A 109,696-nucleotide genomic window follows, 5' to 3' on the forward strand; every position below is an offset into this window, starting at 1 on the left:
GGCGGATCGCGGGCGGCGCGCGGTGGCCGCGCGGGCGGGCGGCCGACGCCCTGCTGGCGGCGGCGGTCCTGGTGGTGTCGGTGGCGATGAGCGAGGCGGCGGTCAAGCCCGGGGACCGGCCGCTGTGGCCGGGCGGGCTGGCGCTGATCACGGTGGCGGCGGCCGCGCTGGCGTGGCGGCGGAGCCGTCCGGTCGCGGTCCTGGTGGTCGCGGTGGTGGTGCCTCCCCTGTACTACCCGCTGGGGTACCCGGACGGGCCGGTCGCGGTGGTGCTGTGGCTGGCGCTGTTCAACGCGGCCGTGGAGTGCCGGCTGGCGGTGTCGCTGGGCGCGGTCATCGTCGTCAACGCCGGGTTCCTGGCGGCGGCGTCGCTGCGCGGCGGGGGCGGCGATCCCGACGCGGTCACCGACGCGCGCAGCGTGGCGTCGCTGTCGCTGGGGCTGCTGGTCACGGTGGCGGTCGGGCAGTACGTGCGCGGGCGCCGCGCCCTGGCCGAGGCCGCCGAGCGGCGCGCCGCCGCGGCCGAACGCGACCGCGAGGACGAGGCGCGGCGCCGCGCGGTGGCCGAGCGGCTGCGCATCGCGCGCGAGCTGCACGACGTGCTGGCGCACCAGATCTCGCTGATCAACGTGCAGGCCGGGGCGGCGCTGCACCGCCGCGACGACCCCGCCCGCGCCTATGCGGCGCTGGAGGCGATCAAGGCGGCCAGCAAGGAGACGCTGCGGGAGCTGCGCGGCGTCCTCGGCGTGCTGCGGCAGGTCGACGCGGCGGAACCGGACGGGGCCGGGGCGGCGGAGCGGCCGCCGGCGCCGCCGCCGTCGCTGGCGCGGGTGGGTGAGCTGCTGGACCAGACCGCCGCGGCCGGGCTGGCGGTGCGGCGGTCCGGCGACCTGCCCGAGCCGGGGTCGCCGGGGACGGCGGCGCTGGAGGAGCTGCCGGCGCCGGTCGGGCTGGCGGGGTACCGGATCGTGCAGGAGGCGCTGACCAACGCCGTCCGGCACTCGGGGGCCGCGGCGGTGACGGTCGAGGTGCGGCTGTTCCCCGGCGAGGTGGTCGTGCGGGTGGACGACGACGGCGCCGGCCCGGCCGAGCGGGCCGCGGACGGCAACGGGGTGCGGGGCATGCGGGAGCGGGCGGCCTCGGTCGGCGGTGAGCTGACCGCGGGGCCGGGCCCTGCGGGCGGGTTCCGGGTGTGGGCGCGGCTGCCGCTGGACGGCGCCGGCGACCCGCCGGAACCGCACCGGCCGGGCGGCAAGGGCGGGAAGGACGGGAAGAGCGCAATGGGCGAGACAGAGGAGAACGCGTGATCCGGGTGATGCTGGCCGACGACCAGACGCTGGTCCGGGCGGGGTTCCGGTCGATCCTGGAGGGCGAGGACGACATCGAGATCGTCGGCGAGGCCGGGGACGGGGAGCAGGCCGTCGCACGGGCCCGCGAGCTGCGGCCCGACGTGGTGCTGATGGACATCCGCATGCCCGTCCTGGACGGGCTGGAGGCCACCCGGCGGATCATCGCCGACCCGCGGCTGGCCGACGTCCGGGTGGTGATCTTGACGACGTTCGACCTGGACGACTACGTCTACGGCGCGATCAAGGCCGGGGCCAGCGGGTTCCTGGTCAAGGACACCGAGCCGCCCGAGCTGATCCACGGGGTGCGGGTGGTGGCGCGCGGCGACGCGCTGCTGGCGCCCACGGTGACCCGGCGGCTGATCGCCGAGTTCGCGTCCCGGATCTCCGCGCCGCCGCCCGCCGCCGAGCTCAGCTCGCTGACCGACCGGGAGCGCGAGGTGCTGGAGCTGGTCGCGGCGGGCCTGTCCAACGAGGAGATCGCGCGGCGGCTGGTGCTGTCGCCCGCCACCGCCAAGACCCACGTCAGCCGTATCCTGGCCAAACTCGGGGCCCGCGACCGCGCGCAGCTGGTGGTGCTGGCCTACGAGACGGGGATGATCCGCCCCGGCTGGCTGAGCTGACCGCACCGCCCGGCCCCGGCGAACGGCCCGATCCGGCCCGCCGCCGCACCGCCGCGCGGCTGCAACCGCGCCGGTCGCGGCGGTGTTGAACGGATGTGACGGTCACGGACGAAGCTCTCAACCGCGCCGCGGACACCGCGACGGGCGGCACCGGCGGCGGCGACACCGCGGGCGCGCGCGTCGCCGCCGCCCTCGCACGCGACCTCGACGACGGGTTCGCCGCCCTGTACGAGGCGTACCGGGGCGCGGTGTTCTCCACGGCGCTGCGGCTGTGCGGGCGGTGGGCCGAGGCCGAGGACCTGTCCGCCGAGGCGTTCCTGCGCGCCTACCGCGCGCTGGCCGGCTACGACGCGGGACGGATCGCCGGGCTGAAGCCCCGGGCCTGGCTGCTGACGATCCTGACCAACGTGTGGCGCAACAGCCTGCGCTCGGCCTCGCGGCGCCCGGCGGCGGCCCCCATCGAGGACGCGCCCGACCCGCCCGACCCCGGCGAGGGCGTGGAGGACGCCGCGACCCGCCGCGAGACAGGCCGGGAGCTGGCCGGGCTGCTGGCCCGCCTGCCCCACCAGCAGCGCGCCGCGGTCGTGCTGCGGCACGTCACCGACCTGCCCGTCGCCGAGATCGCCACCGTCCTGGGCCTGCCCGAGGGCACCGTCAAGTCCCACATCTCCCGCGGCCTGGCCCGCCTGCGCGACCTGCGCGCCGCACCCGACCGCACCCCGACCGACCAGGCAGACCAGGCAGACCAGGCCGGCCCCGGCCGCGCCGCACCCGGCCGGACCGCAGCCCACCCCGAGCAGAAAGGGGGCCACCGATGAACCGCACCGATCCCGCCGGCGGCACGCCCGACCCGCTGGCCGGCGACCTCGACGGGCACCGCGACCCGGCCGGCGAATGGGCGGGCGGCCTGGCGGGCGAACTGGCGGGGCTCGCCGCCGACGCGCCCCCCGCCCTGCTCGACCGCATCGCCGCCCGCCGCGTCCACGTCCCCGGCCCCCTGGAGGGCCTGCAGGTCGCCTTCACCGACCACGGCGTCGCCTACCTGCGCGCCGGGATGGACGACCGGGAGTTCGCCGCGGCGTTCCGCGCCCGCTTCGCCCGGCCCCTGCTGCCCGCCGAGCGCCCCCCGGCCGGGCTCGTGCCCGCCCTGCGCACCGGCCGGCTCGGCCCGCTGCGCCTGGACCTGCGCGGCCTCAGCGACTTCGAGGCCGCCGTGCTGCGCGCCGCCGCGCGGATCCCGCGCGGGCAGACCCGCCCGTACGCGTGGGTGGCGCGGCAGGCCGGGCGGCCCAAGGCCGTGCGCGCCGTCGGGTCGGCGCTGGGCCGCAACCCCGTCCCGCTGCTGATCCCCTGCCACCGCGTCACCCGCTCGGACGGCTCACTCGGCGACTACGTCTTCGGCGCCGGCGCCAAGGAGCGGCTGCTGCGCGCCGAGGACGTCGACGTGGAGGAGGCGGCCGAGCTGGCGCGGCGCGGCGTGCGGCTGGTGGGCTCCGACACCACCGGGATCGTGTGCTACCCGACGTGCGGGGACGCGCGCCGGATCACCCCCGGCCACCGGCGCGGGTTCCGCGACCTGGCCGCCGCGCGGGCCGCCGGGTACCGGCCGTGCCTGCGCTGCCGCCCCGGCGAACCCCAGCCCGCCTGACCCGGCGCGCTCCCCCGCCGGGCGGCACCGCCGGGCGGCACCGCCGGGCGGCACCGCCGGGCGGCACCGCCGGTGCGGCGGTGGGCATACATCGGCGCGGGACGGGAATGGGGCCGTCCACCTGCGGGGACGATCCCCGGAGGTGGACCGCCGACGAGGGGGGATCGCCATGCGCGTCGTCGTCACCGGCGCCACCGGCAACATCGGGACCAGCACCGTCCGCGCGCTCGCCGGGGACCCGGCCGTCACCGAGATCGTCGGGCTGGCCCGCCGCGACCCCGGCCCCGGCGGCGCCCGCGAGGCCGACCCCGAGGGGACCGGCAAGCTGCGCTGGGCCGAGGCCGACGTCACCGACACCGACCTGGTCCCGCTCCTGCGCGGCGCCGACGTGGTCGTCCACCTGGCGTGGCTGTTCCAGCCCACCCACCGGCCCGCGGTCACCTGGGACTCCAACGCCGTCGGCAGCGCCCGGGTGTTCGACGCCGCCGCCAGCGCGGGCGTGCCCGCGCTGGTGTACTCCTCCTCCGTCGGCGCCTACTCCCCCGGCCCCAAGGACCGCGCGGTCGACGAGTCCTGGCCCACCCACGGGTGGCCCGAGGCCGCCTACAGCCGCGAGAAGGCCTACGTCGAACGGCTCCTGGACGCCTTCGAGACCGCCAACCCGCAATGCCGGGTCGTGCGGCTGCGGCCGGGGTTCGTCTTCGAGCGGCAGAGCGCCGGCGAGCAGCGCCGCCTGTTCGCCGGGCCGCTGCTGCCCGGCCGCCTCGCCCGCCCGGGCCTCATCCCGGTCGTGCCGGACCTGCCCGGCCTGCGGCTGCAGGTCCTGCACTCCGCCGACGCCGGGCAGGCGTTCCGGCTCGCCGCCACCGGCGAGGCCCGCGGCGCCTTCAACCTCGCCGCCGAGCCCGTCCTGGACGCCGCCGAACTCGCCGACCTGCTCGGCGCCCGGACCGTGCGGCTGCCCGCGCGGGGCGTGCGCGCCGCGATCGCCGCCGCGTGGAGCCTGCACCTGGTGCCCGCCTCGCCCGCCCTGTTCGACCTGGCCCTGCAGATCCCGCTCATGGACACCACGCGGGCCCGCGACGAGCTCGGCTGGACGCCCCGGCACACCTCCCGCGAAGCGATCAGCGAGTTCCTGGAGGGGCTGCGCACCGGCGCCGGCCGCGGCACCCCGCCGCTGGCCCCGGGCACCGGCGGCCGGATGCGCGGCCACGAGATCGCCACCGGCGTCGGCCAGAAGCCCTGACCGCCCCGCCACGTCCGACAGCCGCCACGTCCGACCGCTCCCGACCAGATCCGGAGGTCACCCGATGCCGACGATCACACCCGAGCACCTGCACACCCTGCTGGCCTCCAGCGACCGCGACGCCGCCCTCGTCGTCGTCGGGGGCCGCGCCGCCGTCGTCCCCACCGACCCCGGGCGCGGCGAGGGCCCCGAGGAGGCCATGGTGATCACCACGAGGGAGGCCGTGATCGCCGAACTCGACACCGGCGCCAACGAGGAGCAGATCGAGGCCCTCGCCCAGCGCCTGGACACCGCGCTGGAGAGCCTCGGCGGCTGACCGCCGCCGCTCACGCGCCCGCCCCGGATCCGACCGCCTTCACGACGACGCCTGGAAGACGCCGCCGCCCGGCGCATGGCCGTGCGGCGGCGTGCCGTGCGGCGAGGAGTCTCAACGACCGCGGTCCGGCGCCGTTCCGCTCAGTCGTCCTCGCGCTCGGCCGCCGCGCCCGGCCGGTCGCGGCGGCGCCGGCGGTGGCTGGTGTCGCAGAACGGGTAGGAGCGGCTGCGGCGGCACGCGCACAGCGCGACCAGCCACCGGTCCGACACCACCGTCGACCCGTCCTCCAGCACGACCTCCACCGGGCCCTCCACCAGCACCGGCCCGCCCGGCACCATCCGCACCCGGCGCGGCTCCCGGCCGCCGGCCCCGCCTCCGGGCGGGCCCGCCGCACCGGCCGCGCCCGCGGCGGGCCCGGGCGGTGCGGCGGGCGCCTCAGGCGGCCGCCCGGTCGCGGTCATCGCGCGCCTCCTCCCCGATCCGGTCGGCGCGCACCACCACCAGGTCCTCGTGCCGCTGCCCGGCGACCAGCAGCCCCCGCGACCGCAGCGCGCCCGCGCGGCGCCGCATCACCGGCCCGAACGGCTCGCGGTGCCGCGCCACCACCGACGCCCGCATCCCCGCGTCCCGCAGCCCCACCAGGGTGGCCGCCACCCCGTTCAGCGCCGAATGCACCACCAGCAGCGTCCCCGACGGCGCCAGATGCCCCGGCGCCTGCGCGCAGATCCGGTCCAGCAGCGCGCGGCCGTCCGGCCCCGCCTCCCACGCCCGCGCCCGGCCCCGCACCGACGCCGGGTCGGCCTCCCCCGCCACGTACGGGGGGTTGGCCACGATCACGTCGAACTCCTCCCCCGCGACCGGCGCGAACAGGTCCCCGCGCAGCACCCGCACCGGCAGGCCCCGCATCCGCGCGTTCACCCGCGCCGCCAGCACCGCCTGCGCCGAGGCGTCCACCGCGACGACCTCGCAGCCGGCCCGCGCCGCGGCCAGCGCCACCGCGCCCGTCCCGGTGCCGAGCTCCAGGACCCGCGCCCCCGGCGGCGCCCCCGCCCGCGCCAGCGACGCCAGCAGCGCCCGGGTCAGCAGCGAGGTGTCGGTCTGCGGCCGGTACACGCCCGGCGGCCTGAACAGCATCATCGGCCTCCTCGCCCCTTCACCCGGCCACCGGCGCGTCGGCCGGCGCGTCGGCGAGCGGGCGCCGCAGCGCCGAGCGCCCCGCCCGCCAGCAGCCCAGCAGGTGGTCGCCCAGCCGGTCCTCCAGCAGGCCCGTCGCGCGCACGCCCAGCACCACGTCCCCGGCCAGGCCCGGCTCGGCCTCCAGCAGCCCGCCGATCACCTCGTGGCGCAGCACCTGCTCGTGGACGGCGTCGGCCTCGATGTGCTCGGTGTAGAACAGCCGCGCCCGGGGGCCGGCGCCCAGCCGCTCCAGCGCCCCCGCCATCCGCCGCGCCGCGGGCGCCGTGGTGATCTCCGCCGCGGCGAAGTGCCCCACCAGCGCGGCCCGCAGCGACCGCCGCAGCCCGAACAGCGACATCATGTTCACCGTCGCCAGCATCACCGCCGGCGCCGCGTCCACGTACGCGCCGTAGGAGGGGTCCAGCCCCAGGTCGTCCAGCAGGTCGGCGTACAAGCCCTGGTGCGTCATCTCCGGGCGCCCGCCGCCGAACTCGTCGTTCTCCACCGCCACCAGCGCCGCCTTGGCCCGCCCCCGCAGCCGCGGGATGACCCAGGCGTGCGGGTCGGCCTCCTTCAGGTGGTACACCGACCGCAGTGCCGCGTGCTCGCGCACCTGCCACCACGCGCCCTCGTCGCGCAGGTGATGGGACACGCCGCGCGCGCCCACCGGCTCGACCAGCAGCTCCTCCAGCGCGCCCTGCACGTCCCGGGCCGCCTCCGGGCCGGCCGTCCGCCACACGTCGCGGCGCAGCGCCGCCAGGAACACCGCCTCCATCGCCCCGCGCAGCCGCAGCAGCCCCGGATCCCACTCCCAGTCGGGGTCCACGCCGGCGAAGCCCTGGTAGTGCAGCTCGTAGCAGGTGTGCAGGGCCAGCTGCAAATCCTCGCCGTAGGGGTCGCAGGCCTGCGTCTCGGCGACCAGCCCGGCGGTCCGCGGCGTGTCGGCGGGGTCGTGGACGGGGCCTGGGGGCGGGCCGGAGGCCAGAATGGCCGCCACGGCCCGCGACAGCGGCCCGCGCGGCGCCGGCAGCACCGGGGCGCGGTCGGCGCGGGCCCGCACCGGGCCGAGCGCGGCACCGGGCCCGAAGCCCGCCGCCGGGGCGGCCGCGCCGGGACCGCGGGAGGGCGGTCGTTCCTGCTGAACGGTCATTTTCTCCTCCGTCGTCAAGGGGCGTCCGGCTCCGGTACCCGCTCACTCGCGTCCCATACGCCCGGTTTCTCCCCTGGGGCCGCGCCGGGCGGCTCCCCCGGCCCCTCCGCCGCCCCGCCCAGCGGCCCGCCCTCCGTGCCCGGCCCCGCGCCCGCGGCCAGGCCGCCGGACTCGGTCTGGCGCGCCAGCATGGCCACCACCGCGCGCGGGCCGCCCCGCCGGGCCGCGCGGCGCTGCCGGTCCGTGCCCGTCCCCGCCCGGCGCACGCCCTCCACCAGCGTGAACACCGTGTCCAGGTCACCGGCGTCCTCCAGTGCCGGGGCCGCGCGGGCGACCATGGCGTCCACCAGCCGCCACGCCGGGACGGCCCGGCCCGCCACCGGGTCCACCATCGCGCCGTCCAGGCCGTGCCGGGCCGCGTTCCACAGCGCCGCCGCGCACACCTGCGCGTCCGCCCGCGGCGCCTCCCTGCCCGCCGAAAGCTCCGCCAGCGCCGCGCCGACCAGGCCCCGCACCAGCGCGGCCTGCAGCACCGCCTCGTCCGCGGTCGCCGCCGCGTCCCCGGCCCGCACCTCCACCGTCGGCCACCGCGGCGACGGCCGCGCCAGCCAGAACGTCATCGCCCGGTCCACCAGCGCCCCCGACTCCACCAGCGCCGCGACCCGCGCGTCGTAGTCGGCGGCCGACGCCGACCACGGCGGCACGCCCGCCCCCGGGAACCGCGCCATCTCCATCATCCGGCGCGCCGCGTAGCGGGTGGGGCGCCCGCGGTCGAACGGCGAGTTCGCCGCCAGCGCCACCAGCACCGGCAGCCACGGCCGCAGGTGGTTCACCACCGCCACCGCGGCCTCCCGGTCCGGGACGCCGACGTGCACGTGGCAGCCGCACGCCTGGTAGTCCTCGACCACGTCGCCGTAGGCGGCCACGATCGCCGCGAACCGCTCGCCCCGCGCGGCGGCCGGCGGATCGCCGCCCAGCACCGGCGTCCCCGACGACACCAGCAGCGCGCCCGCCGCGCGCGCCGCCTCCGCCAGCCGCGCCCGCCCGTACCGCAGCTGCGCGCGCAGGCCCGCCAGGTCGTGGCACACCCCGGTCACCGCCTCGACCTGCGACCCCAGCAGCTCGGTGTGGAACGAGCCGCCCGACGCGCGCCAGCGGTGCGGCCCGGCCCGCTCCAGGACGTCCTCGGCGTCCGCGACGCACTGCCCCGACGCCGCGTCCACCAGCAGGAACTCCTCCTCCACCCCCATGCTGACGCCCGGCGCGTGCCCCCTGCCGCCTCCGCCCATGCCGAGTCCCCCTCACTCGCGCAGACCCCCTCACCTCGGGGGATTCCCACCCAGAACGTCCCCTCCCTCCCCCGCCCGAGATCCTTTACCCCGTCCCCGCCCCGGCCGGTGACCGGATCGTTCCGCATCCCGCCGCGATGATGCCTGCCGGACGCCGCAGCGCCCGGCCAGGATCGACACCATGAACCGCGCACTCCTCGTCATCGACGTCCAAGAGTCCTTCCGCCGCCGCCCCAACTGGGACGCGGTCTCGGCACCCGACATCGCCGCCCGCGCCGCGCGCCTGGCCGCCGCCGCCCGCGCCGCCGGCGACCTGGTCGTGTGGGTCCTGCACGCCGAACCCGGCACCGGCAACGCCTTCGACCCCGCGCTCGGCCACGTCCGCCTCATGGACGGCCTGGCCCCCGCGGCCGGCGAGCCCGTCATGACCAAGACCTCCCGCAACGCCTTCACCACCACCGGCCTGCAGCAGTTGCTCACCGAGCGCGGCGTCGGCGAGGTCGTGATCTGCGGCATCCAGACCGAGCAGTGCTGCGAGACCACCGCCCGCCTGGCCGCCGACCTCGGCTACCGCGTCACCTTCGTCACCGACGCCACCGCCACCTTCCCCATCGAGCACCGCGACGCCCCGCCCGGCCGCCCCCTCGCCGAGATCCTCGCCGACCCCGCCACCCTGCCCACCGACCAGATCATCGCCCGCACCGAGTACGCCCTGGCGCGGCGGTTCGCCGAGATCGCCTCCCTCGACGACCTCGCCCCCGCCCCGGTAGGCTGACCGGATCGTGACCCGCGTCGTCTTCCTGCTCGTGCCCGGCCTGCACCTGCTCGACCTGGCCGGGCCCGCCCAGGTGTTCGGCACCGCCGCCGACGCCGGCCTGCCCTACCGGCTCGCCTACGTCGCCGACCTGCCCGCACCCGGCAGCGGGCAGGAGACCCGCCCCGCCGACGCGCCCGTCACCGTGCCCACCGCGCAGGGCGTCCCCCTCCAGGCGCCCACCGCCTGGCCCGCCCTCACCGCGGACGACATCGTCCTGGTCCCGGGGTGGCGCTGGGGCACCGGCGAACCCCACGCCCCGCCCGTCTCCGCCCACGCCGCCCGCCGCCTGGCCGGCCACCACGCCGCCGGCGGCACCGTCGCCTCCGTCTGCGCCGGAGCGTTCGCCCTCGCCCACGCCGGGCTGCTCGACGGGCGCCGCTGCACCACCCACCACGAACTCCAGGACGCCCTGGCCCGCCGCCACCCCCGCGCCACCGTCGTCCGCGACGTCCTGTACGTCACCGACGGCCGCGTCATCACCTCCGCCGGCATCGCCTCCGGCATCGACCTCGCCCTGCACCTGGTCGCCTCCCGGCACGGCCCCGGCGCCGCCGCCCGCACCGCCCGCGCCATGGTCGTGTACGCGCGCCGCAACGGCGACGAGCCCCAGGCCAGCGCGCTGCTCCGGCACCGCGCGCACGTCAGCGACGCCGTCCACCGCGCCCAGGACCTCATCGACGCCCGCTACACCCGCACCCTGCCCCTGCACGTCCTGGCGGCCGAGGCCGGCGTCAGCGAACGCACCCTCACCCGCCGCTTCACCGCCGCCACCGGCCTCACCCCGCTGCGCTACCAGCAGGAGCTGCGCCTCGAACGCGCCGAGCACCTCATCGGGCAGGGCGCCACCACCGACGCCGCCGCCCGCGCCGTCGGCTTCACCGACGCCCGCATGCTCCGCCGCCTGCGCGCCCGCACCTGACCCGCCCACGCCGCGACGGGGCTTGGCCGGGCCCCGCCGACCGCCTGCTCTCCCCGCCGCCCACCGGACGACTCAGCCGCGCAGCGCCACATACGGCGCCAGCACCAGCAGGCTCACCACCAGCGCCGCCTTCAGCGCCCCCGCCGGCACCGCCCGGGCGATCACCCACCCCGCCAGCACCCCCGCCAGCTCCGGGACGCCCACCACCGCCGCCAGCGGCCAGTCGACCGCGCCCGCCGCGACGTACCCGACCGTCCCGGCGCCGGCGATCACCACCGACTGGGCCTGCGCCGCGGCCAGCGCCGACAGCACCGGCACCCCCAGCCCCACCAGCAGCGGCACGCACAGCATCGGCCCCCCGACCCCGAACATGGCGCCCGCCGCCGCCACTCCCGCACCCGCCGCCGCGGTCACCGGCCACCCCGGCCCGCCCGCCGCGGACCCCCGCCCGCCCGGACGCCGGACCAGCACCAGCACCGCCGTCACCGCGACCAGCGCCCCCAGCAGCATGCCGAACACCCGGCCCGTCACCAGCCCGTTCAGCACCACCCCCACCGGCGTCCCGGCGGCCGCGCCCGCGCACAGCAGCACCGCCGTCCGCCGCGTCCGCGGCTCGCGCAACTGCCCCGACCGCGTGTACACCGCCGTGCCCAGCACCCCCGTCGCGACGTTGGTGACCAGCGCCGTGCCCGCCACCTGCGCCGGAGACAGCGGCGTCAGCGCCACCAGCCCCGCGGTGACCAGCACCCCGCCCGGTCCCACCGCCGTGATCCCGACGCCCGCGGCCACCGCCAGCAGCACCAGCCCCGCCACCACCCCCGGATCCAGCCCCGTCACCGGCCCGCCCTCCGCAGCGCCGCCGACGCGCCCTGGCCCGCCCTGAACCGGTCTGGAGTGCCCATCCTCGACATTCTGCGAGTTCCCGAACCCCGGTCAACGAACGGCCGATGAAGCGGGAACCCGCGCTCAGGGCGTCCCGCGTGGGAGATTCCAGTCGGCGTACGGGTTGACGAAGAGACGGATGTGCTTGCGGTGGCCGCCGAAGTCGTTCACGGCGGTCATCAGGGCCCGCCAGCCGTCCTCCGTCGCGGGGTACAGGTCATCGAGGAACGAGAACTCGACTTCGCCCCTGCTGTTCACGGACGCGTCGAAGTACGCGCCTATGCCGTGCTCGTCGCGGACGTCCCAGTGGTACCCGGGGGTCACCCGCACCTCATACGGCCCATCGTCGCCGATCCGCTGCTGCAGCTCGGTGTGAAGGTGGTCCCGGAGCGTGCGGATGGTCGCGGGCTTCGGCAGTTCACCGCCGGGGACGCTCGGGACGGCACCGGCGTCGCGGAGGGCCGCGGCCAGCCGGGCGTCGGCGTCCCCCTCGGGGTCGGGGACGCGGCCTCGTTCCCATTCCTTGATGGAGTACGGCACGGGACCGAGGTCACGGCCTACGCGGAGGTCGTACAGCGTGCTCGTCAGCAGGTCGATCGAGCGCAGCTCCGGATCGGTCGCGCGGTCCCGCCGGAGTGCCGCCAGCCGTTCGGCCGCCCGGGGGTCTCCTCCGGCGGCGCGGACGCGGAGGAGGGCGAGCGCCCCGTCGATGTCGCCGGCGCCGATGGTCCGTTCGACCATGGCGGCGGCCTCGTCGGGGGACGCGCGCACGACCTCGATGCGCTCCGGCCGGGAAACGAGGTCGACGAGGTGCTCCTCCGCCCTCGGTCGGCAACAGCGACGCAGGACGGACAGGGCCTCGTCCAGCGCGCCGTCCCGGACGGCCATCAACTCGACCAGGCAGGACGTGGTGAACTCGTCGGCCGCGGTGGGGTGGTCCCGCAGAACGCGCATGGCGTCGTCCATCCGGCCGCTCTCCAGAAACAGGCCGATCAGGGGGCCCGCGTCGTAGTCGTTCAGGGTCCCGGACTGCAGGCGGTACGCCTCGGCGGCCCCGGCGGCGTCACCCAGTCTGCGGCAGAAGTCCACGAGCCGGTGCGCCGCCTCGGGGCTCCGTTCGGCGAAGGCGCGAAGCAAGGGGATCGCCTCTCTGTAGCGGCTCTGACGTGCCATCTCCGCGACCATGAGTTCGGCCGAGGCGTAGCCGACCCGGTCCGGATGCTTCCGGACGGCGAGGTCGGCCAGCTTCCGGTACCCCTTGTCGCGCAGGGCGAGGATGATCCGGTCCGACACGTAGCCGCCGCCGGAGGACACGTGGGCGCGCAGGTCGCTGCCGCGGTCCCGTTCGAGCAGCCACATGACCATGCGCTCGGCCGCGTCCGGATCACCGGCCCTGGCCCGTTCCCGCAGCTCGTCGGTCCTGTCATGGTCGGCCAGCAGGTACGTCAGCGAGCGGGCGGCCAGGGCCCGTTCCGCGGGCGACTCCGCACTTTCGGAGCAGTCGCGGAGCACGGCGATCGCGTCGTCCACCCGGTCCCGGGCCAGCAGCAGGTCGGCCACCTGCGCGGCCGCGGCCGCATCGGCGATCCCGTAATCGCGGAGGAGAGCCAGCGCGGCCGAGGAGTCATCACGTTCGACGTGCTCGGCGGCCAGGCCGTCGACACGGCTGCGGGCGTCGACAGGGCTGTGGGCGTCGCCCGGCCGGAGTCTCGTACGGAGCCACTGCCACGAAACGGCCACAACCAGCGCCTCGCCTCACGTAGGTCCCGGCAATGACGCCATGGTAGGGGGCCGTACACGATCCGACACCGAGAGCAGGCGGACGGACGGGGCCGCCGCCGCCTACCGCCGTGCCCTGGACCTGGCCGCCAACGACGCCGAGCACCGCTACCTGGCCCGCCGCCTCAGCGAGACCGCCCCGAACGGGCGCGCCTGAAAAGTCGTCCCCCGGGAGGCATCCGTTCCGGCGCGGCGCGTTCGTCGGTTGGAAAGAACGGCCGCACAAGGCCGGTCACCTGGGAAGGAACCCTTCATGGAAACCATGCACTCCAAGGACGGCACCAGCATCGCGATCGAACGGACCGGCGAGGGGCCCGCCCTGGTCCATGTCGGCGGCGCCCTCAACGACCGCGGTTCCGGGGCCGCGGTCGCCGGGCTGCTGGCCCCGCACCACACCGTGTTCACCTACGACCGGCGGGGCCGCGGCGACAGCGGCGACACCCCGCCCTACGCCGTCGAACGCGAGATCGAGGACCTGGCCGCCGTCATCGAGGCCGCCGGCGGGTCCGCCGCGGTGTACGGGATGTCGTCGGGCGCCGTCCTGGCGCTGCGCGCCGCCGCGCACGGCCTGCCCGTCACCCGCCTCGCGCTGTTCGAACCGCCCTTCAACCCCGCCCACGACGAGCGGATCACCCACGCCCGCGCCTACAACACCGAGCTGACCGGCCTGCTGGCCGACGGGCGCCGCGGGGACGCCCTCGCCCTGTTCATGACCGTCGTCGGGATGCCGGAGGAGATGATCGGGCATATGCGGGGCGCGCCGATGTGGCCCGCGCTGGAGGCGCTGGCGCCCACCCTCGCCTACGACTCGGCGGTCATGGACGACGCCGCGACGGGCGCCGTGCTGCCGGAGGACCTGCTCGGCCGCGTCACCGTCCCGGCCCTGGTGCTGGACGGCGGCGACAGCCCCTCCTGGATGCGCGACATCGCCCGCCGCACCGCCGCGCGCCTGCCCGCCGGGACGCACCGCACCCTGGAGGGCCAGAACCACGACGTCGACCCGGCCGTGCTCGCTCCCGTCCTGGCCGAGTTCCTCAGCGGCTGAGCCGACGCTCCCGGCCGGGCGGCGCCGGGGCTCGGCCGGCCCCCGCCCCGCGGGCAGGGGCCCGCCGGGGGCGTCGCGCCGGCGGGCCGGTCACGGGACGGGCACCTCGATGTGGCCGGGCGCGCCTCGCCGCACCGACGCGCGCCCGGCGGTGACCTCCGCCGCCCACGCCTCGAACGCCTCCAGCTCGGTGACGGGCACCGCCACGTCGGCCTCCACGCCCGTCCCGTAGCGGACGTCGCCGGGCTGGTGCCCGCGGGCGTGCAGGTCGCCCAGAAACCGCCCCGCCAGCGCGTGGTCCACGGCGACGGTGAGCGTCACCACCGGGCGAAGCTCCACCACCCCGACGGCGTCGACGGCGTCGGCGACCGCCTGCCCGTAGGCGCGCACCAGCCCGCCCGCGCCGAGCTTGACCCCTCCGAAGTAGCGCGTGACGACCGCGGCCGTGCCGGTCAGCCCGCGCCGCAGCAGCACCTCCAGCATCGGGATCCCCGCCGTCCCGGCCGGCTCGCCGTCGTCGCTGCTCTTGGTGATCTCGCCGTGCTCGCCGACGACGTAGGCGGTGCAGTTGTGGGTGGCGTCGCGGTGCGCCCGCCGGTGCGCGGCGATGAACGCGGCCGCCTCGGCCTCGTCGGCTGCGCGGGCGAGCGTGCAGACGAACCGGGACCTGCGGATCTCCAGCTCAACCGAGCCGCCCTGTCTGATCGTGCGCATGGCGTCTGCGAGTCTACGGCCGCCCCGGGCCCGCCGCGCGGGACGCGGGGGCGCGGGGCGCCGGGGCGACCGGCGCGGTCAGACCAGGTCGATGAGGTCGGCGATGGACGCCACGACGCGGTGCGGGCGGAACGGGAACCGTGCGATCTCCTCCTTGCGGGTGACGCCGGTCAGCACCAGGACCGTCTCCAGCCCCGCCTCGACCCCGGCGACGATGTCGGTGTCCATGCGGTCGCCGATCATCGCGGTGCTCTCGCTGTGCCCGCCGACCACGTTCAGCGCCGTGCGCATCATCAGCGGGTTCGGCTTGCCGACGAAGTAGGGCTCCACCCCGGTCGCGCGGGTGATCATCGCGGCGACGGCGCCGCAGGCCGGCAGCGAGCCCTCCGGGGACGGGCCGATCGGGTCGGGGTTGGTCGCCACGAACCGGGCGCCGCCTTCGATCAGCCGGATCGCGCGGGTGATCTGGGAGAAGCTGTAGGTGCGGGTCTCGCCGAGCACCACGTAGTCGGGGTCGATGTCGGTGAGGACGAAGTCCGCCTCGTGCAGCGCCGTCGTCAGGCCGGCCTCACCGATCACGTAGGCCGAGCCCTCGGGCCGCTGGTCGGCCAGGAACCGGGCGGTGGCCAGCGCCGAGGTCCAGATCGCCTCCGCCGGCACGGCCAGCCCGGCCGCCGCCAGGCGGGCCGACAGGTCCCGCCGGGTGTAGATCGAGTTGTTGGTCAGGACGAGGAACGGTTTCCCCGACGCCGCCAGGCGGCGGATGAACTCCTCGGCCCCCGGGACGGGGCGGCCCTCGTGGACCAGGACGCCGTCCATGTCCGACAGCCAGTACTCGATCGGCTTGCGCTCGCTCATGTCCCCATTGTCGCAGGCAGGGATCTTCCGCAGGACCGTTCGCCCGGACCCGTTCCCCGAGGTCCGCGCGGCGCCGGGGCGTTGACCCGCGTGTGACGCGGGCCATACATTTTCCGGCACGGCGCACCGAATCGTGTTCGGCGGACGGGCCGCCCCGACGGTGCGCCGTGACCCCGCGGGAGGCGCGACGTGCAGGACCGGGATGTGCAGGACCGGGACGTGCAGGAGGCCGGGCGGCCGCTGCCGGGCATCGCCGAGGTCCGGGCGGCGATGACGGCGCCGGGGCAGCTGTTCGAGATGGAGGAGGTGCGGATCCGCGGCGTGCGGACCCGCGTCTGGAAGAACGCCCCGACCACCCTGCGCGACATCCTGGAGATCTCCCGCGCGCACGGCGGCAAGGACTTCCTGGTCTACGAGGACGACCGGCTCACCTTCGCCGGGCACTACGCGCGGGCGGCCGCGTTCGCGCGGCTGCTGGCCGACCGGTACGGGATCGCCAAGGGCGACCGGGTCGCGATCGCGATGCGCAACTACCCCGAGTGGTCGGTGGCGTTCTTCGGCGCGGCCGTCGCCGGCGCCGTCGTGGTCCCGCTGAACGCCTGGTGGAGCGCCGCGGAGCTGGAGTACGGGCTGGCCGACAGCGGCGCCAAGGTCCTGGTCGCCGACGCCGAGCGCGCCGAGCGGCTCGCCGGCGTGCTGCCGGAGCTCGGCGTGGTGTGCCTGGTCGCGCGGCCGGACGGCGCCGTTCCCGAGGGAATGGAGGCGTTCGAGGACGTCGTCGGCGACGGCGGCGACCCGGACGCCGCCTCCCTGCCCGAGGTGCCGCTCGACCCCGAGGACGAGGCGACGATCTTCTACACCTCCGGCACCACCGGCCGCCCCAAGGGCGCCCTCGGCACGCACCGCAACATCGCCGGCAACCCCGTCGGGCTCGCCTACGGGATCATGTCGGCGGGCGTGCGCGCCGGCCGCACGGTCGAGGAGCTCGCCGCGCCGCAGCCGCGCGTGACGCTGCTGAGCGTCCCGTTCTTCCACGCCACCGGCTGCCACTCGGTGCTGGTGACCAGCGCCCTGCAGGGCGGCACCGTCGTGCTGATGTACCGGTGGGACGTCCGCACGGCGCTTGAGCTGATCGAGCGGGAGCGCGTCACCGGGTTCGGCGGCGTGCCGACGATGGCCTGGCAGGTGCTGACCTCCCCCGACTTCGGCGACTACGACACCTCCAGCCTGACCGGCGTCAGCTACGGCGGCGCGCCGGCCGCGCCCGCCCTCGTCGAAAAGATCAAGGAGCGGTTGCCCGACCGGATGCCCGGCAACGGGTACGGCCTGACCGAGACCTCCTCGGTCACCACCTACAACGGCGGCGTGAACTACCTGGAGCGGCCCGAGAGCGTCGGCCCGCCCGTCGCGGTATGCGACGTCAGGGTCGTCGGGCTCGCCGGGGAGGACCTGCCGACCGGCGAGGTCGGCGAGCTGCTCATCAAGGGCCCCAACGTGATCAAGGGCTACTGGAACAGGCCCGAGGCGACCGCCGAGGCGTTCGTGGACGGCTGGTTCCACAGCGGCGACCTGGCCCGCCTGGACGCCGACGGGTTCGTCTACATCGTCGACCGCGCCAAGGACATGCTGATCCGCGGCGGCGAGAACATCTACTGCGCCGAGGTCGAGGCCGCCCTCTACGAGCACCCGGCCGTCGCCGACTGCGCCGTGATCGGCGTCCCGCACGAGGTCCTCGGCGAGGAGGTGGGCGCGGTGGTCGTGCCGCGGCCCGGCGCCGCGCTGACCGGCCGGGAGCTCCAGGAGTTCCTGGACGGGCGGATCGCCGCGTTCAAGGTCCCCGCGCACTTCTGGTTCCGCGCGGACGGCCTTCCCCGCAACCCCGGCGGCAAGATCCTCAAGACCCGGCTGCGCGAGGAGCTGCTCGCCCGCCCGCCGGTATCGTGATCTTGTGATGAGCGACGAACCGCGCCCCGCCAACCGCCAGATCGACGCGCCGGGCCTCGCGCCGGGTCCCGGATACAGCCACGCCGTCTCCGTCGACGTGCCCGGCCGGCTGGTGGTGGTCAGCGGCCAGATCGCGCTGGACTCGGCCGGGAACCTGGTCGGCCCCGGCGACCTGGAGGCCCAGACCCGGCAGGTGTTCGCCAACCTGGAGACCGCGCTCACCGCCGCCGGCGCCCGCTGGGAGCACGTCGTGCGGCTCGGGTACTTCCTGCGGGACGTGAGCGGGGTCGGGGTCGTGCGGGCCGTGCGCGCCGAGTTCGTCCCCGAGCACGTCGCGCCCGCCGCGTCGCTGGTCGAGGTGTCGCGCCTGGTCCGCGACGACCTGCTCGTGGAGATCGAGGCCCTCGCCGTCGTCCCCGCCCGCTGACCCGGCCCCCGCCCCTCCGGCAGGACGTGAAAAGGGGCGCCCCCGCGATGGGGGCGCCCCTTTTCACGTGCGGACAGATCAGACGTTGACCCCGAAGTCGGAGGCGATGCCCGACAGGCCCGAGGCGTACCCCTGGCCCACCGCGCGGAACTTCCACTCGGCACCGTTGCGGTACAGCTCGCCGAACACCATCGCGGTCTCGGTCGAGGCGTCCTCCGAGAGGTCGTAGCGAGCGATCTCGCTGTTGTCGGACTGGTTCACCACGCGGATGAAGGCGTTGCGGACCTGCCCGAAGCTCTGCTGGCGGCTGTCGGCGTCGTAGATCGACACCGGGAACACGATCTTGGCGACCTCGGCCGGCACGGCCGTCAGGTTCACCTTGATCGCCTCGTCGTCGCCCTCGCCCTCGCCGGTGAGGTTGTCGCCGGTGTGCTCGACCGACCCGTCGGGGCTCTTGAGGTTGTTGAAGAACACGAAGTGCTGGTCCGACAGGACCTTGTTCTCCGCCGAGCACAGCAGGGCGCTGGCGTCGAGGTCGAAGTCGGTACCGGTCGTGGTCCGCACGTCCCACCCGAGTCCGACCACGACGGCGGTCAGTCCGGGGGCCTCCTTGGTCAGCGAGACGTTGCCGCCCTTGCTCAGACTGACTCCCACTGTGTCTACCTCCGTATCGGCTGCGGGCGCCATCACCCGCGTTCGGTCTGTCTAACGAGAACGGTAGCCACCTTGCGCTGGTTCCCCCGCCTCCTTCGCGAATTAGGGGTGTGGCGTGCCGTTTCTTCCCGCGCCGGGGGCTTTCAGACCAGGAACGCGGCGGGCGCGGTGACGGGGGCGGGCAGCTCGAACGCGGCGGCCAGCTCCGCCGCGCGCGGCGCCAGCTCGTCGCAGGTGCGGCGCCGCGCGGCCCACACCTCGTCCAGGAACCCGGGCGGGACGACCCCCTCGTTGAGCAGGCCGGCCGCGCGGCGCTCCAGCCGGTCCAGGGCGTGCAGGCGCAGGACGGGCCCGAGCGCGCGCGGCCCGGCGCCGTCGGCAGCGGCGAGGATCTCCAGGATGACCCGGTCGGCGCAGGCGGTGGCGGTCCGAGCGGCCAGCGCGAGGTTGCCGTTCCAGGCGGTGAAGGCGTCCTCGCCGCCGCGCAGGGCCGCCTCGACCCGGCCCGCGAGCCGGTCGCGCATCCGGCGCTCGGCGTCGCGGGCCAGGAACAGCCACACGCGCGGGGAGTCCAGGTCGCCGTCGTCGGGCGGCCCGAGCCCGGGTTCGGGCGGGACGTAGCGGTCGAGGTCGGCCATCGCGCGGGCGGTGTCGTAGAGGATCAGCTCGTTGTCGCCGCCGGCGTTCTGGTAGGCGTGCGTGAGGCCCCGGTAGGCGTTGAGGCGCTCCACGGCGGCGAAGCCGGGGGCGCCGCTGTGCACCCGGCACGCCGACACCGTCTCCTGCGCCTGGACGGTCGCGGCCGCCTTCAGCAGCGCCAGGTCCCGGTCGACCGCCGACCACGGGGCCCAGGCGGTCGACGGGCCGCCCTCGGCGGCCGCGGCGCCTTCCGCGGCCCCGCCCGCCGCCGGGCCCGGGGTGGTGACGTGGGCGGCGACGGCGGTGAGGGCGTAGGCGGACGCGATCGCCCCGAGCACCGCCTCCTGCTGGTTGCGGTAGTCGGTCAGGGGCCGGCGCGGCGCGAGCCGGCCGAGGGTGGCGCGGCCCGCGGAGTGGGCCAGCAGCATCCCGGCCGCCGCCCGGGTGATCGCGGCGGAGGCGGAGATCACCGCCCGCCACACCGGCGGGGCGATGCCCATCGAGCGGGTCAGCCGCGCCGCCGCGGACCCCGCCGGGTCGTGGAAGGCCCCGTCGGCGCCGATGCTCGCGCCGTCGCGCAGCCACGCCTCGTAGGGGACGCGGACGTCCTCCAGGAGCACGGCGGCGTAGTCGACCTGCAGGCCGGTGGTCTCCGGCGCCGGGACGATCCGCACGCCGGGCGGGACGGCGCCGCCGGGCCCGCGCAGCGGGACCGCGAACACGAACACCCCGCGCTCCTCGCCTCCGTGGACGAGGGTGGCGTAGACGGCGGCGGTCTTGGGCAGGTCCGGGTGGGCGGTGTTGGTGGGGAACTTGGCGGCCCGGGCGTCCGGCGTGCTGAGCACGAACCCGCCCGTGGCGGGGTCGTGGCGGGCGACGGTGCGGGGCGACAGGTGGCTGTTGCTGCGTCCCACCTCGGTCATCAGCAGCGTCCCGAACGAGGCCATCGTCTCCAGGGACTCGCGCGCCCGCCGGGCCCCGTCCTGCCCGGCGCCGAACCGCAGGATCGGGCCGAGCGCGAGGGTGTAGTGCAGCAGCATCAGGTGGAACAGCGGCGGGTCGGCGACCGCGGCGCGCTCCAGCAGCGCGCACAGCGCCGGAGGGTCGGCCAGCAGCTCGCCGGCGGGCGGGGCGGCCAGCCCGGCGCGGCGCAGCCGCTCGTAGGTCAGCGCGTGCCGGTCGGGCGCGGTGAGCCCGCCCGGGACCGTGAAGAACTCCTCGGGGACGGCCTCCTCCAGGCGGGCGCGCGCCTTGGCGTCCAGGGAAGCGCCGTGCACGAACTGGCGCAGGTCCTCTGCGTCGGTGTTCACGCGGGGTCCTTTCGCTCGCCGGACGGGGTGGCGGCGGGGGCGGCCTTGCCGGTCAGGCCGTGGCGGGGGCGGTCGCGCAGCGGCGCCAGCGTCCGCACGTCCGGGACGGTCAGCCGCGCGCACTGGCACAGCGCGTTGCCGGCGCCGGCCTCGGCGAACACCGTCGCGCCCGCCGCGTGGACGGCGCTCAGGGCCTCGGGCAGCCGGACGGGTTTGACGATGCAGTCGGCCATGGCGCGGTGCAGGTCGTCGTCGTCGCGGTAGGCGCGGCCGCGCACCGGGGAGTGGACCGCGAGCTCCAGGGGCCGCTGCGGGAAGCCGCGGATCATGGCGTACCACTCGTCGTCGGCGCCGGCCATCGCCGGGTGGTGGGACAGGTAGGGCACGGCGAGCCGCACGGCGTTCACGCCCTGGCCGCGCGCGGCCTCCAGGACGGTGTCCAGCGGCCCGTCGGGCCCGGACACGACCGTGACATGCGGGGCGTTGAGGCAGGCGACGACCACCTCCGGGGCGCCCGCGGCGTCGATGCAGGCGAGGGTGCGGTCCTCGCCGGCCTCCAGCAGCCCCATGCCGCCGCCTCCGCCGTGCCGGGCCAGGACGCCGACCGCCGCGACGGCCATGCGGGCGCCGTCGGTGATCGCGAACGCGCCCCCGCAGACCAGCGCGGCGATCTCCCCGAAGCTCTGCCCGACCGCGAAGGCGGGGTGCACGCCGTGCGCCCGCAGGGCGCGGTCCACGGCGACGGACGCGGCGTAGCCGGCGAGCTGGGCGACGCCGGGGGTGCGGGCCGCCCCCCGGTAGCCGCCGGGATCGTCCATGAGGATCGAGCGCAGGCTCGGCCATCCGTGGCGGGGCAGGCCCTCCTGCACGGCGTCCAGGACGTCGGCGACGGCGCGGGCGGCGCCGGGGCCGGTGCGGGCCAGGGCGGGCAGGTCGGGTACGCCCGCCGCGCCGGTGCCGGGGAACAGGAATGCGCAGGTGTCGCCGGGTTCGAGCTCGTCGGCCGGACGGAACGGGGGTGCGGGCACGCGGGGTCTCCTTACCTTGAAGGAAGGCTGCCTTTTCTATTAAGCCAACGGCCGCTTATTACTCGGTTATGGACCAAAACCCTGAAATGGGATTATTCACTTATGGGATGGGGCTGACAACCATCAATGGGGCGATAGGGAGGACACATGACCGTGCCCGACGCGCACCGGACGTCCCCGGCGGACGGCGGCCGAGCAGCGCGCGACGGCGGGCGGGGGTGGACGATCCTCGGAACCGGCGCCCACCTGCCCCGCGAGGTCGCGCACAGCGCCGACCTGTCCCGCTCCCTGGGCCTGGAGCCGGACTGGATCGAGCGGCGCACCGGGATCGTGCGGCGGCACGTCGTCGCGCCCGGCGAGGCCGCCTCCGACCTGGCGGCGGCCGCCGCCGACGCGGCGCTGCGCGCGGCCGGGCTGCGGGCCGCCGACATCGGCCTGATCGTGCTCGGCACCTCCACGCCCGACGTGATCGCCCCGTCCACCGCCTGCCGCGTGCAGGCGATGCTGGGCGCCGGCCGGGCCGCCGCGTTCGACATCTCCGCCGCCTGCACCGGGTTCGTGTTCGGGTTGCAGACCGCGATCGGCTGGCTCGCCACCCAGCGCGGCTCTTCCCCCTACGTGCTGGTCATCGGCGTGGAGGTGTACTCGCGGTTCCTCAACCGCGCCGACCGCGCCACCGCCGCGCTGTTCGGGGACGGCGCCGCCGCCGCGGTCGTCGGCCCCGCCCCGGCCGGGCACGGCATCGGCCCGATCACCCTCGGGTCGGACGGCTCGGGCGTGGACGACGTGCTCATCCCCGCGGGCGGCAGCCGGCTGCCCGCCAGCGCCGAGACCCTCGCCGGGCTCGGCCACACGATCCACATGGACGGCCGCGCGGTCCGCGACTTCATCACCGCGGTCTTCCCCCGGCTGGTGGCCGAGGCGACCGAGAACGCCGGGGTCAAGCCCGCCGACCTGGCCCTGGTCATCCCGCACCAGCCGAACCCGCGGCTGGTCGCCTCGCTGGCCGGGGAGGCCGGGCTGGAGCCGGGCCAGCTGGCGATCGTCGGGGACGAGGTCGGCAACATCGGCGCCGCCAGCATCCCCTACGCCCTCGACCGGGCCGTGCGGACGCACCGGATCGGCCCCGGCGACCTGGTGCTGCTCGCCGGCTTCGGCGCGGGCCTGACCTGGGGGCACACCCTGCTCACCCTGCCGCCGCCCTGACCCTCTCATGCCTTGCCAGTTATATGCTGTTCCGGCTATGTTCGGTGGGGCGCGGGGCCCGGGCGCGGCGTCCGCGCGTCCGGGCCCGAACCACCGACGAGAGGCGAGGCGAGATGAGCACCGGCGACCCGCACGCACCCGACGGCACCGCCGCCCAGCGCGACGGGCGCGCCCTGCTGCGCTTCGAGCGCCGCCTGCGCCACCCGCCCGAGCGCGTCTGGAAGGCCCTCACCGACCCCGCCGAGCTGTCGGCCTGGCTCGCCGAGGCCGTCCTGGAACCCGCCGTCGGCGGCAAGTTCGAGCTGCGCTGGCTCAACGCCGGCGAAGCCGCCGAGGAGGCCACCGCGCGCGGCACCGTCACCGCGTTCGACCCGCCGCGGCTGCTGGAGCTGGACTCCGACCTGCACGGCCGGCTGCGCTGGGAGCTGGCGCCCGCCGCCGAAGGGACGCACCTGGTGTTCACCAGCGACGTCCAGCTGCCCGGCGAGTTCCTCATCCGCACCCTCGCCGGATGGCACCTGCACCTGGACTACCTCGCCGAGGCCCTCGACGGCGCCCGCGTCGACTGGGCGAACTGGACCACCGCCCGCTGGCAGGTCCACCACGACCGCTACGCCGAGCGGCTCGGCGCGCTGGAGGCCGTCCGCGACCTGTACCGGCGCGTCCTGGACGGCTGGAACGCCCGCGACGGCGCCGCGTTCGCCGCGCCGTTCCGCGACGACGGCGAGGCGATCGGGTTCGACGGCACCCTGCACTCGGGCCGCGGGCGGATCGCCGCGCAGCTGGACCGGATCTTCGCCGACCACCCCACCGCCCGCTACGTCGGCCTGGTGCGCGACGTCCGGCTGGTCGCCCCCGGCGCCGCCGTGCTGCGCGCCGTCGCCGGGATGGTCCCGCCCGGCTCGGCCGACCTGAACCCCGCCGCGAACGCGGTGCAGACCCTCACCGCGTCCCAGCTCATGGGCGAATGGCGGGTAGAGCTGTTCCAGAACACCCCGGCCGCCTACCACGGCCGCCCCGAGGAGGCCGAGGCCCTCACCGCCGAACTGCGCGCCCTGCTGCCCGGGAACGGCTGACGGCCGCCCCGCCGCGGGCACGCCGGACGGCGGACGGCCCGGAGCCCCTCGGGCTTCCGGGCCGTCCGCCGAACGGAGCGGTACAGCGTCAGCGCTTCAGCGAGCGCAGCACCTCGCGGGACTCGGCGCGGCGGTCCCAGGCGACGGCGGCGAACACGACCGCGAACCCGACGGGCAGCAGCGCCCACGCCGGCTCCAGCACCAGCAGCTGGGTGAGGGCGGCGCCGGCCATCAGGCCGATCAGCCCGGTCGCGGCGAGCCCGGCCAGCCGCGGGACCACCAGCCCGATCGCGCCGGCCGCCTCGACGGCCCCGGTCACGTACCGGAACCACTGGCCCCAGCCGATCTCGTCGAAGGTGGCGACGGCGTCGGCCTGCCCGGCGAACTTCGGCAGCGCCGAGGCGAAGAACAGGAACGCGGCGAGCAGGATCTGCGCGCCCCACAGCACCTTGCGCAGCGTGCGGCGCTCCCCGGCGGAGGCGGCGGTGACGCGGGCGGCGCGGGCGGCGGTGTGGGTCTGGGCGCTCATGGCGGTGGTCCTTCCGTGCGGGTGTCTCATCGGCCTTTCACTGACGCGTCGCACGGGCGGCCGCCGGATCGACATTCCGCCGAAGATCTCCTCAAATATTTTTTCGCGGCCGTATCAGTGCAGGTGAGAGGCGGTGAACGCGGCCGCGGCGGCGGTCGTGGCGCGCACGAACGCCGCCAGGGCCCGGGACCGGGACGCCTCGGACCAGGCGAGCACGAGCGTGGTCGGCGCGGCGTCGCGGACCGGCACCGCCGCCAGGTCGTCGCGCAGCAGCCCGCGCATCGACTCCGGCAGCACCGCGACCATCCGGCCGAGCGCGATGAGCTGCATCAGCTGCCCGCCGTCACCGATCACGGGCCCGTCGCCAGGACCCGCACCTGGACCCGCACCTGGACCCGCGCCGGGCGGACGCCGCGGCAGGACCTCGCCCTCCAGGTCGGCCATCGACACCTCGGCGCGGCCCGCCAGGCGGTGCCCCATGGGCACGACCACGACCTGTCGCTCCTGCATCAGCTCCTCGGTGGCCAGGCCCGTGACGTCCTGGCGCGGCGCGTACAGCAGGGCGGCGTCGGCGCGGCCGTCGCGCAGCGCGTCCGCCGCCCCGTACCCGAACAGCATCTCCACCGGCAGCGCCTCCGGCTCGCGCTCGTAGGCGGCCAGGATCCGGGGCAGCAGGCCGCCGCCGTCCCCGCCGGGCTTCATCGCCAGGACGAGCCGGGGCTCGTCGGCGCCGGCGCGCCGCGTCCGCCGGACCGCCGCGGCGACGGCCTCCAGCGCGGCGCCGCCCTCGGCCAGCAGGGTCTCCCCCGCCGGCGTGAGCGCCACGCGGCGGCTCGTGCGCTCCAGCAGCGGCACGCCCAGGCGCCGCTCCAGCCGGCCGATCGCCCGCGACAGCGGCGGCTGCGCGATGCCGAGCTTCTCGGCCGCCCGGCCGAAGTGCAGCTCCCGCGCCACCGCAAGGAAGTAGGTCAGCTCCCGCGTCTCCACCACATCCATACCCTCAGGGTATTGATCGCGGCGGGATCGGTGTTGGCCCCGGCGCCGCCGCCGGTGGTGGGCTTCGGGGCATGAGCACCACACCTGAGCACACCACAGAGACCGCCCTGGTGACCGGAGCCAACAAGGGCATCGGGTACGCCGTCGCCGAAGGGCTTGCCGCACGCGGCATGACCGTCCTGATCGGGTCCCGCGATCCGGAGCGGGGCGAGAAGGCGGCCGCGTCGCTGCGCGAGGCGGGGCACGACGCCCGCGCCGTCGTCCTCGACGTCACCGACCAGGCCACGGTCGAGGCGGCGGCCCGCGCGATCGCGGCGTCCCCCGGGCGCCTGGACGTGCTGGTCAACAACGCCGGCATCTCCGGCGGCGCGCTGCACTTCCCGGACGAGGCCGACCTGGAGGTCGTGCGCCGCGTGTTCGACACCAACCTGTTCGGGGTGATCAGGGTGACCAACGCGATGCTGCCGCTGCTGCGCCTGGCCCCCGCGGCGCGGATCGTGAACATCTCCAGCGGCACGTCCTCGATGGCCGCCATGACCGATCCGGACCACTACTTCTGGGACATGCCGGGCTCGGCCGCCTACCCGGCCTCCAAGGCGGCGCTGAACATGCTGACGATCCAGTACGCCAAGCGGCTGCGGGGCTCGCGGATCCTGGTCAACGCCGCCGCGCCCGGCGCGTGCGCGACCGACTTCACCGTCGAGTTCACCCGCGCGACCGGCCGGACGACCACGCGCACCGCCGCGCAGGGCGCCGCCGTCGCGATCAAACTCGCGACCCTGGACGGCGACGGCCCCACCGGCGGGTTCTTCGACGACGACGGCCCCGTCGCCTGGTGACGCCCGCGGCGGGCGCGCGGTCCATGGTGGATCAGGGGCCGGCGGGTCGGGCGCCGGCGGGGTGGGGTGCCGGGCGCGGGTAGCGGGCCCGCATGGCGTCGATGCACAGGTCCCGCGACACCGGGCCTCCGAACCGCAGCCGGTCGTAGGCGGTGAACGGCGGCTCCAGCGCGTCGAGCTCGTCGACCAGCGCGTGCAGGCGGCGCGTCCAGGCCGGTGTCCCGGCGTCCGGCTCTCCCGGCGCCGCCTCGATCGCGGCGACCAGGGAGTCCTTGTACTGGATGGTGCGGGGCGTCACCGAGCGCAGGCACACGTACTGGCCCGACAGGTAGGCGGACCACTCCTGCCCGGCGGTGGTCTCGTCGTTCCAGTGCGCGCGGAACCACCCCTCCAGCGCGTCGACGCCGCCCGCCTGGTCGGCCAGGTCGAACAGGTCCGCCGGCACCATCTCGGCCCCGTCGGAGCGCAGATAGCCGGGCAGCGGCAGCCGGCCCTCCAGCATCAGCCGCCGCACCTCGTCGGCGTCGCGGCCGGCGGCGCGGCACAGGCCCTCCAGGTCGGTGAACCACGCGGTGGCGTAGGCGTCGTCGGCGGCGGTCATCGGGTGGTCGCCGTTGACCTCCCGGAACCGGTCGGCCAGCCGCTCCTTCAATTCTGGGTCGCTCATGCGCGGACGCTAACGCGCCATCGCTTCGCCCCCCGCCGAACCATGGCCGCGCGGGGGCTCACCAGGGGGACAGCACCAGCGCCTGGAGGGCCAGCGCGGTCGCCGCCTGCGCCGCGAGCCGGCCCCTCGCCCCCGCGGAGGGGCGGTCCACGGCGGCGGCGACCGCGAACCAGGCGGCGAACGGCACCCAGATCCGCTCGACCTCGCCCCGGGTCACGCCCGACAGGTCCAGGACGAGCACGCCGAGCAGCGCCGCGCCCGCCAGCGCCGCCACCGCCGCCGCGGGCGGGACCGTCCGGGCCGGCGCGTCCCGCCTCAGCACCTGCCGCCAGGGCACGCCCCGCAGCAGCACGGCCAGGGTGCGCGGCAGCGCGTGCGCCACCGCCGGACCGGTCAGCAGGCCCAGCACCGCCAGGTTGGCCGGCAGGAAGTAGGCGTAGGAGCGCTGCGCCGACCCGCGGCTGACCAGGTAGGTGTCCAGGGTGGCGCGGACGCCGTCGGGCCACCAGAACCCCAGCAGCGTGAACGCGGCCGGGGCCACCGCCAGCCCCGCGCCGGCGGCCGCGAGCACCCGCGCCCGGGGACGGAGCAGCAGCACGACCGCGAGCGGCACCGCGAACAGCGGCAGCAGCCCGTAGCTCAGATAGGGCAGGCACCCGAGCAGCAGCCCGCCCCCCGCGGCCGCGGCGAGGGCCCGCGTCCCCGGCCCCCGCGCGGCGAGCGCGAGCAGGGCCGTCCCCCACGCCGCGACCGCGAGGAAGAACGCGTCCATCGCGGTGGCGACCCACACCGCCAGCGGCGCCAGCACCAGGAAGGGCACCGCGGCCCGCGCCGCCCGCTCCCCCGCCGCGCACCGCACCGTGACCGCGATCGCCGCGACCGACGACGTCCCCGCCGCGATGACGAGCGCCGCCGCCCACCCGGTGCCGCCGAGGCCGGCCTTCTCCAGCGCCCACAGGACGAGCATCGGCAGCGGCGGATGCCCCCGCACGTGCGTGGTGTAGCCGCCGAGCCGCTCGGTGAAGGTCCGCAGCCACTCCAGCGGGTCGGGGCGCAGCTGCGCCAGGCCCGCCGGGTACTCGGTCGGCGCCTCCAGCGGCCCGGCGAGCGCGCCCCACCCGTCGGAGGCGGCCAGCGCCACCGTCCAGGCGGCGGCCGACGCCCACGCGACCGGCGGCAGCGCCCGCCACGGCAGCCGGGCCGCCAGCGCGGGCAGCGCCGCCACGGCCAGGGCCGCCAGCGCCGCCGCCGGCAGCAGCCGCCAAGGCGGCGGCCATCCCCGCGCCCGCGCGTGCAGCGGCGGCAGCGCGTCCTCGGTGGAAAGGCCCGCGCGGCGCAGGTACCAGCCCACGGCGAAGGCCGCCGCGATCCCGGCCGCCCACACCGCGACGGCGACCCGTCCGGACCGGCCGCGCCCCTTCGGCGGCCCGGCCGCCTCCACCCGGCCGTGCGCGTCGGTGAGCGTCATCGCCCCGGCTCCTTCCGCGAGGGCTTCGGAGCGCGCGTCGCCCCGCCGTGTCTTCCGTGTCTCCCGTCTCCGGCCGTGCGGTGCCCGGTGACCGCGCGGACCACGAGGGCGCAGATCGCCGCGGCGGCGATGGCGCCCAGCACGATCGCCAGGTTGCGGCCGTAGGGCAGCGGCAGCCGGGACGGCTCGTCGGCGCGGCGCCCGTAGGCCAGCACGACGGGGATCGCGACGGCGGTCACGCAGGCGCCGACGACGAGCGCGGCGCGCACGATGCGCCGGTGCCCGGCCGGCACCAGGCCGGTGAGCGCGCCCGCGGCCAGCACCGCCGGGACCAGGACGGCGTCGTGCAGGACCGCCGCCCCCGCGAACCACTTCGCCCACCGGGTCACGGGGACATCGGTCACGATGCCGCGCAGCCCGTAGGCGATGAGGGCCAGCCCCACCGCGTACGCGGCCGCCTTCGACGCGGTCCGCGCGTTCACGAGACCACCAGCCGGTGGATCCACTTGGTCTGCATGACCCCGGGCCGGTTCGGGGCGATGAGGCGGCAGGGGTGGCCGTGGTCGAGGGCGAGGGGCGCGCCGTTCATGCCGAGGGCCAGCAGCGTCAGCGGGTCGTGCCAGTGCGGCGGAGCGACCAGGGAGGTGCGGTAGAGGCCCTGCCGCTGCAGCGACTCGACCAGCACCTGCGCGTCGTCGGCGACGCCGGCCAGGCGCAGCACGTCCCGCAGCCGCACGCCGTGCCAGGACGCCTCCACGCTCCAGCCCTCCACGCAGGAGATCGGCAGCCGCGCGGTGTGCTGCGGCAGCGCGCGCAGGTCGGCCAGGGACAGGGTGACCTCCCGCGCGACGCGGCCGGTGACGGTGAGCCGCCAGCGGGGGTCGCGGGCCTGGGCGGTGACGCCGGTCGCGGCGGCCGACTTGTTGACCGGGACGTCCTGCGGCCCGGTGCCGGGGCGGCGGGGCGCCAGCACCGCCAGCGGCGCCAGCGGCGTGACGGCCTCCCCCACCGTCGTGAGCGCGACGACGCCGCTCGCGCCGGCGACGGTGAGCAGGAAGCCGCGCCGCCCGACGCCGTCCTGCGGGCGGGTCATCACGGTGCGGCGGGCCTTGGCCCACTGGTCGGCGATGTGGACGACCAGCGCGCCGACCAGGATGTAGGCCGTCCAGTAGTGCGCGGTGGTGAAGTAGAACCGGAACGCGTACCAGTAGGCGACGTTCATCACCCCGGTGACGAACTGGAACAGCGCCGCGCCGACCAGGACGAACACCAGCAGCCGCTGCGCGCCGTGCACGACCGAGCGCACGGGCGGCCACTGCCACAGCCGCGGGTAGACCGTCCACAGCTTGGCCAGCAGGAGCGGGACGGTCGCCATCCCGCCGATGACGTGCACGCCCTGGGTGACCCGGTACAGGTTCACCGGCCGCGACGGCCACCGCATCCACCCTGCGGGCTGCTGCATGAAGTGGCTGACCAGCCCGGTCCCGAAGCAGACCAGGACGGCGGCGCCCAGGGCGATGCCGAGCCAGGAGGCGACCCGCTCGTCGTGCAGGCGGCTGGTGAACCGCCCCGGGACCGCGCGCAGCGCGGCGGCCGGGGCGCTCCTGCCGAGCGCGGTCCTCATGAGCGCGCGTCCCCGGAGCGCAGCGCGACGAACCACCGGTCGGCCTCCTCCCAGAACTCCGTCACGGTCGCGGCGCACGCGGCGGCCAGCCCGGTGACGGCGTCGGCGGACACGTGCGCCCAGGTGAACCACTCGCCGACCGACCGGTCCGAGCGCAGCCGCAGCGGCTCGGTGCGGGAGGCCGAGCCGGGCGGCCCGACCTCCGCCAGCACCTGCCCGCCGGGCGCCAGCAGCGCCAGCACGCGGCGCAGCAGCGCGGCGGGGTCGCCGCCGATGCCGATGTTGCCGTCGGCGAGCAGCACGGTGCGCCAGCGTCCGGTGCCCGGGACGCGGCCGAACACGTCCCGGCACAGGGCCGGGCCGCCCGCCGCGACCGTGAGCGCGACCGCGTAGGGGGCCAGGTCGATGCCCAGGACCGGCAGGCCGCGGCGGGCGAGCGCCACCGTCAGCCGGCCCGGCCCCGAGCCGACGTCCAGGGTGGCGCCGTCGCAGCGGTCCAGGATGCCGCCGTCGCCGGGCCGCACGGCCAGCCAGTCGTGCACGGGCAGCGGGCGGCGGCGCCCGTCGGCGTGCTCGATCTCCACGGGGGCGCGGCCCTGCAGCGCCTCCTCGTACAGTTCGCCGATCATGCCGGGACGGTCCGGTGGCCGAGGGCCCGCACGGCGGCGGCGAACCGGCTCCCCGGCGCGGCCGCGGCGACGGCCTCGGCGTCGGCGGGGGTGTCGACGTCGGTCAGCTCCGGCAGCGCCGCGATCCGCAGCCCGGCGGCGCGCAGCCGCGCGAGCTGGACCGCCCCGGTGTCGGGGCGCGACATCGGGACGCCGCGCAGCAGCGCCGCGCTGGGGCGCCGCAGCCCGAGCAGCCAGAACCCGCCGTCTCGGGCGGGCCCGAACACCGCGTCGCGGCGGCCGAGCCCGCGGCGTGCGCGGTCGAGCAGCGCGGGGGTGACCTGCGGGGTGTCCATGCCGATCAGCACCATCGGGCGGCCGGCGTAGGCGTCGTCGAAGGCGTGGGCGAGGCGCTCGTCCAGGCCGCCGCCGCGCTGGGCGATGACGGTGAAGCCGTCCGGCAGCCACGGCCCGGGGTCGCCGGCGAGCGCGAGGATCCGGCGGGCGGCCGGTGCGGCGGCGACGGCGGCGAGGGTGTCGCGCAGGGACGCCTCGGCGAGCGCGGCGGCCTCGGCGGGCGTGTAGGCGGGGGTCAGGCGGGTCTTGACCCGGCCGGGGACGGGCTCCTTGGCGATGACGACGACATCGGCGGAGCCGGGCTCGGGGCCGTCGGCCGCCGGCGTGCCGGTCATCGGGCGACCTCCGCCAGGACGCGCCGCATGTCGCGGACGGCGCGGGCCGTCCCGCCGAGCGTCCCGGTCACCTTCGAGGAGCCGGTGCGGGGGCGGTAGGCGACGTCGGTCTCCTCGATCCGCCACCCGGCGCCGGCGGCGCGCAGCACCATCTCCAGGGGGTAGCCGAAGCGGCGGTCCCGCAGGCCGAGGTCGAGCAGGCCGTCGCGGCGGGCGGCGCGCATCGGCCCGAGGTCGCGCAGCCGGGTCCCGGCGCGCCGGTTCAGCGAGCGGGCCAGCACGGCGTTGCCGAGGCGGGCGTGCGGCGGCCAGGCGCCCGGCCCGGTCGGGCGCCGCCGCCCCAGCACCAGCGCGCGGTGCCCGGCGGCCTCCAGGTCGTGGAGCCGCGCGACCAGGCGGGGCAGTTCGGCGGGGTCGAGCGAGGCGTCGGCGTCCATCACGCACACGACCTCGGTTTCGGCGGCGCGCAGCCCGGCGTGGCAGGCGGCGCCGAAGCCGCGCTGCGGCGCCGGGACGACGCGGGCGCCGTGGGCGGCGGCCACGCTCGCGGAGTCGTCGGTGGAGGCGTTGTCGACCACCAGGGCCCGGAAGCCCTCGGGCATCCGGGTCAGCACCCAGGGCAACGCCTCGGCCTCGTCGAGGCACGGGAGAACCACATCGATCACAGCTCAGACGCTACTTTCGGTGACGGGGGAACGACCCTTACGAACTGGTGACGGGCGGCCGGGCGAACTCGGCCATGCCCTCGGCGAACGTCACCGCCGGGGAGAACCCCAGCTCGCGGCGGGCGCGGTCGGGCCGGGCGACGATGTGGCGGACGTCCCCGAGCCGGTAGCCGCCGGTGACGCGGGGCTCGGGGCCGCCGAACGCGCCGGACAGCGCGGCGGCCATGTCGCCGATGGTGCGGGGCTCGCCGCTGGCGATGTTGTAGGCGCGCAGCCCGCCGGGTTCGGGCGGCGCGGTGGCGACCCGCTCCAGCGCAAGCACGTTGGCGCGGGCGACGTCGCGGACGTGGACGAAGTCGCGGCGCTGCGCCCCGTCCTCGAACACCAGCGGCTCGCGCCCCTCCATCAGCCGCGACCGGAAGATCGCCGCGACGCCGGCGTAGGGGGTGTCGCGCGGCATCCGCGGCCCGTACACGTTGTGGTACCGCAGCGCGGCGACGGACCCGCCGGTGGAGCGCGCCCACGACGCGGCGAGGTGCTCCTGGGCGAGCTTGGTGTCGGCGTAGACGTTGCGGGGGCCGGGCGGGGTCTCCTCGCCGACGGCGCCGGGGGCGAGCGGGTGCCCGCACGCCGGGCACGGGGGCTCGAACCGCCCGGCGCGCAGCGCGTCCTCGGGGCGGGGACGGGGGCGGACGAGGCCGTGGGCGGCGCAGGTGTAGGCGCCCTCCCCGTAGACGACCATCGAGGAGGCCAGCACCAGGACGCCGACGCCGGCGCGGGCCATCTCGGCCAGCAGCACGGCGGTGCCCTGCACGTTGACGGAGGTGTAGTCGGGCAGGTCGGACACGTCCACGCCGAGGCCGACCTTGGCGGCCTGGTGGCAGACGGCGTCGACGCCCTCCAGCCGCCGCGCGACGGCCGCGGCGTCGCGGACGTCGGCGGCGGGGCCGCCGAGCCCGTCGGGGCGCAGGTCGAGGCCGCGGACGCGGTGGCCCGCGGCGGTCAGGGCCTCGGCGATGTGCGAGCCGATGAATCCGGCCGACCCGGTGAGCAGTACGTTCATGCGCTCGAACGTAGGGCGCGCGGCCCGGCCGGGACCGCGTGGAAGGGCCGGTCAAGGCACCTTGTTCGAACCTTGTAAGAACTTCACCCGGCGGCGCGGACGAGCGGGGCGAGCAGCCCGACGGCCTTGTCGACGTCGGCCTCGGTGGTGCTGAGGTGGAAGGCGCAGCGCAGCCGCCCGGCGCGGACGGCGGCGACCACCCCGTTGCGCTGCAGCAGGTCGGCGGTGCCGTCCGGGACGGGCACCGACACGATCGCCGAGTCGCCCGGCGGGAGGCCGAGCCCGGCGGCGAAGCGGCGCGCCAGCGCGACGTCGTGGTCGTGGATCGCGGGGACGCCGACCCGCTCCAGCAGTTCCAGGGCGGGGGCGTGCCCCGCCCAGCACTGCCACGCCGGGGACAGGTCCAGGCGGCGGGCGCCGCCGGCCAGGCGCAGCGGCAGCCCGTAGATGGAGTCCCAGATGTCGGCGCCGGCGTACCAGCCGGCGCCGATGGCGGGCAGGGCGTCCAGGGCCTCGCGGGTGCCGGTGAGGAAGCAGGTCCCGCGCGGGCCGAGCAGCCACTTGTAGCCGCCGGCGACCAGCCAGTCGACGCGGCCGGCGGGCAGCGGCAGCCATCCGGCGGCCTGGGTGGCGTCCAGCAGGACGCGGGCGCCGTGCGCGCGGGCGGCGTCGACGACGGCGTCCATGGGGGCGATGCGGCCGTCGGCGGACTGCACCGCCGACACCGCGACCAGGCCGGTGCCCGCGCCGACCTCCTCGGCGACGCGCTCCAGCGGGACGGACCGGACGCGCAGGTCCGCGCGGGCGGCGAAGGGGAACAGCAGCGAGGTGAAGTCGCCGTCGGCGACCAGCACCTCGGCTCCGGCGGGCAGCGACGCGGCGACCAGCCCGGTGAAGTAGGAGACCTGCGGACCGCACGCGACCCGTTCGGCGGGGACGCCGATCAGCCGCGCGAACGCCTCCCGGGACCTGGTCACCGCCTCGTCCAGCGCGCCGGGGGACAGCAGCCCGGCGGCCCGGTCGCGTTCGGCCGCGAGCATCGCCTCGTGCGCGGCGCGCGGCGGCAGCCCGTAGGTGGCGGTGTTGAGGAAGGCGACGCCGGCGACGAACTCGCGCTGCGCGTCCCGCAGGGAAAGGCTCATGCCCCGATCGTGGGGCACCGCCCTGCCATAGCACAAAGTACGGTTTTCTTGGCGACCCATCAGTTCCGTTGATACCTTGCGGCGATGCTCGACCTGCACCGGGGCCGGATCCTGCGCGAGGTGGCCCGGCTCGGCTCGATGACCGCCGCCGCCCGGTCCCTCTCCTACACCCAGCCCGCGGTGTCGCACCACATCGCCCGGCTGGAGGCCGAGGTCGGCACCCCGCTGGTGGTCCGGCACGGCCGCGGCGTGCGGCTGACCGAGGCGGGCCGGATCCTGGTGGAGCACGTCGAGGACGTCCTGGCCCGCATGGACGACGCCGAAGAGCAGATCGCCGCGATCGCGGGGCTGCGCGCCGGGCGGGTGCGGGTGGCGGTGTTCCCGACCGCGGCGGGCGGGCTGCTGCCCGACGCCCTGGCGCGGCTGCGCGCCCGCGCGCCGGGGGTGTCGGTCACGCTGGTGGACGCCGAGCCGCCCGAGGCGATGGCGCTGCTGCGCGCCGGGGACACCGACATCGCGGTGGTGTTCCGGCACGCGTCCGCGCCGCCCGACACCGACGCGCGGTTCCGGGAGGTCGTGCTGTGCGACGACCCGCTGTGGCTGCTGGTCCCGGCCGCGCATCCGCTGGCGTCGGCGGAGCGGCCGCGGCTGGAGGACCTGGCCGGGGAGACGTGGGCGTCGGGCTGCGCGCGGTGCCGCGACCACCTGCGGTGGGCGTGCCGCAAGGCCGGGTTCACCCCCGACATCGCGTTCTCCACCGAGGACCATGTCGCGATCCAGCGGCTGGTCGCGCGGGGCCTGGCCGTGACGACGCTGCCGGCGCTGGCGCTCGGCCTGCACACCGAGCCGGGCGTCGCGGTCCCCGACGTGCGCGGCGTCGGCGGCCGCCGCATCAGCGCGGTCGTCCCGGCGGGCCCGCGGCCGCCGGCGGTCGCGGCGCTGCTGGACGAGCTCGCCGCCGCCCCCGCCGGCGCGGACGGCTAGGACAGGTGGCGGTGCAGGTCGGTGAGGCGGCCCGCGGCGGCCAGTACGGCCTCGGCCAGCACGGGCAGCCGGTCGTCGCCGAACCGCACCGACGGGCCCTGCAGCGCGACGGCCGCGAACACGCGCCCGCCGCCGTCGCGGACCGGCGCGGCCACGGCGCGGACGCCGGCGAGGCGCTCCTCGTCGTTGACGGAGTAGCCGCGCTCGCGGACGCCCTCCAGGTCGGCCTCCAGATCGGCGCGGGTGGTGAGGGTCGCCGGGGTGTGGCGGGCGAACGGCTCGTCCATCGCGACCGGGTCGTCGTCGAAGGCCAGCAGCGCCTTGCCCATCGCGCACGCGTGGACGGGGTTGCGGTCGCCGGGCGGCTGGTCGTAGCGCAGGGGGTGCACCGACGGCAGGTGCAGCAGCACCGCGACCTCGTCGCCGGCCCGCACGCCGAGGCTGACCGCCTCGCCCGTCCCGTCGCGCAGCGCGGTCAGCTCGGGCTGCAGCAGCGTCGCGCCCATCCGCTCCAGCGCCAGGCGGCCGAGGATGGCGGTGGTGGGGCCGAGGAAGTACCGCTCGGTCGCGGGGTCCTGCGCGAGCATCCCGGTGTCGTGCAGGGCCCGCACGATGCGGTGCGCGGTGCTGACCGATAGGCCGAGGTGGTGCGCGACCTCGGTGGGGGTCTGCCGTTCGGCGTCCTCGAAGGAGCGGAGCACCGCCACGCAGCGGTCCACCGTCTGGGTGCCCGGCTTCGGTCGGCGGGGCCCTTCCGCGCGGTCGTCCGTCACGCGTCCCATCCTCCCACCGGGCCCGGCCCGCGCCTCGCCGGGGCGTGCGATAGTGGGCGCGTGGCACCCGAGATCCCGGTACGCGCGCCCCGTCCCCGCAAGGCCCGCACGGCGGGCGGAAGGGCCCGGGGGCCCTCGCCGTCGCTGACGGTCCGGCACGGGATCGGGTTCACGCTGAACCCGTGCGCGAGCCTGCTGCGCCTGCACGCCGCGGCGGGCCCGGTCGCGGTCGTCGGGACGCGCCGGATGCCGTTCGTGCACCTGTTCGGCCCCGACGCCAACACGTTCGTGTTCGCCAACTCGGGCCTGTTCCGCTGGCGGGAGGCGTTCGACCTGCTGGTCCCGGTGAACGGGGAGACCGCGCTGATCGTCAGCGACGGCGCCGACCACCGGCGGCGGCGCCGGCTCGTCCAGCCGGCGTTCCACCACCGGCGCGTCGCCGGGTACGTGGCGCGGATGGCGGCCAACACCGACGCGGCGCTGGAGTCGTGGCGCCCCGGCCGGACCCTGGACGCCTACGCCGAGCTGCGCGCGGTGATCCGCCGCAGCACCGTCGAGGTGCTGTTCGGCGACCGGCTCGCCGCCGACAGCGAGGTGATCGGGCGGCGCCTGCAGGTCGCGCTCGCGGCCGTGGACCGCAACTTCGTGCTGCAGATGGTGCTGCGGTCGGTCCCCAACCCCTACATGCGGCGCGTCGCGGCGTCCCGGGCGCTGGTGGCCCGGCGGGTGGACGAGGAGATCGAGCGGCGGCTGCGCGAGGACGGCGAGCACGACGACGTGCTGGGCATGCTGCTGGCCTCGCGCGACGAGGACGGCGCGGGCCTGACCCGCCAGGAGCTCCAGGACCAGGTCATCAGCCTCATCTCGGCCGGCTACGACACCACCAGCGCCGCGATGGCGTGGGCGGTGTACGCGCTGCTGGCCCATCCGGAGGCCGAGGAGCGGGCGCGGCGGGAGGTGGCCGAGGTGGTCGGCGACCGGCCGGTCGAGGCCGCCGACCTGCCCGCGCTCGAGTACCTGGACGGGGTGGTGAACGAGACGCTGCGGCTGTTCCCGCCCGCCGTGCTCAGCGCCCGCGTCCCGGTCGAGGACTTCACCTACGGCGGGCACCGGGTCCCGGCGGGCGCGATGGTGTTCTACTCCCCGTTCGTCACCCACCGGATGCCGGAGGTGTGGCCGCAGGCGGGGCGGTTCCGGCCCGAGCGGTGGGACCGCTCGTCGGCGCTGTACCGCCCCACCACGCCCGCGACGTACCTGCCGTTCGGCGGCGGCCCGCACCGCTGCATCGGCTCGACGCTGGCGACGGTGGAGATCAAGACGATGCTGGCGTGCCTGCTGCGCCGCACCCGGCTGTCCCTGGTCTCCACCGCCGCCACGCCGACGAGCGTGACCGCGATGCGTCCGCGCGGCGGCCTGCCGGTGCGGGTGCTCGGCTAGTTCTGGCGGAGGCAGACGCAGAACGGGTGCCCGGCGGGGTCGGTGAGGACGCGCCAGCGGTCCCCTCCGGGCTGGAAGTCGGGCCTGCCGCCGCCGAGGCCGGTGACGGTCTCCTCGGCCTTGTCCAGGTCGTCGACGTAGAAGTCGAGGTGGAACTGCTGGGGCCGTTCTCCTTCGGGCCAGGTCGGCGCCTGGTGCCCGGCGACGCCCTGGAAGTAGACGTCCAGGCCGTTGGGCAGCTTGACGGCGGAGGCCTCGGGGGTGTCGTAGGTGACCTCGCCTCCGGTCACCGCCGCGTAGAACGCGGCGAGCGCCGGCGGCTCCGGGCAGTCGAGGGTGACGGCGGCGAATTCCGCGATACCGGGCATCTATCGGCTCCTTCGTGATCGGTGTGCCTTCAGGCTTCCAGGGGAAGCTGACACCTTCTGTCAGGTACCGCGAACGCGTCGGGATCGGTCTCGCACCACCGTTCGCCGGGGCCGTGCGTTGCGTCAGCGGGCGGCGCGGGCCAGGCGGTCGGCCATGGCCGCGACGCGGTCGCGGAGCTCGGCGGGCTCGCGGATCTCGAAGGCGATGTCGAGGTAGGCGATGCGCAGCGCCGTCCACTCCAGGGAGTCGGCGGAGGTGCGCAGCACGCAGGTCCGGTCGTCGACCGGCTCGACCTCGGTGCCGGTGACGCGGAACCGGTCGGCCAGTTCCTGCGCGGACGCGTGCACGAGCAGCACCGCCCGCGTCGCCGGCTGCGACCCGGCCAGGAAGCGGGTGACGAACTCGGCGGTGTCGGCCGCGGGCAGTTCGCGCGGCGGGCACCGGACGCCGGTCGGCAGCGGGGCGGACACGCGGTCGACGCGGAAGACCCGCCAGTCGTCGCGGCCGGCGTCGAACGCGACCAGGTACCAGCGCCGCCCCGCCGACACCAGGCCGTGCGGCTCGGCCAGGCGCCGGGTCTCCTCACCGGCGTGGTCGCGGTAGGCGAAGCGGACGCGCTCGTGGTCGCGGCACGCGGCGGCCAGCACCGCCAGGGTCTCGGGGTCGGCGACCGGCCCGGCGGGCGGCGCGCCCAGCGTGGTGGTGGCGGCGTGCAGGGCCGTGACGCGGCGACGCAGCCGCGCGGGCAGCACCTGTTCGAGCTTGGCCATGGCGCGCACCGACGCCTCGGCGATGCCCTCGACCGCTCCCCCGGTGGCGGCGCGCAGCCCGACCGCGATCGCGACGGCCTCCTCGTCGTCCAGCAGCAGCGGCGGCATCGCGGCGCCGGCCTCCAGCACGTAGCCGCCGGCCGCGCCGAGCGTGGCGTGCACGGGGTAGCCGAGGCCGCGCAGCCGGTCGATGTCGCGGCGGACGGTCCGGGGGCTGACGCTCAGGCGCGCGCACAGCTCCGGCCCGCTCCATTCCCGGCGGGTTTGCAGCAGGGACAGCAGCCGCAGCAGACGTTCGGAGGACATGCCCCCAGTATGCGGAGAACGCGGCCAGTTTCTGACCTCTTTGGCGCCTAGCTTGGCGGCCATGAGAGGGGACCACATCGTCATCACCGGCGCCAGGAACAACAATCTCAAGGACGTCTCGCTGCGGATCCCGAAGGACCGGCTCGTGGTGTTCACGGGGGTGTCGGGGTCGGGCAAGTCGTCGGTGGTGTTCGGGACGGTCGCGGCGGAGTCGCAGCGGCAGCTGAACGAGACGCTCAGCTGGTTCGCCCGCGACCGGATGCCCCGCCACGAGCGGCCCGACGCCGACGTCATCGACCATCTCACCCCCGCGGTCGTGGTCGACCAGCGGCCGATCGGCGGCAACGCCCGCTCCACGGTCGGCACGATCACCGACATCTCCCCCGTCCTGCGGGTCCTGTTCTCCCGGCACGGGACGCCGAGCGCCGGGGAAGCCGCGGCCTACTCCTTCAACGACCCGCGCGGCATGTGCCCCGAATGCGACGGACTCGGGCACGTCGCGCGGGTCGACCTGGACCGCTTCCTGGACACCGACCGGTCGCTCAACGAGGGCGCGGTCCACTTCCCGCCGTTCGGCGTCGGGACGTTCGTGTGGCAGTTGTACGCCGAGTCGGGGCTGTTCGACCCGGACAAGCCGCTGCGGGACTTCACCCCGCGGGAGTGGGACCTGCTCCTGCACGGCAAGGGGTTCCGGGTGCCGCGCCTGAACCGGACCGGGTCCATGGGGCACAACGCCTACGAGGGCATGCTCGAGCGGTTCCACCGCCTCTACATCAAGCGGGACCTCGGGTCGCTGCCGCCCAAGGTGCGGGACGCGGCCCGCCGCGTCGTGCGCGAGGACACCTGCCCGGCCTGCGGCGGGGCGCGGCTCAACGCGGCGGCGCTGGCATCGCGCATCGGCGGCCGCACCATCGCCGACCTGTCCCGCATGGAGATCGGCGACCTGGTCGCGGCGCTCGGCGAGATCACCGACCCGGTCGCAGCGCGGGTCGCCGGGGAGGCGGTCACGCGGCTGCGGCGGCTGGAGGACATCGGCCTGTCCTACCTCACCCTGGACCGCCCGACGCGCACGCTGTCGGGCGGTGAGGCGCAGCGACTCAAGGTCGTCCGGCACCTTGGGTCCAGCCTCACCGGGATGACCTACATCTTCGACGAGCCCAGCGGGGGCCTGCACCCCCGCGACGTCGACCGGCTGAACGCGCTGCTGCTGCGGCTGCGCGACAAGGGCAACACGGTGCTGGTGGTCGAGCACGACCCGGCGGTGATCGGGGTCGCCGACCACGTGGTCGACATGGGGCCCGGCGCGGGCGTGCACGGCGGCGAGATCGTCTTCACCGGGACGGTCGAGGGGCTGCGCGCCGCCGCGACGCCCACCGGGCGGGCGCTGCGCCGCGCGGCGACGGTCAAGACCGAGTTCCGGGAGCCGACCGGGTGGCTGGCGGTGGCCGGCGCCCGCGCCAACAACCTCAAGGACCTGACGGTGCGGTTCCCCACGGGCGTGCTCACGGCGGTGACCGGCGTGGCGGGGTCGGGCAAGAGCACCCTGGTCATGGACGAGTTCGCCGCCCGGCACCCCGACGCGGTGGTGGTGGACCAGTCGGCCATCGCGGCGTCCCGCCGCTCCAGCCCCGCGACCTTCGTCGGCGTGATGGACCCGCTGCGGCGGCTGTTCGCGCGGGTGAGCGGCGCGCCCGCGGCCCTGTTCAGCCACAACTCCGAGGGCGCGTGCCCGGAGTGCGACGGCAACGGCGTCATCGTCACCGACCTGGCGTTCATGGACCCGGTCACCACCACGTGCGAGGCGTGCGGGGGCGGCCGGTACCGCCCGGAGGTCCTCGCCCACACCGTGCGCGGCCGGACGATCGCGGACGTCCTGGCGATGACCGCCGAGGAGGCCCTGGCCTTGTTCACCGGGCCCGCCGCCCCGCCCCCCGGCGGCGGGGACCCGGCCGAGACGGCCGAACGGGCGATCGCCGAGCGGCTGCGGGCCCTCAACGACGTCGGGCTCGGCTACATGACGCTCGGGCGGCCGCTCGGCTCGCTGTCGGGCGGCGAGCGCCAGCGCATCAAGCTGGCGACCCGGCTGCACCGCGCCGGCACCGTCTACGTGCTGGACGAGCCGACGACGGGCCTGCACATGTCCGACGTCGGGGCGCTGCTGGCGCTGCTGGACCGGCTGGTGGACGGCGGCGGCACCGTCATCGTCGTCGAGCACGACCGGCAGGTGGTCGAGCATGCGGACTGGGTGGTCGACCTCGGTCCCGGCGGCGGCCGGCACGGCGGCGAGGTCGTGTTCGCCGGCACCCCCGCCGAGCTGCTGGAGGCGCCGGCGTCGGTCACGGCCGAGTTCCTGCGCCGCGGCCTGCCCGAGCGGGCCGCGGCCGGCCGCTAGTCGCCGGCGGCGAGGCGGGCGGGGAACCCGCCGGTCGCGATCGGGCCCCACCGCTCGATGGTGACGCGGATGAGGGACTTGTCCTGGCGGCGCATCGCCTCCCGGTACTCGTCCCAGTCGGGGTGCTCCCCGGCGATGCAGCGGTAGTAGTCGACGAGCGCGTCGGCGGCCTCGGGCATGTCGATGACCTCGGCGGTGCCGTCGACCTGCACGTAGGGGCCGTTGAAGTCGTCGGACAGCACGCACACCGACACGCGCGGGTCGCGGCGGGCGTTGCGGGCCTTGGCCCGCTCGGGGTAGGTGGAGACGACGATCCGGCCCTCGCCGTCGACCCCGCACGTCACGGGCGACATCTGGGGCCGCCCGTCGGAGCGGGCGGTGGACAGCAGCGCGTGGTGCCGGGGGCGCAGGAACTCCAGCAGTTCGGGACGGTCGACGCGGTTCGCGGTGGCGATCGAAGGAGCCATGCCCGCCACTCTAGGAACCGGGCGCCGATGAGTTCGCCGCCGCCGCGCGGTCTACCCCTGCGAAGGCTGTTTCGTGAAGGAGGGCGGAGATGAGCGACCGCGACCCCGTCGAGGCGCGCGACCTCGACATCTACGGCGCCGGTGAACTGGCGTGGGACGGCGTCCGCGACGCGCTGAAGGCGGCGCTGCCGAAGCCGGAGACGCCGGTGTTCCTCGGCACGGTCCGCCCGGACGGGCGCCCGCACTCGGCGGGCGTCGGCGCGCTGTGGCACGACGGCGACCTGTACGTCGTCAGCGGTCCGGGCACGCGCAAGTCCCGGAACCTGGCGGCGAACCCGGCGTGCACGGTCTCGGTCCGCACCGCGGTCGGGGACGTGGTGCTGGAGGGCGAGGCCGAGCGCGTCACCGACCCGCCGGTGCTGGAGGCCGTCGCGGCCGGGTACCGGGAGGGCGGATGGCCCGCGCAGGTGGACGGCGAGGCGTTCACCGCGCCGTACAGCGCGCAGAGCGCGGGCCGGCCGCCGTGGTACCTCTACCGGATCGTCTTCCACACGGTGTTCACGGTGGGCACGGTGGAGCCGTTCGGCGCGATGCGGTGGAGGTTCGCGCGCTGACCCGGCGTGCGCCCGGCGGCCCGCGCGTGCGTCGCCTCCGGTCTCCGGCGGCGCAGGGCGTCAGCCGGCCACCGGGGCCTCAGCCGCTCAGCAGGGCGAACAGGCCGGCGCAGGTGAGCGCGACCATGACGGCCGCGATGGGCGACTGCCCGCGCACGGCCCGGCCGGGCCCGCGCAGGGCGAGGTCGTGCGCGGCGATGGTGCCGGCGATGTGGCCGAGGACGATGGCGTTGACCTGGACCTGCGCGATGAGGGTGGGCCCGGCGAGGTCGTAGTCGACGCGGTTGCCCGTGGAGCCGAGCAGGTCCAGCCCCGTCCCGAACGGGTCGCTGGCGAGGATGGCGGTGGTCTGGCCTTCGAGCACGAAGAACGAGAAGTAGTGCGCGACGGTGTAGCCGAGGGCGATCGGCAGGAGGGTCGCGGCGAACCGCGCGGGCATGGTCCGGGCGTCCTGGCCGGTCAGCCGTGCGCTGAGCCGCAGCGCCGCGGCGTACAGGAGCGCGACGGCGCCGACGGCGGCGGTGAGGCCGAGGGTTCCGGCGGGGACGCTGGAGGGGTCGACGTTGTCGCGCCAGTAGGTGGTGCGGGTGACGCCGTCGAACCCGGTCGAGCCGATCAGCACGCAGGCGGTGGCGGTGAGGCCGGGTTCGGGGCCGCCCCTCATGAGGCCGGTGAGGGGGGTGCGCAGGACCAGGGCGCCGTCGCCGCGCCGCCCGATCGGGCACATGCGGGCCAGGAGGCTGGAGTAGGCCTCGAACCCGTCCCCGCGAGTGAACCAGTCGCGGCCGAACCACCAGGCCAGGGCCAGGTTGCAGGCGGCGTAGGCGAGGATCAGGGCGCCGACGAGGCGCGGGTCGGAGCGGTGCGGGGCGACCAGTTCCAGCCAGACGAACCCGGTGAGCCATGCTGCGGCGGGCCAGAAACCGACCCGCTCGGGCAGGGCGCGGCGTCCTGACGGCGGGGTGCGGGTGGCGCGGCAGAGGGCGGCGTGCAGGGTCCGCAGCGGGTTCACGCGCCGCCACACGGGACCGAGCAGGACGCTGGCGGGGACGAGGCCCACCCAGAACGTCACGAACAGCGCCCACGGGGCCAGGTTGCGGGTGTCGGACGCGGGTCCGGCGAACGCGACGGCGACGACCAGGGCGGTCGCGGCCAGCGCGAGGGCGCGTCCGGCCGCGGTGAGGACGGGCGCGGCCGGCAGGCGGGCGAGCGCGGGCGGCAGGAGGCGTCCGGCGTCCGGATGGAGCCGGGGCCGCTTCCACGCGGCGGTGAGGGCGAGGAAGGAGGCCGCGACGGCCAGGCCGCCGCCGGCGATGGCGGCGACGGCGTCCAGGGGCAGGTCGGTGCGGCCGCCGAGCCCGTGGGCGAGCACGTGCACGGGGGTCACCCGACCTGGAGTTCGAGGACGCGGGCGCCGGAGTGGTGCAGTTCGGCCTCGAACACGCCCGGGGTGTCGGCGGTGAACCGCAGGACGGCGGGCCGTCCGGGGGCGATCTCCACCTCGCGGTCGTAGCCGTGCAGGTGGAAGGCGTCGGCGGTGTCGCCGGTGACGGTGATCTCGACGGCGGCGCCGCGCGGGACCTTCACGCGGCGCCGCGCGGTGTGCGCCTTCCCGCCGGTCACGGTCACGGCGATCCGGACGGCGGACGGCCCCGACGCGGCCGGAGCGGGCGCACCTGAAGGGGCGGAGGACCGGGCACCGGGCGGGGCCTCGGGCGCGGGCTCGCCGCACCCTGCCGCCACCGTCAGAACCGCCGTCAGCGCCGCCGTGACCGCCGCGATCGCTCCCGTTCGTGCCCGCCGCCGCATGTCTCCCCTTCCGTCCCGGTGTTGCACACCACAGATTGTGACACTAGACAATGACACATTATGAAGTGACATACTCCGGGCGAGGGGGCGCCCCGGTCGGTAGCGGGTCGTCCCGGTTCCTGCGTCGAGGGAGCAGTGGTGGTGGAGCACGTGACGGGCATGGGTGCGCGGTTCGGCGGCGCGGGCGGTGCCGCGGCGCGGCTGGCCGCCGAGGCGCCGGCGAAGCCGGCGGGCGGGGCGGCGCTGGACCAGATCCTCATCGCCTCCGGCGCCGCGACCGCCCTGACGGCGGCGCTGCTGGTGCTCGGATGGGGGCACCGCAGCGGCCGCATCACGGTCCTGGCGCGCGCGGCGGACCTGGCGGCGCGCGGCCCGGGCCGCGGCACCCCCGGCTGGGCGGCGCTGCCGATCCCGGTCGCGATGGTGTCGCTGATGGTCGCGCTCCTCGGAATGTACTGGGACATCTCCCTGCACATCTCGCACGGCCGGGACGAGGGGCCGCTGGCCAACATCGCCCACTACCCCATCCTGATCGGGCTGTTCGGCATCTTCACCGCCGGCGTGCTGGCCGTCGTGCTGCCCAAGGGCGAGCGCCCGGGCGCGGCGTCGGTGCGGATCACCCGCGACTGGTACGCCCCGGCGGGCGGGGTGCTGCTGGCCGGCGCCGGCTTCTACGCGCTGCTCGGGTTCCCCCTCGACGACGTATGGCACCGCATCTTCGGGCAGGACGTGACGCTGTGGGGGCCGACGCACCTGATGCTGATCGGCGGGGCGGGGCTGTCGCTGGTGGCGATGATGGTGCTGGAGCGGGAGGGCCGCCGGGCCTGCGGGGACGCCGGGCAGCCGCCCGGATGGCTGCGGTACGTGCGGCGCTGCATGCACGCGGGCGGGCTGCTGATCGGGCTGTCGGTGTTCCAGGCCGAGTACGACTTCGGGGTGCCGCAGTTCCGGCTCGTCCACCAGCCGCTGCTGATCGCGCTGGCGGCGGGCTGCGCGCTGGTGGCGGCGCGGCTGTGGGCGGGCCGCGGCGGCGCGGTGTTCGCCGTGGTGTTCTACATGCTGGTGCGCGGCGGGGTGTCGGTCCTGGTCGGCGGGGTGATCGGGGAGCTGTGGGCGGCGGTGCCGCTGTACTTGGCCGAGGCGGTGTGCGTGGAGGTCGCGGCGCTGGTGCTGGCGCGGCGGCCGCTGGCGCTGGGCGCGGTGTCGGGCGTGCTGATCGGCACGGCCGGGTTCGGCGCCGAGTACGCCTACGGGCAGGTCGCGTTCCGGCTGCCGTGGACGCCCGACATCGTCGCCGAGGGCATGGCGATGGCCGTGGCCGGCGGCGTCGCGGGCGGGGTGTGCGGGGCGCTGCTGGCCGAGGGGCTGCAAGGGCGGATGCCGCGCCCGGCGGTGGCGCGGGGGGTGTTCGCGGCGGCGATCGTGGCGGTCGCGGCGGCGGTCGCCAACGGCCTGGTGTTCACGGTCCCGCAGGGCCGCACCGCCACGGTCACCCTCACCGGCGTCCGCGGCGACGCCGCGCACCGCACCGCCGAGGCCCGGGTGGAGTTCTCCCCCGCCGACGCTGTCGACGGCCCGGCGTGGGTGACGGTGACGGGCTGGCAGGGGCAGGGCCTGCACGTCGACCGCCTGGTGAAGGTGCGCGAGGGCGTCTACCGGACCAGCGGGCCGATGCCGCTGCACGGCGAGTGGAAGACGCTGATCCGCGTGCACGACGGACGGACGCTGGCGGGCGTCCCGGTCTACCTGCCCGACGACCCGGCGATCGGGGCGAAGGAGCTGGCGGCCCCGCCGCGCTTCACCCGGGACCTGCAGGGCGAGCGGTCGATCCTGCAGCGGGAGCTGAAGACCGACGTGCCGGCCTGGCTGTGGGCGGTGTGCTCGGCGGTGGTGCTGCTGTGCACGCTGGCGCTGGTGCTGTCGCTGGGCTGGGGCGTGGCGCGGATCGCGCGGCGGCTGCCGGACCGTCCGGGACCCGCCGCGCCCGGCCGGGACGGTGCGCGTGCGGAGGTGCGCGCCGAGGCGCGCACGGAGGCGGGGCCGGAGGCGGGCGCGTGACGGTCGCGGCGGGGGCGCTGGCGTCCCATCCGATCATCACGGCGGTGCCGTTCTTCGTGCCGACGTTCGTGGTGGTCGCGGTGATCGTGTTCGTGGTGTGGCGGGACCGCCGCCGCGGCGACGACCCGCCGGGCGAGGCGCCCGGCCCGCCCGCCGACCGGACGGACGGACCGCCGCGGGACGGCGGGACCGGCGCCCCGTAGACTCTGCGATCATGAGCGACCGCCCGTCCCCCGCCCCGTACCTGTCGCAGCTGTTCTCGCTGGAGGGCAGGGTCGCGGTGGTGACGGGCGGCAGTTCGGGCATCGGCCGGGCGATCGCCGAGGCGCTCGCGCGGGCCGGCGCGTCGGTGGTGCTCGTGGCGCGGCGGGAGGCGGAGCTGGCGGCGACCGTCCGCGATCTGGAGGGGCACGGCTGCCGGGCCGCGTCGGTGAGCGCCGACCTGGGGTCGCGGGACGCGGTCGCCGCGGCGGCCGAGGCGGCGGTGGAGCCGTTCGGCGAGCCCGACATCCTGGTCAACGCGGCGGGGGTGAACCTGCGGCCGCCGATGGACGAGCTCGGCGCCGACGTGTGGGACACCACGATGGCGGTGAACCTGGACGCGCCGTTCCTGCTCGGGCAGCGGTTCGGGCCGGGGATGGCCGAGCGCGGCTTCGGGCGGCTGATCCACATCGCCTCGCAGCAGGCGTTCCGGGCGTCGGTGACCAGCGGCGCCTACGGGGTGTCGAAGGCGGGGCTGGTGGCGCTGGCCCGGTCGCAGGCCGAGGCGTGGTCCAGCCGCGGCGTCACCGCCAACACCCTGGTGCCGGGGTTCGTGATGACGCCGCTCAACGCGCGCCTGTCGTCGGACCCGGTGAAGGTGAAGGCGCTCGCCGACCGGACGATGGTGGGCCGCAACGGCCTGGCGGAGGACTTCGCGGGCGCCGCGGTGTTCCTGGCCTCGCCGTCGGCCGCCTACGTGACGGGGCAGTCGGTCTTCGTGGACGGCGGTTTCTCCGCCCACTAGGGGGCACGGGGCCACGGCAACTTAGCGGATCAGTTCGATTACTCCTTGTGGTCAGGTTGGTATATCTCAGCCAGCAAGTCCATCCCCGACCCCCCGGCGACCTTCGGGACGCCTTGGCGAAGGAGCGCGCATGGCGAAGAACCGCCCCGTCATCACCGAACTGGCCGCAGGAGAGAACGGCAACAACCAGGGGCACTTCGGTCAGACACTCGTCATCTCCGGTACGAATCTCGAAGGGGCCGACCGGGTCAACTTCGGTGCCAGGACGGTGGCCGGCACCCCCGATACGGCCGGGACGACCGTCACCTGCACGGTGCCGTCGGGCTTCGGGCTCGTGAACGTCACCGTCACCGGTCCCGGCGGCACCAGCAACGCGCTGCCGTTCTACTACATCCTCGCGCCGATCGTGCTCACCGTGGCGCCGGTGTCGGGATCGGCCGCGGCCCCGCCCGTGCTCACGGTGCTCGGCCAGAACCTGCTGACGACGCGCCACGTGCGCATCGGCCCCACGCCGGAGGAGGCCGTGGAGGTCCCGTTCGTCTCCGTGTCCGACGGCGAGGTCACCGCCGCGACCAATCCCGTCACTCCGCTGGGCGGGCCCCCATGGACGCAGCTGGAGAACGTGTACGTCACCACCGCGGGCGGCACCGTCGTCCACCCGACGGTCCCCACGCTGCCGGCGGGCTTCACCTACTACGACATCCCCGTCATCACCTCGGTCGTTCCCGACAGCGGCATCCCGGGCGCCCAGGTCCTCGTCAACGGGACCGCCTTCGTGAGCCCGATGATCGTCGCCCACTTCGAGAACTCCGGAGCGCCGGTCCCCGGGGAGGTCCTGGTCAACTCCAGTGCGCAGTTGCTCGTCACCGTGCCGTTCGGGCTGACCACTGACCCCACTTTCATCCGCATCATCACCCTCGGCGGGGAGAGCAACCGGGTGCCCTTCACCTACATCCCTCCACCGCCGCCGGTCTGATCAGGGGCCTCTTCGTGCCAGACCGGTTCGGCGCTCTCCTGGACGCGGCCGTCGGCGCGGAAGAGCAGGTAGCGGTCGAAGTCGGCGGCGAACCAGCGGTCGTGGGTGACGGCCAGCACGGTGCCGGCGTAGTGGTCCAGGGCGTCCTGGAGGGCCTGGGCGCTGGCCAGGTCGAGGTTGTCGGTGGGTTCGTCCAGGAGCAGCAGTGTGCAGCCCGACAGCTCCAGCAGCAGGATCTGCAGGCGGGCCTGCTGCCCGCCGGACAGGGTGTGGAACGGCCGGCGCCCGGCGGGGGCGAGTTCGTAGCGGGCCAGGGCGCGCATCGCGTCGTTCAGGCTGCACGCGTGCCCGGTCGTGATGATCTCGGCGGGGGTGCGGCCGTGCAGGTCGGGGCGGGCGTGGGTCTGGACGAAGTGGCCGGGGACGACGCGGGCGCCGAGCCGGGCCAGGCCGCGGTGGGGCACCTCGGGGGCGGGCAGGCCGGCGAGCAGGCGCAGGAACCGGGACTTGCCCGAGCCGTTGGAGCCGAGCACCGCGACGCGCTCGCCGTAGCGGACCTCCAGGTCGAAGGGCCTCATGAGGCCGGTCAGTTCGAGGCCCTCGCAGACGACGGCGCGTTTGCCGGTGCGGCCGCCGCGCAGCCGCATGCGGACGCGCTGCTCGGGCGGGGCGCTCTGCGGCGGCCCGGCCTGCTCGAAGCGGGCGAGGCGGGTGCGCGCCGCCTGGTAGGAGGAGGCCACGGCGTCGTTGTTCGCCGACCGCTGCCGGAGGGTGTGCACGAGGCCCCGCAGGCGGGCGTGCTCCTCGTCCCAGCGGCGGCGGCGCTCGTCGAGGCGGGCGGCCCGGTCGCGGCGCGCGGCGGCGTAGGTGGCGAACCCGCCGCCGTGGACCCAGGCGGTGCGGGCCTCGACGGTGATGACGCGGTCGGCCGCGCGGGCGAGCAGCCAGCGGTCGTGCGAGACCAGCAGCACCGTCTTGGCGGCGGCCCGCAGCCGCTCCTCCAGCCACTGCTTGGCCGGGACGTCCAGGTAGTTGTCGGGCTCGTCCAGGAGCAGGACCTCGTCGGGGCCGCGCAGCAGCGCCTCCAGCATCAGCCGTTTCTGCTCCCCGCCGGACAGGGTGGCGGCCTTGCGGTCGCGGACCCGGTCGTAGGGCAGGCCGAGCGCGGCGGTGGTGCAGGCGTCCCAGACGACCTCGATGTCGTATCCGCCCGCGTCTGTGTAGTCGTTGAGCGCTTCGGCGTAGGCGAGTTGGCCTGCCTCGTCGCCGCCCAGTGCGCTCTCGGCCGCCGCCAGTGCCGCGGCGGCCGCGCGGACCCGGTCGGGGGCGACCGACAGCAGCAGTTCGGTGACGGTGCGGTCGCCGGGGATGAACTGCCGCATCACGCCGAGGCCGCCGGAGTGGGCGACGGTGCCCGCGGAGGGCCGCGTCTCGCCCGCGATGAGGCGCAGGAGTGTGGTCTTGCCCGCTCCGTTCGGCCCGACGAGCGCCGCCTTGGCGCCCTCGCCGACGCGGAAGGACACCGCGTCGAGCAGGGGCCGCCCGTCCGGCAGGACGTAGGTCAGGTCGCTCACCTCGATGTGACCCACGGCCGCCCCTCTCGATCGATGTACCGGTACTGGATCATTGGTCTAGTCGTAGCACAACGTACTAGGGTGGCGGGCATGGAATCGAGTGAGGCGGAGCGCATCTGGTTCCGGGACGCCAGACCCCGCCGCGAGGGGCCGCCGTTGAGCCGGGAGCGCATCGTGGCCGAGGCGGTGGCCCTGCTGGACGAGGAGGGCATCGGCCGGTTGACGATGCGGCGCCTGGCCGAGCGGCTGGGCACCGGTTCCACGACGCTGTACTGGCATGTGCGGACCAAGGACGACGTGCTCGACCTGGCGCTGGACACCGTGTTCGGGCAGGCGCGGCTGCCGGAGGCCCCCTCGGGCGACTGGCGCGCGGACGTCACCGCGCTGGCCGGGGAGTGGCGGGCGGCGATGCTGCGCCACCCGTGGGCGGCAGGGCTCCTGGGGCGTCCGCTGATGGGCCCGAACGTGCTGGAGCGCACCGAGTTCCTGCACGCGGCGCTGGTGCGGGCCGGGCTGGGCGGCGCGGAGCTGACCGCGGCGGCCTACGGCCTGGCCAACTACGTCATCGGGTCGTCGATGATGCAGGCCGCGTGGCAGGGGCGCGACGAGGCGGCCGTGCGGCGCGCCGCCGACGAGCATCTGCGGGAGCGGCGCGACAGGTACCCGGTGCTGGCCGAGCACGGCCACGTCAGCGGCAACGACTGGGACGCGACCTTCGCGCACGGTCTGGCCTACCTGCTCGACGGCATCGCCGCCCGGCTCCCGGGCGCCGCGCCGTCCCCGTGAAAGCTCAGCCCTCCCCTGCGGAGCCGGCGCCGCGGGGCCACAGGCCGGTGGCGTCGACGGCCGCGGCGGGGTCGGCGGCGTGCACGATGCCGCCGACGGGCCGCCCGTCCTCGTCGTGGACGCGCCAGCCGCCGAGCTGGACGACGGGGACGCGCCCGGCGCGCATGGCCAGGGCGATCTCCGAGAGCGTCCCCCAGGATCCGCCGACGGCGATGACGGCGTCGGCGGCGTTGACGATGACGTTGTTGCGGGCCTGCCCGAGGCCGGTGGGGACGGCGACGGTGAGGTCGCGGGACGCGGCGGCGCGGTCGGCGGCGGGCAGGATCCCGACCACGACGCCGCCGGCGGCGCGGGCGCCCGCGGCCGCGGCGGCCATCACGCCGCCGTGCCCTCCGCACACGACCACGGCGCCGCGCTCGGCGAGGATCCGGCCGGTCTCGTAGGCGTGGTCCCATTCGCGCTCGGTGCACTCCCCCGGCCCGCACACCGCGACCTGGACGGCCATGGCGCGCCCCTACCCGGCGCCGTGCGCCGCGGCTATCCGGTCGATCGCCGCGGCGAGGTCGAAGTCCTTGCCGGTGAGGCCGCCGGCGCTGTGGGTGGTCAGGGCGAAGGTCAGGGTGCGCCAGCGGATGTCGATGTCGGGGTGGTGGTCGGCGTCCTCGGCGGCGCGGGCGACGTCGTCGACGATCTCGATCCCGGCCATGAAGGAGGGCGCCTGGACCCGCCTGCGGATCAGGTCGCCGTCGCGGCTCCAGGCGGGCAGGCCGCGCAGGCGGGCGGCGACGTCGTCGGCGTCGAGCGTGTCGGCCATCGGGTCACTCCCTGGTCGCTGGTGCGCTTCCCCTTCCCCCTTCCCGCTGCGGGACGCCCGGTCACCCCGCGCCAGGGGTCAGGTCGTACAGGACGGTGCCGCCGACCGTGGCGGGGGTGTAGTGCGCGGCGACCCATGCGCTGATCTGCTGGGCGGCGTCGCTGCCGCCGTTGCTCGCCGCAGGGCCCCCGCGGCGTCCCTGGCCTCCTCGGCCGCCGGCCTGGCCGCCACCGATGAAGTAGTGGATCCTGCCCTGACCGGCGAGGCGCTGGAACTCGGCGAGGGTGGGGGCGGGGTCGGTGCCGTTGAACCCGCCGACCGCCATCACGGGCCTGCCGGCGGCAAGCTGGTAGCCGGCGGCGGTATTGGATCCGACGGCCGCCCCGGCCCAGGTGTAGGAGGCGGCGCCGGCTCGGAGGGCGGCGGTGACGGCGGCGTCGGGGGTCCCGGCGTTCAGGAGGCCGCCCGGTCCCCCGCCCGGCCCTCCGGTCTGCGGACCTCCGCCGCCTCGCAGGCCCGCGGGGCCGCCGGGCATGCGCGCCGCCGCCCCCGGTCCCTGGGGCGGTGGTCCGCCGGGGCCCCGGATCCGGCCGCCGGGCCCGGGGCGTCCGGGACGTCCGCCCGGGCCGCCGCGTCCGGGGCCGAATCCGGCGGGTCCCGCGGTGACGATGGCGCCGGTGTGCGGGGTGCGGGCGGTCTCGGCGGCGTAGGCGGCGGGCCCGGCGAGGCAGGCCAGGACCGCCAGGGCGGCGGCGCCGGCCAGGACGGGTCCGCGCAGCAGCCGCACGGCCGCCAGCGCGGCGGCGGCGAGCAGCCCGCCGGCCGCGATCGCGGGCGCGAGCCAGGGGTGCCAGTCCGGGGAGCGGCCGAGCAGCACGTAGGCCCACATGGAGGTGGCGGCGACGGTCGCCGACAGGACCGCGGCGGCCTCGGGGGTGCGGCGGCGCTCCCACATCAGCGCGGCGCCCATGCCGGTGAGCGCGGCGATCGCGGGCGCGAGCGCGACGGTGTAGTACTCGTGGAAGATGCCCTGCATCCAGCTGAAGACCGCGGCGGTGAGCAGGAGCCATCCGCCCCACAGCGCCAGGACGGCGCGGGCGGGGTCGGTGCGGGGCGCGCGGCGCGTCGCCCACAGCCCGGCGGCGAGCAGCACGAGCGCGGCGGGCAGCAGCCAGGAGATCTGGCCGCCGACGGCGGGCCCGAACATGCGGCCCCACCCGGCGTCCTGGTCGAGGTTGCCGAGGCCGCCGGTCTCCTCGCCGTTGAGGCGTCCGAGCCCGTTGTAGCCGAGCGCGAGTTCCAGGACCGAGTCGTGCTGCGATCCGCCGATGTAGGGGCGGGCGGAGGCGGGTACCAGCGCCACGGCCGCGACCCACCATCCGGCCGAGGCCAGCAGCGCTCCCCCGGCGGCGGCCAGCTGCCACAGCCGCCGCCGCAGGGGTGCGGGCGCGGTGGCCAGGTACACCAGCGCGAACACCGGGACGACCAGGAACGCCTGGAGCATCTTGGCCAGGAACCCGGTCCCGGTGAAGGCCGCCGCGAGCAGCAGCCAGCGGGTGCTCGCGGACTCCTGGGCGCGCAGCAGGGCGTAGGCGCCGAGGGTCAGCAGCAGCACCAGCAGGGCGTCGGGGTTGTTGAACCGGAACATCAGCGCGGCCACCGGCGTCAGCGCGTGGGCGGCGCCGGACAGCAGCGCCGCCCACGCCGGGAAGCGGTGCCGGACGGCCGCGTGGAGGGTCGCGACGGTCGCCACGCCCATGAGCGCCTGCGGGACGAGGATGCTCCAGGCGTTGACGCCGAAGGCGCGGGCCGCCAGGGCCATCGGCCACAGCGCGGCGGGGGGCTTGTCGACGGTGATGGCGTTCGCGGCGTCGGAGGAGCCGAAGAAGAACGCCTTCCAACTGGCGGCGCCGGCCTGCACGGCGGCGGAGTAGTACGCGTTGGCCCATCCGGACGCGCCGAGCCCCCAGGCGTACAGGACGCCGGTGGCGGCGAGCAGGGCCAGCAGCGCGGGCCGGGCCCAGGCGGGGTCGGTTTCGGGGCCGCGCAGCAGCCGCCGCGGGAGGCCGCCCCGCCCGCGCGGGGTGCGGGGCGCGGGCGGGGCGGCCGGGATCGTGGAGGTCATGTCGGTGCTCCCTGGTCAGCCGAGCTTGTAGAGGCGGGCGCCGGTGGAGCCGGACGCCGCGTCCGGCGAGGTGCCCGAGGAGGTGCCGGTGGCGGTGCCGCCGTAGGCGCTCGGGTCGACGGGGGTGGCGTTCTTCTGGACCCAGGCGGTGACGGCGGTGTCGCCGCCGCCGGGTCCCATGCGGCCGCCGAGCAGGATGTAGCGGAGCTTGCCCTGCTCGACGTACTGCTGGAGCTTGGCGACGGTCATGGCGGGGTCGCTGCCGGTGAAGCCGCCCATGGCGATGACGGGGCGCCCGGTCCGCAGGATGATCGAGGAGGCCTCCTGGGCGCTGGAGACGGCGACGAGCCAGGTGGCGCCGCCCTGGTTCTTCTCCAGGTAGGCGATCATCTGGGTGTCGACGCCTCCGCCGGGGCCGCCGCGTGGGCCGGATCCGCCGGGGCGCTGCCCGCGCCCGTCCGCCCGCCCGTCGGGCGCCTGCCCTCCGGGCGGCCGGCCGCCGGGCATGGCGGGGGGTGCGCCGCGTCCGCCGGGGAAGGCGCCGGGGCGGCCGAAGCCGCCGCCGGACGCCGGCCCGGCCAGCGGGTTGGTGCCGTTGGAGGCGGTGGCGGCGGCCGAGGCGGCGTAGGCGCCCGGGCCCGCCAGTGCCGCGACGGCGGCGAGGACGAGGCCGGCGGCGGTGGCGCGCGTCCCGGCGCGGCGGACCACCCGTCCGGCGATGAGGGCGGCGATGGCGAGGACGGTGGCGGCGGCGACGGCCCACCGCAGCCACGGGTGCCAGGACGGTGTGCGGTCCAGCAGGACGAACGCCCACGCGCCGGTGGCGGCGACGCCCGCGGGCAGCGCCCACGCCCAGGCCCGCGAGTCGCGGTGGGCGCGGGTCAGCAGGACGGCTCCGGCGCCGCTGAGCGCGGCGATCGCGGGGGCCATGGCGGTGGAGTAGTAGGGGTGGAAGGTGCCCTGGGCGAAGCTGAACACGACGTAGTGGACGGCGAGCCATCCGCCCCACAGCAGCAGCGCGGCGCGCGCGGTGTCGGTGCGGGGGCGGCGCCGCAGCAGGACGAGCCCGGCGGCCAGGGCGAGGACGGCGAACGGGATGAGCCAGGAGACCTGCCCGCCGAGGATGTCGTTGAACAGCCGCACGGCGCCGGGCCGGCCGCCGAATCCGCCGCCGCCTCCGGGGCCGCCGCGCCCGCCGGGGCCGCTCTGGCCGAGGATGCGGCCGAGGCCGTTGTACCCGACGACCAGGTCCCAGGCGGTGCCGTCGGTGCTGCCGCCGATGTAGGGGCGGGAGCGGGCGGGGATGGTGTCGACCAGCAGCGTCCACCACAGGGAGGACGCGGCGAGGACGGCGCCGGCGGCGAGCAGGTGCCACACGCGGCGCGCGAGGCCGGGCCGCGCGGCGACCAGGTAGGCCAGGGCCAGGGCGGGGACGACGAGGAACGCCTGCAGCATCTTGGTGTTGAAGCCGCAGCCGACGAGGAGCGCGGCGAGCAGCAGGGGCCGCAGCCGTCCGGTGTCGACGGCGCGCTGGCAGGCCCAGGCGGCGGCGACCAGGAACAGCACCAGGAGGGTGTCGGGGTTGTTGTCGCGGTTGATCGCGACGGTGATCGGGGTGAGGGCGAGGACGGCGGCGGCGGTGAGCGCGGCGGCGTGCCCGAAGGCGCGGCGGACCGTCGCGTACAGGACGGCCACGGCGGCGACGCCCTCGGCGACCTGCGGGAGCAGCAGGCTCCAGGTCCCGAATCCGAGGACGCGGGCGGTCAGCCCCATGGCCCACAGGGCCATGGGCGGCTTGTCGACGGTGATGAAGGACCCGGCGTCCAGGGCGCCGAAGAAGAACGCCTTCCAGCTCTGGGTGCCGCTCTTGACGGCGGCGGAGTAGTAGGCGTTGGCGTCTCCGGCGTCCGACAGCCCCCACGCGTACAGGGCGGCGGCGGTGATGAGGACGGCCCACAGGGCGGGGCGCGCCCAGCGGGGGTCGCCGTCGGGGCCGAGGAGGAGGCGGCGGGCGCGGCCGCGGGGGGCGGCGGGGCGCCCGGTGGCGGGCGGCGGGGTGAGGGTGGAGGTCATGCCGGGGTCCCTCCGGTGTTGTCGGCGGCGGGCGCGGGCGCCGAGGCCGGCCGGGCGGGGCGGCCGCCGAGGCGGCGGGGGTGGAAGATCCAGGCGCGCATCAGCAGGAACCGCACGAGGGTGGCGACGGCGTTGGCGGCGACGACGGCGGCGACCTCGACGGCGCGTCCGGCGCCGGGCGCGGCGGCGTGCAGCGCGGCCAGGCCGCCGGTGCTGAGGGCCAGGCCGAGCAGGAACGCGGCGCCGCCTTCGAGCTGCTGGCGCAGCGCGCGGCCGGGGCCGGTGACGCCGAAGGTGAAGCGGCGGTTGGCCGCGGTGTTGCCGATGGTGGTGACGACCAGGGACAGCGCGTTGGCCCACAGCGGCCCCATGACCAGGCGCAGCAGGACGAACAGGATGAGCTGGGCGATGGTGCTGACGGCGCCGATGACGGCGAACACCGGGAGCTGGCGGGCCATGCCGGCGGGGAGGGCGGCGGCGGGGCCGGGACGTCCGCCGACGGGGGCGCGGAACGCGCCGGTGAGCATGCGGCGCGCGACGCGGGCCATGCCGCGCAGGTCGTCGCGGGCGGTGCGCAGGACGTCGACGCGGCTGTCGGGGTCGTCGACCCAGTCGACGGGGACCTCGTGGATGCGCAGCCCGTTGCGTTCGGCGAGCAGCAGCAGCTCGGTGTCGAAGAACCACTCCTCGTCCTCGACCGAGGGCAGCAGCGCCTGGACGATCTCGGTGCGGGCGGCCTTGAAGCCGCACTGGGCGTCGGTGAAGCGGGCGGCGAGCGCGGTGCGCAGCAGCAGGTTGTAGCAGCGGGAGATGATCTCGCGGCGGGGGCCGCGCACGACGGCGGAGCCGCGGGTCAGGCGCGAGCCGATGGCGAGGTCGCTGTGCCCGGAGATGAGCGGGGCGACCAGCGGCAGGAACGCGTCCAGGTCGGTGGACAGGTCGACGTCCATGTAGGCGACGACGTCGGCGTCACTGGTGCCCCACACGTGGCGCAGCGCCCGGCCGCGTCCCTTGTCGCGCAGGTGGACGGCCCGCACGCGCGGATGCCGGGCGGCCAGGTCGCGGGCGATGGGCCAGGTGGCGTCGGTGCTGGCGTTGTCGGCGACGGTGATGCGGAACGGGTAGGGGAGGCTTTCAGCGAGGTAGGCGTGCAGGCGCTCGACGCTGGCGGCCAGGACGCGTTCCTCGTTGTGGACGGGGACGACCACTTCGACGAGCCGTCCCCGGCCGCCGCGGTCGGGCGGGGTCGGGGGCGGCGCGGCGGGCGTGCCCGGTGCGGTGGTGAGGCGACTCATGGGACCGAGGTTCGGGGGCGGGTGTGGGAGGGCGGTGAGCCGTGTCTTAACGCCCCATGAGAAACGCGCCGGGCCCGCCCGGGCCGGGTCCCGGGGGGCGTGTTCAGTCGCCGGGGTCGGGGGTGCCGGGCAGGTGGAGGCGGGCGAGGGTGCCGCCGCCGGGGGCGGGTTCGAGGGCGACGCGTCCGCCGCATTCGGCGACGACGCGGGCGACGATGGACAGTCCGAGGCCGGAGCCGGGCAGGCTGCGGGCGGACGGGGACCGCCAGAACCGCTCGAACACGTGCGGGAGGTCGGCGGCGGGGATGCCGGGCCCGTGGTCGCGGACGGTGAGCTCGCCGTTCTCGAGGCGGACGGTGACGGTGCCGCCGGGCGGGCTGAACTTCACGGCGTTGTCGAGGAGGTTGACGATGGCGCGTTCCAGGGAGGCGGGGTCGCCGTGGACGTGCCAGGGCCGGGTGTCGCTGGTGATGGTGAGGCCGGGTCCGCGCAGGCGGGCGCGTTCGACGGCGCGGTCGACGGCCTCGTGCAGGGCGACGGTCTCGCGGACGGGTCCGGTCTCGGCGGGGCGGGCGAGTTCCAGCAGGTCGCCGACGAGGCTGGTCAGTTCGCGCAGTTGCGCCCGGACGGAGGCGAGGAGGTTGCGGCGGGTTTCGGGAGGCAGGTCGCGGCCGGTGGCCTGCGAGCGCAGCAGCAGGTCGATGTTGGTGCGCAGGCTGGTGAGGGGTGTGCGCAGCTCGTGGCCGGCGTCGGCGATGAGCTGCTGCTGGCGTTCGCGGGACGCGGCCAGGGCGGCGGTCATGGTGTTGAAGGAGCGCGACAGCCGGGCGATCTCGTCGGTGCCCTCCTCGGGGATGCGGGTGGCGAGGTCCTCGGTGCGGGCGATGTGCTCGACGGCGCCGGTGAGCTCGTCCACGGGCCGCAGCGACGCGCGGGCGATCATGAGGCCGGCGGCGGCCGACACCACGACGCCGAGGGCGGTGACGGCGGTGAGCAGCAGCGCGAGGTTGTCCAGGGGGCCTTGGACCTCGTCGAGGGAGATGGCGTAGGAGACGGCGGCGGGGGCGCCGTCGCGCAGCCGGAACGAGCGGGTCAGGACGCGGACGTCGTCCTCGGCGCCGGAGGCGGTGACGCCGGTGCCGTCGTGGTAGGCAGGGCCGCGTTCGCCGCGGGCGACCCGCGCGTCCTGCGCGGTGACCTCCAGCGCGCCGGCGCCGGGGACGGTGCAGCGCCGCCCGTCGGCGCGGACCAGCTGCATGATCTCGTAGGGGCCGGGCGGGGGGTTCTGCGCGCCGGTGCCGGTCGGCTCGGACGAGCAGGCGGCGAGGAGGGCCTCGGCCTGGCGGGGCAGGCGGGGCGTGCGGGGGCCCTGGCCGGGCGGGCCGGGGCGGTAGCCGTCCGGCGCGGCGGGCGGGCCGCCCGACACCGCGCCGAGGCGGCGGTCCAGCTCGCGGTACAGCTGGTTGCGGGTGAGGAGCCAGCCGGCGCTGGCGCAGGCGGCGACGGCGAGCGCGACGGCCGCGGCGGTGAGCAGCGCCATGCGGGCGCGCAGCGTGAGCCGACGGGTGAGGCGCCGCGTGACCGGGGCGCGGGTGCTCATGGGGACGCCGCCGCGCGCAGCACGTACCCGACGCCGCGGACGGTGTGCACCAGCCGCGGCATTCCGCCCCGCTCGGTCTTGCGCCGCAGGTACATCACGTACACGTCCAGGGAGTTGGAGGCGGGTTCGAAGTCGAATCCCCAGACGGTCTCCAGGATCTGCTCGCGGGTGAGGACCTGGCGGGGGTGGGTGAGGAACATCTCCAGCAGCATGTACTCGGTGCGGGTCAGCTCCAGGGGGCGTCCGGCGCGGGTGACCTCGCGGGTGCGGGTGTCCATGCGCAGGTCGTCGAAGACCAGGACGTCCGCGGGGGCGGCGGCGCCGGGGGCGTTCATGGCGGCGCGGCGCAGCAGGGCGCGGACGCGGGCGAGCAGCTCGTCGAGCTCGAAGGGCTTGGCGAGGTAGTCGTCGGCGCCGGCGTCCAGTCCGGTGACGCGGTCGCCGACCATGTCGCGGGCGGTGAGCATGAGCACCGGCATGGTGGCGCCGAGGGCGCGCAGCCGCCGGCAGGTGGTCAGGCCGTCCATGCGCGGCATGAGCACGTCCAGGACGACCAGGTCGGGGGCGTCGCGCTCGACGCGGTCCAGGGCGGCGGCGCCGTCGGCGGCGCCGGTGACCCGGTAGCCCTCGAACTCCAGGCTGCTGGTCAGCGACTCGCGGACGGCGGGTTCGTCGTCGACCACGAGGATCCGCGGGGTCGGTGTCTCCAGCGCGCCGGGTTCCATGTGCTCACGGTAGACAGCGCAGGTGGGAGGCCCGGCCGCCGGCGGCCGTTTCTCATGGTTCTTTCAGGATCTTCTGAGCGCCCGTTCAGCGGGGACGGTCGGGGTCGTCGGTGGCGTCGGCCCACGCGTCCCCGGGCGGTCCGGCGGTCTCGGCGGTGCTCGCTTCGACGATGACGACGGCGGTCGCGCGGCCCGCCGGGGCGGGGCGGGTGGCGGTGGTCCAGGTGGTCTTGGCGACGTCGACGACGACGTCGCGGGACACCTCGACGACGATGCCGCGCAGGGAGTCGCGCAGGGCGAGTTTGAGGGCGTCGCGGAGCAGTTCGCGCAGGACGGCCTCGACGGCGGCGGTGGCGGCGCGGGCGGCCAGGTCGCGGGCGGTGCGGGCCAGGGCGCTGCCGGCGGCGGCGGTGAGCAGGCCGGTGGCGGTGCGGGCGGCGCCGCGCACGGCGGGGTCGCGGCCGGCGCGGGCGGCCAGGTCGGCCAGGGGCGCCAGGTCGGCGGCGAGGCCGGTGGTCTCGGCGGCGCCGCGGGCGGTGTCGCGCAGGGCGGCGGCCAGGTCGCGGGCGGCCTGCTCGGCGGTCTGGCGGACGACGCGGGCGACGACGTCGCGGCCGGCGGTCATGAGGGCGTCCACGGCGGCGTCGGCGACGGTGTCGACGGCGGCGTCCACGACCATCCGGGTGGCGGCCTGCACGACGGGGGCGGAGGCGGTGCGCCCGGCGACGTCCAGGGCGGTGGCGGTGGCGGCGCGGGCGAGGGGGCTCTGGGCGGCCAGGCGGCGCGCGGCGGCGGCCATGGGGTGGCGGGCGGCCTGCTCGGCGAGGGTCATCGCGGCGGTGGCGGCCTCGAACGCGCCGGCGGTGGCGGGGTTGGCCGCGGCGGCGGCGCGGGCCTCGGTGACGGCGCGTTCGGCGGCGGCGCGGGCGGCCTTGACGGCGGCGTCCCGCGCGGCCTGCTCGGCCGCCCTCATCACCGGCGTGCCCGCGACCTGCTGCAGGATGCGGTCCGCGGCGATCGCGGCGGCGCCGCGGGCCGCGTCGCGGACGGGTTCGCTCGCGGTGGCGATCCGGGCGGCGGCCGGGGCCAGCCCGTCCCAGATCTCCTCGACCCGCCGGGCGGCGGCCCGGTCCGCCCGCGCGGCCCTGCCGCCCCGGTCGGCCGCGTCGGCCCGGTCAGGTGTGTCGGCCTGGTCGGTCCTGTCGAGCCCGGTCGGCCGGTCGTCGTTATCCTCCACGGTCACGCCCCCTCATCGCGATCCCGCCCCAAATCACCATAACTGCCGACGACGCCTGCCGGTTCCGGCCAACGCCCCGCAATCCCCCACCGAACCGCGACGAGATCAAGAAGAGGGCGGAACGGGGAGGTGCTCCGCGACCGGCTGAACGGCGGGCCGCCGCTCCGGTACCGGGGCGGTCAGCGGCCGCAGGACGGGCAGGGGGTGCGGGTGCGGCGGGCGTAGGCGCGGGCGGCGGCGGCCATGCCGGCGCCCCAGGCGAAGTAGGCGGGGACGGCCACCCAGAAGAACGCCTCGGGCAGGTCGAGGCCGCCTTCGGGCGGGAACGGGTTGCGGCCGTGCAGCCGCTCCCAGGACATCTGCAGCAGCATCAGCCCGAAGTAGACGACCAGGCCGCCGGAGATCGCGGCGCCGGGCCACAGCACCAGCCGGCGCGGGACGCCGCGCCCGGCCAGGCCCGGCACCCAGCGCGGCCACGTCCGCCCGAAGGAGTGGACGAGGGCGAGCGGCAGCAGGCAGCCGCCGAGGACGAACCCGGCCTCGAACAGCACCACCGACGCGCCGCTCGCCAGCGGCGACTCGGCGAACCCGACGGCGGCCTGGGCGGCGATGCGGGTCAGGCATCCGGCGACCGCGAGGTAGGCGGCGCCGTAGGCCCAGGCGGGCGTGCGGGCCAGGGGGCCGGGGGCGGTCGCGGGGCGCGCGCACGCGGCGCAGACCGGTCCGGTGCGGGTGCGGGCGGTGTAGGCGCGGGCGGACAGCGCGGTCATGATCCCGGCGGTGACGGCCGCGGCCCGCGACAGCGCGCCGAGCGGGTAGAGGCCCAGGCCGAGGCCGGGCAGGACCGCGCCGACCACGTCCAGCAGGAGCATCGCGCCGGAGGCGACCAGGCACGCCGCGGCGGTCCAGGCGGCGGCCGCCAGCGCCAGGCGCGGCGCGCGGGCCAGGCGGTCGGCGCGCGGGTGCGCGAGGACGGCCAGGGCGAGCGCGGCGGCCCCGCACAGCGCGGCGCTCCCCCACCCGGTGAACACGACGAGGTCGGTGCCGATGGGCGACATCTGGTGCGGCCGGTGCCCGGACGCCCAGTACGCGCGAAGGGCGCCGTAGGCGATGACCCAGGCGAGCGCGGCCGCGGGGAGGCGGCGTCCGAGGGCGTGCGGCGAGAGGCGTCCGGTGAGCGTGGCCATGGCTGCGATCGTGCCCGCGGCGGGCCGCGCGGGGCCTCCCCGCCGCGGCCGAGGCCGCTCCCCCGCGCGGGTGAGAAAAGCCGTTGGCCGCGCCGGCCGGGAGGAGTAGAGTCCCGGGCGGAACCGAAGGGGAGGTGAGGACGCATGGCCGTCGCCTCGGTGGCTGCTGCCCGCGGCAGCACTCAGCCCGTCCTGCTTTCCCGGGCCTCGTCCGGCTGACCGATCTCACCGCGCGCCGACTGCGGCGCCGTCACGCCGGGGCCCTTTCACACGAAGGTTCCGATCCGTTGTCTTCCTCTTTCACGGGGTCGTCTCCCCTGTCCGCCTACGGCTGGGACGACGCCCTGGAGCATGAGTTCACCTCTCACCGCGCGGCGGGGCTGATCCCCGCGCGGGTGGCCGCGGTCGACCGCGGCCTGTGCGACGTGGTCACCGAGAACGGCCCGGCGCGGGCCTCCACCGGGTCCGCCGTGTCCGGCGGCGCCGCGGCGGAGGCGCCGTGCACGGGCGACTGGGCGGCGCTGCGCGCCGGCGGCCCGGACGGGCGGCCGGCGGTGGCGGCGCTGCTGCCGCGCCGGACCGCGATCGTGCGGTCGTCGGCGTCGCGGGATTCGCGCGGCCAGGTGCTGGCCGCCAACGTCGACACCGTCGCGGTCGCGGTGTCGCTGGCCGCCCCGCTGGACCTGGGCCGCGTCGAGCGGCTTCTCGCGCTGGCCTGGGAGAGCGGGGCGCGGCCGGTGGTCGTGCTCACCAAGGCCGACCAGGTGCCTGGCGCGGACGTGCGGCAGGGCGAGGTCGCCGCCGCCGCGCCGGGCGTGGACGTGGTGGCGTGCAGCGCCGCGACCGGCGACGGCGTGGACGTGGTCCGCGCCGTCCTGTCGGGGACGGTGGTGCTGGTCGGCCCGTCGGGTGCGGGCAAGTCCACGCTGGGCAACGCGCTGCTGGGCGGTCAGGTGCTGGCCACGGGCGCGGTCCGGGAGTCCGACGGCAAGGGCCGGCACACCACGGTGCGGCGGGAGCTGCTGCCGCTGCCGGGCGGCGGCGTCCTGATCGACACGCCGGGCCTGCGCGGGGTGGGCCTGTTCGAGGCGTCGCACGGGCTGGAGCGCGCCTTCGCCGACATCGAGGAGCTGGCCGGGCTGTGCCGGTTCGGCGACTGCGCGCACCGGTCCGAGCCGGGCTGCGCCGTCCTGGCCGCGGTCGAGGACGGGACGCTGCCGCGCCGCCGCCTCGACAGCTACCGCAAGCTGCTGCGCGAGAACGCGTGGGCGGCCTCGCGCACCGACCAGCGGCTGCGGGCCGAGCGCGAGAACCGCACCAAGGCGATCAGCAGGTGGCAGCGGCAGATGTACCGGGACCGCGGCCGGTGAACCCGGCGGCCCGGTGTCCGGGAGCGTCCGGTCCGCCGGCGTGCGCCGGCCTGCTGAGACGCTGACCTGCCGGGACCCGGCCGGCCCTGCCCCGCGCGGGGTGCGGCCGGCCGGGTCCCGGCGCCCGGTTTTTCTGCGGGTCAGCGGCCGCGGACGCGGTAGGTCCGCACGGCCAGGGGCGCGAACACCGCGAGCAGGAGCAGCGACCAGCCGAGGGTGGCGGCGACGGGGTGGGCGAGGGGCCAGGCGAGGTCGCCGGCGGGCGCGCCCGGGTTGCCGAACAGCCCGCGGCAGGCGGCGGTGAGGGCGCTGACGGGGTTCCATTCGGCGATGACCCGCAGGACCGCGGGCATGCCCGCGGTCGGGACGAAGGAGTTGGACAGCATGGTGACCGGGAAGACGAGCGGGATGAGCTGGTCGGCGGTCTGCTCGTTCTTCACCACCAGGCCGAGGTAGCAGCCGGCCCAGCTGAGCGCGTACCGCATGAGGGCCAGCAGCAGGAACGCCTCCGCGGTCTGCCAGATCCCGTTGTGGGCGCGCCAGCCGACCAGGAGGCCGGCGACGGCCATGATGACCATGCCGAGGACGCCGTTGAGGATCTCGGCGCCGGTCTGCCCGAAGGGGACGGCGGAGCGGGCCATCGGCATGGAGCGGAAGCGGTCCATGACGCCGCGGGAGGCGTCGGTGGCGACGCGCATGGTGACGGCCATGGTGGAGGTGAAGGTGACCATGGCGAACAGGCCGGGCATGAGGTAGGCGCGGTAGTCGCCGCCGCCGGGGACGGAGATGGCGCTGCCGAACACGTAGCCGAACAGCACCACCATGATCGCGGGGAAGATCAGCGCGGCGATGAGCTCGCCGGGTTCCTGGCGGATGCGGCCGAGTTCGCGGCCGATGAGGGTGAGGCCGTCGGCGAGCGCCCAGCGCAGCCGTCCGGCGCGGGACGCGGGGGCGGTGGCGGCGGTGAGGGCGGTCATCGGACGGTCTCCTTCCGGCGTCCGGCGGCGCCGCCGGGGTCGCCGGCGCCGCCGGGGTCGCCGGGGTCGGGGGCGGCGTTGTCGGGGTCGGCGGTGTCGCGGGGGGCGTCGCCGGTGAGGCGCAGGAACACCTCGTCGAGGGTGGGGCGGCGCAGCCCGACGTCGCCGACGGTGACGCCGGCGCGGTCGAGTTCGCGGACGACGTCGGCCAGGCGCACCGATCCGGTGGTGAGCGGCACCGAGAGGCGTTCGCCCTCCAGGGCGGGGTGGCTGCCGGTGAGGGTGCGCAGGAGCCCGGCGGCGCGGCCGGCCATGGCGGGGTCGTCCAGGACGACGTCGAGGCGGTCGCCGATGGAGGCCTTGAGCCGGTCGGGGGTGCCGGTGGCGATGACGCGGCCGTGGTCGACGACGGCGATGTCGTCGGCGAGCCGGTCGGCCTCGTCGAGGTACTGGGTGGTGAGCAGCACGGTGGTGCCGTCGGCGACCAGGCCGCGGACGGCGTCCCAGATCTCGCCGCGGCTGCGGGGGTCGAGGCCGGTGGTGGGCTCGTCCAGGAAGAGCAGCTGGGGCCGCAGGATCAGGCTGGTGATCAGGTCGAGGCGGCGGCGCATCCCGCCGGAGTAGCCGGCGACCTGCCGGTCGGCGGCGTCGGCGAGCCCGAACCGCTCCAGCAGCTCGTCGGCCCGGCGGCGGGCCTCGCGGCGCGGCAGGTGGTAGAGGCGGCCGAACATGCGCAGGTTGCCGCGGCCGGTGAGCTTCTCGTCGACGGCGGCGTACTGGCCGGCCAGGCCGATGCGGGCGCGGACGCGGTCGGGTTCGCGGGCGACGTCGTGGCCGGCGACGCGGGCGTGCCCGGCGTCGGCGTCGGAAAGGGTCGCCAGGATCCGCACGGCGGTGGTCTTGCCCGCGCCGTTGGGGCCGAGGACCCCGCAGACCGTGCCGGCGGGGACTGCCAGGTCGAGGCCGTCCAGGGCCTGGGTGTCGCCGAAGCGCTTGCGCAGCCCCTCGGCGAGCACGATCGGTTCGTCGGTCACGATCCACTCCTCTGAGTACGGTGTACGCGGCTACGGTAGACAACCGGGTACGGTGTACGCAACTAGGATGCTCGGGAGAGTCATGAGGAGGTCCGTTGGCAGGCGGCGAGCGGCACGTCGGCATCTGGTCGGTTCCCGAGCGGCAGGGCCGGGGGCCGCGCCCGGCCTACAGCCGCGCCCAGATCACCGAGGCGGCGGTCCGCATCGCCGACGCCGAGGGCCTGGAGGCGGCGTCCATGCGCCGCATCGCCGCCGACCTCGGCACCGGCGCGATGTCGCTGTACCGCTACGTGCCCTCCCGCGACGACCTGGTCGATCTGATGGTCGACCACGTCCTGCTGGAGATGGAGATCCCGGAGCGGCCGAGCGGGGACTGGCGCGCCGACCTGAGGCTGATCGCCGAGAACACCCGCGCGGTGTGGAGCAGGCACGCCTGGCTGGTGGGCCTGCACCGGCCGCGCGCGACGTTCGGCCCCAACCGGCTGCGGCTGCTGGAGTTCGCCTTCGGCGCGCTGGACGTCGGCGTCCCGATCGACGACATCCTCGTCCTGCTGGACATGCTGAACGGCTACGTCGAGCGCGCGGTGCGCGGCGAGATCGCGTGGATGCGGGAGATGCGCCAGAGCGGCATGACGCCGGAGCGCTGGATGATGGAGAGCGCCCCCTACGTCCGCGAGCTGCTCGACTCCGGCCGGTACCCGATGTTCAAGCGGATCGTGGTGGACGCGCGCCTGCCCCACATGTCCGGCGACGAGCAGTTCCACTACGGGCTGGAGCGGGTCCTGGACTGCATCGCCGGCGCCCTGCCCGACCCGTCCTGACCTCCCCGGCCCCGGCCGCGCGGGGTTTCGCCGCCCGCCCGGCGGGGGCGCATGAGCGGGGGCGGGCCGGGCACACCTCCGGCGAGGTTGTCGATTGCGTGCGGTCCGGCGCAGGCCGGTCCGGGGCCCCTGCGGGGCCCGCAGCTCGTTCGTGATCGGAGAGGCACATGACCTTCGTTTCCGTCCAGGGTGTTCCGCGGCCGACCCCCCGCGCGGGCCGGTGGCAGTTGCCGGGCGGGCGCGCGGCGGCGGGCAGCGTCCGCGGGATCGTGCAGGGCGCCCGGCACGGGTGGGGGCTGGGACCGGCCGCGGCGGGCCTGGCCGACCGGCTCGCCCCGCTGATCGGGGACGTGGTGGCGCGGGCGGCGGCGCGGCGGCGCGGGTCGCTGGTGCTGCGGCTGGAGCTGCACGAGCCGGTGCGGCTGCTGCTGGGCGAGGTCCTGCAGCCCGGCGGCGCGCATCTCGCCGCGATCGCCGTCACCTACGGCAGGCGGCCCGTGCGGGGCGACGCGGGCGCCTGGTACGCCCACGCGTTCGTGTGGCCGCCGGCGCCGGGCCCCGCACCGGGCCCGCTGCCCTGCGGCTGAACGGGCCCCGGCCAAGGGCTTGAAGGCCGCCGCCCGCGGCGGTGCCGCGCGTCTCCCCGGCAGGGATCGAACCTGCGCTCCCGGCTTCGGAGGCCGGTGCTCTGTCCGCTGAGCCACGGGGAGGGGGTCCCGTCCCCAGGGTGACAGCGGGGACGGGACCGGAGACGCCGGTGGGATTCGAACCCACGTGTGACGGTTTTGCGGACCGCCGCCTGAACCTCTCGGCCACGGCGCCACGGGCCGGCCTGCGCGACCGGCGGGCATGGGAGGACATCGAAGGACATCTGGGGACACCGCCCCCGCGCATGCGGGGTGCTTGGGACGCGGGCGGGTCAGGGGGTCGTTCGGCCGGCGGGCCGGGACCGGGGCGCGGTGCGTCGTCCGCCGCGACAGCGGGTCATCTCCCGTCCCTCCCTTCGGCGCCGCGGGCCCGCCTTCCAGCGGGTCCCGTGCGGGTTCTGCGTGTCCAGAGTGCCTGGATCGTCCGGGTGCCGCAACGGGTTTTCCCCGCGGTGGGTTTCCGGTGAGCGGAACGATGCGGTCCGCGCGGGGGCCGCGGGCGGTGAGGGTGGGAGGTTCGGCGCGGGCACCCCTTGCGAGGAGGAACGATGACGTTGCTCGATCCCGGCGCGTGGACCGGGAAGATCTTCGACGGCGGCTGGACGGCGGCCGGGGACGGCGGCGTGTTCGAGGTGACCGAGCCCGCGACCGGCGGGACGCTCGGCACGCTCGGCGAGGCGGGCGCCGCCGACGCGGCGCGGGCGGCGCGGGCCGCCGCGGCGGCGCAGCGGGACTGGGCGGCCCGCACCTACGAGGAGCGCGCCGCGGTGCTGCGCGCGGCGGGGCGGCTGTTCGAGGAGCACGCCGCCGAGATCGGCGACTGGATCGTCCGGGAGGCGGGGTCGATCCCGCCGAAGGCGGAGCTGGAGACGCATTTCGCGGCGAACCTGTGCTACGAGGCGGCGGCGCTGGCCTCGCACCCGCAGGGCCTGGTGCTGCCGTCGGCGCAGCCGCGGTGGAGCCTGGCGCGGCGCCGCCCCGCCGGGGTGGTGAGCGTGATCGCGCCGTTCAACTTCCCGCTGATCCTGGCGATGCGGTCGGTGGCGCCGGCGCTGGCGCTCGGCAACGCGGTGCTGCTCAAGCCGGACCCGCGCACCGCGGTGTGCGGCGGGGTGAGCATCGCGCGGGTCTTCCAGGAGGCGGGACTGCCGGAGGGGCTGCTGCACCTGCTGCCGGGCGGCCGCGAGGCCGGGGAGGCCGTGGTCGCGGCGCCGGAGGTGCGGGTGGTGTCCTTCACCGGCTCCACCGCCGCCGGACGCCGGATCGGCGAGGTGTGCGGGCGGCTGCTCAAGCGCGCCCACCTCGAGCTCGGCGGCAACAACGCGCTGATCGTGCTGCCGGGCGCGCGGGTCGAGGCCGCGGTGTCGGCGGGCGCGTGGGGGTCGTTCCTGCACCAGGGGCAGATCTGCATGACCTCCGGGCGGCACCTGGTGCACGAGAGCCTGCACGCCGAGTACGTGGCGGCGCTGGCCGACAAGGCCGACAAGCTCCCGGTCGGGGACCCGGCGGCCGGACCGGTCGCGCTCGGCCCGATCATCGACGCCGGGCAGCTCGCGCACGTCGACGAGCTGGTGCGGGCGACGGTCGCGGCGGGCGCCCGGCTCGCCGCGGGCGGCACCCACGAGGGCCTGTTCTACCGCCCGACCGTCCTGGACGAGGTGACGCCCGACATGCCCGCCTACGCGCAGGAGGTGTTCGGGCCGGTCGCGCCGGTCGTGCCGTTCTCCACGCCGCAGGAGGCGGTGGAGCTGGCGTCGGCGACCGAGTACGGGCTGTCCCTGGGCATCCTCGGCGACGTGGGGCAGGCGATGCAGATCGCCGACGCGATCCCGTCGGGGCTGGTCCACATCAACGACCAGACGGTCAACGACGAGCCGGTCGTGCCGTTCGGCGGGGTGGCGGCGTCCGGCAACGGGTCGCGGTTCGGCGGCCCGGACGCCAACATCGAGGCGTTCACCGAGACGCAGTGGCTCACGGTCCGCGCCGAGATCGCCGCCTACCCCTTCTGAACCGCCTCCGGGACGCCTCCCCCCGACCGGCCGCGCCGCCTTCCGCCTCCCCGGCCGGGGCCCGGAAGGCGGCGCCGACGGGTCTCTTTGCGGGCCCGTAGGCTCGGAGCCGAGGAGGGGTGATGGGCCGCGATCCGGAGTACCTGGCGTTCCTGCGGGCCCGCCTCGCCGCGCCCGGCGGGGCGGGCGGCACGGTCGGCGACGCCCGCCGCGAGCACGCCGCCGACCTCGCCCGCTCCCCGCGCCCGCCCGTCGCCGCCGTCCGCGACCTCACCGTGGACGGCCCCGCGGGCCCGCTCCCCGCCCGGCTGTACCGGCCGGCGTGGGACGGCCCGGCGCCGGCGCTGGTGTACTTCCACGGCGGCGGATGGGTGCTCGGCGACGTCGAGTCCTACGACCCCGTCGTGCGGGCGCTGGCGGCGGCCAGCGGCGTGGCGTGGGTGTCGGTCGGGTACCGGCGCCCGCCCGAGGACCCGTTCCCGGCCGCGCTGGACGACGCCGTCGCGGCCGTGCGCTGGGTCGCGGCGAACGCGTCCCGCCTCGGCCTGGACCCCGGCCGGGTCGGGGTGGCCGGGGACAGCGCGGGCGGCCAGCTCGCCGCCGCGGCCGCCGGGCTGCTGCGCGACGCCGGGCCCGCCCGGCCCGTCCTGCAGGTCCTGCTGTACCCGGCGCTGGACCTGCGGGAGGTCCCGCCGCCGCTGCCCGACCCCGACGGGCTGGAGTTCCCGCCCTCCGGCATCGGCCGCGCGCTGCGGGCCTACCTGCGCGGCGCCGACCGGGCCCGCCCGGAGGTGTCGCCGCTGCTGGACCCCGACCCCTCCGGCCTGCCCCCGGCGGTCGTCGCGACCGCCGAGCACGACCGGCTGCGGCCGCAGGCCGAGGCGTACGCGGCGCGGCTGCGGGAGGCCGGAGTGCCCGTCGTCCTGGTGCCCGGGACGGGCCTGGACCACGGCTTCCTCGGATGGGGGTCGTTCGCCCGCCGCCCCGCCGAGGCCGTCGCGCGGATCGGCGCCGCCGTCCGCCGCGCCCTCACCTGATTACGGACATGCCGTTACGGCCGCCGCATCGACCTTAAAGACGCTTGCCGTGCCGTTTAACCTGCCGGGCGCGGGAAATCACTAACGCACGAACACTGGCCGGAACTCAGCCGACGGTCAAGGAGAGGCAAGTTGCACCGGACCCACGAGTTGCGCCGCGTCCGGACCCAGGAGTCGGGGCTGGAGGAGTGGGCCTGTCCCACCTGCGGCCGCCGCCTCCTGCTGCGGTGGCCGCCCCACTACCACAAGACGATCATCGAGCCCGGCGACGAGCGGGCCTGCCACATCGGCAGGACCGGCGACATCGCCGACCCCCCGGCCGACCCGGCGGGCGAAGCCGCGAGCACCGCCGCTCCCGGCTCCCCCGAAACCGACTGGCACCGGCCCCACGGGCGGCGATGGCTCCGCGAAACCGGCGTCGAGGCACTGGACAACCACGGACGCTCCCGCCTCAACTCCTCCGAACCCGTCTGACCCCGAGCCCAGGCCACCGGCCCCGCGCCGGGGCGACCGGTCAGGACCGCGCCAGCTCCGCGCGCAGCAGGTCCAGGCCCATCGGCCCCAGATCCAGCGCCCGCCGGTGGAACCCCTTCAGGTCGAAGCCCGCCCCCTCCCGGCGCCGCGCCTCCTCCCGCGCCTCCAGCCAGATCCGCTCCCCCAGCTTGTAGGCGATCGCCTGCGCCGGACGCCCCAGGTACCGGTCGATCTCGAACGCGACCGCCGCGTCCGGATCAGGCCCCTTGCGGGCCCGCAGGAACTCGAAGCCCAGCTCCGGCGTCCACCGCTCCCCCTCGTGGAACCCCGTCCCCGCCGGAATCGGCAGCTCCAGATGCAGCCCGATGTCCAGCACCACCCGCGCCGCGCGGAACCGCTGCCCGCCCGCCAGCATCCCCAGCCGGTGCGCCGGATCCCGGTAGTGGCCCAGCTCGTCCATCAGCCGCTCCGCGTACAGCCCCCACCCCTCGCAGTGCCCCGGGTGCAGCTCGCTCGACAGCCGCTGGAACCGGTTCAGCCCCCGGTTCAGGGTCGTCACCCCCAGCTGCAGGTGGTGGCCCGGCACGCCCTCGTGGAACATCGTCGTCGGGACCGTCCAGGTCACGATGTCCGCGGACGGGTCCTCCACCGTCCACCACACCGTCCCCGGACGCGACAGGTCCTCCGCCGGCGCCAGGTAGTAGACCCCCGCCTCCACCGGCGGGATCCGGCACTCGATCCGCCGCAGCGGCGCCGGGATGTCGAAGTGCACCCCGTCCAGATCCGCGATCGCCCGGTCCGCCAGCTCCTGGATCCACCCCCGGAACGCCTCGGCGCCCGAGACCCGGTGCGCCGGATCGGCGTCCAGCGCCGCCATCACCGCCGGCAGCGGCTCGCCCGGCAGGATCTCCCGCGCCGCGCCCGCCATCTCCGACTCGATCCGCGCCAGCTCCTCCCAGCCCCACGCGTAGGTCTCCGCCAGGTCCAGGTCCGTCCCCAGGAAGTCACGCACGCCCAGCCGGTACCGGTCGGCGCCCAGCGCGTCCCGCTCCGGCGCGCGCACCGCCAGCTCCCCCGACAGGAACGCCGCGAACTCCTCCAGCGCGGCCGACGCCGCCGACGCCGCCGCCTCCAGCGCCCCCAGCAGCGGCCCGTCCCCGTACCGCGCAGCGAACCCCGCCAGATACGCCGGGGTCTCGGCGCACTCGCGGGCGCTGCGCACCACCTGCCGCCGCGCCGCCGTCCGGCCCTGCCCGGCCGCCCGCCGCAGCGACGTCCGCAGACCCGCCAGCGCCCCCGGCAGCGCCCGCATCCGCGCGTGGACGGCCTCCCAGTCGGTGCCCGGGCCCTGGTCCAGCAGCTCCAGGGCCACCCGCAGCCGCTGGACGGGCCCGTCGGTGGTGTCCAGGAACCCCTCCCGCACCCCCGCCTCGTCCAGCGCCGCCTCGACCTCCAAGCGCTCCCGCAGCACCGCCGCCGCGATCCGCCCCGCCTCGCCCTCCACCGGGACGCGCTCCAGCTCCGCCAGCGTCCGCCGCGTCAGGTCGGCGCGCGCCGCCAGCCCGTCCGGGCCGTAGTCGGTCAGCCGCGCGTCCTGCCCGGCGATGCCCATCATCGCCGCCAGGCACGGATCCAGCGCGGCGAACTCGTCCACATAGCGGTCGGCCAGGTCATCCAGAGCGCTCACCGCCCCAGGCTACGGCCCCCGCCCCGAAAAGCGATCATGAAAATGTGCCAAATCGGCGGACCGTATCGGCGCCCCCGCGCGGGGGGATCTCAGCGGACCCCGTCAGCGCGCCTCAGCGCGCCTCGGCCGCCAGCCGCACGCCCAGCCCCACCAGCACCACGCCCGACACCTGGTCGAGGCGCCGCCGCACCCCCGGACGGCCCAGCACCCGCCGCGCCGCCCCCACCAGCCACACCACCACCGTGTACCAGACCAGGTCGATCAGCGCCCACAGCACCGAGAACCCCACCAGCACCGCCGCGACCGGCCACCCCTCCGGCACGAACTGCGGCAGGAACGACACCGCGAACACCCCCGCCTTCGGATTGGCGAAGTTCGTCACCAGCCCCAGCCGGTAGCACCGCCACCCCGAACCCGGCACCTCCCCCGCGACCCGACCCGCAGCCTCCGAACCCGCATCCGGGCCCGCCGCGGCCGGGCCGCCGCGCCGCGCATGCCACAGCGCCCGCACCCCGAACCACACCAGCACCACCGCACCGGCGATCCGCAGCCCCTCGTACGCCAGCCGCGACGCCGCCAGCAGCGCCGACAGCCCCACCGCCGCCGCCACCCCCCACAGCAGCACGCCCGTCTCGTTGCCCAGCACCGTCGCCAGCCCCGCGCGCCGCGACCGCATCGACTGACGCATGATCACGACCGTGCTCGGGCCCGGCGCCATCGCGATCAGCACCGCGGCGCCCGCGAAGGCGAGCAGACTCTCCAGCATCCCCCCATGCTGGCCACCCGCCGTACCACCCCGCAACGCCCTTTTCCCCTACGCAGGCCACCCTTTCCCAACGCAAGGGACACGCCACCACAAACGGCCCCCCTACAGCGGGGCGCCGTCGTCACCCCCCGAACCCGACGGCGAAGGCGACGGAGCCGGCGTCGACGGCCCCGGCGACCGCGGCGGCGGCGTCGACGGCGCAGGCGTCGTGGGAACCGGCGACCGCGGCGACACCCGCCACGACGGCGTCGGCTCCGGCGGCGGAGGCGGCGGATCCTTCGCCTCCGGCACACACGCGAACAGCACCCCCATCAGCAACCCCAGCACCAGCAGCACCGCCGCCAACCCCACCACGGCGCCCACCAGACTCCGCTCCGGCGGACGCTCCCCCACCGGCACCGGTCCCCCGCCCACCACCGGCCGAGGCCGCTCCAACGCAGGCTCACCCGCCCCCAGCCAATACGGCTGGAACTGCGGACCACGCCGCCGACCACCCCACCACCCACGACCCGATCCCTGGAACACCACCGGCTCCAGAAACCGCTCCGCCCCCGCACGATCAGCCTCGTACAGCGTCGCCACCCACGGCGCCGGCCCGTCCGGCTGCGCCGCCACCACCGGCGCCTCACCAGGCCCCCCGGCCCCCGCCGCACGCCCCGGACCCGGCACCGCCGCATTGATCGCCGCCCGGAACCGGTCCCGCGCCGCCGCGTCACCCGCCGCGCCCCGGTTCAGCACCGCCACACTCGCGCGCCGCCCCTCACCGTCCACCCCCAGGAACACGATCCCGGCGGCCGACTCCGACAGGCGCGCCGACAGACGGAACGGCCCCAACTGGGCCGGGTCACCCGGCGGCAACGGCCTCGACATGGCCGCAACACTAACAACCACGCCCTACGATCGGCCCCGGGAACACCCCCGCCGCACCCCCGAACCGATCACCCGCCACACGCACGTATCCCCGGCGAACGGGTACAAGTGATCGCGTAGGGTCGTAAGGCGCCCGCGCCGCACCACCACCACGCACGATGACAGGGCACACGACGGACAAGTGAGGGACACCCACATGACCATCGCCGCCACCGACGTCGACGAGGCCGCAGCACTCCTGCAGACCACCCTCACCGAGGTCAAGAAGGTCATCGTCGGCCAGGAGCACATGGTCGAGCGCATGATCGTCGCGCTCCTCGCCCGCGGCCACTGCCTCCTCGAAGGCGTCCCCGGCGTCGCCAAGACCCTCGCCGTCGGCACCCTCGCCCGCGTCGTCGGCGGCACCTTCGCCCGCCTCCAGTTCACCCCCGACCTCGTCCCCTCCGACATCGTCGGGACCCGCATCTACCACCCCTCCACCGAGCAGTTCGACGTCGAACTCGGCCCCGTCTTCGTCAACTTCGTCCTCGCCGACGAGATCAACCGCGCCCCCGCCAAGGTCCAGTCCGCCCTCCTGGAGGTCATGGCCGAACGCCAGGTCTCCCTCGGCGGCAACACCTACCCCCTCCCCCGCCCCTTCCTCGTCCTCGCCACCCAGAACCCCATCGAGTCCGAAGGCGTCTACCCCCTCCCCGAAGCCCAGCGCGACCGCTTCCTCATGAAGGTCGACGTCCACCACCCCGCCGCCCACGAGGAACTCCAGATCCTCCAGCGCATGAGCGTCGACCCGCCCGAAGCCGCCCAGATCCTCGACACCGACCGCCTCGCCGGCCTCCAGCGCGCCGCCGAGGAGGTCTCCGTCCACGAACTCATCGCCGACTACATCGTCCGGCTCGTCATGGCCACCCGCGAACCCGACCAGTACCGCCTCCCCGACCTGCGCGGCGTCATCGACATCGGCGCCAGCCCCCGCGCCACCCTCGGCCTCGCCTCCGCCGCCCGCGCCCTCGCCCTGCTGGCCGGACGCGACTACGTCCTGCCCGACGACGTCCGCGCCGTCGCCCGCGACGTCATGGCCCACCGCATCGTCCTCACCTTCGACGCCCTCGCCGACGGCGTCGACACCGCCGACGTCATCGGCCAGATCCTCGCCGCCGTCCCCCCGCCCCGCGTCGTCTGGAACCACGGCGCCGCAGCGGTGACCACCGCATGACGGCCCGTCCTCCAGCCCCCGCCCACCGCCAATCAAACGACGAGCTCCGCTCGGCCCGCCGTCGGCGCAGCGGCAAACTCGCCCACCTCGCCCCCGAACGCACCCTGCGCCGCCTCGAACTCCAGGTCACCCGACGCCTCGACGGCCTCCTCAACGGCGAGCACCTCGGCCTGCTCCCCGGCCCCGGCACCGAACTCGCCGAAGCCCGCCTCTACCAGCCCGGCGAGGACGACGTCCGCCACATGGACTGGGCCGTCACCGCCCGCACCACCACCCCCCACGTCCGCGACCTCATCGCCGACCACGAACTCGAGGCCTGGGCCCTGGTCGACCTCACCCCCAGCATGGACTTCGGCACCGGCACCATGATCAAACGCGACCTGGCCGTCGCCGCCCTCGCCGCCGTCGGCTTCCTCACCGTCCGCCTCGGCGACCGCGTCGGCGCCTACCTCCTCCACGACGACGGCATGCGCCGCTGGCCCGCACGCACCGGCAAGGCCGCCCTGTACGCCCTCCTCCAGGCCGTCCTCGACGCCCAGTCCGTCGACGACACCGCCGGACGCCGCACCACCGCCACCGCCCCGCCCCGCGACCTCGCCGCCGCGATCGCCGCCCTCGACCGCGGCCAGACCCGCCGCGGCCTGCGCGTCCTCATCTCCGACTTCCTCACCCCCGACGGCGCCGACCCCACCCCCGACGGCCCCCACGGCCAACCCGCCTGGGAACGCCCCCTGCGCCGCCTCACCGCCCGCCACCAGGTCCTCGCCATCGAGATCATCGACCCCCGCGAACTCGACCTCCCCGACGTCGGCCTCGTCGAGATGACCGACCCCGAGACCGGCACCGTCCACGAGATCGTCCTCAGCCGCCGAGTCCGCGAACGGTACGCGGCCGCGGCCGCCGCCCAGCGCGACCGCACCCGCGCCGCACTGCGCCGCTGCGGCGCCCACCACCTGGTCCTGCGCACCGACCGCGACTGGATCGCCGACGTCGCCCGCTTCGCCCTCCGCCAGCGCCGCGCCGCAGGCCGGCCCGTGACCACCGCGGGAGTGCGCCCATGACCTTCCTGTCACCCGAACGCCTCTGGCTCCTCGGCCTCCTGCCGGCCCTGGCCGCCGCCTACCTGCTGATGCAGCTGCGCCGCCGGCAGTACGCCGTCCGGTTCACCAACCTCGCCCTGCTGTCCCAGGTCGCCCCGCGCCGCCCCGGCTGGCGCCGGCACGTCGCCGCCGTGCTGTTCCTCATCATGATCGCCCTCATGATGTTCGGGTTCGCGCGGCCCGCCACCGCCGTCAAGGTCCCCCGCGACCGCGCCACCATCGTGGTCGCGGTCGACGTGTCGCTGTCCATGATGGCCAGGGACGTCACCCCCAGCCGCCTCGACGCCGCCAAGGCCGCCGCCAAGCGGTTCATCGGCGACCTGCCCCGCCGCTTCAACGTCGGCGTCGTCGCCTTCGCCGGCAGCGCCAACCTCATCGCCGCCCCGACCGCCGACCGCGACGCCGCCGTCGCCTCCCTCGACCAGCTCGTCCTCGCCAAGCGCACCGCCATCGGCGAGGCCGTCTTCACGTCCCTGCAGGCCGTCCGGTCCCTGGACGCCCAGGCCCGCCAGGACCCGCCGCCCGCCCACATCGTCCTGCTGTCCGACGGGGACAACACCACCGGCCGCTCGGTGCAGGAGGCCATCGACGCCAGCCGCGTCGCGCACGTCCCGGTCTCCACGATCGCGTTCGGCACCCCCTACGGCACCGTCGACATCGAAGGCGAGACCACCAGCGTCTCGGTCAACAAGGAGACCCTGAAGAGCCTCGCCGAGAGCACCGAGGGCAAGGCCTACGAGGCCGCCGACGCCGACCAGCTCCGCGAGGTCTACGCCAACATCGGCACCTCCCTCGGCTTCCGGACCGAGCACCGCGACGTCGCCGCCCGCTACGTCGGCATCGCGCTGCTGTTCGCCTTCGCCGCCGGCGGCGTGTCCCTCGTCTGGTTCTCGCGCCTCCCCTGACGGCACGCGCGGCCCCCGAACGCTGATACGGTCGGCCGACGTGGGGGAACACTACTTCGCCGACCGGCCCGACGCCGCCAGCCGCCGCCGCACGGTCGACCTCGTCCTGCCGGACCTGCACCTGCGGCTCGCCACCGACAGCGGCGTGTTCTCCCCCGACCGCGTCGACCCCGGCACCCGCGTGCTGCTGGAGACCGTCCCCGCGCCCCCGGCGACCGGAGACCTGCTCGACCTCGGCTGCGGATACGGCCCCATCGCCATCACCATGGCCAAGCGCTCGCCTCAGGCGAGGGTTATTGGAGTAGATGTGAATCAGCGAGCCCTGGGGCTCGCTGAGGAGAATGCCAAAGCCGCCGGCCTTGACAATGTAAGGTTCAGTCTGGTGGACGAGACCGACCCCGAGCTGCGGTTCGCGGCGATCTGGTCCAACCCGCCGATCCGCATCGGCAAGGCCGCCCTGCACGACCTCCTCCTCACCTGGCTCCCCCGCCTCGCCCCCGGCGGCCTCGCCCACCTCGTCGTCCAGAAGCACCTCGGCTCCGACTCCCTGCAGAAGTGGCTGACCGGCCAGGGCTTCCCCACCGAACGGATCGCCTCCCGATCCGCCTACCGCGTCCTGCGCGTCGCGTCCCGCACGGAAGGCCACACCCGATGAGCACCCCCGACCCCGCCCAGGGGCGCCGCCAGCTGCGCGCCACCGACGTCAAGCGCCTCAACCGCGACTGGCGCCGCCGCACCGAGGCCCGCCTCGGCCTGCTCATCGAATCGGTCACCCAGCCCTTCAACATGGGCTCGATCATCCGCAGCGCCGCCGTGTTCGGCGTCGAGCACCTGTGGCTCGCCGGCAACGCCACGCCCCCGACCCACCGCAACGTCGCCAAGACCGCCCTCGGCACCGACCGCCTCGTCTCCTGGGAGCACGCCGGCACCGCCGCCGAGGCCGCCGCCGCCGTCCGCAAGGAGGGCCTGCGCCTCGTCGCCGTGGAGCTGACCACCGACGCCGTGCCCCTGCACGAGGCCCCCCTCGGCGGGGACGTCTGCCTCGCCATCGGCAGCGAGGACCACGGCTGCTCCCCCGCCCTGCTGGCCGCCGCCGACGCCGTCACCTACATCCCCCAGGTCGGACGCGTCGGCTCCCTCAACGTCGCCACCGCCACCGCCATCGCCCTCGCCGAGGCCCGCCGACGCGAATGGAGCGCCTGACCCCCACCGGCAGCCGACAGCCGGGGCGCGGCGGTCGTCAGATCATGCGTCGGAGCGCGGTCTCCACCGCATCGACCAGGGGATCACCGTCGGTCGCCGGGTGCCGGACAAGACCGAACTCGACGTCCGGCAGGGCGGGCAGGGCGTCCGCGTCATGGCAGGCCATGGCCGGTTCCAGGTTCGCGGGCATGAGCGCCGCGACGCCGAGCCCGGCTCGCACCGCGGCCAGCACGCCCGCCAGGCCGTTGCTCTCGAACGCCACCCGCCAGCGCCGATCGGAACGCACCAGCGTCTCCAGCACCGCCGTACGCCACGAGCACGGGTTGGAGAACAGCACCACCGGCAGCGGATCCGCGGCCACGTCCACGCCCTGCCCGACCGCCCAGACCAGCGGGCGGCGCACCGTCCAGCGCGGCGGCCCGGGAACGCACGGCATCACGTCGAGCACGAGTTGGACGCGGCCCGCGTCGTAGGCCTCCCGCATCGCGGCGTTGGAGAGGCTGAGCACCTCCAGCGTCGCGCCGGGGTGCAGCCGGGCCAGGTCGGCGAGGGCCTGCGAGAGCCGGGACGCGGCGAGGTCCTCGAGGAGCCCGACGCCGCAGCGGCCGGTGAGCGCGCGCACGGTCTCGGTGAGCGCCTGCGCGGACAGCGAGAGGATGCGCTCGGCGTAGGGCAGGAGCTCCTCGCCAGCCCGGGTCGGCGCGACGCCCGAGGCCGAGCGGTGCAGCAGCGGACGGCCCACGGTGCTCTCCAGCCTGCGCAACTGCTGGCTGATCGCGGGCTGGGTCTGCCCGAGCGCGGTCGCGGCGCGGCTGATGCTGCCCGCCCGGACGGCGGTGACGAACGACCGCAGCAACGCGATCTCGAGATCTCTCGCCATAAGGCGCCATTATGTCGGATCAAGCGGATTAACCACTTCCTATGGCCAGGAGAGATCATCTAGCGTCGCGCGGGTGACCGGATACCGACAGGTGCTCGCCGTGCCGAGGATGGCGCCCCTGCTGGGCATCGCGTTCCTCGCCCGCGCCGCGATCACGGCCGACGTGATGGCGCTGACGATGTACGTCGTGCTGGGCCTGGACATGAGCTACGCCGCGGCGGGAGGCGTCGCGGCGGCCGTCAGCACGGGGATGGCGCTGGGCGGGCCGCTGCTCGGCCGCGTGATCGACGCGCGGGGGCCGCGGGTCGTCCTGCTGGCCACCGCCGCGGCGCAGGCCGTGTTCTGGCTGAGCGTGCCGGTCCTGCCGTACGGCGCCCTGCTGGGCGCCGCCTTCGCGGCGGGCCTGCTCATGGTGCCGGTCCCCCTGGTCACCAGGCAGGCGATCGCCGCCATGACGACGGCGGGGCAGCGCCAGGCCGCGTTCGCACTGGAATCGGTGCAGGGCGAACTGTCGTACATGCTGAGCCCCCCGATCGTGATCTTCTGTGCGGCGAAGGCGTCCCCCGGCCTGGTGGCGTGGGGCGTCGGCGCCGCGATGCTGGTGGGCGCGGTGGGCATCGCCCTGCTCGACCCGCCCCTGCGGACCGGGGACGAGACGGACGCCGCCGCGGTCGGCCGCCCTCCCCGCCGGGAGTGGCTGGGCCCGGGCATGATCGCGACGCTGGTGACGGCGTTCGGCGCCACCATGCTGCTCAGCGCCACCGACCTGGCCATCGTCGCCACCCTCGAAGACGCCGGCCAGGTCTCCTGGGCGGCCGTGGTCGTGGCCGTCTACGGCGTCTCGTCCGTCGTCGGCGGGCTGGTGTACGGCGCGCTCCCCCGGCCGCTGCCCGCGTGGCTGCTGCTCGGTCTGCTCGGCCTGGCGACCGTGCCCGCCGGGCTCGCCCACGACTGGCGCTGGTTGTGCGCGGCCGGCGCCGGCGCCGGGCTGCTCGCCGCCCCGACGCTGTCCACGGTGGCCGACGCCGTCAGCCGCCTCGCGCCCGCCGGCGTGCGCGGCGAGGCCACGGGCCTGCAGTCCTCGGCGCTGAGCGGGGGCTTCGCGCTCGGGGCCCCCGCCGCCGGCACGGCGATCGACCTCACCGCTCCGGGAGGCGGCTTCGCCGCCGCCGGGCTGGCCGGCCTCGCCGCCGCACTGGCCGGAGTCCTGCTGTCCCGCCGCACGACGCCCCGCTCGCGGCCTCCCCTCAGCGCTCCCGCTCCCGGCGGGCCGCCGGACCTCGAACCCTCCGGGTCCGCTATCCGGCCCGGCGCGTGAACCAGGGGCCCCGACATGCGCCGGCGGGATCTCCCACCGGCCGCGCACGCGTTACGATCACGGCATGCAGTTCCTCATCTTTGCGTAGGACGCCCCCGCCGCCGCTGATGCCGCGGCGGCCTCCGGCGTCCCCGTAAACCGGCCCCCGGGCCTTCCTGAGGAACCGACTCCATGACAGCGTCATACGCGGCCGTGCTGCGCGCCCCCCACGCCTCCCGCACCTTCGCCTTCGCCTTTCTGGGAAGGCTGTCCTACGGGACCGTCTACCTGTCCCTCACCCTGGCGTTCACCGCGACCACGGGCTCCTACGCCCAGGCCGGCGGGCTGCTGGCCCTGCTCGGCCTCACCGTCTCGGTCGTGTCGCCGGTGCGCGCGGCCATCATCGACCGGCACGGGCCCCGGCGCGCCCTGCCCCCGATGGCCACCGCCTACGCCCTGCTCCTCGCCGCCCTCGCCGTCCTCACCTCACGGCCCGACGCGCCCGTCCCGCTGCTCGGCGTCCTCACCACCGCCGCCGGGGTCACCGCACCCCCGGTCGGCGTGGTCATGCGGACGCTGTGGAACGGCCTCCTCCCGGAGGGCCCTCTCCTGCGCCGCGCCTACAGCCTCGACACCGTCTCCGAAGAGCTGGTCTTCGTCACCGGCCCGCTCCTGGCGGGCCTGCTCGCCGCGGTCGCCGCGCCGTCCCTCGGGGTCGCCCTCGGCGCCGTCCTCATCGCCGCCGGGACCTTCGGGATGGTCGCCTCCCCGGCGGCCCCGCGGCCGGCGCCGCGCCGCCGCGCGGCCCGCGTGCGGGTGTTCCCGCTCGCGCCGGCCCTCACCGCCGCCGCCACCGGAGTCGTCCTCGGCTCGACCGGCCTGCTGGCCGTCGCCTTCACCGAGCGCCACCACCAGCCCGCGGCGGTCGCCTGGGTGGAGGCCGCGGTCGCCGCCGGCAGCACCCTCGGCGGCCTCGCCTACGGCGCGCTGAGCCGGGCCGCACCCGGACGCACCCGGCTCGCCGTGCTCGCGTGCCCGCTCGGCCTCGCCCTCGCCGCGGCGGGGCTCGCCCCCTCCGTCGCCGTCCTGGCCGCGGCGGCGGCCGCCGCCGGACTGTTCGTCGGACCGACGCTGACCACCGCCTACCTCCTCGCCGACGCCGGCGCGCCGCCCGGCGCCCGGACCCGCGCCGTGGCCTGGGTCAACACCGCGCTGAACCTCGGCGCTTCCGGCGGCACGGCCGCCACCGGCGCGGCCCTGGACGTGCTCCCGCTCCCGGCGTGCTACGCCGTCGCCGCGGCTCCGGCCGTCCTGGTCCCGCTCGCCCTGCTCGCTTTGCCGAAACGGCAACGCAGTTCGCCGCCGGACGCGGTCGCGGCGCACCATCGGAGCATGGACGACACCACCACCCACCAGGAGTACTGGGACTCCCGCTACTCCGAGCACCACCACATCTGGAGCGGCGAGCCCAACGCCGTCCTCATCCAGGAGGCCGCCGGGCTGGAGCCCGGCACCGCCCTGGACCTCGGATGCGGCGAAGGCGCCGACGCCGTCTGGCTGGCGCGGCGGGGCTGGCGCGTCACCGCCGCCGACATCTCCGGGGTGGCGCTCGAGCGCGCCGCCCGCCGCGCCGAGGAGGCCGGCGTCGCCGACCGCGTCGACTGGCAGCGCCGCGACCTCGCCGCCTCCTTCCCCGAAGGGTCCTACGACCTGGTGTCGGCGCAGTTCCTGCACTCCCCCGCCGACATGCCCCGCGAGGAGGTCCTGCGGGCCGCCGCCGCCGCCGTCGCGCCCGGCGGGATCCTGCTCGTCGTCGGGCACGCCGGGCCCCCGCCGTGGGACCCCGGCGCCCACCCCGGGGTGCACCTGCCCACGCCCGACGAGGTCCTGCACTCCCTCGGCCTGCCGGACGGCGAATGGGAGGTCCTGCGCAGCGACGAGCACGAACGCGTCCAGACCGCACCCGACGGCCGCACCATGACCCGCACCGACAACGCCCTCAAGCTGCGGCGCCGGGCCCGCTGACCCGCGCGGCCGCCGCCGTCACCGGGACGAGGTGCGCTCCATCAGCGCGGCGAACTCCTCCAGGGAGATCTTCCCGTCCCGGTTGGCGTCGGCGGCCACGACCACCTCCACGGCGCGGGTGTCGGTGACGTCCTGCCCCAGCCGGCTCATCAGGTTCTTCAGCTCGGCCGTCGAGATGTAGCCGTCGCCGTCCACGTCCACCAGCTCGAACGTCGCCCTGTAGTCGTTCACGTCCGCCATGTCCGCGTTCTCCTTGCTGATCGGTTTTCGCCGCGCCGACGCTAGCACCGGCGTTCTCGCCCCCGCCCTTTACGCAGTAAGGTCAAGACGGGCGGCGAGGTCGGCCATAATCGGACGGGTGCGGCGCTCGTTCGAATTCCTCGACCATCCCGGCCCGATCCCCTTCGCCCACCGCGGCGGCGCGGCCGGGCGCCCGGAGAACTCGATGGCCGCGTTCCAGCGCGCCACCGACCTCGGCTACCGCTACCTGGAGACCGACGCCCACGCCACCGCCGACGGGGTCGTGGTCGCCTTCCACGACCGCACCCTCGACCGCGTCACCGACCGCACCGGCGCCATCGCCCGGCTCCCGTACTCCGAGGTCGCCAAGGCCCGCATCGGCGGCACCGAGCCCATCCCCCGCCTGGAGGACGTCCTCGGCTCCTTCCCCGAGGCGCGCGTCAACATCGACCTGAAGGACGCCCCCGTCATCGGCCCGCTCGCCGAGACGCTGCGCCGCACCGACGCCTGGCACCGGGTGTGCATCACCTCGTTCTCCACCCGCCGGCTGGCGCAGATGCGCGCCAGGCTTCCCCAGTACACCGACCACGATGTGTGCATGGCGCTCGGCCCGCGCGGCCTGATGGCGCTGCGCGCCAAGTCCATCGGCGGGCCCACCGCCAAGCTCGTCCGCCTCGCCGCCACCGGCGTCGCCTGCGCCCAGGTGCCCTACGGCCTCGGCCCGGTGCCCTTCGTCACCGAGGCGTTCATCGAGCACGCCCACCGGCTCGGGCTCCAGGTCCACGCGTGGACGGTCAACGACCCCGCCGCCATGAAGCGCCTCCTGGACCTCGGCATCGACGGCATCATGACCGACGAGCTGGTCACCCTCCGCGACGTGATGGCGTCCCGCGGCCTGTGGCCGTACGAGACCCCGCCCGCCGCCGTACCCTGACCCCGCCCGGTCCGGCGACGCGGGCCAGCTCGGCGCGCAGCCCCGGCACTCCGGTGAACAGCACCGAACGGATGCCGAGCATCCGGGCCGCCCGCACGTTCTCCTCGCGGTCGTCGACGAAGACCACCTCGTCCGGGGCCGCGCCGAGCCGGCCGGTCAGCTCGTGGAAGATCTCCGGCGCGGGCTTGGCGAGGCCCAGGTCGGCGCTGTAGAGCCGGTGCCGGAACAGCGGCGCCCAGGGCCGCCCGTCCACCATGCGGGCGAGCTCGACGGGCGCGTTCGACAGCAGGGCGAGCGGCGTGCCCCGCCCCGCCAGCTCCCTCAGCAGGGCGACGGTGTCCTCGTTGACGTGCGCCCAGGTGCGGACGTCCAGGGTCACCAGGACGTGGATCAGGTCGTCGTCCACCGGCACGTCGAGCCGGCCGCACACCCGCCGCCAGAACTCCGCGGCCGTCACGGCGGCCAGGTCGTAGTCCCGCCGGTGCGCCCAGTACACCGGCCAGAACCGCGCGGGCGGCGCACCCACCGTCTGGGGCAGCAGCGCTCCGGCGCCCACGGGCGGGGACGCGCTGATCACGCCCGCGTAGTCGAACACGATCCATGTCATGGGGCCTCCCGAGGTCTCGGTTGACTACCTAACACTAAAACTGGTTGATTGAACACATGGAGAGTTCGAAACGGGTGGACATGCTCATCGAGCGGTTGCGAACCACCGAGCGGGTGAGCGTGACGGAACTGGCCGAGGAGACCGGCGCCTCGGAGATGACCATCCGGCGCGATCTCGACCTGCTCGCCGAGCGGGGCGTGCTGCGCCGGGTGCGGGGCGGGGCGGTGAGCCTGCTGCTGCGCGGCGAGGCGATGCCCTTCGCCGTCCGCGAGCACGAGGCGGCCGAGACCAAGCGGCGCCTCGCCGCCGAGGTCGGAGCGCTCCTCACCGACGGCGAGGCCGTCGTCCTGGACGCCGGCACCACCGCCCTCACCGTCGCCCACGCGATCGCCGGGCGGCGGCTCACCGTCGTCCCCCTCGACCTGCACTCCGCGAACGCCCTCAGCGGGGCACCGCAGATCCGGCTGCTGGTCCCGGGCGGGCGGACCACGCCCGGGGCGCTGGCGTTCACCGGGCCGCTCACCGAGGCCTCGCTCTCCTCGCTGCGCGTCGACACCGCCGTCCTCGGCGTCTGCGGCCTGTCGGCCGAGCACGGGCTGACGGCGCACGACCTCGACGAGGTCCCGGTCAAGCGCGCGGCGATCGCCTCGGCCCGCCGCGTCGTCGCCGTGTGCGACGGCGCCAAGTTCGGCCGCAGCGGCCTCGGCCTCGTCTGCCCGGCCACCGACCTCGACATGGTGGTCACCGACCGGTCCGCCCCCGACGCCGCCGTCGCCCGCCTGCGGGACGCCGGCGTGGACGTCAGGCTCGTATGACCGCTCCCGAGACGGCAGGACCACCGCGGGCGGCCCGGCTGGCCACCTTCGCCTACTTCGCCCTGGCCGGGTTCCTGCTGGGCATGTGGATCGTCCACATCCCTCCCATCGAGCACCGGACCGGGATCGACCACGCGGTGCTCGGACGGCTCCTGCTGCTGCTCGGCGCGGGCGCGGTCGCCGGGATGCGGATCGCGGGCCCCCTCACCGACCGCGCCGGCGCCCGCGGGGTGGTGCCGCTCAGCGCCGCGGCGGCCGGCGCCGCGCTGGTCCTGCCGGGCCTGGCGACCGGCCCGTGGACGCTCGGCGCGGCACTGCTGCTGCTCGGCGCCTGCCACGGAGCGCTGGACGTCGCCATGAACGCCCACGCCGTCCAGGTCGAGCGCGGCTACGGAAGGCCCGTCATGGCCGCCTTCCACGCGACCTTCTCCCTCGGCGGCGTCCTGGCGGCCCTGGTCGGCGCCCGGACGCTCACCTGGGGCTGGAGCCCGGCGGCCACCTTCGGCCTCGTGGCGCTCCTGAGCACCGCCGCCGGCGCTGCGGCCGCTCCGGCACTACTGCGGTCGGGCGGTACGCCCGACGCCGCCGCGCCGGTGCGCCGCCGGACGCCCCGGCGCATCCGGGGGCTGGCCGCCCTCGCTTTCATGATCATGCTGTGCGAGGGAGTGGCGAACGACTGGAGCGCGCTGCACCTGCGCGGTCTGGACGCGTCCCCCGGTACGGCGGCGCTGGCGTTCGGGGCCTTCTCCACCGCCATGACCGGCGGGCGGCTGCTGGCCGACCGGCTCGCCGCGCGCTTCGGCCCGGTGGCCGTCCTCCGCAACGGCGCCGGCCTGGCCGCGTGCGGCCTGGCGCTGGCGGCGCTGTCGCCCCGGGAGGCTCCGGCCCTGATCGGCTGGGCCGTGCTCGGCGCGGGGCTGTCGGGGGCCGTCCCCCAGTTGTTCAGCGCCGCCGGCCACCACGACCGGGCCGCCTCCGGCGCCAACGTCTCCCGCGTGGCCGGACTCGGCTACCTCGGGATGCTCGCGGGCCCCGCGGTCATCGGCCCGCTCACCCGCGTCATGCCGCTCGGCCTGACGCTGCTCCTGCCGGCCGCGCTCTGCGTCGTCGCGGCTGCGGCGGCGGGCCTCGTCCGCCCCCGGGACGACGCGGGCACCCGTCCGCGGACGGGCCTCGGAACCGGGGTCAGGGCCTGAAGCCGGGCGGGCGGTACTCGGCCGCGATGCGCATCGGCGGCTGCGGCGGCTGCTGGGGCCGCTCCGCGGGACGGGACGGCTGCCCGGGCGGCACGGTCCCGCCCATCTGCAGGTCGGCGCGCTGGGAGCGGACGGTCTCCAGGAGCTCCAGATCCTCCGGGGAGACCAGGGCGGCCATCACCCGGCCCCGCCGCGTGAGCCGGACGGGCTCGCCGGTGTAGGCGACCCGGTTCACCAGATCCGCGAACTGGGCGCGTGCTTCGGTTACCGGAACATCCACGTGATTCATCGTATAGCGAAACACTCCGCCGCCCTCTGGCCGTCCTCCGGCTTCTGGATTACTGTCCGTACGTAGTGTACGAAATGTACAGATGATCAAGGAGGCTCGGGTGAACGGCGAACCGTGGCGAGAGGACGGCGGGCAGCGGGCGGAGACGTTCGCGGGCAGGTCGCGGGCCGGCGTGGCCGAGCTGCCGCGACTGGCGGACGCCCAGCTGTTCGAGCGGCTGCTGGCGCAGCGGATCGTGTTCCTCGGCAGCGAGATCGACGACGGGGTCGCCAACCGGGTCAGCGCGCAGCTCCTGCTGCTCGCCGCGCAGGACGCCCGGCGCGACATCACCCTCTACATCAACTCCCCCGGCGGCGTCGTGGACGCCGGGATGGCGATCTACGACATGATGCAGTTCGTCCCGAACGACATATCCACGGTCGCGATGGGCATGGCCGCCTCCATGGGACAGACGCTGCTGTGCGCGGGGACGCGGGGCAAGCGGTACGCGCTGCGCCACGCGCGCGTGATGATGCACCAGCCGCACGGCGGCATCGGCGGCACCGCGTCCGACATCAGGATCCAGGCGGAACAGTCGCTCTACCTCAAGCGGACCCTGGCGGAGCGCACCGCGTTCCACACCGGCCAGCCGCTGGAGCGCATCGAGGCCGACGGGGACCGCGACGCGTGGTTCACCGCGGAGGCGGCCCGCGACTACGGTTTCGTCGACCACGTCATCGACAGCACCGACCGGGTGGGCACATGACACGAGCGGAACGGCGCTCCCTCGTCCCCCAGTTCGAGGAGCGCACCGGCCAGGGCCGGAAGGAGACCGACCCCTACAGCAAGCTGTTCGAGGAGCGCATCGTGTTCCTCGGCGCGCCGGTGGACGACACCAGCGCGGGCGACGTCACGGCGCAGATGCTGGCGCTGGAGGCGATGGACCCCGACCGGCCCATCGCCCTGTACATCAACTCGCCGGGCGGCTCGATCACCGCGATGCTGGCGATCTGCGACACGATGCGCTACGTGCGTCCCGAGATCGAGACGACCTGCGTCGGGCAGGCCGGGTCGGCCGCGGCGATCCTGCTGGCGGCGGGCTCGCCCGGACGCAGGCAGGCGCTGCCGGACGCGCGGATCCTGCTGCACGAGCCGGCGCTCGAGACGGCCGGCGGCCAGGCCACGGACCTGGCGATCCAGGCGCAGGAGGTGCTGCGGATGCGCGGGCAGACCGAGGCGATCCTCGCCGAGGCCACCGGGCACGACCCCGCGGACGTCCGCCGCGACCTGGAGCGCGAGCGCTACTTCACCGCCGAGGAGGCCAAGGAGTACGGGCTGATCGACGCGGTCCTGGTGTCCCGTCACTAGCGCGCCGGCCGCGTGTTCCCCGCCGGCGGCTGGGGACGGCCGCAAACAGCAGGGTTGGATCACCCCGGGCGCGGGAATCTTGGCAGGGTGTTCAGCGTTGGTCAGGGCAAGACCGCAAGCCGTCTGGGAGGCACGTGACGATGGCCGAGCGCGCACTTCGCGGCACCCGACTCGGAGCGACGAGCTACGAGAACGATCGCAACACCGATCTGGCCCCTCGCCAAGAGGTGGACTACACCTGCACGAAGGGCCACCGGTTCACCGTGACGCTCGCAGCCGAGGCCGAGGTGCCGATCACCTGGGAATGCCGCAGCTGCGGCGCCACGGCCCTGCGGGTCGACGGGGAGCTGCCCCAAGCGAAGAAGGGAAAGCCGCCGCGGACCCACTGGGACATGCTCATGGAGCGCAGGACCGTGGAAGACCTTGAGGAGGTCCTGGCCGAACGCCTGGAGATCCTGCGAGCGGGACGCAGGAAGTCCGCGTGAACGGCTGACAGGCTCGTAGCGAAGGCCCGTACCGGCGAGGGTGCGGGCCTTCGCCATGCCCGGGGGCGGGCGTCGCGGCCCGGTCCGCCCGGGTCGCCGGTCCGCCCGGGTCGCCTGTCCGGCCGGGTCACCTGTCCGAGCGGGGCAGCACCAAACCGCTCTCGTAGGCGGCGACGACCGCCTGGACGCGGTCGCGCAGCCCGAGCTTGCGCAGGATCCGGCTGACGTGGGTCTTGACCGTCTCCTCCCCGACGACCAGCCGGGCGGCGATCTCGGCGTTGGACAGGCCCGCCGCGACCAGGCGCAGCACGTCGGTCTCGCGCGGGGTCAGGGCGTCCAGGGCCGGCCCCCGCGACGGCGGGCGCGGCCGCAGCCGCGCGAACTCCCCGATGAGGCGGCGGGTGACGGCCGGGGCGAGCAGCGCCTCCCCCGCCGCGACGACCCGGACGGCGTCGAACAGCCGCTCGGCCGTGACGTCCTTGAGCAGGAACCCGCTGGCGCCCGCGACGAGGGCGTCGTAGACGTGCTCGTCCAGGTCGAACGTGGTCAGCATCAGCACCCGCGGCGGGTCCGGCTCGGCGGTGACGCGGCGGGTGGCCTCGATGCCGTCCATGACCGGCATCCGCACGTCCATCAGCACGACGTCCGGACGGTGCTCGCCGCACACCCGCACCGCGGCGGCGCCGTCGGACGCCGTCGCGACGACCTCCAGGTCCGGCTGGGTGCCCAGCAGGGCCCCGAACCCGGCGCGGACGACCTCCTGGTCGTCGGCCACCACGACGCGCACGCTCACGGCTCCTCCTCCAGCGGCAGGACCGCCTCCACCAGGAACCCTCCGCCGGGCCCGGGGCCGGTGCGCAGGTCGCCGCCCGCGGCGGCGGCCCGCTCGCGCATGCCGAGCAGCCCGTGCCCGGCGGGGCCGCCGCCGGGCACGGGCCCGGGGCCGTTGTCGCGGACGCTGACGCGCAGGGCGTCCGGCGCGTACTGGAGCTCCACGTCGACGGCGGCGCCCGGCGCGTGCCTGCGGGCGTTGGTCAGGGCCTCCTGGACGATCCGGTAGACCGCCAGCTCCAGCCCCGGGTCCAGGGCGGCGACGTGCCCGCCGACGATCAGCCGGACGCCCGCGGCGCCCGACTCGCGGGTCTGGTCGACCAGGTCGAGGAGCTCCTGCAGGCCGGGCTGGGGGCGGCGGGTCGGCTCGGCGCCGGCGTCCTCGCGCAGCACGCCGAGCAGCCGCCGCATCTCGGTGAGCGCGGTGCGGGCGGTGTCGCCGATGGCCAGCAGCCGCCTGGCGCCCTCGTCCGGCATGCCGGGCACCGCGAGCCGGGCCGTCTCGGCCTGCACGGAGATCATCGAGATGTGGTGGGCGACGACGTCGTGCAGCTCGCGCGCGATGCGGGCCCGCTCGCCGCGCGCGGTGTGCTCCAGCAGGGTGCTCTCGAACGCCCGCCGGGAGGCGGCGAGCGCGGCGGTCTCGGCGCGGCGCCGCAGGACGCGGCGGCGCGCCAGGACCGTCCAGACGGTGACGAGGGCGGCGAGCGCGGCGACGGCGGCGCCGCGGTGCAGGACGCACGCCGCGGCCGCGGACACGGTGATCGCGGCGGCGGCGGCCGGGGCCCGGTCGCGGACGAGCGCCAGCGGGAGCGTGGCGCACACGTCCACCACCAGGGCCAGGGACAGGACCACCCCCGAACCGTGGGTGCGGTACACGGCCTCGGCGGCGGCGGCCAGGGCGAGGCACCCGCCGGCCACCGGCCACCGCGCCCGCCCGGCGGTCTGGTCGCTGTCGCCCACGCACGCCATTGTGGCGCGGACGGCGCCGCGGCGGCGTCCCTCGCGGGAGGGACGCCCTCTCCCCCGACCCCTGCCCGCGAAGACTCCTCCCCCGCGTGATGACCCGGGGGCGCGGCGCTCCGTAGCCTCCCGGTCCATGGAGGCAACCATCGAAGTACGGGGCCTGCGCAAGCGGTACGGGCCCACCGTCGCCGTGGACGACCTGTCGTTCACGGTCGGCCCCGGGCGGGTCACCGGGTTCGTCGGCCCGAACGGCGCCGGCAAATCCACCACCATGCGCATGATCATGGGCCTGGACCGGCCCGACGGCGGGACCGCGCTGGTCGGCGGCAGGCCCTACCGGACGCTGCGGACGCCGCTGTGCCGGCTCGGGGCGATGCTGGACGCGTCGGCGGTCCACCCGGCCCGCCGCGCCCGCGACCACCTGCTGTGGCTCGCGCACGCCAACGGGCTGCCGGTCCGGCGGGTGGACGAGGTGATCGGGCTGACCGGGCTGGCGAGCGCGGCGCGCCGCCGGGCGGGCGGCTTCTCCCTCGGCATGCGGCAGCGGCTCGGGATCGCCGCGGCGCTGCTCGGGGACCCGCCGGTGCTGATGTTCGACGAGCCGGTCAACGGCCTGGACCCCGAGGGCGTCACCTGGATCCGGGGCCTGCTGCGGTCGCTGGCCGCCGAGGGGCGGGCCGTGCTGGTGTCCAGCCACCTGATGGCCGAGCTGGAGGGCGGCGCCGACCACCTGGTGGTGATCGGGCGCGGCAGGCTGGTCGCCGACACCAGCGTCGCGGACCTGCTGGCCGCCGCGTCCGGCGGCCGGGTCGAGCTGCGGACCGCCGAACGGCGCGAGGCCATGACCGCGCTGGCCCGCGCGGGCGCCACCGTGGCCGCTGCCGGGCCGGACGCGGTCACCGTCACCGGGCTGGCCGCCGAGCGGATCATCGCGGTGCTCACCGAGGCCGGCGTGGGGTTCACCGGCATCGGCGAGCACCGCGCCTCGCTGGAGGAGGCCTACATGGAGCTGACCCGCGACGCTGTGGAGTTCCAGAGCGCGCCGGTCCAGGAGGCCCTGTGAGCACGCCGGGGCCGGCCGCGGCGACCTCGTACCGCAGCACGGTCGAAGCCGGGGCCCGCGACGGGTTCGGGCGGCTGCTGCTCGCCGAGTGGACCAAGCTGCGCACCGTCCGCCGCTGGATACTGGCCCTGCCGGCGGCGGTGCTGCTGGCCGTGCTCGTGGCGCTGCTGTCGGCGGCGGGCAGCGAGTCCACCGGATCGGGGGACGGGCCGTCCGACCCGGCGCGGCTCCAGACCATCGACCTCGGCCACTACACCTACCTGCCCCTGGCGGGCGACGGCTCGATCGTCGCGCGCGTCACCTCCCAGGAGGGCGGCGGCGCGTGGGCCAAGGCCGGCCTGATGATCAAGGGGAGCGCGGACCCGGGCACCCCGTACGCGGCGCTGGTGGTGACGCCGGGGCACGGCGTCCGGCTCCAGACCGGCTACAAGGCCGGCGGCGCCTACGGCGGAGCGGGCGCCGTGCCGCGCTGGCTCAAGCTGACCCGCGACGGGACGGGCGTCACGGGCTACGCCTCGTCCGACGGCCGCGACTGGCGCCGCGTCGGGTCCGTCCGGCTGGAGGGCCTGCCGAAGACGGCCCTGGCGGGCATGGTCGTGTCGGCCCCGGACAAGGTCGAGGTGCGGCGGATGTTCGGCGGGGAGAGCGTCTCGGGCGAGCCCTCCGCCACCCGGGCGACGTTCGACCACGTGTCGGTGACGCCGGCGCAGCCGGGCGCCGTGTGGCGCGACCGCGGCGCCATGGACGGCCCGGCGGCCGACCCGTCGCTGGACGGCCGCACCGGCTCCGGCGGGACGTTCGCGCTGAAGGGAGTGGGCGACATCGGGCCCAACGCGTTCGCCGACGACACCGCCAAGACGACCCTCGCCGGGGTGCTGATCGGCCAGGTGGCGATCGTGGTGGTGGCGGTGCTGTCGGTGACGGCCGAGTACCGGCGCGGGATGCTGCGCACGACGTTCGCCGCCTCCCCCGGCCGCGGCCGGGTGCTGGCCGCCAAGGCGGTCGTGGCGGGCCTGGCGGCGCTGGCGGCGGGGCTGGCGGCGGCGGTCGGGTCGGTGCTGCTCGCGGGCCCGGTGCAGCGCTCGCACGGGCTGGCGACGCCGTCCCTCGCCAACGGGACCGTGCTGCGCGCCGTCCTCGGCACGGCCGCGCTGCTCGCCGTGATCGCCGTGTTCTCCCTGGCGGTCGCCGTGATCGTGCGGCGCAGCGCGCCCGCGATCACGATCGTGCTGCTGCTCCTGCTCGTCCCGCAGATCGTCGCGACCGGGCTGCCGCTGTCGGCGGCACGGTGGCTGGAGCGCCTCACCCCGGCGGCCGGGTTCGCGATCCAGCAGACCGTCGCCCGGTTCGACCGGGCGATCGACCCGTGGGCCGGGTTCGGGGTGCTGTGCGCCTACACGGCGGTCGCGCTGGCCGCCGCCGCGTGGCTGCTCAGGCGGCGGGACGCATGACCGGTCGGGCACGCGGGAGCCGGCGCGCGCTGCACGCGCTGCACGCGCTGCACGCCGAATGGACGAAGCTGCGCACGGTGCCGAGCACCGCGCTGCTCGCGCCGGCGCTCGCCGTCCTGGTCGCCGCGGTGGGCGCCGCGGTCACCGGGACCGTGGACACCGCGCACTGCGCCACACCGGCCGGGTGCATGGAGGACACGCCGAAGCTGGCGCTGTCGGGCGTCCAGGTGGGGCAGGTCGCCGCGGTCGTCCTCGGCGTGCTGGCGGTCGGCGGCGAGTACGCCGCGGGGACGATCACCGCGACGCTGGCGGCGGTGCCGGGCCGGATCACGGTGCTGGCCGCCAAGGCCGCCGTGGTGGCGGGCCTGGTCGCCGCGGCCGGGACGGCCGGGGTGCTGGCGTCGCTGGCGGCGGGGCGGGGCATCCTGCCCGGCAACGGCTTCACGGCCGCGAACGGCTACCCGCCGCTGTCGCTCGCCGACGGCCCCACCGCCCGCGCGGCCGCCGGGACCGTCCTGTACCTGGTGCTGGTCGCCCTGCTGGCGCTGGGCGTGGGGACGGTGCTGCGGGAGCAGGCGGCGGCGATCAGCGCGGTGCTGACGCTGCTGTGGATCGTCCCGGTCCTGGTCCGGCTCGTCGGCGACGACGCCTGGCGGGAGCGGCTGTCGAAGGCCGCGCCGATGACGGCGGGCCTGGCCGTCCAGGCGACGCGGGGCGTGGACCGGTTGCCGATCGGGCCGTGGCAGGGCCTCGGGGTGCTGGCCGCCTACGCGGCCGCGGCCCTGCTGGCGGGCGGCGCCGTGTTCGCCGCCCGCGACGCCTGACGGTCAGGCGCGCGAGGGCCTGTCGTGCCTCTGCCCGGCGGGCGCGTCGTCCTGCTCGGCGGGCGTGTCGTCCTCGATGACCTCGCCGCGGACCACCGGTCCCGGCGGGGTCTCGACGCGCTCGGGGCCGCGGCCGCGGCCGAACGGGTCGAACCCGGCGGCGCCGGGCGGGAACATCGTGGCGGCGCGCTCCTCGGCGGCCCGCATCCGCCGGGCCGCGAACACGCCCAGGACCCGGCGGACGAGCGGGCGGGTGAACGGGAGCACCAGCGCGAGCCCCAGCACGTCGGTGACGAAGCCGGGGACCAGCAGCAGGACGCCGCCGGCCATGACCAGCGCCGCGTCGGCGACCTCCCGGTCGGGCAGGACGCCCCGCCGCGCCGTCTCCTGCAGGGCCCGCCAGGCGCGGCGGCCCTCCCGCCGGACGAGCCACGCGCCGAGGACGGTCTCGGCGATCAGCAGCCCGACCGTGGGCCAGACGCCGATCACCCCGCCGACCTGGATCAGCACGAAGATCTCCAGGACCGGCAGCAGCAGGAGCGCCAGGACGATCAGCAGCGGCAGCATGTCTCCATCTTCGGGGTCGTCGAAAGCCTCTCCCCCGTTCAACGCCGGGACGGCCCCGTTCGTTTCCCGGCGCGCGCCCGGCGCGCGTCAGCGGGGGTCGCGGAGCTTGCCGATGCGGTCGGACATCCCCCACTGGGTGATGCGCAGCGCCGCCTCGGCCATCACGTCCCGGCTCATCTTGCTGGTCCCGTGGACGCGCTCGACGAACGTGATCGGCACCTCGACCACGCGCAGGCCCTGCCGCAGGGCCCGCAGCGCCAGGTCGATCTGGAAGCAGTAGCCGCGCGAGTCGACGCCCTCCAGCCCGATCTTCTCCAGGGTCGCGGCGCGGAAGGCGCGGAAGCCGCCGGTGGAGTCGTGCAGCGGGATGCCGAGCATCACCCGGGCGTAGGTGTTGGCGCCGCGCGACAGCGCCTCGCGCCGCTTCGGCCAGTTGCGCACCCTGCCGCCGGGCACCCAGCGGGCGCCGATGACGAGGTCGGCGTCCTCCAGCGCCGACAGCAGCCGCGGCAGCTCCTCGGGCTGGTGGGAGCCGTCGGCGTCCATCTCGACCATGACGTCGTAGCCGTGCTCGGCGGCCCACCGGAAACCGGCGATGTAGGCGGGCCCGAGGCCCTCCTTGCCCTCCCGGTGCAGGACCTTGACCTGCTCGTCCGCGGCCGCCATCGCGTCGGCGACCTCGCCGGTCCCGTCGGGGCTCGCGTCGTCCACGACCAGGACGTCCACCGACGGGACGGCCTCGCGCACCCGCCCGGTGATGCGCTCGATGTTGTCCCGCTCGTTGTACGTCGGGATGATCACGAGCACCCGGCCGAGCCCGGCTGGGATCTCCATCGGCGTCAATTCCCCTCGTTCTTCCTGGCTGTCCGTACCGCCGCGCCGACCGCGCCGAGCCCGAGCAGCGCGAGCGCCCACTCGGGCGCCTCCCCCAGCCGGTCGGCCGTCGTCCGCGACGCGCGCGCCGGGACGGCCGCGACCTGGATGTCGGGGACGAACTCCCGGGACCGGTCGACCATCCGGCCGTCGGGGGCGACGATGGCGCTGATCCCGCTCGTCGCGGCTACCAAGATCGTACGGCCATGTTCGACCGCGCGCAGCCGCGACATGGCGATCTGCTGGGGCGGCAGGCTGGTCTTGCCGTAGGTGGCGTTGTTGGTCTGCACGACCAGGATGTCACCGCGCGCCACGTCGCGGACCTCCTTGTCGTAGGCGACCTCGAAGCAGATCACGTCGCCGATGTCCACCGGCCCGAGCGCCATCACGCCGGAGCGGTCGCCCTTGGCGAAGTCGCGCGGGATCCGCTCGAACCGGGTGATCAGCTTGGTCAGGACGTCGCGGAACGGCAGGTACTCGCCGAACGGGACGGGGTGCCGCTTGACGTAGTAGTCGCCCGGGCCGGTCCAGGGGTCCCAGACGATGCCGCGGTTCTCGACCTTCTCCCCGTCGGGGGTGTCGGTGAGGGCGCCGACGAGGACGGGGACGCCGATGTCCTTCACCGCGTTGTCGATGGCGGTGTAGGCGTCGGGCTCGGCGTAGGGGTCCAGGTCGCTGGCGTTCTCCGGCCACACCACCAGCTCCGGCTTGGCGAACCGCCCCGCGCGGACCCCCTCGGCCAGCTCGTGGGTGGCCTTGACGTGGTTGTCCAGCACGGCCTTGCGCTGGCCGAGGAAGTCCAGGCCGAGGCGCGGCACGTTCCCCTGGATCACCGCGACGGTGACCGGGCGGCCCGAAACCGGGGTGGGGATCAGCAGGCCGCCGGCGACGACGGCGCCGACCGCGCCGAGGCAGACCGCGGCGGGGACCAGGGCCCGGCGCGTCCGGGACGGCTCCCGCCCGTCGGCACCGTCGGTCTCGGAGCCGTCGGGCTGGGAGGCTCCGGCCTGGGCGCGGTGGGTCCAGGCGCGGTGGGCGGCCACGGCGGCGCAGGCGAGGAGCCCGCCCAGCAGGGCCGTCAGGAACGTGACGAGGGGCGCGCCGCCGAACGACGCGTACGGGGTCAGCGGCGTGTCGGTCTGGCTGAACGCGAGCCGCGCCCAGGGGAACCCGCCGAACGGGACGCGGCCGCGGACCGCCTCCTGGCCGACCCACAGCGCGGCCGTCCACACCGGCCAGCCCGGGAGCCGGGTGACCAGCGCGATGCCGGCGCCGAGGGGCAGGAAGTAGGCGGCCTCGACGAGGCTGAGGATGATCCAGCCGTCCGGGCCGATCCGGGAGATGCCCTCCAGCGCGGGGATGAAGAACGCGGCGCCGCCGACGAAGGCGAGCCAGGCGCCGGTGCGGGCGGCCTGCCCGCGCAGCGCGAGGGTCAGCAGCGCGACGCCCAGCGGCGCGAGGGGCGTGAGGTCGAACGGGGGGAAGGCGGGCCACATCAGGAGCCCGGCCGCCGCGGCCAGCAGCGTGCGGGGCCAGCCCGCGCGGCCGCCGGAGCGCAGGCCGCCGCGCAGCCGGGCGAGCCGCCGGCGCGGCGCCCCGCCACCGGGCTCGCCGCCCGGGCCGCCGTCCGGCCCCGCGGCCGAAGACCGGTCCGGGAGGGTCTCCTGGGCCACGTCCCACCTCGTTCACTCGGGTCCTTGCCGGAACGCTACCGGCACCGGGCGCCCGCGGCGACCGCGGGCACAGGTCAGAGCGAAAGCGGACGGTTCACCGGGTGCCGGACACGGAAGAGGGCCCGCGACATCCATCGGGCCGGAGTCGTCCCACAGGCGGTGAGAACGAGGCTCCGTTTTCTACTGGATGTCCGGGCCCTTCCCGGGTCCAACCCCCCGCGCGATCGGGCGGCTCCGCCCGGCACGGCCCCGGATCACCGCGCTGGCTCGGGCGGGCACGATGCCGACCACTCGCGTGATCCCCGTCCCCGTCGCGGCGCGGCGCCCGGCGGCCCCTCGGGCGGCCGATCGGTGAGTCCCGTGCTGGACTGCTGCAAAACTACCGGCTTCCGCCACCTTGTCAACCGCCGCATGTTCTGCGGCGACTCCATGTTATCCCAGCTCAACACCATGATCAGGGCGTTCGGCGATTTCACCGGACGCCCTTTGCGATCACGGCCTGGATCGGCCGGGGGCGGGATCAGCCTCCCGGCGCGGCCACCACGACGGTGCCGGACGCGGTGACCGCGACGACCGGCTCCGGCAGCACCTCGGCAGACGACTCGCCCTTGTCGGGACGGCCCCGGCACACCACGCGGGCCTCGAAGTCCATCACGCGGCTGCGGGTGCCCGCGCGGGTCAGCACGGCGGTGGTCTCCAGGACGTCCCCGGCCCGGACGGGCGCGCGGAACTGCACGTCGGAGTAGGAGGCGAACAGGCCCTCGTCGCCGTCGGTGCGGATGCACAGCTCCGTGGCCACGTCCCCGAACAGGCCCAGCACGTAGGCGCCGTCGACCAGGTCGCCCGCGTAGTGCGCGTGCGAGTAGGGGATGTAGCGGCGGTGGGTGACGGTCAGTCCCTCGCGGGGGTCGCTCACTCTTCCTCCATCGTGGTGGGCCTGTGCTCGCCGGGCAGCAGGGCGTGCACGAGGTAGCTGGCGACCTCGGCGGGCGTGGTGCCCTTGCCGAAGATGCGGTCGACGCCGAGGTCGGCCTCGGTGACGGTGTCGAAGCGGGGGCCGCCGACGACCAGCAGCGGCCGCCCCATGCCCCCGGCCACCGCGGTCGGGTACTCGGCGTGGAACGCGGCGGCCATCTGCTTGGTGTTGTGCAGGTGGGCGTTGCGCTGGGTGACGACCTGGGACACCAGCACCGCGTCGGCGTCCTCGGCCTTGGCGCGCTCGACCAGCTCCTCGACCGTGACCTGGGCGCCCATGTTCACGACCTGGATCTCCCGGTAGTACTCCAGGCCCTTCTCCCCCGCGAACCCCTTGACGTTGAGGATCGCGTCGATCCCGACGGTGTGGGCGTCGGTGCCGATGCAGGCCCCGACGACCACGAGCCGCCGGTTCAGCGCCTCGCGGATCGCCAGGTTCACCTCCTGGGCGGTCAGCAGCGGGTAGGCGCGCTCCTCCGGGACGGGGATGGAGGCGTAGTCGATGAGGTGCCGCACCTTCCCGTACACGATGAAGAAGGTGAAGTCGGGGCCCATCGGCTTGGCGTGGACGACGCTGGCCGGGTCCAGGCCCATCTTCCCCGCGAGCTGCAGGGCGGCCGCCTCGGCGCGCTTCCCGGCCGGGACGGGCAGGGTGAACGACATCTGCACCATGCCGTCGCCGGTGGTGTCGCCGTAGGGGCGGATCACCTGCCGGGTGTCGGCGGGCTCGGCGGGGGCCTGGGTCCCGGTACCGGTTCCGGGGCTCTCGACCGTCATGCGGGCACCTCCTGGTCGGCGGCGGGGCGGGCGGCATGCGGGTCCTCGGTGTCGAGGATCTCGATCGCGGGGTTGAAGTACCCGTCGGCGCGCGGGACGACGCCGTCCAGGCCCTTGCCCCCGTCGGGCGGGCGGCGGGTGACGCCGAACGTGCCCTCGGCGATGGCCTCCAGGAGCCCGTCGTCGGCGACGCGCTCCAGCAGCTCCACCGACTCCGACAGCACCTGCTTGGCGCGCTGGACGAGCATCCCGTCCGGGCGGGGCATGAAGTCCTCGGCGAGGTTCCCGCAGGCGTCGCGGACGTAGCGGACGTTCTCCAGCGCCAGGTCTCGGTCCGACAGCCAGGGGGTGTGGATGCCCTCGGTCATCATCCCGATCAGGATGATCGACTGCCCGGTCATCACGCCGGCGAGGTTGAAGAACGCGTCCAGCAGGTAGCCGGCGAAGATGTTGCCGGTCATGTGCTTGGTCGGCGGCATGTACTTCAGCGGCGCGCCGGGGAACAGCTCCCGGACGAGCTGGGCGTGCGCCAGCTCCAGCCGGAACGACTCCGGGATCGCCGGGTTGATCTCGAAGGCGTGGCCGAGGCCGAGCTGGTCGTCGCTGAGCCCCGCCTCGTGCCCGAACCGCTCGTTCAGCAGCTGGCTGACGACCACGGTGTGCGCGGCGTCGACGGCGTCGGCGGTGGTGAGGTAGTTGTCCTCGCCGGTGTTGATGACGATGCCGGCGCGGGCGTGGATCTGCCGCGAGAACCGCTGGTCGATGAACGTCCGGCGCGGGTTGATGTCGCGGAAGATGATCCCGTACATGCAGTCGTTCAGCATCATGTCCAGGCGCTCGAGCCCGGCGAGGGTCGCGATCTCCGGCATGCACAGCCCGGAGGCGTAGTTCGTCAGCCGCACGTACCGGCCGAGCTCGCGGGACACGTCGTCCAGCGCCGAGCGCATCAGCCGGAAGTTCTCCCGGGTGGCGTAGGTGCCGGCGTAGCCCTCCCGGGTGGCGCCCTCGGGCACGAAGTCCAGCAGCGACTGCCCGGTGGAGCGGATCACCGCCACGACGTCGGCGCCCTCGCGCGCGGCGGCCTGCGCCTGCGGGATGTCCTCGTAGATGTCGCCCGTCGCCACGATCAGGTAGACCAGCGGCCTCGGCGTGCCGGCCCGGTCGGGGGTGGGCAGCTCGGCCAGCAGCCGGTCGCGCTCGGCGCGGCGCCGGTCGACGCGCGCCATGCCGCCGCGGGCCGCCTCGCCCGCGGCCTTGCGGGCGTGCTCGGCGTCGGTGCCCGCCGGCAGCCGGAACGACACCCGTCCGCGGGCGGCGGCCCGTGCCAGGTCGTCGAGGGAGCCGTACGGCCCGGTCAGCAGCGCGTCCCAGACCGGCAGGGCGAGCCCGTGCTCCAGCCCGACCTGCTCGCGGACGGCGTCGGCGAGGTGGTTGACCCAGGGGCGCCCCTCATCGTCGGCGCCGGTCAGGCCCGCCAGCCTCAGCAGCGCCCGCTCGACCGAGACGGTGGTGTGGGAGCGGGCCATGTCGATGATGGGTTCGGCGGCCCGGGCGGCCAGGCGCCGGGCGGTGCGCACCACCTCCGGGTCGAGGTCCAGCTTTCCCTGCGGCGCCATTGCCGTCTCCCCTCACGCAGCCGCCCCTCTCAGGCCGGTCCTAACAATCATCCTTCATACCGAGTTCTCTACGGGAGATCTTCCGGTAAGGACACCGTATTCCACAAGAACTACCACCACATCTCCCGCACCTTCCGGCGGCGCACAGCCCCACCTTCCCTCTGCGGACGACCATCTCACCCCCAGGTGACGGTGGGCGACAAACACCCCATGGCGACTCTGGGTAAAGCTATGCTCACCCCCGGTCATGGACGGGACGATTTCGGGAGGGGCATGATCATCTATTTCGCGGCCGCGGCCTGCGCCGTCGGCGTGGTCATCGGGGCGAGCCGGCTGGTGCGGCGGGCGCGCGGGACCGTGGACGACGGCGCCCCCGACGGCCCCACCTCCTCCCACACCGGCGCCATGCTCTCGGCGCTGTTCCTGCTGGCGTTCGCCATCGCCATCGTCGTGCCGTGGACCACGGCGGACGCCGCCCGCTCCAACACCTACACCGAGAGCCAGGCGATCACCGAGGCCTACTGGGCCGCCGAGCGCCTCCCCGCGGCGGACGCCCGGCGCGTCCAGGACGGGCTCATCACCTATGTCGAACTCGTCCGCGGCCCCGAGTGGCGGCTGATGAAGCACGGGCGCCTCAGCGCCCGGGGCTGGGCCGAACTGGACCGGCTGCGCCACGACGTCATCGCGATCCAGCCCGGCACCGACGAGGCCTCGGACGCCCGCGGCGCCGTCCTCGACCACCTCGGGGAGATCTCGGCCGCGCGCCGGCAGCGCGCCGCCGACGCCCGGACGACGCCGCCCGCCGGCCTGCTCGCCGTCACCGTCCTCACCGGCGTCGTGGTCCTGCTGCTGCCCTTCCTCGTGGGCGCCCGCCCGCGCGGCATGGCGCTCGTGCCGCTGGCGCTGATGGCGGCGCTGCTAGCCGCCGGCACCTACCTCACCGTCGACATCTCGCACGTGTTCACCGGCGCCCTCGCCGTCGGACCGGAGGCGTTCTCCGGCCTGCACGCCGACCTGCAGCGCATCGCGGGAGGCGGCTGATGCGCCGCCGCCCCACCCCGCCCCGGTGGGCCCGCACCCTGCCGACGCGCACGCGGCCGTCCCGGACGCTGAGGACCCGGACGCTGAGGACCCGGACGCTGCCGGCCCTCGCGCTGCCGGCTCTGGCACTGCCCGCCGTCATGCTCGGCTTCCCGGCCACCGCGAAGGCCGACCCGCCGCCCACGCCCGGGATCGAGATCGGGGTCGACGTGTGCATCGACATCGAGATCGGCAGCGGCTCCGCGGACGGCTGCGGCCTGCCGGACACCTCCGAGCCCCCGCCCCCGGAGGAACCGCCTCCAGCCGAGCCTCCACCGCCGGAAGAGCCGCCCTCCGACACTCCGGAGGTCCCGGAACCGCCCCCGCCACCACCCCCGGAGGCACCGGAGCCGCCTCCGCAGCCCGGGCACCCCGCACCGGCTCCACCTCCCGCCGCCGCGCCGAAGCCACGGCCCGTGGCACTCGCCCCGCACGCGCCCAGCACGTCCCCGCGGACGCGCCCCGATCCGGCACCCCCCACGCACAGACCACCCGAGAAGCGCCCACCGGTGCGACTGCACGCGGCACCGCGCGCACAGAAGGCGCTGCCCAAGCGCCGCAACCCACTGCGCTCCTCGCTCGTACTGGTCGCCATCGCCATCGTCGTCAGCGCCGGCACCGCCATCGCCTTCGCCCACTGAACCGAGCACGGAACGTCGGAACGCCCCGACCGCGGCGGGTCGGGGCGCTCGGGGGGCGTGGCTACAGGCCGGGGATCTCGTGGTTGCGGAAGGCGTCCACGAAGTAGGTGTGGTCCTGCCGGACGATCTCGGCGTACTCGGTGCCGAAGGCCACCATCGCCTCGACGAAGGCCGACTCGTCCGGGCCGATCACCGCGTCGATGGCGTCCTCGACCTGGAAACCGACGAGGGTGTGGTCGGAGTCGGTGTCGGACACGCAGTGGACCTTGGCGGTCGCCCGGCCCAGGTCGTCCAGCACCGACAGCATGTCCTCGGGCTCGGTGAGGCCGCTCCAGTCCAGGTCGGCCTCGTAGGGCGACAGCTCCTGCACGACGTAGCCGACGCCGTCGATCTGGGTGTGGCCGAGCCACGGGTCGCTGTTGGCCTGCAGCGCGCGCCGCGACACGGCCGTGCGGTGGCCGTGGTGCTGGAAGTACTCGCGGATGCGGGGGTCGTCGACGACGCGGCTGGCCGCGGCGACATTGCCCTGCTTCATCGACAGGACGACGTCGTTCTCCAGCGCCTGGGTGTTGCCCTCCACGAGGATGTTGTAGGCGGACAGCCCGGCCGAGCCGATGCCGAACCCGGACGCGCCCACGATGTCCTTGATCACGTAGGTGAGGCTGCCGAAGCGCTTCTCCTTCGGGATGGTCTTCAGGTACTCCTCGTAGGCGGCCTCGACCTTGGCGCGCTCGGCGTCGTCCAGGCGCCGGACGCCGGGGCGGTCGAGGAAGCGCCGATCGGGCCCCGACACGACGGTCATGCCGTCCAGCAGCCCGGTGCGGGTGCCGCCCATCGCGTCGACCAGCACGTCGCGGACGTAGCCGTCGGTGGTGTCGAGCGTCAGCGCGAACTTCTCGTCGCCCTCGTGCGCGGCGAACTTGCGGACCTGGTCGACGTAGGCGCGCACGTAGGCCTCGATGAGCCGGCGGATGTCGGCGTCGGAGATCGCCTTCTGCCACGCCAGCAGCGCCAGGCTGGCCACCAGGCGCTTGACGTCCCAGGTGAAGTGGCCGACGTAGGCCTCGTCGTAGTCGTTGACGTCGAAGACGAAGACGCCGTCGTCGTTCATGTAGGTGCCGAAGTTCTGCGCGTGCAGGTCGCCCTGGATCCACACGCGGGACGTGCGCTCGTCGGCCCACGGGTCGTCGTCGTGGGCGATGTCGGCGTAGAACAGGCACGCGCTGCCCCGGTAGAACGCGAACGGGTCCGAGGCCATCTTGCGGAAGCGGCGGCGGAACTCGGCGGGGCTGCGCTCCATCAGGTCCGAGAACGCGTCGACCAGGACGTCGACGATCTGCGCCTGCCGCCCCTTCGGGTCCCGCCCGCGCAGCTCCTCGGTGATGCTCGCCATGCTCTCTCCCTCGATGATCGGACGGTCCCCGCCACGGCCGGGACGTTTCCGGTCATTCTGCCGAATCCGCACCGGTCCGGGAGGTGAACAGCGCACGCACGGCGGGTTCCGACCGCACCAGGTCAAGGGCGGTCTCGGCGTGCCCGGGGACGTAGCCGTTCCCGATGAGCATCGTGACGTCGGCGGCCAGCCCCTCGGCGCCGAGCGCGGCGGCCGGGAACGACGTCGCCATCGAGAAGAACACCACGGTGCCGCCGGGGGCGGCGGCGAGGATCGCGCCGTGCTCGCAGCCCGGCACGTCGACGCACACGACGGTGACGTCGACCGGCTCGCCGACGGCGGCCGCGACGGCCACCGGGTCGCGGGCGTCGGCGCGCACGACGGCGTCGGCCAGGCCGGACGCCGCGAGCCGCTCCTCCTCCTCGGCGGTGGGGACGAGCCCGATCACGCGGGACGCGCCGGCGCGGCGGGCGGCGGCCAGCGACAGGCACCCGCTCTTGCCGGCGGCGCCCAGCACGGCCACGGTGGGGCCGCCGCCGCGCGCCGCGACGACGCGGTGCGTGAGCGCGGGCGCGCCGCACACGTCCATGACGGCGAGGGCCAGCGGCACCGGCATGTCGTCGGGGAGGACGGCGGCGATGGAGCGGCCGAACAGGATCGCGTGGCCGCGCGCCGGGACCTGCTCCGACCGCCCGTCCCATCCGGCGAGCCCGTCGGTGATCGCGAGCGGGGTGAGGGTGAGCGACACCAGGGTGGCGACGCGGTCGCCGGGCTTCAGGCCGAGCGGCGAGTCAGGCCCCGCCTCCTCGACCACCCCGACGAGCATGCCGCCCGACCCGGTCACCGGGTTGTGCATCTTGCCGCGCTCCCCGATGATCCGCAGCACCTCGGCGCGGATCGCGTCCGGGTCGCCGCCGTGCGCGGTGTGCAGCTGGCGGAAGGACGCGGCGTCCAGGTTGAGGCGCTCGACGCCGATCCGCACCTCGTCCGGCCGGATCCGCGGGTCGGGATCCAGCCGGAGCGCGGCCTGCGGCAGCACGCCCGCGGGCTCCAGCACGCGGTGCAGCCCGACCGCCGTCCCGGTCCCGCCTCCGGTCATCGCCATGCCGTCCTTCTCCTAACATCGGGTGGTGTTACGCAAGATATCCAGGGCACCCCTGGTTTCATCGAAAGTCTTCCCGTAACGTCGGCGGCATACAAGACTTTTATGCGATCAATGTGAGGCGAGGAGGCGGTCGACGATGACCACTGCCCTGCACCCGGACGCCCTCCAGTCCGAGGAGGGCGCGCGCCAGCCGTACGCCTACCGGCGCCGGCCGCTGGTGGAGCCCGACTGGCGGCGCCTGCCGGGATGGCGGGACGTCACGGAGGCCGAGTGGGAGTCCGCGCAGTGGCAGCGCGCCCACTGCGTGAAGAACGTGCGGCAGCTGCGCCGCGTCATGGGCGAGCTGCTGGACGAGCGCTTCTACGCCGACCTGGAGCGCGACCAGGCCGAGCGCGCCACCATGTCGATGCTGCTGCCGCCGCAGATGCTCAACACGATGGACGCCTCCTCGACGGAGGCCTTCTACGCCGACCCCGTGCGCCGCTACATGCTCCCGGTGTTCAGCGACCGGCGCACCGACTGGCCGTCCCACCCGCACGCCTCCCGCGACTCGCTGCACGAGGCCGAGATGTGGGCGGTGGAGGGGCTCACCCACCGCTACCCCACCAAGGTCCTGGCCGAGCTCCTGCCGACCTGCCCGCAGTACTGCGGGCACTGCACCCGCATGGACCTGGTCGGCAACTCCACGCCGACCGTCGACAAGCACAAGTTCACCATCAAGCCGCCGGACCGGCTCGGGGCCATGCTGGACTACCTGCGCCGCTCCCCCGGCGTCCGGGACGTGGTCGTCTCCGGCGGCGACGTCGCCAACATGCCGTGGGCGCGGCTGGAGTCGTTCGTCGACTCGCTGCTGGACATCGAGAACATCCGCGACATCCGGCTGGCCAGCAAGGCGCTCATGGGGCTGCCGCAGCACTGGCTGCAGGACGACGTCCGCGCCGGCATGGAGCGCCTGGCGACCAAGGCGAACGCGCGCGGCGTGCAGATCGCCATCCACACCCACGTCAACGCCGCCCAGTCGGTGACGCCGATGGTCGCCAAGGCCGCCCGCGCGATGCTCGACACCGGCATCCGCGACGTGCGCAACCAGGGCGTGCTGCTGCGCGGCGTCAACGACACCCCCGAGGCGCTGCTCGACCTGTCGTTCGCGCTGCTGGACGAGGCCGGGATCCTGCCGTACTACCTGTACATGTGCGACATGATCCCCAGTAGCGAGCACTGGCGGCTCGCGGTCTGGGAGGCGCAGGAGCTGCAGCACGCGATCATGGGCTACCTGCCCGGCTTCGCCACCCCGCGGATCGTCTGCGACGTCCCCTACGTCGGCAAGCGGTGGGTGCACCAGCTCGCCGAGTACGACCGCGAGCGCGGCATCTCCTACTGGACGAAGAACTACCGCACCGGCCTGGAGCTGTCCGACCCCGACGCGCTGACCCGGCGCTACGAGTACCACGACCCGATCTACACGCTGCCGGAAGAGGGGCAGGCGTGGTGGCGGCAGCGGTCGGAGACCTGAGTCGTCACGGCCGACGCCTTTACATTGTAGATCAGGAATCTGCCGGAATAGTCTGGGACGGGTGACCCTCGACCTGACCGCCCGCTTCCCGCTCGGCGCCTCGGTGACGGCCGCCGACCTGGAGGACGACCCGCACCCGCACCTGGCCCGGCTGCGCGAGCGCGAACCCGTCACCTGGCTGCCCGCGCTGGGCGGCTGGCTGGTGACGGCCCGCCGCCCGGCGCTGGAGGTCATGCGCGACGCGGACACCTACACCGTGGACGATCCGCGCTTCTCCACCGCCCAGGTCGTCGGGCCGAGCATGCTGTCGCTGGACGGCCCCGCCCACACCCGGCACCGCGACGCGTTCGCGCGGCCGTTCCGCCCGGCGCGGACCCGGGAGCGGTTCACCCGGTTCGTGGAGGCCGAGACCGACCGGCTCGTCGGCGCGCTGGCGCCGGCGGGCCGCGCCGAGCTGCGCGGCGAGCTGGCCGGGCCGCTCGCCGTCGCGGTCGTCACCGAGGCCCTCGGGCTGTCCGGGGTGGACGCCGGCACGGTCCGCTCCTGGTACGGCGCGTTCGTCGAGGCCGTGTCCGCCATCACCGCGGGCGGCGCGGCGCCCGAGCGCGCCGGCGAGGCGTACCGGCTGCTGGGCGCGGCGGTCCGGGAGGCGGTCGGCGCGGCCCGCCCGGGGTCGCTGCTGGCCGAGGCCGCCGGCGGCGGCCTGCGCGCCCCCGAGGTCGTCGCGAACGCCGCGATCCTGATGTTCGGCGGCATCGACACCACCGAGGGCATGATCGCCAACGCGGCGCTGCACCTGCTCGGGCACCCCGACCAGCTCCGGCTCGTCCGGGACGACCCGGGCCGGCTGCCCGCCGCGATCGAGGAGTCCCTGCGGCTGGAGCCCGCGGCCTCGGTCGTCGACCGGTACGCCACCCGCGACGCCCGGCTCGGCGATGCGGACGTCCGGGCCGGCGACCTCGTGCGGGTCTCGATCGCCGGAGCGGGCCGCGACCCCTCGGTGTTCCCCGACCCCGACCGCTACGACGTGCGGCGCCGCAACGCCGCCGAGCACCTGGCGTTCGCGCACGGGCCCCACTTCTGCTTCGGCGCGCACCTGGCCCGCTTGGAGGCCCGCACCGCGCTCACCGCGCTGCTGGACCGCCTGCCCGGGCTGCGGCTCGATCCCTCCCGGCCCGCCCGCCCGCGCGGGCTGGTGTTCCGCAAGCCGCCGCGGCTGGACGTCCGCTGGGAGGCCTGAGGGCCGGTTGTGGACCGTTCCCCCGCGTCGCCACAGGTCGCGGCCCTGTGGGAGCATTCCCCAATGATCGTGGAACGCCGGGTCGAGCTGCGCTTCGGCCAGGAGAGCCGTGAGGCCGAGACGCACACCAACCTGTCCGCCGTGCGCCAGGACGGCCGCTGCCTGTGGGTGGCGGGCGACGAGACCGCCACCATCGAGCGGCTCACCGCCGTCACGGACGACGACGGGCGCGTCACCGGCTACGACGGGCAGGTCACGGTCGCGCTCGCCGACCTCGTCCCGCTGCCGGCCGGCCCCGACGAGGAGGCCGACATCGAGGGCCTCGCCCGGGCCGACGGATGGCTGTGGGCGATCGGCTCGCACAGCCTCAAGCGCAAGAAGATCAAGCCGGGCAGCGGCGACGCCAAGGCGCGCAAGCGCCTGGCGACCGTCGTGCGGGAGGACAACCGCTACATCCTCGCCCGCATCCCCCTGGTCACCGGCGACGACGGGCTGCCCCGCGCCGTCCGCGACGACGGGGACCGCACCGCGGCCGTGCTCGGCCTGGACAAGGACTCCATCGCCGACCTGCTGGCCGACGACCCGCACCTCGCCCCGTTCCTGCCCATCCCGAGCAAGGACAACGGCCTGGACATCGAGGGCGTCGCCGTGCACGGCGACCGCCTCTACATCGGGCTCCGCGGGCCGGTGCTGCGCGGCTGGGCGGTGCTGGTGGAGATCCGCCCCGCCCCGCACCCCAAAGATCCGAGGCGCCTTCGGGCGCTGCCCGTCGGCGACGACGGCGAGCCCTACCGCACCCACTTCCTGGACCTCGGCGGCCTCGGCGTGCGCGACCTGTGCCCGCACGGCGACGACCTGCTCGTGCTCACCGGGCCGAGCATGGACCTGGACGGCCCGGTGCGGCTCGTGCGGTGGCCGGGCGCGGCCCGCGCCGACGCCGGCGAGATCGTCACGGCGGAGGAGCTGGAGGTGCTCGGCGAGCTGCCCCACGGCGACGGCGACGACCACGCCGAAGGCATCGCCGTGCTGGACGAGCCGGGCACCCGCATCCTCGTCGTGTACGACAGCCCCTCCCCCGACCGGCTCACGGCGGACGGCGGGGTCCTCGCCGACGTCGTGCGTCCCGGTTAGCGGACCCGCGATAAGCGTTCGCTTTCAGACTCTGCTTTGATGGGCCCCGTTACGCGGCAGGAGTCGAGAGGGCGGGGCAGAGCATGATCGAGTGGTCCGAGGAAGACCTGATGATCCGGGACGCGGTGCGCGGCTGGATCGACGCGGAGGTCCGCCCGAACCTGGACGCGCTGGAGTCGGGCGAGCTGCCGCCCTACGACCTGCTCCGCAGCCTCTACAAGACGTTCGGGATGGACGAGATGGCCCGCTCGTCCTTCCAGTCCCGGCTGGCCAAGGAGCGCGAGGGCGGCGCGGCCGCCTCCGACGGCGAGCGGGCCGGCGGCGGCGCGGCGATGTCGATGATCCCGGTCATCGAGCTGTGCAAGGTCGCGCCCGGCCTGGTCTCGGCGATGGGCGTCGGGCTCGGCCTCGCCGCCGGGACGATCATGAAGCGCGGCACCCCCGAGCAGAAGGAGCGCTGGGCGCTCCCGCTGCTCACCATGGAGAAGGTCGGCGCCTGGGCGATCACCGAGCCGAACTCCGGGTCCGACGCCTTCGGCGGGATGCAGGCCACCGCGCGCAAGGACGGCGACGAGTACGTCCTCAACGGCGGCAAGACCTTCATCACCAACGGCCCCTACGCCGACACGATCGTCTTCTACTGCAAGCTCGACCAGGGCGAGGACCCCCGCAACCGCGAGATCCTCACCTTCGTCCTCGACCGGGGCATGCCGGGCCTGGAGCAGAGCAAGCCGCTGCGCAAGATGGGGCTGCACTCCTCCCCCACCGGCGAGCTGTTCCTCAACGACGTGCGCGCGGGCGCCGACCGGCTCCTGTCCTCCGGCGCGCAGGGCGGCAAGGAGTCGGCCCGGCAGAACTTCGTCACCGAGCGCGCCGGCGTCGCCGCGATGGCCCTCGGCGTCATCGAGGAGTGCCTGAAGCTCTCGGTCGAGTACGCCAAGACCCGCGAGCTGTGGGGCCAGCGCATCGGCGACTTCCAGCTCATCCAACTGAAGCTGGCGAAGATGGAGGTCGCGCGCCTCAACGTGCAGAACCTGGTGTTCCGGCACATCGAGATGCAGCGCGCCGGACGCACCCCCACCCTCGCCGAGGCGTCGGCGATGAAGCTGTACGCCGCGCAGGCCGCCAGCGAGGTCGCGCAGGAGGCCGTGCAGCTGTTCGGCGGCAACGGCTACATGAGCGAGTACCGCGTGGAGCAGCTCGCCCGCGACGCCAAGTCCTTCCAGATCTACGCCGGCACCGACGAGATCCAGATCACCCACATCGCCCGCGACCTGCTGTCGCGCTGAGCCCCCCGGCCGGCAGGGCCCGGCGTCCGCACGCCGCCGCCCCGTCCGCGAACTTCCGGGGGCGGGGCGGCGTCGAAAAGGTGGAGGGCGGGTGAGCCGATCGCCCGTCCTCGGCCCGACGGGCCTTTCTGGACAGCCGACGATGGGGACTGGATACTCACAGCTATGGACGGTCAGCCCTCATTCCCGGTGAGAGCGTCCGACACGGAGCGGGACCGGGTGCTGCGCGTCCTGAGCGACCGCGTGGCCGAGGGCCGGATGTCGGACGAGACGTTCGAGCGGCGCGTCGACCAGGTGCTGCAGGCGCGCAGCAAGGCCGAACTGGCCGACATCGTGCACGACCTGCCGGCCTCCAACCGCGTCATGAACCGGCTGACCGGCCTGATCTCCTCGGTCTCGCAGGCGACCGCGCGGATCGAGGCGGCGTGGCGGGCGCCGCGGCTGCCCCGGTTCATGCTGCCCCCGCGCGAGCTCGGCCGCATCGTCGTCGGCCGCGCCCCCGCCTGCCAGTTCATCCTCACCGACCTCACCGTCTCCCGGTTCCACGCCGAGATCTACCGCGCGGACGAGGGCTGGATGGTCTCCGACCTCGGCTCGATGAACGGGACCCGGGTGAACGGGTACCGGCTGACCGGCCCGGCCCGCGTCCGTCCCGGCGACGAGATCGGCTTCGGCAACTCCGCCTTCATCGTCACCGC

Annotated in this window: 110 protein-coding genes and 2 tRNA genes (1 of these 112 cut by a window edge); 53 read left to right on the top strand and 59 right to left on the bottom strand. The window is 75.8% G+C overall.

Going from position 1 to position 109,696, the window contains the following annotated elements; all coding sequences use genetic code 11:
- The 6 genes from AB0C21_RS18020 to AB0C21_RS18045 all read left to right on the top strand — a co-directional run.
- Nucleotides 1-1,307: sensor histidine kinase (locus AB0C21_RS18020; RefSeq protein WP_500205345.1), on the top strand; the 1,307-nt coding region annotated here is incomplete at its 5' end.
- Nucleotides 1,304-1,969 (top strand): response regulator, encoded by a 666-nt coding sequence (locus tag AB0C21_RS18025; RefSeq protein ID WP_500205347.1) that lies wholly within the window; start codon nucleotides 1,304-1,306, stop codon nucleotides 1,967-1,969. The genes AB0C21_RS18020 and AB0C21_RS18025, both read left to right, overlap by 4 nt.
- Before the next feature lie 95 nt (nucleotides 1,970-2,064).
- Complete coding sequence (locus AB0C21_RS18030) at nucleotides 2,065-2,787, top strand: RNA polymerase sigma factor (protein WP_500205348.1); 723 nt, start codon at nucleotides 2,065-2,067, stop codon at nucleotides 2,785-2,787.
- Nucleotides 2,784-3,617, top strand: coding sequence for a methylated-DNA--[protein]-cysteine S-methyltransferase (locus tag AB0C21_RS18035; RefSeq protein WP_500205350.1), 834 nt, complete (start codon nucleotides 2,784-2,786; stop codon nucleotides 3,615-3,617). The genes AB0C21_RS18030 and AB0C21_RS18035 overlap by 4 nt, the downstream gene beginning before the upstream one ends.
- 169 nt (nucleotides 3,618-3,786) lie before the next feature.
- Complete coding sequence (locus tag AB0C21_RS18040) at nucleotides 3,787-4,863, top strand: NAD-dependent epimerase/dehydratase family protein (protein ID WP_500205352.1); 1,077 nt, start codon at nucleotides 3,787-3,789, stop codon at nucleotides 4,861-4,863.
- 64 nt (nucleotides 4,864-4,927) lie between these two features.
- Nucleotides 4,928-5,179 carry a hypothetical protein gene (locus AB0C21_RS18045; RefSeq protein ID WP_149258392.1) on the top strand — a complete coding sequence of 84 codons (252 nt, stop codon included), beginning with the start codon at nucleotides 4,928-4,930 and terminating at the stop codon, nucleotides 5,177-5,179.
- Between the two features lie 140 nt (nucleotides 5,180-5,319).
- On the opposite strand, the gene AB0C21_RS18050 is transcribed toward AB0C21_RS18045, so the two are convergent.
- From AB0C21_RS18050 to AB0C21_RS18065, 4 genes are all read right to left on the bottom strand, one after another.
- The gene (locus tag AB0C21_RS18050; RefSeq protein WP_500205353.1) at nucleotides 5,320-5,640 is read right to left on the bottom strand and encodes a CDGSH iron-sulfur domain-containing protein; all 321 of its coding nucleotides are present in this window, start codon (nucleotides 5,638-5,640) and stop codon (nucleotides 5,320-5,322) included.
- Nucleotides 5,615-6,316, bottom strand: coding sequence for a HemK2/MTQ2 family protein methyltransferase (locus AB0C21_RS18055; RefSeq protein ID WP_500205354.1), 702 nt, complete (start codon nucleotides 6,314-6,316; stop codon nucleotides 5,615-5,617). Before AB0C21_RS18055 ends, AB0C21_RS18050 begins: the two co-directional genes overlap by 26 nt.
- A gap of 16 nt (nucleotides 6,317-6,332) precedes the next feature.
- Entirely contained in the window at nucleotides 6,333-7,415 is a 1,083-nt protein-coding gene (locus AB0C21_RS18060) for an iron-containing redox enzyme family protein (protein ID WP_500205769.1), read from the bottom strand.
- A gap of 104 nt (nucleotides 7,416-7,519) precedes the next feature.
- A complete protein-coding gene (locus AB0C21_RS18065; protein ID WP_500205355.1) occupies nucleotides 7,520-8,794 on the bottom strand; it encodes a carboxylate-amine ligase in 1,275 nt (424 codons plus the stop codon).
- 181 nt (nucleotides 8,795-8,975) lie between these two features.
- Between AB0C21_RS18065 and AB0C21_RS18070 the strand changes: the two genes are divergently transcribed.
- Complete coding sequence (locus AB0C21_RS18070) at nucleotides 8,976-9,569, top strand: cysteine hydrolase family protein (RefSeq protein WP_500205356.1); 594 nt, start codon at nucleotides 8,976-8,978, stop codon at nucleotides 9,567-9,569.
- 7 nt (nucleotides 9,570-9,576) lie between these two features.
- Entirely contained in the window at nucleotides 9,577-10,530 is a 954-nt protein-coding gene (locus tag AB0C21_RS18075; protein WP_500205357.1) for a GlxA family transcriptional regulator, read from the top strand.
- 72 nt (nucleotides 10,531-10,602) lie between these two features.
- On the opposite strand, the gene AB0C21_RS18080 is transcribed toward AB0C21_RS18075, so the two are convergent.
- Entirely contained in the window at nucleotides 10,603-11,367 is a 765-nt protein-coding gene (locus tag AB0C21_RS18080; RefSeq protein ID WP_500205358.1) for a sulfite exporter TauE/SafE family protein, read from the bottom strand.
- Between the two features lie 129 nt (nucleotides 11,368-11,496).
- Nucleotides 11,497-13,152, bottom strand: a complete 1,656-nt coding sequence (locus AB0C21_RS18085; RefSeq protein WP_500205359.1) for a tetratricopeptide repeat protein — start codon at nucleotides 13,150-13,152, stop codon at nucleotides 11,497-11,499.
- Between the two features lie 40 nt (nucleotides 13,153-13,192).
- Between AB0C21_RS18085 and AB0C21_RS18090 the strand changes: the two genes are divergently transcribed.
- Together AB0C21_RS18090 and AB0C21_RS18095 are read left to right on the top strand one after the other, a co-directional pair.
- The gene (locus AB0C21_RS18090; RefSeq protein WP_500205361.1) at nucleotides 13,193-13,348 is read left to right on the top strand and encodes a hypothetical protein; all 156 of its coding nucleotides are present in this window, start codon (nucleotides 13,193-13,195) and stop codon (nucleotides 13,346-13,348) included.
- A 96-nt stretch (nucleotides 13,349-13,444) separates the two neighbouring features.
- The gene (locus AB0C21_RS18095; protein ID WP_500205362.1) at nucleotides 13,445-14,236 is read left to right on the top strand and encodes an alpha/beta fold hydrolase; all 792 of its coding nucleotides are present in this window, start codon (nucleotides 13,445-13,447) and stop codon (nucleotides 14,234-14,236) included.
- Nucleotides 14,237-14,326: 90 nt separating this feature from the next.
- On the opposite strand, the gene AB0C21_RS18100 is transcribed toward AB0C21_RS18095, so the two are convergent.
- Nucleotides 14,327-14,950 (bottom strand): IMPACT family protein, encoded by a 624-nt coding sequence (locus tag AB0C21_RS18100; protein WP_149258380.1) that lies wholly within the window; start codon nucleotides 14,948-14,950, stop codon nucleotides 14,327-14,329.
- A 78-nt stretch (nucleotides 14,951-15,028) separates the two neighbouring features.
- Nucleotides 15,029-15,808 (bottom strand): HAD-IIA family hydrolase, encoded by a 780-nt coding sequence (locus AB0C21_RS18105; RefSeq protein ID WP_500205364.1) that lies wholly within the window; start codon nucleotides 15,806-15,808, stop codon nucleotides 15,029-15,031.
- Nucleotides 15,809-15,997: 189 nt separating this feature from the next.
- Between AB0C21_RS18105 and AB0C21_RS18110 the strand changes: the two genes are divergently transcribed.
- Both AB0C21_RS18110 and AB0C21_RS18115 read left to right on the top strand, forming a co-directional pair.
- Nucleotides 15,998-17,752, top strand: a complete 1,755-nt coding sequence (locus AB0C21_RS18110) for a class I adenylate-forming enzyme family protein (protein ID WP_500205366.1) — start codon at nucleotides 15,998-16,000, stop codon at nucleotides 17,750-17,752.
- A gap of 7 nt (nucleotides 17,753-17,759) precedes the next feature.
- Nucleotides 17,760-18,179: a RidA family protein gene (locus AB0C21_RS18115; protein ID WP_149258378.1), complete on the top strand. Its 420-nt coding sequence runs from the start codon at nucleotides 17,760-17,762 to the stop codon at nucleotides 18,177-18,179.
- A 78-nt stretch (nucleotides 18,180-18,257) separates the two neighbouring features.
- Here the strand turns inward: AB0C21_RS18115 and AB0C21_RS18120 are convergent, their stop codons facing one another.
- From AB0C21_RS18120 to AB0C21_RS18130, 3 genes are all read right to left on the bottom strand, one after another.
- Nucleotides 18,258-18,833 carry a TerD family protein gene (locus AB0C21_RS18120; protein WP_149258377.1) on the bottom strand — a complete coding sequence of 192 codons (576 nt, stop codon included), beginning with the start codon at nucleotides 18,831-18,833 and terminating at the stop codon, nucleotides 18,258-18,260.
- A 143-nt stretch (nucleotides 18,834-18,976) separates the two neighbouring features.
- Nucleotides 18,977-20,782 (bottom strand): acyl-CoA dehydrogenase family protein, encoded by a 1,806-nt coding sequence (locus AB0C21_RS18125; RefSeq protein ID WP_500205368.1) that lies wholly within the window; start codon nucleotides 20,780-20,782, stop codon nucleotides 18,977-18,979.
- Entirely contained in the window at nucleotides 20,779-21,810 is a 1,032-nt protein-coding gene (locus tag AB0C21_RS18130; protein ID WP_500205369.1) for an ACP S-malonyltransferase, read from the bottom strand. Before AB0C21_RS18130 ends, AB0C21_RS18125 begins: the two co-directional genes overlap by 4 nt.
- A 147-nt stretch (nucleotides 21,811-21,957) precedes the next feature.
- On the opposite strand from AB0C21_RS18130, the gene AB0C21_RS18135 reads away from it, so the two are divergent.
- Nucleotides 21,958-23,016, top strand: a complete 1,059-nt coding sequence (locus AB0C21_RS18135) for a 3-oxoacyl-ACP synthase III family protein (RefSeq protein ID WP_500205371.1) — start codon at nucleotides 21,958-21,960, stop codon at nucleotides 23,014-23,016.
- 113 nt (nucleotides 23,017-23,129) lie between these two features.
- Nucleotides 23,130-24,092, top strand: a complete 963-nt coding sequence (locus AB0C21_RS18140; protein WP_500205372.1) for an SgcJ/EcaC family oxidoreductase — start codon at nucleotides 23,130-23,132, stop codon at nucleotides 24,090-24,092.
- A gap of 88 nt (nucleotides 24,093-24,180) precedes the next feature.
- Here AB0C21_RS18140 and AB0C21_RS18145 read toward each other — a convergent pair whose 3' ends face one another.
- On the bottom strand, nucleotides 24,181-24,621 hold the full coding sequence (locus AB0C21_RS18145) for a DoxX family protein (RefSeq protein ID WP_500205374.1): 441 nt from the start codon (nucleotides 24,619-24,621) through the stop codon (nucleotides 24,181-24,183).
- Nucleotides 24,622-24,735: 114 nt separating this feature from the next.
- Nucleotides 24,736-25,617, bottom strand: coding sequence for a LysR family transcriptional regulator (locus AB0C21_RS18150; RefSeq protein WP_500205375.1), 882 nt, complete (start codon nucleotides 25,615-25,617; stop codon nucleotides 24,736-24,738).
- Between the two features lie 71 nt (nucleotides 25,618-25,688).
- Between AB0C21_RS18150 and AB0C21_RS18155 the strand changes: the two genes are divergently transcribed.
- Nucleotides 25,689-26,456 (top strand): SDR family NAD(P)-dependent oxidoreductase, encoded by a 768-nt coding sequence (locus AB0C21_RS18155; RefSeq protein WP_500205377.1) that lies wholly within the window; start codon nucleotides 25,689-25,691, stop codon nucleotides 26,454-26,456.
- Nucleotides 26,457-26,487: 31 nt separating this feature from the next.
- On the opposite strand, the gene AB0C21_RS18160 is transcribed toward AB0C21_RS18155, so the two are convergent.
- The 9 genes from AB0C21_RS18160 to AB0C21_RS18200 all read right to left on the bottom strand — a co-directional run bounded on the left by AB0C21_RS18160 (nucleotide 26,488) and on the right by AB0C21_RS18200 (nucleotide 34,385).
- On the bottom strand, nucleotides 26,488-27,123 hold the full coding sequence (locus AB0C21_RS18160) for a DUF6058 family natural product biosynthesis protein (RefSeq protein ID WP_500205379.1): 636 nt from the start codon (nucleotides 27,121-27,123) through the stop codon (nucleotides 26,488-26,490).
- Nucleotides 27,124-27,181: 58 nt separating this feature from the next.
- Nucleotides 27,182-28,591, bottom strand: a complete 1,410-nt coding sequence (locus AB0C21_RS18165) for a hypothetical protein (RefSeq protein ID WP_500205380.1) — start codon at nucleotides 28,589-28,591, stop codon at nucleotides 27,182-27,184.
- Complete coding sequence (locus AB0C21_RS18170; protein ID WP_500205382.1) at nucleotides 28,588-29,073, bottom strand: hypothetical protein; 486 nt, start codon at nucleotides 29,071-29,073, stop codon at nucleotides 28,588-28,590. The genes AB0C21_RS18165 and AB0C21_RS18170 overlap by 4 nt, the downstream gene beginning before the upstream one ends.
- Nucleotides 29,070-30,215 (bottom strand): molybdopterin-dependent oxidoreductase, encoded by a 1,146-nt coding sequence (locus AB0C21_RS18175; RefSeq protein WP_500205384.1) that lies wholly within the window; start codon nucleotides 30,213-30,215, stop codon nucleotides 29,070-29,072. Before AB0C21_RS18175 ends, AB0C21_RS18170 begins: the two co-directional genes overlap by 4 nt.
- Nucleotides 30,212-30,844: a class I SAM-dependent methyltransferase gene (locus tag AB0C21_RS18180; RefSeq protein ID WP_500205386.1), complete on the bottom strand. Its 633-nt coding sequence runs from the start codon at nucleotides 30,842-30,844 to the stop codon at nucleotides 30,212-30,214. The genes AB0C21_RS18175 and AB0C21_RS18180 overlap by 4 nt, the downstream gene beginning before the upstream one ends.
- Nucleotides 30,841-31,515 carry a TIGR04282 family arsenosugar biosynthesis glycosyltransferase gene (locus AB0C21_RS18185; RefSeq protein WP_500205387.1) on the bottom strand — a complete coding sequence of 225 codons (675 nt, stop codon included), beginning with the start codon at nucleotides 31,513-31,515 and terminating at the stop codon, nucleotides 30,841-30,843. The genes AB0C21_RS18180 and AB0C21_RS18185 overlap by 4 nt, the downstream gene beginning before the upstream one ends.
- Nucleotides 31,512-32,180 (bottom strand): glycosyltransferase family 2 protein, encoded by a 669-nt coding sequence (locus AB0C21_RS18190; RefSeq protein ID WP_500205389.1) that lies wholly within the window; start codon nucleotides 32,178-32,180, stop codon nucleotides 31,512-31,514. The genes AB0C21_RS18185 and AB0C21_RS18190 overlap by 4 nt, the downstream gene beginning before the upstream one ends.
- A 37-nt stretch (nucleotides 32,181-32,217) precedes the next feature.
- Complete coding sequence (locus AB0C21_RS18195; protein WP_500205391.1) at nucleotides 32,218-33,243, bottom strand: NAD-dependent epimerase/dehydratase family protein; 1,026 nt, start codon at nucleotides 33,241-33,243, stop codon at nucleotides 32,218-32,220.
- 83 nt (nucleotides 33,244-33,326) lie between these two features.
- Nucleotides 33,327-34,385: an aminotransferase class V-fold PLP-dependent enzyme gene (locus AB0C21_RS18200; protein ID WP_500205393.1), complete on the bottom strand. Its 1,059-nt coding sequence runs from the start codon at nucleotides 34,383-34,385 to the stop codon at nucleotides 33,327-33,329.
- A gap of 84 nt (nucleotides 34,386-34,469) precedes the next feature.
- Here AB0C21_RS18200 and AB0C21_RS18205 point away from each other — a divergent pair, with 84 nt between their 5' ends.
- On the top strand, nucleotides 34,470-35,369 hold the full coding sequence (locus AB0C21_RS18205; RefSeq protein WP_500205394.1) for a LysR family transcriptional regulator: 900 nt from the start codon (nucleotides 34,470-34,472) through the stop codon (nucleotides 35,367-35,369).
- Here the strand turns inward: AB0C21_RS18205 and AB0C21_RS18210 are convergent.
- Entirely contained in the window at nucleotides 35,366-36,142 is a 777-nt protein-coding gene (locus AB0C21_RS18210) for an IclR family transcriptional regulator (RefSeq protein WP_160160870.1), read from the bottom strand. The genes AB0C21_RS18205 and AB0C21_RS18210 overlap by 4 nt on opposite strands.
- A gap of 60 nt (nucleotides 36,143-36,202) precedes the next feature.
- On the opposite strand from AB0C21_RS18210, the gene AB0C21_RS18215 reads away from it, so the two are divergent.
- Nucleotides 36,203-37,579 carry a cytochrome P450 gene (locus tag AB0C21_RS18215; RefSeq protein WP_500205395.1) on the top strand — a complete coding sequence of 459 codons (1,377 nt, stop codon included), beginning with the start codon at nucleotides 36,203-36,205 and terminating at the stop codon, nucleotides 37,577-37,579.
- On the opposite strand, the gene AB0C21_RS18220 is transcribed toward AB0C21_RS18215, so the two are convergent.
- Both AB0C21_RS18220 and AB0C21_RS18225 read right to left on the bottom strand, forming a co-directional pair.
- Nucleotides 37,576-37,947, bottom strand: coding sequence for a VOC family protein (locus tag AB0C21_RS18220; RefSeq protein ID WP_500205397.1), 372 nt, complete (start codon nucleotides 37,945-37,947; stop codon nucleotides 37,576-37,578). The two genes, AB0C21_RS18215 and AB0C21_RS18220, sit on opposite strands and share 4 nt — an antisense overlap.
- A 123-nt stretch (nucleotides 37,948-38,070) precedes the next feature.
- Complete coding sequence (locus AB0C21_RS18225; RefSeq protein WP_500205399.1) at nucleotides 38,071-39,024, bottom strand: helix-turn-helix transcriptional regulator; 954 nt, start codon at nucleotides 39,022-39,024, stop codon at nucleotides 38,071-38,073.
- 61 nt (nucleotides 39,025-39,085) lie between these two features.
- On the opposite strand from AB0C21_RS18225, the gene AB0C21_RS18230 reads away from it, so the two are divergent.
- A complete protein-coding gene (locus AB0C21_RS18230) occupies nucleotides 39,086-41,416 on the top strand; it encodes an ATP-binding cassette domain-containing protein (RefSeq protein ID WP_500205401.1) in 2,331 nt (776 codons plus the stop codon).
- Here AB0C21_RS18230 and AB0C21_RS18235 read toward each other — a convergent pair.
- Nucleotides 41,413-41,883 (bottom strand): PPOX class F420-dependent oxidoreductase, encoded by a 471-nt coding sequence (locus AB0C21_RS18235; RefSeq protein WP_500205403.1) that lies wholly within the window; start codon nucleotides 41,881-41,883, stop codon nucleotides 41,413-41,415. The genes AB0C21_RS18230 and AB0C21_RS18235 overlap by 4 nt on opposite strands.
- A gap of 89 nt (nucleotides 41,884-41,972) precedes the next feature.
- Between AB0C21_RS18235 and AB0C21_RS18240 the strand changes: the two genes are divergently transcribed.
- On the top strand, nucleotides 41,973-42,497 hold the full coding sequence (locus tag AB0C21_RS18240) for a pyridoxamine 5'-phosphate oxidase family protein (protein ID WP_500205405.1): 525 nt from the start codon (nucleotides 41,973-41,975) through the stop codon (nucleotides 42,495-42,497).
- Nucleotides 42,498-42,576: 79 nt separating this feature from the next.
- On the opposite strand, the gene AB0C21_RS18245 is transcribed toward AB0C21_RS18240, so the two are convergent.
- Nucleotides 42,577-43,875 carry a hypothetical protein gene (locus AB0C21_RS18245; RefSeq protein ID WP_500205407.1) on the bottom strand — a complete coding sequence of 433 codons (1,299 nt, stop codon included), beginning with the start codon at nucleotides 43,873-43,875 and terminating at the stop codon, nucleotides 42,577-42,579.
- A 5-nt stretch (nucleotides 43,876-43,880) separates the two neighbouring features.
- The gene (locus tag AB0C21_RS18250; protein ID WP_500205409.1) at nucleotides 43,881-44,306 is read right to left on the bottom strand and encodes a cupredoxin domain-containing protein; all 426 of its coding nucleotides are present in this window, start codon (nucleotides 44,304-44,306) and stop codon (nucleotides 43,881-43,883) included.
- A 141-nt stretch (nucleotides 44,307-44,447) separates the two neighbouring features.
- On the opposite strand from AB0C21_RS18250, the gene AB0C21_RS18255 reads away from it, so the two are divergent.
- From AB0C21_RS18255 to AB0C21_RS18270, 4 genes are all read left to right on the top strand, one after another.
- The gene (locus AB0C21_RS18255) at nucleotides 44,448-46,364 is read left to right on the top strand and encodes a hypothetical protein (protein WP_500205410.1); all 1,917 of its coding nucleotides are present in this window, start codon (nucleotides 44,448-44,450) and stop codon (nucleotides 46,362-46,364) included.
- Nucleotides 46,361-46,567, top strand: a complete 207-nt coding sequence (locus AB0C21_RS18260) for a hypothetical protein (RefSeq protein ID WP_500205412.1) — start codon at nucleotides 46,361-46,363, stop codon at nucleotides 46,565-46,567. The genes AB0C21_RS18255 and AB0C21_RS18260 overlap by 4 nt, the downstream gene beginning before the upstream one ends.
- An 11-nt stretch (nucleotides 46,568-46,578) precedes the next feature.
- On the top strand, nucleotides 46,579-47,370 hold the full coding sequence (locus tag AB0C21_RS18265) for an SDR family NAD(P)-dependent oxidoreductase (protein WP_500205414.1): 792 nt from the start codon (nucleotides 46,579-46,581) through the stop codon (nucleotides 47,368-47,370).
- 130 nt (nucleotides 47,371-47,500) lie between these two features.
- A complete protein-coding gene (locus AB0C21_RS18270) occupies nucleotides 47,501-48,346 on the top strand; it encodes an IPT/TIG domain-containing protein (RefSeq protein WP_500205416.1) in 846 nt (281 codons plus the stop codon).
- Here AB0C21_RS18270 and AB0C21_RS18275 read toward each other — a convergent pair.
- Nucleotides 48,319-49,935, bottom strand: a complete 1,617-nt coding sequence (locus AB0C21_RS18275; protein ID WP_500205417.1) for an ABC-F family ATP-binding cassette domain-containing protein — start codon at nucleotides 49,933-49,935, stop codon at nucleotides 48,319-48,321. The two genes, AB0C21_RS18270 and AB0C21_RS18275, sit on opposite strands and share 28 nt — an antisense overlap.
- A gap of 75 nt (nucleotides 49,936-50,010) precedes the next feature.
- Here AB0C21_RS18275 and AB0C21_RS18280 point away from each other — a divergent pair, with 75 nt between their 5' ends.
- A complete protein-coding gene (locus tag AB0C21_RS18280) occupies nucleotides 50,011-50,706 on the top strand; it encodes a TetR/AcrR family transcriptional regulator (protein WP_500205419.1) in 696 nt (231 codons plus the stop codon).
- A 4-nt stretch (nucleotides 50,707-50,710) separates the two neighbouring features.
- On the opposite strand, the gene AB0C21_RS18285 is transcribed toward AB0C21_RS18280, so the two are convergent.
- From AB0C21_RS18285 to AB0C21_RS18325, 9 genes are all read right to left on the bottom strand, one after another.
- Nucleotides 50,711-51,211, bottom strand: a complete 501-nt coding sequence (locus AB0C21_RS18285) for a TIGR00725 family protein (protein ID WP_500205421.1) — start codon at nucleotides 51,209-51,211, stop codon at nucleotides 50,711-50,713.
- A 9-nt stretch (nucleotides 51,212-51,220) separates the two neighbouring features.
- Nucleotides 51,221-51,520: a 4a-hydroxytetrahydrobiopterin dehydratase gene (locus AB0C21_RS18290; RefSeq protein ID WP_500205423.1), complete on the bottom strand. Its 300-nt coding sequence runs from the start codon at nucleotides 51,518-51,520 to the stop codon at nucleotides 51,221-51,223.
- Between the two features lie 61 nt (nucleotides 51,521-51,581).
- Nucleotides 51,582-53,645 carry an ArnT family glycosyltransferase gene (locus AB0C21_RS18295; protein ID WP_500205424.1) on the bottom strand — a complete coding sequence of 688 codons (2,064 nt, stop codon included), beginning with the start codon at nucleotides 53,643-53,645 and terminating at the stop codon, nucleotides 51,582-51,584.
- A gap of 15 nt (nucleotides 53,646-53,660) precedes the next feature.
- Nucleotides 53,661-55,718, bottom strand: a complete 2,058-nt coding sequence (locus AB0C21_RS18300) for a glycosyltransferase family 39 protein (protein WP_500205425.1) — start codon at nucleotides 55,716-55,718, stop codon at nucleotides 53,661-53,663.
- Entirely contained in the window at nucleotides 55,715-57,013 is a 1,299-nt protein-coding gene (locus AB0C21_RS18305; RefSeq protein ID WP_500205426.1) for a bifunctional glycosyltransferase family 2/GtrA family protein, read from the bottom strand. The genes AB0C21_RS18300 and AB0C21_RS18305 overlap by 4 nt, the downstream gene beginning before the upstream one ends.
- 103 nt (nucleotides 57,014-57,116) lie before the next feature.
- Complete coding sequence (locus AB0C21_RS18310) at nucleotides 57,117-58,613, bottom strand: sensor histidine kinase (RefSeq protein WP_500205428.1); 1,497 nt, start codon at nucleotides 58,611-58,613, stop codon at nucleotides 57,117-57,119.
- Entirely contained in the window at nucleotides 58,610-59,338 is a 729-nt protein-coding gene (locus tag AB0C21_RS18315; RefSeq protein ID WP_500205430.1) for a response regulator transcription factor, read from the bottom strand. Before AB0C21_RS18315 ends, AB0C21_RS18310 begins: the two co-directional genes overlap by 4 nt.
- A gap of 85 nt (nucleotides 59,339-59,423) precedes the next feature.
- Nucleotides 59,424-60,581: a hypothetical protein gene (locus AB0C21_RS18320; RefSeq protein WP_500205432.1), complete on the bottom strand. Its 1,158-nt coding sequence runs from the start codon at nucleotides 60,579-60,581 to the stop codon at nucleotides 59,424-59,426.
- Between the two features lie 173 nt (nucleotides 60,582-60,754).
- Nucleotides 60,755-61,762: a hypothetical protein gene (locus tag AB0C21_RS18325; RefSeq protein WP_500205434.1), complete on the bottom strand. Its 1,008-nt coding sequence runs from the start codon at nucleotides 61,760-61,762 to the stop codon at nucleotides 60,755-60,757.
- Between the two features lie 287 nt (nucleotides 61,763-62,049).
- Here AB0C21_RS18325 and rsgA point away from each other — a divergent pair, with 287 nt between their 5' ends.
- A complete protein-coding gene (gene rsgA, locus AB0C21_RS18330) occupies nucleotides 62,050-63,132 on the top strand; it encodes a ribosome small subunit-dependent GTPase A (RefSeq protein ID WP_500205436.1) in 1,083 nt (360 codons plus the stop codon).
- A 140-nt stretch (nucleotides 63,133-63,272) separates the two neighbouring features.
- Here the strand turns inward: rsgA and AB0C21_RS18335 are convergent, their stop codons facing one another.
- Both AB0C21_RS18335 and AB0C21_RS18340 read right to left on the bottom strand, forming a co-directional pair.
- Nucleotides 63,273-64,109, bottom strand: a complete 837-nt coding sequence (locus AB0C21_RS18335; protein WP_500205437.1) for an ABC transporter permease — start codon at nucleotides 64,107-64,109, stop codon at nucleotides 63,273-63,275.
- Entirely contained in the window at nucleotides 64,106-65,143 is a 1,038-nt protein-coding gene (locus tag AB0C21_RS18340; protein WP_500205439.1) for an ATP-binding cassette domain-containing protein, read from the bottom strand. The genes AB0C21_RS18335 and AB0C21_RS18340 overlap by 4 nt, the downstream gene beginning before the upstream one ends.
- Nucleotides 65,144-65,238: 95 nt before the next feature.
- On the opposite strand from AB0C21_RS18340, the gene AB0C21_RS18345 reads away from it, so the two are divergent.
- A complete protein-coding gene (locus AB0C21_RS18345; RefSeq protein ID WP_500205440.1) occupies nucleotides 65,239-65,964 on the top strand; it encodes a TetR/AcrR family transcriptional regulator in 726 nt (241 codons plus the stop codon).
- Nucleotides 65,965-66,131: 167 nt separating this feature from the next.
- The gene (locus AB0C21_RS18350; protein WP_500205442.1) at nucleotides 66,132-66,551 is read left to right on the top strand and encodes a hypothetical protein; all 420 of its coding nucleotides are present in this window, start codon (nucleotides 66,132-66,134) and stop codon (nucleotides 66,549-66,551) included.
- A 51-nt stretch (nucleotides 66,552-66,602) separates the two neighbouring features.
- Here the strand turns inward: AB0C21_RS18350 and AB0C21_RS18355 are convergent.
- Nucleotides 66,603-66,674, bottom strand: a tRNA-Arg gene (locus tag AB0C21_RS18355).
- Nucleotides 66,675-66,713: 39 nt separating this feature from the next.
- Nucleotides 66,714-66,786, bottom strand: a tRNA-Cys gene (locus AB0C21_RS18360).
- A 373-nt stretch (nucleotides 66,787-67,159) separates the two neighbouring features.
- Here AB0C21_RS18360 and AB0C21_RS18365 point away from each other — a divergent pair.
- The 3 genes from AB0C21_RS18365 (at nucleotide 67,160) to AB0C21_RS18375 (ending at nucleotide 70,131) form a co-directional block, all read left to right on the top strand.
- Nucleotides 67,160-68,620: a benzaldehyde dehydrogenase gene (locus AB0C21_RS18365; protein ID WP_500205443.1), complete on the top strand. Its 1,461-nt coding sequence runs from the start codon at nucleotides 67,160-67,162 to the stop codon at nucleotides 68,618-68,620.
- A gap of 122 nt (nucleotides 68,621-68,742) precedes the next feature.
- On the top strand, nucleotides 68,743-69,657 hold the full coding sequence (locus AB0C21_RS18370; protein WP_500205446.1) for an alpha/beta hydrolase: 915 nt from the start codon (nucleotides 68,743-68,745) through the stop codon (nucleotides 69,655-69,657).
- 132 nt (nucleotides 69,658-69,789) lie between these two features.
- Complete coding sequence (locus AB0C21_RS18375) at nucleotides 69,790-70,131, top strand: hypothetical protein (RefSeq protein ID WP_500205448.1); 342 nt, start codon at nucleotides 69,790-69,792, stop codon at nucleotides 70,129-70,131.
- Between the two features lie 40 nt (nucleotides 70,132-70,171).
- Here AB0C21_RS18375 and AB0C21_RS18380 read toward each other — a convergent pair whose 3' ends face one another.
- The 3 genes from AB0C21_RS18380 to AB0C21_RS18390 all read right to left on the bottom strand — a co-directional run bounded on the left by AB0C21_RS18380 (nucleotide 70,172) and on the right by AB0C21_RS18390 (nucleotide 73,454).
- Nucleotides 70,172-71,818, bottom strand: a complete 1,647-nt coding sequence (locus AB0C21_RS18380) for a DUF885 domain-containing protein (RefSeq protein WP_500205449.1) — start codon at nucleotides 71,816-71,818, stop codon at nucleotides 70,172-70,174.
- Nucleotides 71,819-71,930: 112 nt separating this feature from the next.
- Nucleotides 71,931-72,584 (bottom strand): LysE family translocator, encoded by a 654-nt coding sequence (locus AB0C21_RS18385; protein WP_500205451.1) that lies wholly within the window; start codon nucleotides 72,582-72,584, stop codon nucleotides 71,931-71,933.
- Between the two features lie 102 nt (nucleotides 72,585-72,686).
- Complete coding sequence (locus AB0C21_RS18390; RefSeq protein WP_500205452.1) at nucleotides 72,687-73,454, bottom strand: hypothetical protein; 768 nt, start codon at nucleotides 73,452-73,454, stop codon at nucleotides 72,687-72,689.
- A 196-nt stretch (nucleotides 73,455-73,650) separates the two neighbouring features.
- Here AB0C21_RS18390 and AB0C21_RS18395 point away from each other — a divergent pair, with 196 nt between their 5' ends.
- From AB0C21_RS18395 to AB0C21_RS18415, 5 genes are read left to right on the top strand one after another with little or no spacing between them, the layout of a single operon-like run.
- A complete protein-coding gene (locus tag AB0C21_RS18395; RefSeq protein WP_353821880.1) occupies nucleotides 73,651-74,667 on the top strand; it encodes an AAA family ATPase in 1,017 nt (338 codons plus the stop codon).
- Nucleotides 74,664-75,728, top strand: coding sequence for a DUF58 domain-containing protein (locus AB0C21_RS18400; protein ID WP_500205454.1), 1,065 nt, complete (start codon nucleotides 74,664-74,666; stop codon nucleotides 75,726-75,728). The genes AB0C21_RS18395 and AB0C21_RS18400 overlap by 4 nt, the downstream gene beginning before the upstream one ends.
- Nucleotides 75,725-76,672: a VWA domain-containing protein gene (locus AB0C21_RS18405; RefSeq protein ID WP_500205456.1), complete on the top strand. Its 948-nt coding sequence runs from the start codon at nucleotides 75,725-75,727 to the stop codon at nucleotides 76,670-76,672. Before AB0C21_RS18400 ends, AB0C21_RS18405 begins: the two co-directional genes overlap by 4 nt.
- 40 nt (nucleotides 76,673-76,712) lie before the next feature.
- Nucleotides 76,713-77,327 (top strand): class I SAM-dependent methyltransferase, encoded by a 615-nt coding sequence (locus AB0C21_RS18410; RefSeq protein ID WP_500205458.1) that lies wholly within the window; start codon nucleotides 76,713-76,715, stop codon nucleotides 77,325-77,327.
- A complete protein-coding gene (locus tag AB0C21_RS18415; protein ID WP_500205459.1) occupies nucleotides 77,324-77,875 on the top strand; it encodes a TrmH family RNA methyltransferase in 552 nt (183 codons plus the stop codon). The genes AB0C21_RS18410 and AB0C21_RS18415 overlap by 4 nt, the downstream gene beginning before the upstream one ends.
- Before the next feature lie 37 nt (nucleotides 77,876-77,912).
- Here the strand turns inward: AB0C21_RS18415 and AB0C21_RS18420 are convergent, their stop codons facing one another.
- A complete protein-coding gene (locus AB0C21_RS18420; protein WP_500205461.1) occupies nucleotides 77,913-78,755 on the bottom strand; it encodes a LysR family transcriptional regulator in 843 nt (280 codons plus the stop codon).
- A gap of 73 nt (nucleotides 78,756-78,828) precedes the next feature.
- Between AB0C21_RS18420 and AB0C21_RS18425 the strand changes: the two genes are divergently transcribed.
- Together AB0C21_RS18425 and AB0C21_RS18430 are read left to right on the top strand one after the other, a co-directional pair.
- The gene (locus tag AB0C21_RS18425; protein ID WP_500205462.1) at nucleotides 78,829-80,073 is read left to right on the top strand and encodes an MFS transporter; all 1,245 of its coding nucleotides are present in this window, start codon (nucleotides 78,829-78,831) and stop codon (nucleotides 80,071-80,073) included.
- A 171-nt stretch (nucleotides 80,074-80,244) separates the two neighbouring features.
- Complete coding sequence (locus AB0C21_RS18430; protein ID WP_500205464.1) at nucleotides 80,245-82,077, top strand: SAM-dependent methyltransferase; 1,833 nt, start codon at nucleotides 80,245-80,247, stop codon at nucleotides 82,075-82,077.
- A gap of 18 nt (nucleotides 82,078-82,095) precedes the next feature.
- On the opposite strand, the gene AB0C21_RS18435 is transcribed toward AB0C21_RS18430, so the two are convergent.
- A complete protein-coding gene (locus AB0C21_RS18435) occupies nucleotides 82,096-82,317 on the bottom strand; it encodes an EF-hand domain-containing protein (protein WP_500205465.1) in 222 nt (73 codons plus the stop codon).
- A gap of 118 nt (nucleotides 82,318-82,435) precedes the next feature.
- On the opposite strand from AB0C21_RS18435, the gene AB0C21_RS18440 reads away from it, so the two are divergent.
- The gene (locus tag AB0C21_RS18440; protein ID WP_500205467.1) at nucleotides 82,436-83,251 is read left to right on the top strand and encodes a glycerophosphodiester phosphodiesterase family protein; all 816 of its coding nucleotides are present in this window, start codon (nucleotides 82,436-82,438) and stop codon (nucleotides 83,249-83,251) included.
- On the opposite strand, the gene AB0C21_RS18445 is transcribed toward AB0C21_RS18440, so the two are convergent.
- Nucleotides 83,181-83,858, bottom strand: coding sequence for an HAD family hydrolase (locus tag AB0C21_RS18445; protein ID WP_500205469.1), 678 nt, complete (start codon nucleotides 83,856-83,858; stop codon nucleotides 83,181-83,183). The genes AB0C21_RS18440 and AB0C21_RS18445 overlap by 71 nt on opposite strands.
- A gap of 56 nt (nucleotides 83,859-83,914) precedes the next feature.
- On the opposite strand from AB0C21_RS18445, the gene AB0C21_RS18450 reads away from it, so the two are divergent.
- Entirely contained in the window at nucleotides 83,915-84,673 is a 759-nt protein-coding gene (locus AB0C21_RS18450; protein WP_149258323.1) for a DeoR/GlpR family DNA-binding transcription regulator, read from the top strand.
- Nucleotides 84,670-85,869, top strand: a complete 1,200-nt coding sequence (locus tag AB0C21_RS18455) for an MFS transporter (RefSeq protein WP_500205471.1) — start codon at nucleotides 84,670-84,672, stop codon at nucleotides 85,867-85,869. Before AB0C21_RS18450 ends, AB0C21_RS18455 begins: the two co-directional genes overlap by 4 nt.
- Here the strand turns inward: AB0C21_RS18455 and AB0C21_RS18460 are convergent.
- Nucleotides 85,859-86,149, bottom strand: coding sequence for a type II toxin-antitoxin system Phd/YefM family antitoxin (locus AB0C21_RS18460; protein WP_500205474.1), 291 nt, complete (start codon nucleotides 86,147-86,149; stop codon nucleotides 85,859-85,861). The genes AB0C21_RS18455 and AB0C21_RS18460 overlap by 11 nt on opposite strands.
- Nucleotides 86,150-86,330: 181 nt before the next feature.
- On the opposite strand from AB0C21_RS18460, the gene AB0C21_RS18465 reads away from it, so the two are divergent.
- The 3 genes from AB0C21_RS18465 to AB0C21_RS18475 all read left to right on the top strand — a co-directional run bounded on the left by AB0C21_RS18465 (nucleotide 86,331) and on the right by AB0C21_RS18475 (nucleotide 87,990).
- Nucleotides 86,331-86,903: a ClpP family protease gene (locus tag AB0C21_RS18465; protein ID WP_500205771.1), complete on the top strand. Its 573-nt coding sequence runs from the start codon at nucleotides 86,331-86,333 to the stop codon at nucleotides 86,901-86,903.
- On the top strand, nucleotides 86,900-87,505 hold the full coding sequence (locus tag AB0C21_RS18470) for an ATP-dependent Clp protease proteolytic subunit (RefSeq protein WP_500205480.1): 606 nt from the start codon (nucleotides 86,900-86,902) through the stop codon (nucleotides 87,503-87,505). Before AB0C21_RS18465 ends, AB0C21_RS18470 begins: the two co-directional genes overlap by 4 nt.
- Before the next feature lie 140 nt (nucleotides 87,506-87,645).
- A complete protein-coding gene (locus AB0C21_RS18475; protein WP_149258318.1) occupies nucleotides 87,646-87,990 on the top strand; it encodes an RNA polymerase-binding protein RbpA in 345 nt (114 codons plus the stop codon).
- Nucleotides 87,991-88,117: 127 nt separating this feature from the next.
- Here the strand turns inward: AB0C21_RS18475 and AB0C21_RS18480 are convergent, their stop codons facing one another.
- Together AB0C21_RS18480 and AB0C21_RS18485 are read right to left on the bottom strand one after the other, a co-directional pair.
- On the bottom strand, nucleotides 88,118-88,783 hold the full coding sequence (locus AB0C21_RS18480) for a response regulator (protein WP_500205482.1): 666 nt from the start codon (nucleotides 88,781-88,783) through the stop codon (nucleotides 88,118-88,120).
- A complete protein-coding gene (locus AB0C21_RS18485; protein ID WP_500205483.1) occupies nucleotides 88,780-89,784 on the bottom strand; it encodes a sensor histidine kinase in 1,005 nt (334 codons plus the stop codon). Before AB0C21_RS18485 ends, AB0C21_RS18480 begins: the two co-directional genes overlap by 4 nt.
- A gap of 136 nt (nucleotides 89,785-89,920) precedes the next feature.
- Between AB0C21_RS18485 and AB0C21_RS18490 the strand changes: the two genes are divergently transcribed.
- Genes AB0C21_RS18490 through AB0C21_RS18500 form a run of 3 tightly spaced genes read left to right on the top strand, consistent with a single transcriptional unit; the run spans nucleotide 89,921 to nucleotide 93,125 of the window.
- Nucleotides 89,921-90,850: an ABC transporter ATP-binding protein gene (locus tag AB0C21_RS18490; RefSeq protein WP_500205484.1), complete on the top strand. Its 930-nt coding sequence runs from the start codon at nucleotides 89,921-89,923 to the stop codon at nucleotides 90,848-90,850.
- Nucleotides 90,847-92,301: an ABC transporter permease subunit gene (locus tag AB0C21_RS18495; RefSeq protein WP_500205486.1), complete on the top strand. Its 1,455-nt coding sequence runs from the start codon at nucleotides 90,847-90,849 to the stop codon at nucleotides 92,299-92,301. The genes AB0C21_RS18490 and AB0C21_RS18495 overlap by 4 nt, the downstream gene beginning before the upstream one ends.
- The gene (locus AB0C21_RS18500) at nucleotides 92,298-93,125 is read left to right on the top strand and encodes an ABC transporter permease (protein ID WP_500205487.1); all 828 of its coding nucleotides are present in this window, start codon (nucleotides 92,298-92,300) and stop codon (nucleotides 93,123-93,125) included. Before AB0C21_RS18495 ends, AB0C21_RS18500 begins: the two co-directional genes overlap by 4 nt.
- Nucleotides 93,126-93,128: 3 nt before the next feature.
- Here the strand turns inward: AB0C21_RS18500 and AB0C21_RS18505 are convergent, their stop codons facing one another.
- From AB0C21_RS18505 to kamD, 6 genes are all read right to left on the bottom strand, one after another.
- Nucleotides 93,129-93,692 (bottom strand): FxsA family protein, encoded by a 564-nt coding sequence (locus AB0C21_RS18505; protein ID WP_500205489.1) that lies wholly within the window; start codon nucleotides 93,690-93,692, stop codon nucleotides 93,129-93,131.
- Nucleotides 93,693-93,779: 87 nt separating this feature from the next.
- The gene (locus tag AB0C21_RS18510) at nucleotides 93,780-94,526 is read right to left on the bottom strand and encodes a polyprenol monophosphomannose synthase (protein WP_500205491.1); all 747 of its coding nucleotides are present in this window, start codon (nucleotides 94,524-94,526) and stop codon (nucleotides 93,780-93,782) included.
- 5 nt (nucleotides 94,527-94,531) lie between these two features.
- Nucleotides 94,532-96,238 (bottom strand): apolipoprotein N-acyltransferase, encoded by a 1,707-nt coding sequence (gene lnt / locus AB0C21_RS18515; RefSeq protein WP_500205493.1) that lies wholly within the window; start codon nucleotides 96,236-96,238, stop codon nucleotides 94,532-94,534.
- Between the two features lie 520 nt (nucleotides 96,239-96,758).
- Complete coding sequence (kal, locus tag AB0C21_RS18520; protein ID WP_149258311.1) at nucleotides 96,759-97,154, bottom strand: 3-aminobutyryl-CoA ammonia lyase; 396 nt, start codon at nucleotides 97,152-97,154, stop codon at nucleotides 96,759-96,761.
- On the bottom strand, nucleotides 97,151-97,990 hold the full coding sequence (gene kamE, locus AB0C21_RS18525; protein ID WP_149258310.1) for a lysine 5,6-aminomutase subunit beta: 840 nt from the start codon (nucleotides 97,988-97,990) through the stop codon (nucleotides 97,151-97,153). Before kamE ends, kal begins: the two co-directional genes overlap by 4 nt.
- Entirely contained in the window at nucleotides 97,987-99,606 is a 1,620-nt protein-coding gene (gene kamD / locus AB0C21_RS18530; protein ID WP_500205495.1) for a lysine 5,6-aminomutase subunit alpha, read from the bottom strand. The genes kamE and kamD overlap by 4 nt, the downstream gene beginning before the upstream one ends.
- A gap of 273 nt (nucleotides 99,607-99,879) precedes the next feature.
- Here kamD and AB0C21_RS18535 point away from each other — a divergent pair, with 273 nt between their 5' ends.
- On the top strand, nucleotides 99,880-100,647 hold the full coding sequence (locus tag AB0C21_RS18535; protein WP_500205497.1) for a bestrophin-like domain: 768 nt from the start codon (nucleotides 99,880-99,882) through the stop codon (nucleotides 100,645-100,647).
- Entirely contained in the window at nucleotides 100,647-101,327 is a 681-nt protein-coding gene (locus AB0C21_RS18540) for a hypothetical protein (RefSeq protein ID WP_500205499.1), read from the top strand. Before AB0C21_RS18535 ends, AB0C21_RS18540 begins: the two co-directional genes overlap by 1 nt.
- Before the next feature lie 61 nt (nucleotides 101,328-101,388).
- On the opposite strand, the gene AB0C21_RS18545 is transcribed toward AB0C21_RS18540, so the two are convergent.
- Complete coding sequence (locus AB0C21_RS18545; RefSeq protein ID WP_500205500.1) at nucleotides 101,389-102,720, bottom strand: DUF2252 domain-containing protein; 1,332 nt, start codon at nucleotides 102,718-102,720, stop codon at nucleotides 101,389-101,391.
- 52 nt (nucleotides 102,721-102,772) lie between these two features.
- Nucleotides 102,773-103,825 carry an L-erythro-3,5-diaminohexanoate dehydrogenase gene (gene kdd / locus AB0C21_RS18550; protein WP_500205501.1) on the bottom strand — a complete coding sequence of 351 codons (1,053 nt, stop codon included), beginning with the start codon at nucleotides 103,823-103,825 and terminating at the stop codon, nucleotides 102,773-102,775.
- Nucleotides 103,826-103,961: 136 nt separating this feature from the next.
- On the opposite strand from kdd, the gene AB0C21_RS18555 reads away from it, so the two are divergent.
- The 5 genes from AB0C21_RS18555 to AB0C21_RS18575 all read left to right on the top strand — a co-directional run.
- Nucleotides 103,962-105,338, top strand: coding sequence for a KamA family radical SAM protein (locus AB0C21_RS18555; protein WP_500205503.1), 1,377 nt, complete (start codon nucleotides 103,962-103,964; stop codon nucleotides 105,336-105,338).
- Between the two features lie 61 nt (nucleotides 105,339-105,399).
- Nucleotides 105,400-106,578: a cytochrome P450 gene (locus tag AB0C21_RS18560; RefSeq protein ID WP_500205505.1), complete on the top strand. Its 1,179-nt coding sequence runs from the start codon at nucleotides 105,400-105,402 to the stop codon at nucleotides 106,576-106,578.
- Between the two features lie 63 nt (nucleotides 106,579-106,641).
- Nucleotides 106,642-107,709, top strand: coding sequence for a DUF3616 domain-containing protein (locus AB0C21_RS18565; protein ID WP_500205506.1), 1,068 nt, complete (start codon nucleotides 106,642-106,644; stop codon nucleotides 107,707-107,709).
- A gap of 83 nt (nucleotides 107,710-107,792) precedes the next feature.
- Nucleotides 107,793-108,998 (top strand): acyl-CoA dehydrogenase family protein, encoded by a 1,206-nt coding sequence (locus AB0C21_RS18570; RefSeq protein WP_500205508.1) that lies wholly within the window; start codon nucleotides 107,793-107,795, stop codon nucleotides 108,996-108,998.
- Nucleotides 108,999-109,163: 165 nt separating this feature from the next.
- On the top strand, nucleotides 109,164-109,696 hold the 5' portion of the coding sequence (locus AB0C21_RS18575) for a DUF1707 and FHA domain-containing protein (RefSeq protein ID WP_149258301.1). 7 nt of this gene lie beyond the right edge of the window; the window shows 533 of its 540 coding nt (coding positions 1-533); its start codon is at nucleotides 109,164-109,166; its stop codon lies beyond the right edge, outside the window.

Origin of the sequence: Spirillospora sp. NPDC049024, from assembly GCF_040649235.1 — a bacterium.
In the GTDB taxonomy this organism is placed as follows: domain Bacteria; phylum Actinomycetota; class Actinomycetes; order Streptosporangiales; family Streptosporangiaceae; genus Spirillospora.

Excerpts from the sequence above, each read along its gene's own strand:
- AB0C21_RS18035 (WP_500205350.1), top strand. The coding sequence starts at position 2,784 with ATGAACCGCACCGATCCCGCCGGCGGCACGCCCGACCCGCTGGCCGGC.
- AB0C21_RS18040 (WP_500205352.1), top strand. The coding sequence starts at position 3,787 with ATGCGCGTCGTCGTCACCGGCGCCACCGGCAACATCGGGACCAGCACC.
- AB0C21_RS18045 (WP_149258392.1), top strand. The coding sequence starts at position 4,928 with ATGCCGACGATCACACCCGAGCACCTGCACACCCTGCTGGCCTCCAGC.
- AB0C21_RS18050 (WP_500205353.1), bottom strand. The coding sequence starts at position 5,640 with ATGACCGCGACCGGGCGGCCGCCTGAGGCGCCCGCCGCACCGCCCGGG.
- AB0C21_RS18055 (WP_500205354.1), bottom strand. The coding sequence starts at position 6,316 with ATGATGCTGTTCAGGCCGCCGGGCGTGTACCGGCCGCAGACCGACACC.
- AB0C21_RS18065 (WP_500205355.1), bottom strand. The coding sequence starts at position 8,794 with ATGGGCGGAGGCGGCAGGGGGCACGCGCCGGGCGTCAGCATGGGGGTG.
- AB0C21_RS18070 (WP_500205356.1), top strand. The coding sequence starts at position 8,976 with ATGAACCGCGCACTCCTCGTCATCGACGTCCAAGAGTCCTTCCGCCGC.
- AB0C21_RS18090 (WP_500205361.1), top strand. The coding sequence starts at position 13,193 with ATGGTAGGGGGCCGTACACGATCCGACACCGAGAGCAGGCGGACGGAC.
- AB0C21_RS18095 (WP_500205362.1), top strand. The coding sequence starts at position 13,445 with ATGGAAACCATGCACTCCAAGGACGGCACCAGCATCGCGATCGAACGG.
- AB0C21_RS18100 (WP_149258380.1), bottom strand. The coding sequence starts at position 14,950 with ATGCGCACGATCAGACAGGGCGGCTCGGTTGAGCTGGAGATCCGCAGG.
- AB0C21_RS18105 (WP_500205364.1), bottom strand. The coding sequence starts at position 15,808 with ATGAGCGAGCGCAAGCCGATCGAGTACTGGCTGTCGGACATGGACGGC.
- AB0C21_RS18115 (WP_149258378.1), top strand. The coding sequence starts at position 17,760 with ATGAGCGACGAACCGCGCCCCGCCAACCGCCAGATCGACGCGCCGGGC.
- AB0C21_RS18135 (WP_500205371.1), top strand. The coding sequence starts at position 21,958 with ATGACCGTGCCCGACGCGCACCGGACGTCCCCGGCGGACGGCGGCCGA.
- AB0C21_RS18140 (WP_500205372.1), top strand. The coding sequence starts at position 23,130 with ATGAGCACCGGCGACCCGCACGCACCCGACGGCACCGCCGCCCAGCGC.
- AB0C21_RS18145 (WP_500205374.1), bottom strand. The coding sequence starts at position 24,621 with ATGAGCGCCCAGACCCACACCGCCGCCCGCGCCGCCCGCGTCACCGCC.
- AB0C21_RS18150 (WP_500205375.1), bottom strand. The coding sequence starts at position 25,617 with ATGGATGTGGTGGAGACGCGGGAGCTGACCTACTTCCTTGCGGTGGCG.
- AB0C21_RS18155 (WP_500205377.1), top strand. The coding sequence starts at position 25,689 with ATGAGCACCACACCTGAGCACACCACAGAGACCGCCCTGGTGACCGGA.
- AB0C21_RS18160 (WP_500205379.1), bottom strand. The coding sequence starts at position 27,123 with ATGAGCGACCCAGAATTGAAGGAGCGGCTGGCCGACCGGTTCCGGGAG.
- AB0C21_RS18165 (WP_500205380.1), bottom strand. The coding sequence starts at position 28,591 with ATGACGCTCACCGACGCGCACGGCCGGGTGGAGGCGGCCGGGCCGCCG.
- AB0C21_RS18175 (WP_500205384.1), bottom strand. The coding sequence starts at position 30,215 with ATGAGGACCGCGCTCGGCAGGAGCGCCCCGGCCGCCGCGCTGCGCGCG.
- AB0C21_RS18180 (WP_500205386.1), bottom strand. The coding sequence starts at position 30,844 with ATGATCGGCGAACTGTACGAGGAGGCGCTGCAGGGCCGCGCCCCCGTG.
- AB0C21_RS18185 (WP_500205387.1), bottom strand. The coding sequence starts at position 31,515 with ATGACCGGCACGCCGGCGGCCGACGGCCCCGAGCCCGGCTCCGCCGAT.
- AB0C21_RS18195 (WP_500205391.1), bottom strand. The coding sequence starts at position 33,243 with ATGAACGTACTGCTCACCGGGTCGGCCGGATTCATCGGCTCGCACATC.
- AB0C21_RS18200 (WP_500205393.1), bottom strand. The coding sequence starts at position 34,385 with ATGAGCCTTTCCCTGCGGGACGCGCAGCGCGAGTTCGTCGCCGGCGTC.
- AB0C21_RS18205 (WP_500205394.1), top strand. The coding sequence starts at position 34,470 with ATGCTCGACCTGCACCGGGGCCGGATCCTGCGCGAGGTGGCCCGGCTC.
- AB0C21_RS18220 (WP_500205397.1), bottom strand. The coding sequence starts at position 37,947 with ATGCCCGGTATCGCGGAATTCGCCGCCGTCACCCTCGACTGCCCGGAG.
- AB0C21_RS18225 (WP_500205399.1), bottom strand. The coding sequence starts at position 39,024 with ATGTCCTCCGAACGTCTGCTGCGGCTGCTGTCCCTGCTGCAAACCCGC.
- AB0C21_RS18230 (WP_500205401.1), top strand. The coding sequence starts at position 39,086 with ATGAGAGGGGACCACATCGTCATCACCGGCGCCAGGAACAACAATCTC.
- AB0C21_RS18235 (WP_500205403.1), bottom strand. The coding sequence starts at position 41,883 with ATGGCTCCTTCGATCGCCACCGCGAACCGCGTCGACCGTCCCGAACTG.
- AB0C21_RS18240 (WP_500205405.1), top strand. The coding sequence starts at position 41,973 with ATGAGCGACCGCGACCCCGTCGAGGCGCGCGACCTCGACATCTACGGC.
- AB0C21_RS18250 (WP_500205409.1), bottom strand. The coding sequence starts at position 44,306 with ATGCGGCGGCGGGCACGAACGGGAGCGATCGCGGCGGTCACGGCGGCG.
- AB0C21_RS18265 (WP_500205414.1), top strand. The coding sequence starts at position 46,579 with ATGAGCGACCGCCCGTCCCCCGCCCCGTACCTGTCGCAGCTGTTCTCG.
- AB0C21_RS18270 (WP_500205416.1), top strand. The coding sequence starts at position 47,501 with ATGGCGAAGAACCGCCCCGTCATCACCGAACTGGCCGCAGGAGAGAAC.
- AB0C21_RS18280 (WP_500205419.1), top strand. The coding sequence starts at position 50,011 with ATGGAATCGAGTGAGGCGGAGCGCATCTGGTTCCGGGACGCCAGACCC.
- AB0C21_RS18285 (WP_500205421.1), bottom strand. The coding sequence starts at position 51,211 with ATGGCCGTCCAGGTCGCGGTGTGCGGGCCGGGGGAGTGCACCGAGCGC.
- AB0C21_RS18290 (WP_500205423.1), bottom strand. The coding sequence starts at position 51,520 with ATGGCCGACACGCTCGACGCCGACGACGTCGCCGCCCGCCTGCGCGGC.
- AB0C21_RS18295 (WP_500205424.1), bottom strand. The coding sequence starts at position 53,645 with ATGACCTCCACGATCCCGGCCGCCCCGCCCGCGCCCCGCACCCCGCGC.
- AB0C21_RS18300 (WP_500205425.1), bottom strand. The coding sequence starts at position 55,718 with ATGACCTCCACCCTCACCCCGCCGCCCGCCACCGGGCGCCCCGCCGCC.
- AB0C21_RS18305 (WP_500205426.1), bottom strand. The coding sequence starts at position 57,013 with ATGAGTCGCCTCACCACCGCACCGGGCACGCCCGCCGCGCCGCCCCCG.
- AB0C21_RS18310 (WP_500205428.1), bottom strand. The coding sequence starts at position 58,613 with ATGAGCACCCGCGCCCCGGTCACGCGGCGCCTCACCCGTCGGCTCACG.
- AB0C21_RS18315 (WP_500205430.1), bottom strand. The coding sequence starts at position 59,338 with ATGGAACCCGGCGCGCTGGAGACACCGACCCCGCGGATCCTCGTGGTC.
- AB0C21_RS18325 (WP_500205434.1), bottom strand. The coding sequence starts at position 61,762 with ATGGCCACGCTCACCGGACGCCTCTCGCCGCACGCCCTCGGACGCCGC.
- AB0C21_RS18335 (WP_500205437.1), bottom strand. The coding sequence starts at position 64,109 with ATGACCGCCCTCACCGCCGCCACCGCCCCCGCGTCCCGCGCCGGACGG.
- AB0C21_RS18350 (WP_500205442.1), top strand. The coding sequence starts at position 66,132 with ATGACCTTCGTTTCCGTCCAGGGTGTTCCGCGGCCGACCCCCCGCGCG.
- AB0C21_RS18365 (WP_500205443.1), top strand. The coding sequence starts at position 67,160 with ATGACGTTGCTCGATCCCGGCGCGTGGACCGGGAAGATCTTCGACGGC.
- AB0C21_RS18370 (WP_500205446.1), top strand. The coding sequence starts at position 68,743 with ATGGGCCGCGATCCGGAGTACCTGGCGTTCCTGCGGGCCCGCCTCGCC.
- AB0C21_RS18385 (WP_500205451.1), bottom strand. The coding sequence starts at position 72,584 with ATGCTGGAGAGTCTGCTCGCCTTCGCGGGCGCCGCGGTGCTGATCGCG.
- AB0C21_RS18390 (WP_500205452.1), bottom strand. The coding sequence starts at position 73,454 with ATGTCGAGGCCGTTGCCGCCGGGTGACCCGGCCCAGTTGGGGCCGTTC.
- AB0C21_RS18395 (WP_353821880.1), top strand. The coding sequence starts at position 73,651 with ATGACCATCGCCGCCACCGACGTCGACGAGGCCGCAGCACTCCTGCAG.
- AB0C21_RS18400 (WP_500205454.1), top strand. The coding sequence starts at position 74,664 with ATGACGGCCCGTCCTCCAGCCCCCGCCCACCGCCAATCAAACGACGAG.
- AB0C21_RS18405 (WP_500205456.1), top strand. The coding sequence starts at position 75,725 with ATGACCTTCCTGTCACCCGAACGCCTCTGGCTCCTCGGCCTCCTGCCG.
- AB0C21_RS18415 (WP_500205459.1), top strand. The coding sequence starts at position 77,324 with ATGAGCACCCCCGACCCCGCCCAGGGGCGCCGCCAGCTGCGCGCCACC.
- AB0C21_RS18420 (WP_500205461.1), bottom strand. The coding sequence starts at position 78,755 with ATGGCGAGAGATCTCGAGATCGCGTTGCTGCGGTCGTTCGTCACCGCC.
- AB0C21_RS18430 (WP_500205464.1), top strand. The coding sequence starts at position 80,245 with ATGACAGCGTCATACGCGGCCGTGCTGCGCGCCCCCCACGCCTCCCGC.
- AB0C21_RS18435 (WP_500205465.1), bottom strand. The coding sequence starts at position 82,317 with ATGGCGGACGTGAACGACTACAGGGCGACGTTCGAGCTGGTGGACGTG.
- AB0C21_RS18445 (WP_500205469.1), bottom strand. The coding sequence starts at position 83,858 with ATGACATGGATCGTGTTCGACTACGCGGGCGTGATCAGCGCGTCCCCG.
- AB0C21_RS18450 (WP_149258323.1), top strand. The coding sequence starts at position 83,915 with ATGGAGAGTTCGAAACGGGTGGACATGCTCATCGAGCGGTTGCGAACC.
- AB0C21_RS18455 (WP_500205471.1), top strand. The coding sequence starts at position 84,670 with ATGACCGCTCCCGAGACGGCAGGACCACCGCGGGCGGCCCGGCTGGCC.
- AB0C21_RS18470 (WP_500205480.1), top strand. The coding sequence starts at position 86,900 with ATGACACGAGCGGAACGGCGCTCCCTCGTCCCCCAGTTCGAGGAGCGC.
- AB0C21_RS18475 (WP_149258318.1), top strand. The coding sequence starts at position 87,646 with ATGGCCGAGCGCGCACTTCGCGGCACCCGACTCGGAGCGACGAGCTAC.
- AB0C21_RS18490 (WP_500205484.1), top strand. The coding sequence starts at position 89,921 with ATGGAGGCAACCATCGAAGTACGGGGCCTGCGCAAGCGGTACGGGCCC.
- AB0C21_RS18500 (WP_500205487.1), top strand. The coding sequence starts at position 92,298 with ATGACCGGTCGGGCACGCGGGAGCCGGCGCGCGCTGCACGCGCTGCAC.
- AB0C21_RS18505 (WP_500205489.1), bottom strand. The coding sequence starts at position 93,692 with ATGCTGCCGCTGCTGATCGTCCTGGCGCTCCTGCTGCTGCCGGTCCTG.
- AB0C21_RS18510 (WP_500205491.1), bottom strand. The coding sequence starts at position 94,526 with ATGGAGATCCCAGCCGGGCTCGGCCGGGTGCTCGTGATCATCCCGACG.
- kamE (WP_149258310.1), bottom strand. The coding sequence starts at position 97,990 with ATGACGGTCGAGAGCCCCGGAACCGGTACCGGGACCCAGGCCCCCGCC.
- kamD (WP_500205495.1), bottom strand. The coding sequence starts at position 99,606 with ATGGCGCCGCAGGGAAAGCTGGACCTCGACCCGGAGGTGGTGCGCACC.
- AB0C21_RS18535 (WP_500205497.1), top strand. The coding sequence starts at position 99,880 with ATGATCATCTATTTCGCGGCCGCGGCCTGCGCCGTCGGCGTGGTCATC.
- AB0C21_RS18540 (WP_500205499.1), top strand. The coding sequence starts at position 100,647 with ATGCGCCGCCGCCCCACCCCGCCCCGGTGGGCCCGCACCCTGCCGACG.
- AB0C21_RS18545 (WP_500205500.1), bottom strand. The coding sequence starts at position 102,720 with ATGGCGAGCATCACCGAGGAGCTGCGCGGGCGGGACCCGAAGGGGCGG.
- kdd (WP_500205501.1), bottom strand. The coding sequence starts at position 103,825 with ATGGCGATGACCGGAGGCGGGACCGGGACGGCGGTCGGGCTGCACCGC.
- AB0C21_RS18555 (WP_500205503.1), top strand. The coding sequence starts at position 103,962 with ATGACCACTGCCCTGCACCCGGACGCCCTCCAGTCCGAGGAGGGCGCG.
- AB0C21_RS18565 (WP_500205506.1), top strand. The coding sequence starts at position 106,642 with ATGATCGTGGAACGCCGGGTCGAGCTGCGCTTCGGCCAGGAGAGCCGT.
- AB0C21_RS18570 (WP_500205508.1), top strand. The coding sequence starts at position 107,793 with ATGATCGAGTGGTCCGAGGAAGACCTGATGATCCGGGACGCGGTGCGC.